This is a genomic window from Pseudomonas sp. S09G 359 (assembly GCF_002843605.1).
Lineage (GTDB): Bacteria > Pseudomonadota > Gammaproteobacteria > Pseudomonadales > Pseudomonadaceae > Aquipseudomonas.
This window is the reverse complement of the sequence record NZ_CP025263.1, coordinates 2,308,653-2,423,995: the sequence shown is the minus strand read 5'-3', so window position 1 is coordinate 2,423,995 and position 115,343 is coordinate 2,308,653. Positions and strand designations below refer to the sequence as shown.

Genomic DNA, 115,343 nt, shown 5'->3' with positions numbered 1-115,343 from the left:
GCGTGGCCGAACTGGCCGCGCAGGGGCATACCTCGCGCTCGGTGTTCGCCGACCGCTTCCAGGCCACCCTCGGCGTGCCGCCACTGCGTTACGCCACCGAACTGCGGATGCGCCTGGCCAGCCAATGGCTGACCCTGGAGCGCTTGCCGATCGAAGAAGTCGCGCAGCGCCTGGGTTACACCTCACAAGCCGCGTTCAGTCGCGCCTTCAAGCGCATCACCGGGCAACCGCCAGGAGCGAGCCGTGCCAGGAGCCCGGCATGAGCGGCGGTCTCGACGACATCCTCGCCGACCACCTGCACGTGGTGTTCTGCGGCATCAACCCCGGCAAGGGCTCCGCCGCCCTCGGCCTGCACTTCGCCAACCGCAGCAACCGCTTCTGGCGCACCCTGCACCTGGCCGGTTTTACCCCGGCTGAAATCCGCCCCGAAGACGGCCACACGTTGCTGCATTACCACTGCGGCCTGACCACCCTGGTGGAGCGCCCCACCGTCAGCGCAGGCGAGTTGGCGCGGCATGAGTTCACCGCTGCGGCGGCGACCTTCGAACAGAAAATCCGCCGGTGTGCCCCGCGTTTCGTGGCGTTCCTCGGCAAGCCCGGCTACAGCGCGCTGTGTGGCCGGCGCGAGATTGCCTGGGGGTTGCAGGCGCAGTTGCTCGGCGATACGGCGGTGTGGGTGCTGCCCAACCCGAGCGGGCGCAACCTGGCGTTCAGCCTGGAACAGTTGGTGGACGCGTATCGGCAATTGCGCTTGGCGACCGAGTGCCCTTAATCTCTTGGGCCCAACACCCTGAGAGCAATGGAGGCTTCATGAAACTGATCGGCATGCTGGACTCGCCCTACGTGCGCCGCGTGGCCATTTCCCTGGAGCTGTACGGGGTGGAATTTGTGCATGAACCGCTGTCAGTGTTCAGCACGTTCAACGAGTTTGCGCAGATCAACCCCGTGGTCAAGGCCCCTACCCTGGTGCTGGACGATGGCACGGTGCTGATGGATTCCAGCCTGATCCTGGATTACCTCGAAGCCCTGGCCCCAGCCGATAAAAAGCTGCTGGCGCAACACCCCACGGCCCTTGCCCGCGACCTGCATGTGCTGGGGCTGGCCTTGGCAGCCTGTGAGAAAAGCGTGCAAATCGTCTATGAGCACAACCTGCGGCCAGCCGAGAAACTGCACGCTCCGTGGCTCGAGCGCGTGACCGGCCAATTGCTGGCGGCCTATTCGCTGCTGGACAAGCAACTGCCTGACAGTGAGGCGCTGACCCAGGCGTCGATCACGGCAGCGGTGGCCTGGTCGTTCAGCCAGTTCACCGTGGCGTCGGTGGTGAAGGCGGATGCGTTCCCCAACCTGAAACGGCATGCCGAGCGGCTGGAGCAGCATCCAGCCTTCAAGCGCTACCCCATCGAATAAACACCGCAGTTCAAATGTGGGAGGGGGCTTGCCCCCTCCCACATTTGGTTTTTCATTTGGCTGGGGTTCTGGCTACACCCAACCACCATCCACAATAAAGTTCTGCGCCGAACACATCGCCGACGCGTCCGAGGCCAAAAACAGCGCCATATTGGCGATATGTTCCGGCAACACGCTGCCCGGCAGGCACTGGCTGCGGGAGATCAGTTCCCTGGCCGCGTCATCCACCCACATCGCCAGCTGTTTTTCGGTCATGACCCAGCCAGGTACCAGCGTGTTGACGCGGATGTGGCTGGGCCCCAACTCGCGCGCCAGGCCGCGGGTCATACCATGGGCGGCGGCCTTGCTGGCGGCGTACACCGAGTAGCCGCCCGAAGCCATCATCCAGCCAACCGAGCCGAGGTTGATGATCGACCCGCCACCGGCGCGTTTCATCATTGGCGCCACCGCTTTGGTGGCGAGGAAGGCGTGCTTGAGGTTGACCGCAATCAGTTTGTCGAATAGCTCCGAGTCGACCTCTTCCAGCGTATGGCGAACGTCGTTGGCGGCGTTGTTCACCAGCACCGTGATCGGCCCCAGCGAGTGCTCGAAGCGGCCGATTGCCGCGCGATAGGCGATCTCATCGGTGATATCGCAGTAGCCAAACTCGACGGTGAGCCCCTGAGAACTCAACACCGCCGCCAGGCGTTCGCCCTGGCTTTGGGCACGGTCCACAAAGCCGACCTTGGCCCCCTGTGCCGCGAAGGCCCGCACCATGAATTCGCCAATCCCCGAAGCGCCCCCGGAGATCAGCACGGTCTTGCCCTTAAGGTCGGGATAAATGGCAGGTTGAGTACTCATATAACAGTCGCCTCGCTTAAATAGTCTTATTTTATTTTGCAAACACGCGGTAAAAGGCTATAAATCTGCTGTCTTATCGACAAAATATCGCACATTAGTAGAACTATTCCAGTCATAACAACAAAAGGAAGTTCGATCATGAAGCACCCTCGATACCTGCTCTCGGGCCTTGCCATGTCCATGCTGATCGCCAGCGGCGGCGCCCAGGCCGCAGGGCTCAGCAGTGAACACAAACCCTTCGGTAAAACCAATGACGGCACCGCCGTCGAACAGTACATCCTGCGCAACAGCCACGGCATGCAAGCCACGGTGATCACCTACGGCGGCGTGTTGCAGTCGCTCAAGGTGCCGGACAAGCACGGCAAGGTCGAAGACGTGGTGCTCGGCTTCGACACGGTGCAGGGCTACCAGGGCGGCACCGCGTTTTTCGGCGCAACCATCGGACGCTTCGGCAATCGCCTCGCCGGTGGCGCCTTTGAACTCGACGGCAAACGCTACCAGGTGCCACTCAACGATGGTCCCAACTCGCTGCATGGCGGCGCCCAGGGCTTTGACAAGCACGTGTGGAAAGCCGCGCAGGTCAAGGGCAAGGACTCGGTGGGCGTGACCCTCACCTACCTGTCCAAGGACGGCGAAATGGGCTTCCCCGGCAACCTCAAAACCGAAGTCACCTACAGCCTCAACGACCGCAACGAACTGCACATCGACTACAAGGCCACCACCGACAAACCCACGGTGCTCAACCTCACCAACCACAGCTATTTCAACCTGGCAGGCGCGGGCAACGGCGACATCCTCAAGCAGGTCGCCACCTTACATGCCAGCCACTACACGCCGGTGAATGCCACGTTGATCCCTACCGGCGAGCTGGCGCCGGTCAAAGACACGCCGATGGATTTCCTCAAACCCACGCCGATCGGCCAGCACATCAAGGACGATCACCCGCAACTCAAATTCGCCGAGCCGAAACAAGGCGGGTTTGACTTCAACTGGGCGCTGGATACCAAAGGCGATATCAAGCAACTCGCGGCCGACGTGCATGACCCGGCGTCCGGTCGACGCCTGCAGTTGTTCACCACGGAACCGGGCGTGCAGTTCTATACCAGCAACTTCCTCGATGGGACGGTTAAGGGCAAGGGAGGCAAGACCTATCAGCACTGGAGCGGGTTTACCTTGGAGACCCAGCACTTTCCGGATGCGCCTAACCAGCCGAGCTTTGCCTCGACCCGCCTGAACCCAGGACAGACCTACAGCCAGAACACCATCTTCAAGTTCACCGCTGAATAAACTGTGGGAGGGGGCTTGCCCCCGATGAGGGTCGGTCAGTAACACATCTGTCAACTGACACACCCTCATCGGGGGCAAGCCCCCTCCCACATTTGCATTTTCACAAGGCGACAGTTCAGCGTTGTTTCATGCGGTCGATGACCACAGCCAATAGCAGGATTGAGCCACGGATTACGTACTGATAGAACGTATCGATGTTCTTCAGGTTCATCGCGTTCTCGATAATCGCCAAAATCAACACCCCGGCGATTACATGGCGGATCATCCCCACCCCGCCGCTCAGCGACACCCCGCCCAGCACGCACGCCGAGATCACCGTGAGTTCAAAGCCCTGGCCGATCATTGGCTGGCCCGAGGTCATGCGCGACGCCAGGATCACCCCGGCCAAGGCGCCGATCACGCCGTGCACGGCGAAGATCAGGATCTTGGTGCGATCCACATTCACCCCCGCGAGCAACGCCGCTTCCGGGTTGCCGCCGATGGCCATGGTGTTGCGCCCGTAGGTGGTGTAGTTAAGCAGCCAGCCGAAAAACATAAAGCACACGATGGTGATCAGGATCGGCACCGGCACGCCCAGCAACTGGCCGTTGCCGAACACGAAGAACTGCTCCTGGGACACGCCCACCGCCTTGCCATTCGCAAAGATGTAAGCCAGGCCGCGCACGATCTGCATGGTCGCCAAGGTGGTGATCAGCGCGTTGACCCGTAGCTTGGCGATCACGATGCCGTTGATCAGCCCCACGATCAGGCCCATCAATAGGGCCGCGCCGATGCCCAGCATCACGCTGTCGGTGTCACGCATCACAATCGCCGCCACCACGCCGGCGCAGGCGATCACCGAGCCCACCGACAAATCGAAGTGCCCCGACGCCAGGCAGAACAGCATGGTGCACGCAGCGATGCCCACCGTCGAAATCGACAGGCCCAGCCCGCGCATGTTCAGGGGCGAGAGGAAGTTGTCGATGAGCAAGGCACAGAGCAAAAAGATGCTCACCGCTGCCAGCAGCATCGCCCAGTTGTCGAGCAGTGCACGTATATCAAGGGGTTTGCGCGGCGTCGCCAACGCGTTGTGTTGGGTGCTCATAGTCGTCTCTCAGTTCGCCACGCCGCGCGGCAAGGCCAGCTGCAGCAGGTTGGATTCAGTCGCGAGTTCGCGGGCTTGCTCGCCGCGCACGGCGCCTTCGCACAGCACCAGGATGCGGTCGGAAATGCCCATCACTTCCATCAGGTCGCTGGACACCACAATCACTGCAATGCCCTGGGCCGCGAGGTTATGGATGATCTGGTAGATCTCGGCCTTGGCGCCGATATCGATGCCGCGGGTCGGCTCGTCCAGCAGCAGGACTTTCATCGGCATCGACAACCAACGGCCGAGGATCGCCTTCTGCTGGTTACCGCCCGACAGGTACATGATTTTCTGCGCCGCATTCGGGGTTTTGACCTTCATCGCCGTGATCTGCTGGTGGGCATTGCCCTTTTCCCAGCCCTCACGCAACAGCCAGCCAAAGGTCGAATGAGCCCCACGCGCACTGATGTTGATGTTCTCGGCCACGCTGGACAGCGGGATGATGCCCTCCTTTTTGCGGTCTTCCGGGCACAGCAGCACGCCGGCACCGATGGCGTCGCGGGGTGAGCGCAGGTGCAGCGCCTGGCCACACAACTCCAGGCTGCCGGCACTGGCGCGCTCCAAGCCGCTGAGCAAACGGAACAGCTCCGTGCGCCCTGCCCCCACCAAGCCGAACAGGCCAAGGATTTCGCCTTTGCGCACCTGGAAACTGACCGGCTCACGCAGGCCCGGGCCGAGCAAACCGTCGACCTTGAGCGCCACCTCGCCGTGCTCACGCGGACGGTAGTCGTAAATGTCCTGGATATCGCGACCGACCATGCAGGTCACCAACTGGTCATGGGTCAGCGCGCGCATGTCGTCGAAGGTACGCACATAGCGGCCGTCCTTGAACACGGTGACCGCATCACAGATGCGGAACACCTCCTCCATGCGGTGGGACACGTACAACACCACTTTGCCCTCATCGCGCAGGCGCGTGATGATCGCCATCAGTCGGTCGATCTCCCGCGCCGACAGGCTGCTGGTGGGCTCATCGAAGGCAATCACTTGGGCGCCACGGGACAGCGCCTTGGCGATTTCCACCAGTTGACGCTGGCCGAGGGACAGGCGCCCGAGCTTCTCATCCGGGTCGATTTCATCCGCCAGGCCTTTGAGACAAGCCAGGGCCTGCTTGCGCAGCAGCCCCCGGTTGACCACGCCGAAGCGCGATGGCAGATGCCCGAGGAACAGGTTCTCGGCCACCGTCATCTCCGGCACCAGGTGCAACTCCTGGTGGATCACCGCGACGCCGCTGGCGATGCTGTCGGCGGCGCATTTGAAGGCCATGGTCTGCGCGCCGATCTGCACGCTGCCACTGGACGGAATGTAGGCCCCGCCGAGTATTTTCAGCAGCGTCGACTTGCCCGCGCCGTTTTCGCCCATCAGGGCGTGCACCTGCCCCGGATGGGCGCTGAAGCTGATGCCGTCCAGCGCCTTGACCCCGGGGAACGTCTTGCCGATGCCATCAAAACGCAGGGCGGCGGCGGTCATTGCCACAGACCGATTTTGGTCAGTTCTTCCTTGAAGTTGTCACGGGTGATCAGGGTCACTTCATCCATCGCGGTGTACTTCGGTGGTTCAGTGCCTTTGGTCACCCAGTCGAACATCATCTTCGCGGTGTTGTAGCCCTCGATATGCGGGCTAGGCAGCATCGAGCCGAAGAAGCCGCTGTTGGGTTTTTTCAGCTCGCCGATGGCGTCGGTGCCATTGATGCCGATGCCGATCACGTTGGCCGCCTTGAAGCCGGCGCTTTCGGTCGCGCGCACGCCGCCGAGCACGGTGTTGTCGTTCATGCCGCCGATGATCAGGTTTTTCGCGCCGCTGGGCAGCTTGACCAGTGCCGAGTTGGTGGCGTCCATGCTGCCCGGTACGTCAAGCGTCTTGGCCGCGGTGAAGAGGATATGGTCCTTGGGGAAGCCCGCCTCTTCGAGGGATTTGACCGATCCATCGGTACGTTTCTTGCCGGTATCGAGTTCATTGAAGGTGTTGATCACCGCGTAGGTTTCCTTCCAGTCCCAGCCGCGTTTTTTCGCCTCGGCGGCCATCGCCGCGCCCTGTTTCTGGCCCACTTCAAACGCGGCCATGCCCAGGTACGGCACGTCTTCCATGAAGGCGCCCTTGGCATCGACGAAACGGTCATCCACGGCAATCACTTTGAGGCCGTTGGCCTTGGCCTTGGCGACAATCGCCGGGCCGAGGGACACGTCCGGCGGGCAGATCACAAAGCCCTTCGCGCCGTTGGCCGCCAGGCTGTCGATGGCCGAGAGGGTTTTTTCGCCATCGGGCACGGCGATCTTGATCACGGTAAAGCCATGCTCCTTGCCGGCTTTTTCGGCAAAGGCCCACTCGGTCTGGAACCACGGTTCTTCAGCCTGCTTGACCAGGAACCCGATCTTCACTTCTTCAGCGGTTGCGATGCTGCTGAGACTGCTTAAAGCAACGGCAGCGGCAAGGACGCGTAGAGCCTTTTTCATAAACGACACCTCTTGTTGTTGTTTTTGAGTCTTGGGGTTTAACCGGCGAAGCGATGGCAGGGTCTGCCAGGTACATCGACTTCAATGGCCAATACCGCGCCGTCCAAAGGGTGATCCAAAGGGCTGGCAGCACTGGTGATGTATAGCGTGGTGAGGTTGGGGCCACCGAATACGCAACTGGTGGGGCGGCTGACGGGCAGTTCGATGATGCGGTCGACCTCGCCGTCCGGTGTCAGGCGCAGCAGGCAACTGCCGTCCCAACGGGCGTTCCAGATATAGCCTTCAGCGTCCATCGCCGAGCCATCCGGGCCGCCACGCTCGTGCGGCCCGAACCAGACCTGGGCCGCTGCAAGTTGGCCGTCGGCCTGGATTGCATGGCGGTACAGCGTGCCGTCCATGCTGTCGCCGAAATGCACCTGGCTGCCGTCTTCGCTCCAGAGCAAGGTGTTGGGGATGCCCAGGCCGTGCAGCAGCGGCGTGACCTGCCCGCCTGCGTCAATGCGGAACAAACCGCCGGAGCGCCGCGTGATCGGCAGGTCTTCGCCCTGTTCGCCGATGTTGTTCTGCATGGTGCCCAGCCACAGGCGGCCCTGGGCATCGCAACGCGCTTCATTGCCACGGTTGCCCGCTTGCGGGTCGGCCACGCACAGCAGGGTCAGGGCCTCGGTGGCGAGGTCGAGGCGGTAGACGCCGCTGCTCAGGGTGACCAGCGCATCGCCGCGTTCACACGGGATAAATGCCGAGACATGCTCGGGTAGTTGCCAGATGCGCAACTGCCCGTCCAGCAGGCGCAGGGCCTGCTTGCCGGCGATATTCACCCAGTACAGCGCCTGGGTCGGTGCGTCCCAGAACGGGCCTTCGCCCAGTTGCGCGCGGTGCGCGGTGACAGCGTGAAGCGGCATGTTGCCTCCTGGATTTTTATTCTTCTCAGGTGCGCGTTACAGCGGATCGCGGGATGGCGCGCCATCCACCAGCCGCTGGATACGCAACGGGTTGGCGTTTTTCAACGCGTCGGGCAGCAGGCTATCAGGGTAATTCTGGAAGCACACGGGGCGCAGGAAACGATCGATGGCCAGGGTGCCGACCGAGGTACCACGGGCATCCGACGTCGCCGGGTACGGGCCGCCGTGCACCATCGAATCGCAGACTTCCACGCCGGTCGGATAGCCGTTGAGCAGGATGCGCCCGACTTTCTGTTCCAGCAGCGGCGTGAGTTCGGCGAACTGTTGGAAGTCGGCCGGCTCGCCAATGATCGTCGCCGTCAGTTGGCCATGCAGGCCCTGCAGCGCCGCGCTCAGTTGGGCTTGATCAGCCACTTCGACAAACACCGTGGTGGGGCCGAAGACTTCTTCCTGCAGCACTTCATCGCCGTCCAGCAGCAGGCGCACATCGGCCTTGAACAGCTGCGGCTGGGCCTGGTTGCCGGCTTGCGCAGTGCCCGCCAGATGCTCGATGCCTGGGTGCGCCAGCAGTGCGGCCAGGCCTTTGCCATAGCTGCTCAAAGTGCCGGCGTTGAGCATGGTTTGCGCCGGTTGATCGCCGATCAGCCGGGCCACCTGCTGAGTAAAGGCGGTGAATTGCGCCGAAGCGATACCGATCACCAGGCCGGGGTTGGTGCAGAACTGGCCACAGCCCTGGACCACCGAGGCGGTCAGGTCACGGGCGACGGTTTCCGCGCGCGTTTGCAGGGCCTGGGGCAGCACGATCACCGGGTTGATGCTCGACATCTCGGCAAACACCGGGATCGGCTGCGGGCGCGCCGCCGCCATATCGCACAGCGCGCGACCGCCCTTGAGCGAGCCGGTAAAGCCGACGGCCTGGATCGCCGGGTGCTTGACCAGCGCCTCACCGACACCGCCACCGAAGATCATATTGAACACGCCGGCCGGCATCGCGGTGGTCTCGGCCGCACGCATGATTGCCTCGGCCACGCGCTCGGCGGTGACCATATGCCCGCTGTGGGCCTTGAACACCACCGGGCAGCCGGCCGCCAGCGCCGCAGCGGTGTCGCCACCGGCGGTGGAAAACGCCAGGGGGAAGTTGCTCGCGCCAAACACCGCCACCGGCCCCAGGCCGATGCGGTATTGGCGCAGGTCCGGGCGTGGCAGCGGCTGGCGATCAGGCAAGGCCTTGTCGATACGCGCGCCGTAGAAATCACCGCGACGCAGCACCGTGGCGAACAGGCGCATCTGGCCGCTGGTACGCCCGCGCTCACCTTTGATGCGTGCAGCCGGCAGTGCGGTTTCGCGGCACACCAGCTCGACAAAGTCGTCGCCCAGGGCGTCCAACTCATCGGCTATCGCATCGAGGAACTGCGCACGCCGCGCCGCGCTCAACGCGCGGTACGCCGGGTAGGCTTGCGCGGCGGCCTTGGCGGCAGCGTCGACTTCCTGCGCGGTGGCCTGGTAGAAATCCTGGGGCAAGGCTTCGCCGGTAGTCGCATCGATACTCTGCAAGGTAACGCTGCCATTGGCGCTGCGCTGGCCGCCGATGAAATTGTGGCCGAGGAACTGGGTCATGAAGCTCTCCTTAAAGGGGGGTGACTTGGCCGGGCTCGAATACCGCGTCTGCGTGGCCGACCGTGTTGACCAGCGGCGCGCCAAACTCGGCCTGGCTGATCTCGAACACATCGCCCGGTTGGGTACGTATACCATCGGCGAATGACAAGGTGGCGGTGCCGAAAAAGTGGATATGTACGTCGCCAGGCTTTAAGAACTGGCTGTATTTGAAGTGGTGGTATTCAAGGTTTTCCAGGCTGTGGCACATATTGGCCTCACCACTGAGGAACTCGTTGCGCCAGATTTCCTCACCGTTGCGCAGGATGCGGCTGGTGCCGGCCAGGTGCTGGGGCAATTCACCGACGCGCAATTCCGGGCCGTAGCTGCAACTGCGCAACTTGGAATGGGCGAGGTACAGGTAGTTCTTGCGCTCCATCACGTGGTCGGAAAATTCATTGCCCACCGCGAAGCCCAGGCGATAGGGTTTGCTGTCCGGGCCAATCACGTACAGGCCGCCGATCTCCGGCTCTTCACCGGCGTCGTCGGCAAACGGCGGCACCGGGAATGCCTGGCCAGGGCGCACGACGATGCTGCCGTCGCCTTTATAGAACCACTCCGGTTGCACACCCGCCTGGCCGGCAGCGGGTTTGCCGCCCTCCACGCCCCATTTGAAAATGCGCATGGTGTCGGTCAAGGCGCTGTCGTCGCCGGCCTGGTGCATTTTGTCGCGCGCCGAGGCGCTGCCCAGGTGGGTCAGGCCGGTGCCGCTGATCAGCATATGGGCCGGGTCCGGGTGGTCCAGCGGGGGCAGAATCTTCAGGTCGGCGAGCAGCGCGGCGTAGTCATGGCTGTCGCCCAGGCCCAGGCTCTGCACCTGCTGCGCCAGGCCCACGCCGGCTTCGATGGCTGCGAGGGCCAACTCACGCACGCTGCGCGCTGTTTGTACTTCGCGCAGCTGGGTGCCTTCTACGACACCGACGCGACGCTCACCGTTGCGCAACTCGAACTGAACTAAACGCATAAAGCTTCTCCAGGATTTAAGGTCGTGAGGCGCCACGGGCACTGGCGGCGAATTGGTCTTGGGGCAGCACGTGCTTGCGCTCCAGCAGGCGATAAACCACGCCCGTCAGCACCAGCCCGCAGACCATCACGGCGGACAGGAAGTACAAGCCCGAGGCCAGGTTGCCGGTGTACTCCTTGAGCGCACCGATCACGAACGGGCCGATATAGCCGCCGAGGTTGCCCACCGAGTTGATCAAGGCAATGCCCGCCGCCGCACTGGCGCCGGCAAAAAACCGCCCCGGCAAGGTCCAGAACACCGCCGTGCAGGAAAACAGCGCGAACGCCGCCAGGCACAGTGCGGCCATCTGCAGCACCGGCGCGCTCAACCAGGCGCTGCAGAACAGGCCGATGGCGCCGAGCACGTAGAGCACGGCGAGGTGGCCGTAGCGGTCATTCAAACGGTCGGAACTGCGCGGGATGATCAGCAAGCCGATGATGCCGAAAATGTAGGGCACCGCAGAGATGAAACCGGTGGTGAGGTCGCTGCCGCCGAACTGCTTGATCAAGGTCGGCAGCCATAGGCCCAGGCCGTAGATGCTCAGGGTCACCGGCAGGTAAAACAGCGCCAGCAGCAACACCCGTTTGTCTTTGAGGGCGTGCAGCGGGTTGCCGTGGCGGGTCTGGCCGTAGGCTTGGAGGTCCTTGGCCAACTCGCCGGCGAGCCAGGTTTTTTCGCTGTCGCTCATCCACTTGACCTGCTTGGGGCCGTCCGGCAGGTACCGCAATACCGGCCAGGTGAGCAGGATCGCCGGGGTGCCGATCACGATAAACAACCACTGCCAGCCGTGCAGGCCGAGGATACCGTCCATGCCCAGCAGGCCGCCGGACACCGGGCCGGTGATCATCATCGCAATCGGTTGGGAGAGGATAAACAGCCCGAGGATCTTGCCGCGATGGCGCACCGGGAACCACTGGGTGATGTAGTACAGCACGCCTGGGAAGAACCCCGCCTCCGCCGCGCCGAGCAAAAAGCGCATTACATAGAAGCTGTGCGGCCCCTGCACAAACGCCATGCCGATGGTGATGGCACCCCAGGTGATCATGATGCGCGCGAACCAGCGCCGGGCGCCAAAGCGGTCGAGCATCAGGTTGCTGGGGATCTCGAACAGGAAGTAACCAATGAAGAACAACCCCGCGCCCAAGCCGTAGGCCGCATCACCGATACCGACATCCGCGCCCATGTGCAGCTTGGCAAAGCCCACGGCGGAGCGGTCCACGTAGGCGATGAGGTACAGCAGGATCAGGAAGGGAATCAGTTTCAGCGTGATGCGCCGAATCAGGCGCAGTTCCTCGCTCATGGGGTCGATCTCCGAATTGTTGTTCTTATATGAAGCTCGGGGGACGCCTCTCGCGGAAAACCGCCAGGGTCATACCTCAGTTAAGCCAGACTATATAGTAGGACTATTTGCAAAACAACACTTCCAAACCGAACATTTTGCGCTTATGTTTAGCTTCAGAGAGAACATATAGTCATACAATAAGAGAATCGATCATGTCTGATAAAAAGCCCGGCCTACGCTCCGCCCAGTGGTTTGGTACTGCCGACAAAAACGGCTTCATGTACCGCAGCTGGATGAAGAACCAGGGCATCGCCGACCATCAGTTCCATGGCAAGCCGATCATTGGTATCTGCAACACCTGGTCGGAGCTGACCCCGTGCAACGCGCATTTCCGCCAGATCGCCGAGCACGTCAAACGCGGCGTGATCGAGGCCGGTGGCTTCCCGGTGGAATTCCCGGTGTTCTCCAATGGCGAATCCAACCTGCGCCCCACCGCGATGCTCACCCGTAACCTGGCAAGCATGGATGTGGAGGAAGCCATTCGCGGCAACCCCATCGACGGCGTGGTGCTGTTGACCGGCTGCGACAAGACCACCCCGGCCCTGCTGATGGGTGCCGCCAGTTGCGACGTGCCGGCCATCGTGGTCACCGGCGGGCCGATGCTCAACGGCAAGCACAAGGGCCAGGACATCGGCTCGGGCACCGTGGTGTGGCAGCTCAGTGAGCAAGTCAAAGCCGGCACCATCACGCTGGATGATTTCCTTGCGGCCGAGGGCGGCATGTCGCGTTCGGCGGGCACCTGCAACACCATGGGCACCGCGTCGACCATGGCCTGCATGGCCGAGGCACTCGGCACCTCCCTGCCCCACAATGCGGCGATCCCGGCGGTGGATGCACGGCGTTATGTGCTGGCGCATATGTCGGGCATGCGCGCGGTGGAGATGGTGCGTGAAGACCTCAAGCTGTCGAAGATCCTCACCAAAGAAGCCTTTGAAAACGCGATCCGCGTGAACGCCGCCATCGGTGGTTCGACCAACGCAGTGATCCACCTCAAGGCCATTGCCGGGCGTATCGGCGTCGAGCTCGACCTGGACGACTGGACCCGCATGGGCCGCGGCATGCCGACCATTGTCGACCTGCAGCCGTCGGGCCGTTTCCTGATGGAAGAGTTCTACTACGCCGGTGGCCTGCCCGCCGTGCTGCGCCGCCTGGGTGAAGCCAACCTGATCCCGCACCCGAACGCCTTGACCGTCAACGGCAAGTCCCTGGGCGAGAACACCAAGGACTCGCCGATCTACGGCCAGGACGAAGTGATCCGCACCCTCGACAACCCGATCCGCGCCGATGGCGGCATCTGTGTGCTGCGCGGCAACCTGGCGCCGCTGGGTGCGGTGCTCAAGCCCTCGGCAGCCAGCCCGGAGTTGATGCAGCACCGTGGCCGCGCGGTGGTGTTCGAGAACTTCGACATGTACAAGGCACGCATCAACGACCCGGAGCTGGACGTGGACGCCAACTCGATCCTGGTCATGAAAAACTGCGGGCCCAAGGGTTACCCGGGTATGGCCGAAGTCGGCAACATGGGCCTGCCGGCCAAGCTGCTGGCCCAGGGCGTGACGGATATGGTGCGCATTTCCGACGCGCGCATGAGCGGCACCGCCTACGGCACCGTGGTCTTGCACGTGGCGCCGGAAGCCGCCGCCGGTGGGCCGCTGGCCACGGTCAAGGAAGGTGACTGGATCGAACTCGACTGTGCCAACGGCCGCTTGCACCTGGACATCCCCGACGCAGAGCTGGCGGCGCGCATGGCCGACCTCAAGCCGCCGCAAAACCTGATCGTCGGCGGTTACCGCCAGCTGTACATCGACCATGTGCTGCAGGCCGACCAAGGCTGTGACTTTGACTTCCTGGTGGGTTGCCGCGGGGCTGAAGTCCCACGGCATTCCCACTAATTGGGATGGTATGATGCCGCGAATCTAAGTCAGAGCCTCCCCGCCGTTATGGATCACCAGCCGCCCAAGCCGCGCAAGAGCCAGCATGCCCAGATCGTTCAGGACTTGGGCATGCACATCGTTTCCGGCCGCTTCAAGCCCGAAGAACGGCTGCCCATGGAAGCCACGCTGTGCGAGGAGTACAAGGTCAGCCGCTCGGTGCTGCGCGAGGCAACCCGTGTGCTCAGCGCCAAGGGCCTGGTGTATTCCAAGCCACGGGTGGGTGCGGTGGTGCGGCCACGCCTGAAGTGGCACCTGCTCGACCCGGACGTGCTGTCCTGGTTGATGCAGTCCACGCCCCATAGCGAATTCTTCAACACCCTGGCCGGCGTGCGGCGCATTCTCGAACCGGAAATCGCCGCCATGGCCGCGACCACGGCCACGGACGATGACATCGCCACCATCGAAAAAGCCTACCAGGGCATGGAAACCGCGCAGACCCACGAGCAACTGCTACAGGCCGACCTCGACTTCCACCGCGCCATCGCCGACGCCACCCGCAACGACCTGCTGGCCTATATGTGCAACATGCTGTCGCTGCCGTTGCGCGAGTCGATCAACATCACCAACCGCCGCCCGGACATCCAGGGCCTGAGCCTGCCCCGGCACAAGGCGATCCTCACCGCGATCCAGAACCGCGACGCCCTCGGCGCCCGGCACGCCTCACTGGTGCAACTGGATGACACACGGGTGGCGCTGGATACGGTGATGAACGTACTGACCCCGCTCTAAAGCCGGGGGAAATCCAATGTGGGAGGGGGCTTGCCCCCGATAGCAGTGGATCAGTCACAGCAATTTTGACTGGCCTACCGCTATCGGGGGCAAGCCCCCTCCCACATTTGCAACTGTGTGCAGCTTTATAGGGTGTAGGCAATGCCCACCTGCACCGTACGCGGCGCACCCGGATACGCATAGATATTGCCGAAGGCACCCTCTTCATACTCGCGATTGAACAGGTTCTTCACATCCAGGTTCAGCCGCACCTTGTCGTTGACCTTATAGAAGCTGAGCAGGTCGACCACGGTGTAGGCGTCCATCGAGAATGCGGTATTGGCGGTCTGGCCGGCGCGCTGGTCGACATACTTGCCGCCGGCGCCCAGGCCCAGGCCTTTGAGTGCACCGTCCTGGAACTCGTACACGTTGAGCAGGCTGAAGCTGTTGCGCGGGATGTTCAGCAGGCGGGTGCCGGAGCGGATCGTGTTGTCCTTGGTCACTTCGGCATCCACGTAGGCGTAGCCGCCAATTACGCGCCACTCAGGCGTGAGGTTGCCAGCTACGTTCAAGTCAAAACCACGGCTGCGCACCTGGCCGGCGGCGACGGAGAAGGTGTTGATCACCGGGTCGGTGGTCAGCACGTTCTTCTTCTCGATCTGGTAGATCGCTGCATCGACGCTCAATTGGCGATCGAATGCCTCCCACTTCACGCCCATCTCATAGGACTTGCCCTTTTCCGGCTCGAAGCCACCGCCTTCGCGCGCGGCGCCGGGGTTCGGTTTGAACGAACGTGCGGCATCGGCATACACCGCGACAGTCTCGGTGAGGTCGTAGATCACCCCCACGCGTGGGGTGACGGCGTTTTCGGCGGCCTGAAACGGGTTAACGCCGGGTACATAGCTTTCATAGTCATGTTCAAAACGCTCGAAACGCGCGCCCGCCAACACTTTCAACCGCTCAGTCAGCGCCACCTGATCCTGCACAAAAGCGGCGTAGGTCTTGAGGTTTTCCTTGTCGTGTGTCGGGGTGCGCGTCAGCGGCGGGCGTGTCTGACCGTAGACCGGATCGAAAATGTCGATCGGGTAAGTACCCGCAGCGGCGCTGGAGCGCTGGATGATCGACTTGTAGTCGTAATCCTCATATTCGATACCGGTCAGCAAGGTGTGCTCGAAACCGCCGGTGGAGAAATGCCCGGTCAGGTTGAGCTGGTAGTCCTTGTCGGTCCATTCCAGCTTGCGATAGTTGAAGTTGCGCTGCAGGGTGCGGCCGTCGGCGTTCAGGCTCGTCGGGCCATTGGCCTCGATGGCATTGCCTGCCAGGCTGCCATCCAACCACTGGAACCCACCGCCCAATGTCCAGTTGTCGTTGAGCAGATGCTCGAAACGCACCTGCGCCATGTTGTTGTCGTTGTGCAGTTTGCCCACGTCCTTGTCACCCCAGAAGGTGTCGCGTGACGGCGTGCCACGCTGGTTGGGGAAACGCGTCAGGCCGCGGTCCAGCGGGTGGTTGTTGCGCATGAAGTCGCCTTCGAAGGTCACCTTGGTGTCGTCCGTGGCTTGCCAAGTGATCACCGGGGCAACGCCGTAGCGTTCAGTCTCGACATGATCACGGAAGGTGTCACCACCCTCACCCACCACGTTCAGGCGATAGGCCAGGCGGCCCCCTTCATCCAGCGGGCCGGAGGCATCCAGGGTGCCACGCTGCATGCCCTGGTCATTCAATTGGCTGCCGAGGGTCACTGTGCGCTCGGCCAGCGGTTGCTTGGACACCACGTTGAACGTGCCGCCTGGGTCGCCACGGCCATACAGCATGGTCGCCGGGCCGCGCAGTACTTCGAGGCGCTCGATGGTGTTGGCGTCCGGCATGTTCGGGTAGCCACGGTTGATCGGGAAACCATTGCGGTAGAACTCGCCGGTGGTAAAGCCGCGCACGGTGAAGGTGGTAAGCCCCTGCCCGCCGAAGTTGTTGGCCCGGCCCACGCCGCCGGCGTAATCCAGGGCGTCCTGCAGTCGCGTGGCGCCGAGGTCTTCGACCACATCCTTGGAGACGACGCTGATCGATTGCGGGGTTTCATGGATGGAGGTATCGGTTCGCGTTGCACTGGCGGAGCGTGTGGCGTGGTAACCCTTGACCGGCCCCTGAGCCGTTTCATAGTCGGCGGTGCCGGTGATGCTGGTGGCTTGCAGTTCGATCGCGGTTTTTTCGACCGGCTCGACTTCGGCCCAACTGAAAGGGGAAAACGCCTGAAGCACACAAATGGAAACCAGGGTACGACGCATAGGGGATGAACCTAGTGAAAGAGCCAGACGGGGCGGCATATCTGCCAATTATTTTGCGCCGCATGGTATACCAATGATATTTCGATTGATATGTATTCTCATTCACTATTTTTTGCGTATCCGCTTGGTAACAAATTCGCCGAGCAAAAAATACGCGCGAAAAAAGCCACTCAATTGAGTGGCTCATAGGCGCTTAGGCTCGCCTCAGCGATAGCGCTCCAACCAGTGCGCATAAGGCGCTGGCAGGGTCCAGGAGGATTTTTCAACGCCCAGTTCCTTGGCGGCGAAATACGCCCAATGCGGGTCAGCCAGGTGCGCGCGGCCGACCGAAACCAGGTCAAGCTGGCCGGCCTGCAAGGCGCCTTCGGCCAGTTGCGGGGTGCCAAAACCCCAGGCGGAGGTCACCGGGATACCGGCTTCACGGCGTACACGCTCGGCGATCGGGCCCATAAAGGCCGGGCCCCACGGGATATTGGTGTCGGGGATGGTGAAACCGACGCTGACGCTCAGCAGGTCCAGGCCACCGGCCTTGAAGCGGCGGGCCAGTTCGATGGATTCCGTGAGGGTCTGCTCATCACGGCCGTCGTATTCAATCACGCCAAAACGCGCGGTCAGGGGCAGGTTTTCCGGCCAGACTTCACGCACCGCCGCCAGGGTTTCCAGGAGGAAACGACTGCGGTTGTCGAAGCTGCCACCGTAGGCGTCAGTACGCTGGTTGGAATGCTCGGAGAAAAAGCTCTGGCCCAGGTAGCCGTGGGCGAAGTGCAGTTCGATCCATTCAAAGCCGGCGTCACGGGCGCGACGGGCAGCGTCAACGAAGTCTTGGCGCACCCGGGCGATATCGTCCAGGGTCATGGCGCGTGGCACCTGGGGCAGGTTGGCACCGAAGGCAATCGCCGACGGAGCAATGGTTTCCCAGCTGCGCGCATCGGACGCCGGGATGTGGTCATCGCCTTCCCACGGGCGGTTGGCGCTGGCTTTGCGGCCGGCGTGGGCAATCTGGATGCCCGGCACCGAGCCGGCGGCCTTGATCGCCTTGACCATCGGCACGAACGCCTCGGCGTGAGCATCGCTCCAGATGCCGGCACAGCCTGGCGTAATGCGCCCTTCAGGAGATACCGCCGTGGCCTCGACCACCAGCAGGCCAGCACCGCCACGGGCCATACCGGCCAGGTGCACGTGGTGCCAGTCGTTGACGATGCCATCATCGGCCTTGTATTGGCACATCGGCGGGATGGCGATGCGATTGCGCAGGGTAACGTCTTTAAGTTTGAACGGTTCGAACAAAGCGGACATCGGAAGCTCCAGATACGAGTGAGTGATTCGATAGTTCGATGGTAATCGAACTATGGTCTCAACGATACCCCCCTGTTATCATCCGCCCCATGCGAGCCTTCAAACACCCGACCCTTCAAGACCTGACCCTCGAGCGCCTGTTGTATGCCTTGAGTGATCCGGTGCGCCTGGAAATCGTCCGCTACCTGGCCAATGTGCCCGAGGCCACCTGCGGCGAACTGGACGGCGGGCGGCCCAAGTCGAGCATGTCCCATCACTTCCGGGTATTGCGCGATGCCGGCCTGGTACAGACTCGCAGCGCGGGCACCACCCATCTGAATTCATTGCGTGGCGAGCTGCTGGAAGAACGGTTCCCGGGGTTGCTCGCGAGTATCCTCTCCCAGCATTGATCAGCGCCGAAGCCGGGCGGATCGATGCGCCCTTGCAACGGACAGCGTCACGACCAGAATTGTTCCAGACCCCACCAACGGCTTAACCGTTTCAGTCCCCGCAGCGAACCTTCCCCGCTACCTGGCGTCCGAGCTAAGGCACTGTTGCTTACCGTTCGCGCGAGGTTGTCGTTTGAAAGCCGCCATCATCAAAAAGTACCGCCTGATCATCAAGACCATGGGTTACGTGGGCTGGGCCCTGTTCTGGCTGTTGCTGTGGGACGTCGCCGTCACCGTGGACTTCATGCTGTTTCTCACCGCCAAGATCAACCTGCCGCTGATGCCCCTCACCCTGCTGGGTTCGGCGCTGGTGGTGCTGATCAGTTTTCGCAACAGCAGTGCCTACAACCGTTGGTGGGAAGCCCGCACGCTGTGGGGCGCGATGGTCAACAATTCGCGCAGCTTCGCGCGCCAGGTGCTGACCCTGCTCGACGACCACGGCAGCGAGGTCAACCCGGTCAAGGCCACCCTGCTGCGCCGCCATGTGGCCTATGTGAATTGCCTGGCCGCCCACCTCAAGGGCCAGCCGTGCCCTGACGAAGTGCGCGCATTCATCCCCGCCGAGGAGTTCGCACGCAACGGCGCCACCAATAACTTTGCCAATGACATCCTCACCGGCTCGGCGGCACTGCTGGCCAAGGAATACAAGGCTGGGCACCTGGACAGCATTCGCCTGGCGCGGCTGGAGTCGACCCTGGTGGACTTGTCCAACGCCCAGGGCGGCATGGAGCGTATCGCCAACACCCCGCTGCCCTACCCCTATGTGTATTTCCCACGGCTGTTTATCTCGCTGTTCTGCCTGATCGTGCCGGTGGGCCTGGTGGAATCCCTGGGCTGGTTCACGCCGCTGGCGTCGACGGTGGTGGGCTTTATGCTGCTGGCGATCGAACGCATCGGCACCGACTTGCAAAGCCCGTTTCACTCCAGTGAGCACCAGATCCAGATGGAAAGCATCTGCGAAACCATCGAGAAAAACCTGCAATCGATGCAGCGCGACGCGCTGGGCGGCGACCGTATCGGTTAATCACCTCTTCGCGCCTCAAGTGCTTACCCCCGCAGTCGATATACAGGGGGTACGCATGGGCCATCTCCCCTTCATAACAACACATGCGACGTTCGACGCTAGCGTTTCTGCCTTGCCAAAACTATAAATACCCGCAGGAGAAATCATGAACATCAAGCAAAAGCTTACCTGGGCGTTTGCGGGCATCGCGTGCCTGCCGGTCATCCTGGTGGCCGTGTTGGTCGTACTGAACCTGCGCGAAGGGGCCATGGCGAATTTTCTCGACAGCAGTGGCCGTGAGATTCGCCAGATCGACAATGGCATGAAGCAGTTCTTCGACGGCATCAGCCAGAACGTCGACTTTGTGGCCAAGGATCCGCGCGTTGTCGCGGCCAAGGACCTCAAGAGCTATGCCGGCGCCGACGCCGCACAAATCCCGCTGACACCGACCAATCAAGAGCTGCTGGGGATTTTCGACCAGTTCGCCAAAAGCCATCCGAGCACTGCCTACCTGTCCCTGGGTTTGAAGGACGGCGGCTACGCCAGTTGGCCCGACGACACCAAACTGAACAACTACGACCCGCGCGTGCGCCCCTGGTACCAGGCGGCCATCGCCGCGCCGGGTAAAACCGTGCGCACCGGGGCCTATTACTGGGCGCCGGACGATGTGACGCTGATCGGCACCGTGCACACCGTCGCCGATGCCAGCGGCAACATCCTCGGCGTGGTCGGCCTGGACGTGTCGCTCAAGCAGCTCACCGAACTGGTGCGTAACATCAAGCTGGGCGACAGCGGTTACCTGATGCTGGTGGAAGCCAACGGCAACGTATTGGTCGACCCCAGCGATGCCAAGCACAACTTCAAGCCCCTGGCCGACCTCGGCGCCAATTACGCCGAGCTGGCCAAGCGCGGCGACGGCGTGACCCAGATCGACATCAACGGCGTGGCCTACATGGCCAACGTGGTCAGTTCCAAAGACCTCGGCTGGCGCTTTATCGGCTTGATCAAACGTGACGAAGTAATGGCCGGCGCTACCAGCCTGACCTGGTTGATCGCCGCCATCGCGGCAGCCCTGGCCATTGTCTTCGCCATCGTTGGCGCCAGCTTCGCCAGCGTGATCGTGCGCCCGATTCGCGGCGTGGCCGACGGCCTGCAAGAGATTGCCGAGGGTGAAGGCGACCTGACGCGCCAACTCAAGGTGCAGGGCAAGGATGAAACCGCCAGCCTGGCAGGCTGGTTCAACCAGTTCCTGAGCATGATCGCGCAGTTGGTGCAGCGTATCGGCAACGCCTCATCCGACCTGCAAACCGCCGCCGCCGACACCAGCGAAGTCGCCAACAACATGAACCAGGCCGCCGGCCGCCAGCGTGAAGCGGTGGAACTGGTGAGCACCGCATTCAACGAGATGGTCGCCACCGCCAACGAAGTCGCGCGCTCCTGCAGCGCCGCCGCCACCAGCGCCGACGAAGGCTACCGCGACGTGCACGACGGCCAGCAACATATCGGCGAAGCCACCGGCAGCGTGCTCAAGCTCAGCGAAGACCTGCAAAAGTCGACCCAGACCATGCAGCTGCTGGAGCAGGACAGCAAAAACATCAACACCATCCTCGACACCATCCGCTCCATTGCCGAGCAGACCAACCTGCTGGCGCTCAACGCCGCGATTGAAGCCGCGCGCGCCGGTGACCAGGGCCGGGGGTTCGCCGTGGTCGCCGACGAAGTCCGCGCCCTGGCCCGCCGTACCGCCGACTCCACCGGCGAAATCGACAGCCTGCTCGGCAACCTCGCCCGCCGCACCCAGGAAGTCACGGTGCAGATGCAAGGCAGCCTGCAGGTCAGCCAAACCAGCGTGGAGCGTATCCAGCAGGCCCGCGACAGCTTCGACAAGATCCGTGGCTCGGTGGACTCGATCCGCGACCAGAACACCCAGATCGCCACCGCCGCCGAGGAACAGCACCAGGTGGCCGAGGAGATCAACCGGCACATCGCGCAGATCCATGCCGATGCGCAACTGGTCGAAGGCTTCGCCCACTCGGCGCAGACCGGGTCAGGCCGGCTTACGGATATTTCGGGGCAGCTCAAGGGGTTGGTGGGCCGCTTCAAGTTCTGACCGCGCACCCGGGCCCTCGACTTCACCGTTGAGGGCCTTGTGCATTTTCACCGTGTCCAACGCCCCTACCCACTTGGCGATGGCCATGGTGCCCACGCCATTGCCGATGGTGTTGGTGATCGCCCGCGCTTCCGACATAAACCGATCCACACCCAACAACAGCACCATGCCCGCCACCGGGATGGTGCCCAACGACGACAGCGTCGCGGCCAGGATAATAAAGCCCGACCCGGTCACCCCCGCCGAACCTTTGGACGTGAACATCAACACCGCCAGCACGATCAACTGGTCGGTGAGGGTCAACGGCGTATTGGTGGCCTGGGCGATGAAGATCGCCGCGATGGTGTAGTAGATCGCCTGGCCGTCGGGGTTGAACGTCAGGCCCGACGGGATGATCATCCCGGCCACCGGCTTGGACACGCCGGCCTTTTCCATCTTGGCGATCATCTGCGGCAGCACCGACTCCGACGAACTGGTACCGAGCACGGTAAACAGTTCTTCCTTGATGAACTTCAAGAACTTCCACAGGCTGAACCCGCTGTAGCGGCAGATCGGCCCGAGCACGAAGATCACGAAGACCGCGCAGGTCAGGTACACGCAGGCCATCAGCTTGCCGAGGGAGAACAGCGAGCCAAAGCCGTATTTGCCGATGGTGAACGCAATCGCCCCAAACGCGCCGACGGGCGCCAGGCGCATCACCATATTGACGATGCGAAACATGCCCTGCATCAGGCTGTCGAGCGTGTCGACAAAGGGTTTGCCACGCGGCCCTACTGCGGCCAACGCCACGCCCAGCAGGATCGAAAACAGCAGAATCTGCAGCACATTGCCCTTGGCGAAGGCATCCACCAGCGTGTCGGGAATGATGTTCATGATGAAGTCCATGAACGAGGCGTGCTTGACCGCCGTGGTGTAGGTGGCAAGGCTTGAGGTATCGAGGCTGGCCACATCGATGTTCATGCCGGCGCCGGGCTTGAACACATCCACCACCACCAGCCCGACCACCAGGGCCAGGGTCGACACCACTTCAAAGTAAATCAACGCGCGAAAGCCCACGCGCCCCAACTCTTTCATGTTCTCCATCTTGGCGATGCCGGTGACCACCGTGAGGAAAATCACCGGCGCCAGGAGCATTTTGATCAGTTTGATAAAGGCGTCACCCAAGGGCTTGAGCGCCGCGCCAGTGTCGGGCAGCAACACCCCGACAATCGCACCGAGGATCACGGCGATCAGCACTTGTACGTAGAGTTTGCCAAGTATTCTTTTCATGACAGGGCCCTGATTTTTATTGTTGTCAGGAAATGCCCGGGGATCGCCTGCAAGCAGCCGTCCCCTGGCGTTAAGCCGCAGTACTACTGTGAATCAGCGGTTGAGCAAGTCGATGACAGCATCGGTGACCTGGCGGGTGGTGGCGCTGCCGCCGAGGTCCGGGGTGTGCAACCCGCTTTCGGTGACGGCCTCGATGGCCGACATCAATTGCCGGGCTGCTGCAGGTTCGCCCAAGTGTTCCAGCATCATCGCGGCGGTCCAGAAGGTTGCGATGGGGTTGGCGACGCCCTTGCCGGTAATGTCGAATGCAGAGCCATGGATGGGTTCGAACATCGAGGGAAACTGGCGCGACGGGTTGAGGTTGGCCGTGGGTGCAATGCCCAGGCTGCCGGACAGCGCGGCGGCGAGGTCGGACAGAATGTCGGCATGCAGGTTGGTGGCGACAATCACATCCAGGGTCGAGGGCTTGAGCACCATGCGCGTGGTCACGGCGTCCACCAGTTCCTTGTCGACCTTCACGTCGGGGAAGTCCTTGGCGACCTCGTAGAAGATCTCATCCCACAGCACCATGCCGTGGCGCTGCGCGTTGGACTTGGTGACCATGGTCAGGTGCTTGCGCGGGCGGCTGCGCGCCAGTTCGAAGGCATAGCGGTGAATACGCTCGACCCCGGCCCGGGTGAACACCGAGACCTCGGTGGCCACCTCTTCCGGCAGGCCGCGGTGCACTCGGCCACCGTTGCCGGAATACTCGCCTTCGGAGTTTTCGCGCACCACCACCCAGTCAATCTGGTCGCCGTTGTGCAGCGGGCTTTTTACCCCGGGCAGCACCCGTGCGGGGCGCACGTTGGCGTATTGGTCGAAGCCTTGGCAGATCGGCAGGCGCAGGCCCCACAGCGAAATGTGGTCCGGCACATTCAAGGCGCCCACGGCGCCAAAGAAGATCGCATCGAAGGTCTTCAATTCGGCCAGGCCGCCTTCGGGGATGTAGTAGCCGTTCTTCAGGTAGTTGTCCGAGTTCCAGTCGAAATGCTTGAAGTGCAAGGCAAAGCCGGCTTTGCGCGCCAGGCTTTGCAGCACTTCGACGCCGGCAGCGATCACTTCCACGCCAATGCCGTCACCTGGGATTGCTGCAATGTTGTATGCGTTCATCATTCACTCCACTTCGTCACGTTGTTGTTTTTCCCGTTGGGCGAAGCTGTCCAAACGGGGTGTGACCGGAGTATATGTAGGGCTGCAAGCCGCATGATCGACTCGAAATCACTACATAAATAACTTTGAGTTACGAATGAGCCAGACCCTGGATTTGCAGTTTTTCTACCTGCTGGCCAATAAAGGCAGCCTGGTTGCCACCGCACGCGAGCTGGGCATCACCCCACCAGCAGTGAGCAAACGCCTGACCTTACTGGAGGCTCGCCTGGGCATCCGCCTGGTCAACCGCACTACCCGCTCCATGAGCCTGACGTCAGAAGGCGAGCTGTATTTCAGCCATGCCGCGCGCATCCTCACCCAGATCGACGAGTTGGAGCAGTTGCTCAGCAGCAGCCGTGCGACGCCCAAGGGCCTGATCCGGGTGAATGCGTCGCTGGGGTTTGGCCGCCGGCATATCGGCCCGGCTCTCGCGGCGTTTTTTGCGCAGTACCCGGAGGTGGAGATCCAACTGGAGATCAGCGACCACCCGCTGGACTTGGCCACCCACGGCTTTGACCTCGGCATCCGCTTCGGCAGCCTGCCGGATGCGACCTTCCATGCGCGCAAGATCGCCTCCAACCGCCGCCTGCTGTGCGCCTCGCCGCTGTACCTGGACAAACACGGCACGCCGCAGACACTCGCCGAGCTGCACCAGCACAATTGCATTTTCATTCGTCAGAACGAATCGCCCTATGGTGTGTGGTCGTTCACCCACGGCGGGCGCACGGAGAACATCAAGGTGCAAGGCGCGCTAGGCTGCAACGACGGCGAAGTGGCATTGAACTGGGCGCTGGAAGGCTATGGGGTGCTGCTGCGCGCAGAATGGGACATCGCCCGCTACGTGCGCAGCGGGCGCCTGCGCCTGGTGCTGGAGGACCAGACCCCGACCCGCGCCGATGTCTACGCGGTGTACCCGCAGCAACTGCACCTGTCGGCACGCGTGCGCAGCCTGATCGACTTTCTGATCGAACGCTTCAAGCACCTGGACAAGGTCGACGACGCCACACTGATGAGCGACTGATCCGGCCACGCAAGAATCTCCCCAACGGGACTTGTGCTTACGATATTATGGTATACCATCATACCGAAGACACACTCACCCCAGAGGAGCAGCTCATGAGTTTCGAAATCCGCAAGATCGTCAGCTACGTAGAAGAAACCTTCATCGAAGGCGGCAAGGCCTCCGACACCCCGGTAAAAATGGTCGGCCTCGCCGTGGTACTGAAAAACCCTTGGCTGGGTCGCGGTTTCGTCGAAGACCTCAAGCCTGAGATCCGCGCCAATTGCTCCGACCTCGGTGCGCTGATGGTCGAGCGCCTGGTGGCCATCATCGGCGGCGCCGAGAACATCGAAGCCTATGGCAAGGCCGCTGTGGTCGGCGCCGATGGCGAGATCGAACACGCCAGCGCGATCATCCATACCCTGCGTTTCGGCAACCACTACCGTGAAGCGGTCAAGGCCAAGAGCTACCTGAGCTTTACCAACAAACGTGGCGGGCCGGGTACCTCGATCCAGATCCCGATGATGCACAAGGACGACGAAGGCCTGCGTTCGCACTACGTCACCCTGGAAATGCAGATCGAAGATTCACCGCGCGCCGACGAAATCGTCGTGGTGCTGGGTTGCGCCGACGGCGGCCGCCTGCACCCGCGCATCGGCAACCGCTACATCGACCTGGAAGAGCTGGCGGCCGAAAAAGCCCAGTAAGCACCACCGGCCACCACAACAAAAAAGCATGCAGGAGCGCTCCATGATTCGGCTCACCGCTGAACACACCCCGGCTGGCACCAGTTACCTGGCGACCGGCCAAGGCCAGCCTGTGGTTTTGATCCACGGCGTGGGCCTGAATAAAGAAATGTGGGGCGGCCAGGTCGTAGGCCTGGCCACGAATTACCGCGTGATCAGCTACGACATGCTCGGCCACGGCGCCAGCCCGCGCCCGGCCGCCGGCACGCCGCTGCTGGGCTATGCCGACCAGTTGCTGGAACTGCTCGACCACCTGCAACTGCCCAAGGCCACGGTGATCGGTTTTTCCATGGGCGGCCTGGTAGCGCGGGCGTTTGCCCTGCATTACCCCGAGCGCTTGCAAAGCCTGGTGGTGCTCAACAGTGTGTTCAACCGCAGCCCCGAGCAGCGTGAAGGCGTGATCGCCCGCACCGCCCAGGCCGCCGAACACGGCCCGGATGCCAACGCCGAAGCGGCGCTGTCGCGCTGGTTCAGCCGCGAATACCAGGCGGCCAACCCGGCGCAGATCGCCGCCTTGCGTGAAACCCTGGCGGGCAACGATCCCCAGGGCTACCTCACCACTTATGAGCTGTTTGCCACCCAGGACATGTACCGTGCCGACGACCTCGGCAGCATCCAGGCGCCGACCCTGGTGGCTACCGGCGAACTGGACCCCGGCTCCACGCCGCAGATGGCCCGGCAGCTTGCCGATCGCATTCCTGGCGCAACCGTGGCGGTTTTGCCCGAGCAACGGCATATGATGCCGGTAGAATCGCCGCGCCTGGTCAACCAGCTGCTGCTGGGTTTTCTTCAAACGGCACACTCCCAACAACACCCGATAAAGGGGATCGTGGCATGACGCTTGAACGCTTCCAGATGTGCATCGGCGGTGAATGGGTCGATGCCCTGTCCGGCAAGACCTTTGACAGCCTCAACCCGGCCTTGGCCGAGCCTTGGGCGCAACTGCCCGACGCCGACGAGGCCGACGTGGAGCGCGCCGTGCAGGCCGCCCAAAGCGCCTTCGACAGCCCGGCCTGGCGCGGTCTCACCGCCACTGCGCGGGGCAAATTGCTGCGCCGCCTCGGTGACCTGATCGCCGAGAACAAAGAGCAACTGGCCCAGCTGGAAAGCCGCGACAACGGCAAGCTGATCCGTGAAACCCGTGGCCAGGTCAGCTACCTGCCGGAGTTTTTCCATTACACCGCAGGCCTGGCCGACAAGCTCGAAGGCGGCACCCTGCCCCTGGATAAACCCGACCTGTTCGCCTACACCGTGCACGAAGCCATGGGTGTGGTCGCGGCGATCATTCCGTGGAATAGCCCGCTGTACCTCACCGCCATCAAACTCGCGCCGGCCCTGGCGGCGGGCAATACCATCGTGATCAAACCGTCGGAACACGCCTCGGCGACCATCCTCGAGCTGGCACGCCTGGCCCTCGAAGCCGGTATTCCGCCGGGCGTGGTCAACGTGGTCACCGGCTACGGCCCGAGCACCGGTGCCGCCCTCACCCGCCACCCGCTGGTACGCAAGATCGCCTTTACCGGCGGCGCGGCCACGGCGCGGCATGTGGTGCGCAGCAGTGCCGAGAACTTCGCCAAGCTGTCGCTGGAACTGGGCGGCAAATCGCCGAATATCATTTTTGCCGATGCCGACCTCGACAGCGCCATCAACGGCGCGATTGCCGGTATTTATGCCGCGTCCGGGCAGAGTTGCGTGTCGGGCTCGCGCCTGTTGGTGCAGGATGAAATCTACGACGAGTTCGTCGAACGCCTGGTGGAGCGCGCCCAGCGCATCCGCATCGGCAACCCTCAGGAAGACGCCAGCGAAATGGGCCCCATGGCCACCGCGCAGCAACTGGCCGTGGTCGAAGGCCTGGTGGCCGACGCCATCGCCGAAGGCGCACGCCTGCGTACCGGCGGCAAGCGCCCGCAGAATCTCGGCGAGGGCTGGTTCTATGAGCCGACCCTGTTCGAATGCGACCGCAATTCGATGAAAATCATGCAGGAAGAAGTGTTCGGCCCGGTGGCCTCGGTCATTCGTTTCAAGGACGAAGCCGAAGCGCTGGCCATCGCCAACGACTCGCAGTTCGGCCTCGCTGCCGGCATCTGGACCCGCGACCTGGGCCGCGCCCACCGCCTGGCCCGGGACGTGCGCTCGGGCATCATCTGGGTCAACACCTATCGCGCCGTATCGGCCATGGCGCCCATCGGCGGCTTCAAGAACAGTGGCTACGGACGCGAAAGCGGCATCGATTCGGTGCTGGCCTACACCGAGCTGAAAACGGTGTGGATCAACCTCTCCCAGGCGCCCATGCCTGACCCCTTTGTGATGCGTTAAGAGTCCACGACCATGATCGAACCCGGTATTTATAAAGACGTCATGAGCTCCTTCCCTTCCGGCGTCACGGTGGTCACCACCCTCGACCCGGACGGCGGCATCGTCGGCATCACCGCCAGCGCGTTCAGCGCGCTGTCGATCGACCCGGCCCTGGTGCTGTTCTGCCCCAACTACGCCTCGGACACCTACCCGATTCTGCGCGACAGCAAGCGCTTTGCGATTCACCTGCTGTCCGCCGACCAGACCGCCGAAGCCTATGCGTTTGCCAGCAAGGGCAAGGAAAAGGCCAAGGGTATCGAGTGGCATTTGAGCGAACTGGGCAACCCGCTGCTGGCCAAGGCCACGGCGATCATCGAATGCGAGCTGTGGCGCGAGTATGACGGCGGCGACCACGCGATCATCGTCGGCGCGGTGAAAAACCTGATCCTGCCCGCAGAGCCGGTCACGCCGATGATCTACCACAAGGGCAAACTGGGCCCGCTGCCCACCCTGGCCTGAGGCGCGCTGCAGGCCAGAGGGTTTGTCGCTTAAAGAACGCGGCATGATAAACTCGGGCATGATTTCGGCTCTCAATCGGCGCCGGCTGGCTTCTGCAGCCTGCGCCGAGGCCTCCAGTTAACCGCACATTCAGAGCAGACCCCATGAAACGCCTGCCCCTCGACGACAGCTTCAAGGTCAATCACAACCCGGTTACCCTGCGCGAAATCGTGCTGGAAAAACTGCGCAGCGCCATCATGAATTTCCAGCTGCTGCCCGGCGACCGCCTGGTAGAGCGCGACCTCTGCGACCGCCTGGGCGTCAGCCGCACTTCGGTGCGCGAAGCCTTGCGCCACCTGGAGTCCGAGGGTCTGGTGGAATTCGCCGATGCCAAGGGCCCGCAAGTGGCGATCATCACCCTGGCCGATGCCGTCGACATCTATGAACTGCGCTGCGTGCTCGAAGGTTTGATCGTGCAGCTGTTCACCCTGCGCGCCAAGGCCAAGGACATCAAGGCCCTGGAAAAAGCCCTGGAGGAGAACCGCAAGGCCCTCAAGGATGGCGAGCTGCAGCAGGTCATCGATTCGGTACAGGGCTTCTACGACGTACTGCTCGAAGGCTCCGGCAACCACGTGGCCGCTACCCAACTGCGCCAGTTGCAGGCGCGCATCAGCTACCTGCGCGCCACCTCGGTGTCCCAGGAAAACCGGCGCGGCACCAGCAACCAGGAAATGGAGCGCATGGTCCAGGCAATCAAGAGCGGCGACCCGCTGGCGGCCCACCAAGCCTGCGTCGACCACGTGCGCGCCGCTGCCGCCGTGGCCCTGGATTACCTCAAGCGCAAACAGGAAGAAACCGGCAAGCTGCCGGAAATCACCCTGCCCATCGCCCTCAAAGAACCGCGCATAGGTCACTGACCATGCCCAGCCCCAGCTTTTGCCCGACCTGTGGCGGCAGTGACCTCCGTCACCAACTGCCACCGGGCGATACCCATGAGCGCTTGATGTGCCGGGGCTGCGGCTATATCCACTACATCAACCCCAAGATCATCGCCGGGTGCATCATCGAGCAGGACGGCAAATACCTGCTGTGCCAACGCGCGATCCCCCCGCGCCCCGGCACCTGGACCCTGCCCGCAGGCTTCATGGAAGGTGGCGAAACCACCGAGCAGGCGGCGTTGCGCGAAGTCTGGGAAGAAAGCGGCGTACGCGCCGAAATCCTCTCGCCCTACTCCATCTTCAGCGTGCCCAGGATCAGCGAGGTGTACATCATCTTCCGCGCCATCGCGCTGGAGATCACCGGCCAGTTCGGGCCGGAAACCCTCGACTACAAATTCTTCGCACCCGAGGACATTCCCTGGGACAGCATCTACTATCCGGCGATCCGGCAGATCCTCGAGCGTTATATCGAGGAAAGGCAGGCTGGGGTGTATGGCATTTATATCGGCAACGACGACAGCGGGAAGATTCACTTCATTCGCTGATCCCCCGGCCGAACCGCGGGCAAATGTGGGAGGGGGCTTGCCCCCGATAGCAGCGTGTCAGTCAATGTATCAGGTGACTGAACCACCGCCATCGGGGGCAAGCCCCCTCCCACATTTGTATCCGGTATGGCCTGATAAGCCTACGGCGCCAGCCCTTCAACGATGATGATCTGCGCCACCCCCGCGCCCTCACGGTGCCCCTTCGCCTGCTGATACTCGGCAGACTCATAACACGCCACCGCCTGCTCGTAGCTATCAAACTCGATCACCACATTGCGCTGCCGTGCGGGCCCGCCTTCCAGCGCCTCACTGCGCCCGCCCCTGGCCAGGAACCGCCCGCCGAACTTGGCGAACGCGGCCGGTGCGCGCTGGGTGTACTGCGTGTACTGCTCTGCGTCGGACACATCCACATGGGCAATCCAGTAGGCCTTCATCATGACATCCTCTTATTGAGTTTTTGTGGTATACCATAATACATACAACCAACAAACCGAGCATCCACCATGTCCTTCAACAGCATCGCAGACATCATCGAAGACTACCGCCAAGGCAAGATGGTGCTTCTGGTGGACGACGAAGACCGGGAAAACGAAGGCGACCTGTTGCTGCCCGCCGCGTGCTGCACCGCCGAGACTATCAGTTTCATGGCGCGTGAAGCGCGCGGCCTGATCTGCCTGACCCTCACCGATGAACATTGCCAGCGCCTGGGGCTTGAGCAGATGGTGCCGAGCAACGGCAGCGTGTTCAGCACCGCGTTTACCGTGTCTATCGAAGCCGCCACCGGCGTCACCACCGGCATCTCCGCCGCCGACCGCGCGCGCACCGTGGCGGCGGCTGTCGATATCAATGCCGGGCCCGCCGATATCGTGCAGCCGGGGCATATCTTCCCGCTGCGCGCCAAGGACGGCGGCGTGCTGACCCGCGCCGGCCATACCGAAGCCGGCTGCGACCTGGCCCGCCTGGCCGGGCACACGCCGGCCTCGGTGATCGTCGAAGTAATGAACGACGACGGCACCATGGCGCGCCGCCCCGAGCTGGAAATCTTCGCGCGCAAGCACGGCATCAAGATCGGCACCATCGCCGACCTGATCCACTACCGACTCAGCACCGAACGCACCGTGGTGCGCATCGGCGAACGCGACTTGCCGACGGTGCACGGCACCTTCCGCCTGATCACCTTTGAAGACCGCATCGACGGCGGCGTGCACATGGCGATGGTCATGGGGCAGCTGCGCCGCGATGAGCCGGCGCTGGTGCGCGTGCACGTGATCGACCCGCTGCGCGACCTGGTTGGCGCTGAGTACAGCGGCCCGTCCAACTGGACGTTGTGGGCCGCTTTGCAGCGCGTGGCGGCTGAAGGCAGTGGCGTGGTGGTGGTGCTGGCCAACCATGAATCGTCCCAGGCCCTGCTGGAACGGGTGCCGCAATTGACCCAGACACCACGCCAGTTCAGCCGCTCGCAGTCGCGCATCTATTCTGAAGTGGGCACCGGGGCGCAGATATTGCAAGACCTGGGTGTCGGCAAGTTGCGTCACCTCGGCCCGCCCCTCAAATACGCCGGGTTGACCGGCTACGACCTGGAAGTGGTCGAGAGCATTCCTTTCACCGAATGACGGATAACCGGTAAGGCAAAATGCTTGCACAAAGTTTGGAATACCATAATATGATATTCCATAGACCGAACGCTTTCGCCAAGTGCGCCCGCCAGGGATAGCACCAATAACAGCCCTTGGCACGGTCGCCTCTTGGGGCCTCGAATAGAGGTCCCGATAGACCTACTGCTCCCGATAGGCGGGCATTACCAAGCCCGCTCAATAACAAAACAAATGAGGGCGTGAAAATGGTGTTGAACAAACGTGCAACCGCAGTACTGCTCGCGGGCTTGTTGGCCACGGCAACTCACGCGGCCATGGCGGCCGAAAGCGTCAATTTCGTGAGCTGGGGCGGTAGCACCCAGGATGCGCAGAAACAGGCCTGGGCGGACCCGTTCAGCAAGGCCAGCGGTATCACCGTGGTGCAGGACGGCCCCACCGACTACGGCAAACTCAAAGCCATGGTCGAGAGCGGCAACGTGCAGTGGGACGTGGTGGATGTTGAGGCCGACTTCGCCTTGCGCGCCGCCGCCGAAGGTTTGCTCGAACCCCTCGATTTCTCGGTGATCCAGCGCGACAAGATCGACCCACGCTTCGTTTCCGACCATGGCGTCGGTTCGTTCTTCTTCTCCTTCGTGCTTGGCTACAACGAAGGCAAGCTCGGCGCCGGCAAGCCACAAGATTGGAGCGCGCTGTTCGACACCAAGACCTACCCCGGTAAACGCGCCCTCTACAAATGGCCAAGCCCTGGCGTGCTCGAACTGGCGCTGCTGGCCGACGGCGTAGCCGCCGACAAGCTCTACCCGCTGGACCTGGACCGCGCCTTCAAGAAGCTCGACACGATCAAGAAAGACATCGTCTGGTGGGGCGGCGGCGCGCAGTCGCAGCAACTGCTGGCCTCCGGTGAAGTGAGCATGGGCCAGTTCTGGAACGGCCGCATCCACGCCTTACAGGAAGACGGCGCGCCAGTGGGCGTGAGCTGGAAGCAGAACCTGGTCATGGCCGATATCCTCGTCGTGCCTAAAGGCACCAAGAACAAAGCCGCGGCGATGAAGTTCCTCGCCAGTGCCAGCAGCGCCAAGGGCCAGGCGGATTTTTCCAACCTGACCGCCTATGCTCCGGTGAATATCGACAGCGTGCAGCGCCTCGATTCGGTCCTCGCGCCCAACCTGCCGACCGCCTACGTCAAGGATCAGATCACCCTCGATTTCGCCTACTGGGCCAAGAACGGTCCGGCCATTGCGACACGGTGGAATGAATGGCTAGTCAAATGAAAATGACGGCAACCACACCGACCGGGAGCGCCCTCGGCGCTGCCGGCGCGGTACCGGTCAAAGCCACCGCGCCGTCCCTGGCCCAGCGCTGGCGGGGTTCGAGCAACCTGGTCCCGGCCCTGCTGTTCCTCGGCCTGTTCTTTCTGGCACCGCTGATCGGCCTGTTGCTGCGCGGCGTGCTGGAACCCACCCCGGGCCTGGGCAACTACGAGCAACTGTTCGCCAACTCGGCCTACGCCCGGGTGCTGCTCAACACCTTTTCGGTGGCGGGCCTGGTGACCCTGTTCAGCCTGTTGCTGGGCTTCCCGCTGGCCTGGGCGATTACCCTGGTGCCACGCGGCTGGGGCCGTTGGATGCTGAGTATCGTGCTGCTGTCGATGTGGACCAGCCTGCTGGCCCGCACCTATTCCTGGCTGGTGCTGCTGCAGGCCTCCGGGGTGATCAACAAGGCGCTGATGGCCATGGGCATTATCGATCAACCGCTGGAGATGGTGCATAACCTCACCGGCGTGGTGATCGGCATGAGCTACATCATGATCCCGTTCATCGTGCTGCCGTTGCAGGCGACCATGCAGGCCATCGACCCGATGATCCTGCAGGCCGGCTCCATCTGCGGTGCCAGCCCGTGGACCAACTTCTTCCGGGTGTTCCTGCCGCTGTGCCGGCCGGGGCTGTTTTCCGGCGGCTTGATGGTGTTTGTGATGTCCCTCGGTTACTACGTCACCCCGGCGCTGCTCGGCGGTGCGCAGAACATGATGCTGCCCGAGTTCATCATCCAGCAGGTGCAGTCGTTCCTCAATTGGGGCCTGGCCAGTGCCGGTGCCGCCTTGCTGATCCTGATCACGCTGGTGCTGTTCTACTTCTACCTGAAGCTCCAGCCGGAATCCCCGGTTGGCGCCAGCAATGCGAGGTAAGCCGTCATGCTCCTGACTCCCAATGCCATGAGCCGCAGGATGCGCTTGGGCCTCTACACCACCACCGGTTTGATCGGCTTGTTTCTGCTGTTGCCGATCGTATTTATCGTGCTGCTGTCGTTCGGCTCATCGCAATGGCTGGTGTTTCCGCCGCCCGGCTGGACGCTCAAATGGTACGGCCAGTTCTTCTCCAATGCCGACTGGATGAACGCGGCCATGGCCAGCCTCAAGGTCGCGGTGCTGACCACGGTGTTCGCCGTGGCGCTGGGCCTGCCCACGGCCTTCGCCCTGGTACGCGGGCGCTTTCCCGGCCGTGAATTGCTCTATGGCCTGTTCACGCTGCCGATGATCGTGCCGCTGGTGATCATTGCCGTGGCGGTCTACGCACTGTTCCTCAAGCTCGGCTACACCGGCACGATGTTCGCCTTTGTGGTCAGCCATGTGATCGTCGCGCTGCCGTTCACCATCATCTCGATCATCAACTCGCTGAAGCTGTTCGACCAGTCGATTGAAGACGCGGCGGTGATCTGCGGCGCCTCACGTCTGCAAGCCGTGTTCAAGGTGACCTTCCCGGCGATCCGCCCGGGGATGGTGGCCGGTGCGCTGTTTGCCTTCCTTGTTTCGTGGGACGAAGTGGTGCTCAGCGTGATGATGGCCAGCCCGACCCTGCAAACCCTTCCGGTAAAAATGTGGACCACCCTGCGCCAGGACCTGACGCCGGTGATCGCCGTCGCCTCGACGTTGCTGATCGGCCTCTCGGTGCTGGTCATGGTGATTGCCGCCGCCCTTCGCCGCCGCACGCAAACCCGGCTCTGAGCCCAGGAGAACAACATGAGTGCCGTGATCAAAGATTCTGCGCAACACAGCGGGCAACCCCTGGTCAGCCTGCGTAACCTGAACAAGTACTATGGCGAATTCGCTGCCGTGGACAACATCTCGCTGGACATCCAGGACGGCGAATTCCTCACCTTCCTCGGCTCCAGCGGCTCGGGCAAAAGCACCACGCTGTCGATGCTCGCCGGCTTTGAAACGCCGAGCAGCGGCGAGATCCTGGTGGGTGGCCAATCCCTGGTCAACGTGCCGCCACACAAACGCGACATCGGCATGGTGTTCCAGCGCTATTCGTTGTTCCCACACCTGTCGGTGCGCGACAACATCGCCTTCCCCCTGGCGATCCGCAAACTGGCCAGCGCCGAACGCGAAAAGCGCGTCGACGCCATGCTCAAGCTGGTGCAGCTGGAACAGTTCGCCCATCGCCGTCCTTCGCAACTCTCCGGCGGCCAGCAGCAACGCGTGGCGATCGCCCGTGCGCTGGTGTACGAACCGCGCATCCTGCTGATGGACGAACCCCTCGGCGCCCTCGACAAGAAACTGCGTGAAGACCTGCAAGACGAACTGCGCCAACTGCACCGGCGCCTGGGCATCACCATCGTCTACGTGACCCACGACCAGGAAGAAGCCATGCGCCTGTCCCAGCGCATCGCGATTTTCAGCCACGGCAAAATCGTCGGCCTGGGCAGCGGTTTCGACCTCTACCAGAACCCGCCGAACGCCTTTGTGGCCTCGTTCCTCGGCAATTCCAACTTCCTCAAGCTCAAGGCCCAGGGCAATGCGGTGGCCTCGTTTGAAGGCCAGTCGTTGGCGATCCGCCTGACCAGCGGGCTGCACACCGAGCAGGATGTGCTGCTGATGGTGCGCCCCGAAAAAGCCCTGGCGCTGAGCGTGGAGCAAGCCGCCGAGCAGCCGTTGGCGGCGGGCTGGAATGAGGTGTCGGCAATTGTCGGTGAGGTGCTGTTTCTGGGTGAAAGCCAGACGTGCACGGTGAAAACCCTCGGTGGCACGTCGATGACGGTCAAGGCGCTGTCTGCTGCGGGCATGCCACTCAAGGCTGGCGACCCGGTGCGAGTGCGCTGGGCCACGGCGGATGCGTGTGTGTATACCGAGTGGGCCGAAAGCGACCTGAACAAGGCGGCTGGCGCCCATTGAGCCTGCCATGTGGAGATTAATGTGGGAGGGGCGGTGGGTCAGTCAGCTAATTTGTTACTGATCCACCGCCATCGGGGGCAAGCCCCCTCCCACATTTGTATCTGCGTTTTACTTGTTAAAGCCTGCGCTCGAAAATCGCCCCTTCGATCCCCAGCACTTCGCGGGTATCGGCATAAATCCCCACGCCCTTCTCCCACACGTGCTTGATCGACTGATCAGCACAGCGGATCTGGTAATTCAACTCGAAGGGTTCATGCCGCGACAACGCATATTGCACCTCGCGCCACACGTAGTCGGCGTCCTGCGCCAGGATCAGGCTGTTGTAGGTGAACTCATGATTGTCCACCAGCCGTTCGGCCGGATAACCGGTGAGTTGCAGGCAGCCGGCGCTGACGAATTCCATGGTCCAGTCGCGGTTGTTGCGCCCGCGATAGATCAGGCCGGGCATGCTGTCGAGCAAGCTCATGCTGCTGCGCTGACTGGCCTGCAAGGCAATTTCGCGGCGTTTGTGGGCGGTGACGTCACCGGCCACCAGGTAAAAGCCTTGCGGGCCGCGCTTGAGGCTGATCTCGAACCAGCGTAATTCGCCGCTGGGGTGCACAAAGCGCAGACGCTGGTTGAACGAAGTGTCGGGGCGGCGGCGCAGTTCATTCAACGCCTGACGCCACCAGGGGCGGTCTTCCTGGTGCACGTAGTCGATCAAATTGCGTTCGCCGCCAGGCGGCCCCATCAATTCGGCCCACGCCAGGTTGAAGTGGGCGATCTGGCCGTTGTCACGCAGGCGCAGCAAGGCGGCGGGGAAACAATCCATCAGCTCGATCGACGGGAGCACAAAGGCTTCGGGGCTTTCCCTCATCTAATGGCGCTCCTCGTGCTTCAAGGCGCCGCTGTGCACCCACGCTGCCAGTTCCAGCCGCGAGTGCAGGCCGAGCTTCTGCAGCAGGCTGCGCACGTAGATTTTCACCGTGCCGTCGCTGATGCCCAGCTCGCGGCCGATCTGTTTATTGCTCATGCCAGCGGCAATCAACGCCAGGGTCTGGCCTTCGCGTTCGGTGAGATTGTCGTTGCCCGGGGCCTCGCTGTGGTGTGCGGGCTCGGCCTGGTCGGCCAACAGCGCAATCAGGGTCGAGTCCAGCACAATCGCGCCCTTGTGGCAGTTGCGCATATACGCCAGCAGCGCGTCCGGCTCGGTTTCCTTGAGCACATAGCCACTGGCGCCGAGGCGCAAGGCGCTGAGCAGTTCGTCGCGGTCCATCGAGGCCGTGAGCACCACCACCTGGCAGTCCAGGCGCAGTTGGCGCAGCTCATCGAGCACCTGCAAACCACTGAGGCCGGGCATGTGCAAATCCAGCAGCACCTGCTGCGGCGTCAAGCTCACGGCCAGGTTGATGCCTTCGCGGCCGCTGGCCGCCTGGCCCACCACTTCGAAGTCGTCACTGGCGCCGAACAACTGCGCCAGGCCTTTGCGAAACAGTGGGTGATCATCGATCAGTAATAAGGTCGTGCAGTCCATCGAGACTCCCCTGTGGCAGGTCTTGGTGGCGACGCAGGCCAAGGTGCACACGCACCCCGTGCGGGCGGATCGCTTCAATGGTCAGGCGCGCGCCGATGCTGGCGGCACGCTCGCGAATAATCGCCAGGCCGAAATGGTTGTGCTCACCGCAGGCCTGGCTAAGGCCGATGCCGTCGTCTTCCACCGCCACCGAAGCCTCGCCGTCCTGGGTCTGGCGCAGCTCGATACGCACATGCCGCGCGTGGGAATGGCGCACGGCGTTGGCCAGGGCTTCGCGGATGATCTGCAAGATCTGCAATTCGGTTTCCGGGCTCAGGGCATCGTCGGCCAGGCGGTTGTCCAGTTCGAACACGATGATGCAGCGCCGCGAGAATTCGGCCACCGAATCGGCCAGGGCCTGGCGCAGCGAACGCCCATCCATGGTCAGGCGCGCGCTGGTGATCAGCTCGCGCACCTGGCGTTGCAGTTGGCTGAGACCACTGCACAAGTCGTGCAGGGCCGGTTCGCCCAGTTGCGACTGCAAGCCATGGGCCTGGAAGGACAGGTAGCCGAGCTGCTGCGCCACCGAATCGTGCAACTCGCGGGCCAGGGCACCGTGGCGGGAGGTCGCCTGTTTGCGCTGCTGCTCTCGCTGCTGGCTGCGCAGGCGCACGCTGACCCCCACCGCCTGCGCCGCCTCCTCCACCAACTGGCGCCAACTGGCCCCGGCGCGCCTGGGAGTATCGAGCAGCAACACACCCTTTTCGCCCGGGGGCAACGCGCACACCAGGCGGTGCACGCCACGTTGCCGGCAAGGGCCGCAGGCCTGGGGGCAATCGCTGACGGCCGCGTCACGCCAGGGGCAACGCGCTACGTCCTGGCAGCCTTCGACCAAGCCGCGTCGCGTCGGGCCAAAGTCTTCGCTGCCGAGGATCAGGTTGAGCCTGGCGTTAGGCAACAGTGCGTCGAAACGGTCCAGGAAACCCGCCAAGGCACCGTCAGCGTGCAGGGGCAACCCGGCCAACAGCCGGCGCACGCTGCGCGCCTGTTCGCGGCGCACAGGCCCCAACCAGAGCGGCCAGCCTTTTGGTCGTGTCAGCACTGTTCGATAACTCCCCGTCCGGTTGCTCGGCATCTCTTGAAGCCCAGCAACTTCCATGCCCCTAAGCCCTGTACCGCAAGGCTTATCTCCAAAGGCATAGCCCTTTTTCCAGATTGAGAAGATTTTCCCCATAGGAAAGTATCTCTCCCAACAGGAAACAGAACCCGCCCTGGAGAGCCCGCATGACGCACACCCACAACCGCCCCATCGTGGTGATGCAATCGGCAAGCACCTGCACGGAGGGTGTCGCCGCACTGGACCAACCACTGCTGCTGAACGGCGAACAACCCGACTTCGCGCGGCGCCTGCAACAGGCATTGGCCAGCGCCACCGTGGGGTGTCGGCTTTACCTGCTGGGTGATGAGGCCTTTATCTGGCGCATTCACGGCGAGGCACGCGCCGCCGGCCTGGAAGAGGCTGAAATCAGCATGACCTGCACGACACCCGGCCTGCGCCAGGTGTATTGCGCGCACTGCGGCCTGACCCAAGCAGCGGGGCCGGAAGCGTTGCTCAACTGCATCGGCTGCCAGGTGGGCCTCGAGGTACGCGGGCATTTTTCCCGACGCCTGGGCGCCTACCTGGGCGTGTGCATCAACCCCGACCAGCCCTATGCGGGGTTCCAGCCATGAGCGCGGCCCTCAATGTGCAGGTCAGCGCGGCCAGGATGCTCACGCCGGTGGTGCGCGAATTCACCCTGGTAGCCTGCGACGGCAGCCTGCCTGGCTTCTCCCCCGGCAGCCATGTGCAGGTGCATGTGCCGCTGGCCGAGGGCAAGGTGCGCAACGCCTATTCCCTCACCAGCGACCCGGCGCACACCCGCCACTACCGCATCGCCGTGCGCCTGCAGGAGGCCTCCCGCGGCGGCTCGCAGTACCTGCATCGGCAGGTGCAGGTGGGCGACACCTTGCAGATCTCGCCGCCGGCCAATCTGTTTGCGCCCCACGGTACGGCGCGCTTGCATATCCTGATCGCCGCCGGCATCGGCATCACGCCGTTCATGGCCTACATCGCCGCACTCGAACAGCAGCACGCCGCGTTCGAATTGCACTACCTGTTCCGCCCGGGCCTCAGCGATGCCTACCTTGATGAACTGCAACAGCGCCTGGGTTCGCGCCTGCACGCCTATGCCAGCCGCCCGGACCTGAGCCGCATTCTCGCCCACCGCCCGCTGGGCAGCCACGTCTACACCTGTGGCCCGCAGTCGCTGCTCGACGCCGTTGCGCAGCAGGCGACGCAACTCGGTTGGCCGCCAACGCGGGTGCATTCGGAAGCCTTCAAAGGCGCACAACCGGGGCAACCCTTCGACCTGCACCTGCTGCGCAGCGGCCAACGCCTGCGGGTCGAGGCCGAGCAGAGCCTGCTCGAAGCCCTCGAACACGCCGGCCTGCAAGTGCCCAACCTGTGCCGTGGCGGGGTGTGCGGCCAGTGCATCACGCGCCACAGCGGCGGCGCGATTGAACACCGCGACAGTTTCCTCAGCCCGGCCGAGCAGGCCGACTTTCTGATGCCCTGCGTCTCGCGCGGCAGCGGCCCCTGCGTTTTGCTGGACCTCTAGGAGTGACTGCCATGCCCCTGCAATCAAGCCCCGTACTGAGTTATCGCGACGATTTCAGCTTTCGCAACAGCCCGGCAGCGATCCGGCGTTTCCCCTTTCCCTTTATCGAGGACAGCTACCTGTACTCGGTGAACATCGAACCGGCCACCTCCCGCGACCCCGGTTCCATCTACGAGCACGCCTTCGACATCGATGAGCACTACCGCTCGGAGATGGCCGAGCGCGCCCTGGTACTGGACAAAGACCCGCGCCGCTACCTGGTGATGCCGCACATGCAAACCGCCGCCTGGGATGCGTTGCAGATGCTCATGGAACACCTGGCCGCCGACTACCCAGAGGGCTTCAGCCTGGTGCGTGACGGCGACCGCTGGCATTGGCGCAACCACCTGCTGGACATCGACCAGCGCTTTATCTTCGGTGACGCCACCAGCCTGCCCTGCGCACCGCTGGAATTTATCGGCCGCCAGGTGCAGGGGGATTTCGCCTTGCTCGACCAGCGTGACGGCGACCTGTACATGGACGCCGGCCTGGTCACCAGCCCGGCCGATTGGTCCCTGGCCTTCGACGCCGGCATGAGCTTCAAGCAGTGGCATGCACCGGTGCCGATGGCCCACCAGATGGGCGTGTTCGAACGGGCGCTCAAGTACCTGCTCAACCTGCAAGTCGGCCAGCCGGTGCGCCGTCTGAACTGGACGCTGACCATCAACCCCCGCCTGGATTCGTCGCCGGAAACCTTCCATGAATGGGGCGCGGACCGCGGCAAGATCACCGCGCAAAACGTCGGCCAGCAGGTGCACCTGCGCGTCGAGTTGCAAGTGATGGCACGCCTGCCGCGCAGCAACGCGGTGATGTTCAGCATCCGCACCTACCTGATCAGCCTGGACGAACTGGTCACCAGGCCCGGTTGGGGCTGCCGCTTGCACCGCGTATTGCGCGACTTGCCCGAGCCCATCGCCGATTACAAAGGCATGACGCGTTATCGAGCAACCCTGGTCGAGTGGCTAAGCCAGTTCGACCCACAGGCCTGACTTCCCTTCTTTTACGACAAGGACCTTCACATGACCCATTCATGGCGTATTTCTGCATTGGCCGAGCGGCACCGCGCCCTCGGCTCCCATCTTGAAGACTGGAACGGCATGGGCACCGCCTGGACCTACGACAGCCCGCTGGCCGACCACCATGAAGCGATCCGCACCCGTGCCGGGCTGATGGACGTGTCCGGCCTGAAAAAAGTCCACTACGTCGGGCCTCACGCCGAAAACCTGTTGCAGTGGGCGACTACCCGCGATATCGCCAAGCTCTACCCCGGCAAGTCGGTGTATGCGTCGATGCTCGACGAGGACGGCAAATTCGTTGACGACTGCATCGTCTACCGCACCGGGCCCAACGCGTTCATGGTGGTGCATGGCGCCGGTACCGGGCACGAGATGCTCGTGCGCTCGGCCCAAGGCCGGCACGTGGCGGTGCTGTTTGACGACGACCTGCACGACCTGTCGCTGCAAGGCCCGCTGGCGGTGGACTTGCTGGCCGAGCACGTGCCCGGCATCCGCCAGCTGGCGTACTTCCACCACCTGCAAACGCGCCTGTTCGACCGCCCGGTGATGATCTCCCGCACCGGCTATACCGGCGAACGCGGCTACGAGATTTTCTGCAAGGCCGCCGATGCGCCGTTCCTGTGGGACAGCCTGCTCGAACAGGGCGCGAGCCTGGGCGTCATCCCCTGCGCCTTCACCGCCCTGGACTGGTTGCGGGTGGAAAGCTCGCTGATGTTCTTCCCGTACGACAACTCGCAGATGTACCCCTTCGCCGATCAAAAGGCCGGCGACACCCTCTGGGAGATGGGCCTGGACTTCACCGTGTCGCCCGGCAAGCAGGCCTTCCGTGGCGCCGAAGAACACCTGCGCCTGCGTGGCCAGGAGCGTTTCAAGATCACCGGTGTGCTGCTCGACGGCGTACGCCCGGCCGAGGCCGGCGACACCCTGTGGCAGGGCAACCAGCAAGTCGGCGTGATCACCTGCGGCATGTATTCGCGCCTGAGCAAACGCTCCATGGCCATCGCGCGCATGAGCGTCGCCTGCGCCGAACCGGGGATTGCCTTGCAGGTGCGCGGCAGCCTCGAAGGCAGCGCCACCACCCACGCGCTGCCCTTTGACGACCCGCAGAAAAGCAAACGCACGGCCAAGGGCTGAGCCTTCCTTCACTTTCATTCAGGAGCCTTCGATGGACGCCTCCAGCGAACATTACATCCTCAAGATCACCTGCCCGGCGGCGTCCGGGATCGTCGCCACAATCAGCGCGTGCCTGGCCCAACAGCAGTGCTACATCAGTGAACTGGCGCAGTTTGACGACGAGTTCACCGGGCAGTTTTTCATGCGTGCGGTGTTCCGTTTCAACACTGGCGTGAGCGGTGACATCGGTGCCCTGCGTGAAGGCCTCGGCGACCTCGCCGGGGGCTTCGACATGCAATGGCAACTGTTCAGCTCGCGCCAGCCAACCCGTGTGCTGCTGATGGTGAGCAAGTTCGACCATTGCCTGACCGATCTGCTGTACCGCCACCGCAAGGGCGAGATGGACATGCACATCACCGCCGTGGTGTCCAACCACCTGGACCTGCGCGCCATGGCCGAGCGCGAGGGCATCCGTTTCATCTACCTGCCGATCACCAAGGACAGCAAAGCCAGCCAGGAAGCCGAGCTGATGCGCATCGTCGAAGACACCCAGACCGACCTGGTGGTGCTGGCGCGCTACATGCAAATCCTGTCCGACGGGCTGTGCCAGCAGTTGTCGGGGCGAGCGATCAACATTCATCACTCGTTCCTGCCCGGCTTCAAGGGCGCCAAGCCCTATCACCAGGCGTATGACCGCGGCGTGAAGCTGATCGGCGCCACCGCCCACTACGTCACCAGCGACCTCGACGAAGGCCCGATCATCGAGCAGGAAATCCAGCGCGTCGACCACACCCACCTGCCCGATTCGCTGGTCGCCATCGGCCGTGACACCGAAACCGTGGCCCTCTCCAAAGCCCTCAAATACCACCTGGAACACCGGGTATTCATCAACCAGGACAAGACAGTGATCTTTCGCTGAAACCCTCAAGAGGCACGCTCATGACCCTACGTGTAGCAATCATCGGCGCCGGCCCGTGCGGCCTGGCCCAACTTCGCGCGTTCCAGTCGGCCCGCGACCAGGGCACCGCCATCCCCGAACTGGTGTGCTTCGAAAAACAACAGGACTGGGGCGGCATGTGGAACTACACCTGGCGCACCGGCCTCGACGAAAACGGCGAGCCGGTGCACGGCAGCATGTACCGCTACCTGTGGTCGAACGGCCCCAAGGAATGCCTGGAATTCGCCGACTACACCTTTGAAGAACATTTTGGCCGGCCGATCGGCTCCTACCCGCCCCGCGAAGTGCTGTGGGACTACATCAAGGGCCGCGTGGAAAAAGCCGGCGTGCGCGACTACATCCGCTTCAACAATGTGGTGCGCCAGGTCACCTTCGACGAACAGACCCAACGCTTTACCGTACAGGCCCACGACTACACCAGCGACACCCTGACCTGCGAAACCTTCGACTATGTGATCAATGCCTGCGGGCATTTCTCCACGCCCAAGGTGCCGTACTTCGACGGCTTCGAGCAGTTCGCCGGGCGCATCCTGCATGCCCACGACTTTCGTGAGGCGCTGGAATTCAAGGACAAGGACCTGCTGATCGTCGGCAGCAGCTATTCGGCCGAAGACATCGGCTCGCAATGCTACAAATACGGCGCGCGCAGCATTACCAGTTGCTATCGCACTGCGCCCATGGGCTACGCCTGGCCGGAGAACTGGGAAGAAAAACCGCTGCTCAAGCGCCTGGAAAACAACCGCGCGTACTTTGTCGACGGCAGCAGCAAGCACATCGACGCAGTGATCCTGTGTACCGGCTACAAGCACCATTTCCCGTTCCTGCCGGACGCGTTGAGCCTCAAGACCGACAACCGCCTGTGGCCAATGAACCTCTACAAGGGCGTGTTCTGGGAGCCCAACCCGCGCCTGATCTACCTCGGCATGCAGGACCAGTGGTACTCGTTCAACATGTTCGATGCCCAGGCCTGGTATGCCCGGGATGTGATCCTCGGGCGTATCCCATTGCCCAGCCAGGCCGAGATGATTGCCGACAGCCAGGCATGGCAGGCACGGGAACAGACCCTGGAAACCAACCAGCAGATGTTCGAGTACCAGGGCGCCTATATCCAGCACCTGGTGGATGCCACCGATTACCCGAATTTCGACATCGCCGCCGTCAACCAGACCTTCCTGCACTGGAAGCACGACAAGGCGGAAAACATCATGGGCTACCGCGACAAGTCCTATCGTTCGCTGATGACCGGCACCCAGTCGCCGCCGCACCACACGCCGTGGTTGCAGGCCCTGGATGACTCGATGGCGGCGTACCTGGGCGAGCCCGCAACGCCCATCAAGTCGGTCGGCTGAGCATGAACGCACCGCGTATTTCCCAACCCCGGGAGCCTGGCCTGTTTGCCCGTGCGCCGAACCTGGAACGCTACCGCGTAGCCGCCGGCGGTATGACCCTGGTCGACTTGCAGCCCGGCGACAGCCTGCAAGTGGTCGACATTGAAGGCCGGCAGACCTGCTCTCTGCTGGCCCTCGATGCCAAGGGTCGCAGCGCCCTGGCCAGCTGGGGGCTGCACGGTACAACCGCCTGCAACGTACCGGCGCGTATCGGCCAGGTACTCAACCGGCGCGGCATCGAGCCGCAGCAACTGCCCCGCGCCGCCTCGCTGTGGGACGACGATAGCCCGCCGGGCCAGCGCCGGCAGTTTGTCGCCCATGACCCGCTGCTGGTGCTCGTCGCGGCCCCCGCCGGGCCCACCGCCGTCGACCAACAGTACCGCCCGAGCGAATTGCACCTGTGGGTGACACGCGCCAACCCGTCGCCCCTGTGGGTGCCCGCGCTGCCTGAGCCGTTGGGCGAGGTGCTGGACGAGTTCACCCTGCGTGCGGGCACCGCCCACAGTTACACCGTCGCCAAGGGCCAGTTTGTGCAGGTGCTGGACGTAGCCGGGCGCCAGTGCTCGGATTTCGTCGCCCTCGACCGCCGCGCCCTGGATGCCGGGGTGGAGCTGGACCTGGACCAGACCGTAACGCGCACGCTGAACGGCAACGCCTACCCGGCACCGGGGCTGTTCTCGAAGTTTTTCGACCGGCGCATGCAGCCGATGCTGGAGGTGGTGCAAGACACCGTCGGCCGCCATGACTCGTTCGCCCTCGCCTGTGCCGCGCGTTACTACGAAACCCATGGCTATTTCGGGCATGACAACTGCAGCGACAACCTCAGCCAGGTGCTCGCGCCCCATGGGGTGCAGGCGCGCAGCGGTTGGCCGGCGATCAATTTCTTCTTCAACACCGGCATCGATGCGCACCAGCAGATGACCCTGGATGAGCCGTGGTCGCGGCCCGGCGATTACGTGCTGCTGCGCGCCATGACCGACCTGCTGTGCGGCAGTACCTCGTGCCCGGATGACATCGACCCGGCCAATGGCTGGAACCCGACCGATATCCACGTGCGCATCTACAGTGAACAGGAGCGTTTTTCCATCGCCATGAGTACTCGAACCACGGCGGATGCCGACCCGATCCTGACCCGTGAGACGGCGTTTCACTCACGCACCAGCGCCCTCACCGGCAGCTTTGTCGACTACCGCAACTGGTGGCTGCCGCTGCGCTACGACGGCTACGGCGCCACCGAGGAATACCTTGGCTGCCGCGAGCGCGTGGCGGTGATGGACCTGACCGCCCTGCGCAAATTCGAAATCATCGGCCCCGACGCCGAAGCCCTGTTGCAGTACTGCCTGACCCGCGACGTGCGGCGCCTGGCGGTGGGCCAAGTGGTGTATTCGGCAATGTGCCACGCCCACGGCGGCATGCTTGATGACGGCACCCTGCTCCGCCTGGGGCCGGATAATTTCCGCTGGATCTGCGGCGAAGACTATGCCGGCGTGTGGCTGCGCGAACAGGCGCAAAAACTCGGCATGAAGGTGTGGGTCAAGTCCGCCAGTGAGCAGATCCACAACCTGGCGGTGCAAGGGCCGCTGAGCCGTGAGCTGCTCAAGCAGATGGTCTGGACCGCACCGACGCAACCCAGCCTGGAAACCCTCGGCTGGTTCCGCTTCCTGGTCGGCCGCCTGGACGGTTTCGACGGTTGCCCGCTGATGGTTTCGCGCACCGGCTACACCGGCGAGCTGGGCTTTGAGGTGTGGTGCCAGCCCGAAGATGCCGAACGGGTCTGGGACCGCATCTGGCAACTCGGCCAACCCTTGGGCCTGGTGCCCCTGGGCCTGGAAGCCCTGGACCTGCTGCGCATCGAAGCCGGGCTGATTTTTGCCGGCTACGAGTTCAGCGACCAGACCGACCCGTTCGAGGCCGGCATCGGTTTCAGTGTGCCGCTCAAGAGCAAGACCGATGACTTTATCGGCCGGGATGCCCTGTTGCGGCGCAGCGCCCACCCGACCCACAAGCTGGTCGGCCTGCAGGTGAGCGGCAACGAGGCCGCCCACCATGGTGACCCGGTGTACCAGGGCCGGGCCCAGGTTGGCGTCGTCACCAGTGCGTGCCGCTCGCCGCTGCTGGCCAGCAATATCGCGCTGTGCCGGGTCGACGTGAGTTGCGCCGAACCCGGCACGGCGCTTGAGATTGGCAAAGTCGATGGCCTGCAGAAGCGCATCAGCGCCACGGTCAGCGCAGCGATTTTCTACGACCCGGATAAAAGCCGGGTGCGTAGCTGATTGTCCCCACACTTGTGTGTACTGCCCCACTTAAACGCTATTCAGACATGGGAATACAGAGATGGAAGCGACTACGTTCGAGGCCGTACCGCAGGCCGCCAGCTCGGCGGGCAGCCTGCACCGCAAGATCGATTGGCGCGGGGCATTCTGGGTCGCCAGCGGCGTGCCCGCGCTGGTGCTGTTCTCCATCGGCGCGATTGCCGCCACGGTGGGCAAACCGGCGTGGATCGTGTGGATCGTGTCAATCCTGTTCGGGTTTATCCAGGCCTTCACGTATGCCGAGATCGCCGGGTTGTTCCCGCACAAATCCGGTGGCGCCTCGGTGTACGGCGCGGTGGCTTGGGTGCGCTACAGCAAGCTGATTGCACCGGTGTCGGTGTGGTGCAACTGGCTGGCCTGGTCGCCGGTGCTGTCCATCGGTTCGGGGTTGGCGGCGGGGTATATCCTCACCGCGCTGTTTCCCGCCGATGCGCTGATCAACACCTGGCAGTTGACCCTGTTGGACCTGGGTTGGGTCAAGAGTGGCTTGTCGTTGCGCATCAACGCGACCTTCGGCATTGGCCTGCTGATCCTGCTCACGGTGTTTGCCGTGCAGCACGGCGGCATCCTGCGCTCGGCGCGCCTGACCCTGGTGCTGGGCGTGACCTCGCTGATCCCACTGCTGCTGGTGGGTGTGGTGCCGTTGTTTACCGGGGACGCGGCCCAGGCCAACTTCCTGCCGTTGTACCCCTTGGCCCACGACGCGGCCGGGCAAGTCATCGATGGCCCCTGGGATATTTCCGGCTGGTCGCTGATGGCCGGCGGGTTGTTCATGGCCGCGTGGTCGACCTACGGGTTTGAAACGGCGGTGTGCTACACCCGCGAATTCAAGGACCCCAAGCGTGACACGTTCAAGGCGATCTTCTACGCCGGCCTGCTCTGCATCCTGGTGTTTACCCTGGTGCCGCTGGCGTTTCAAGGCAGCCTCGGGCTCGGCCAGTTGGTCACCCCAGCGGTGCTGGACGCCAGTGGCGCGGTGGTCACGCCGGCGGTCTACAGCGGCCTGTTGTCGCCAGCGATCTACAGCGGCATGGGCGTTGGCCAGGTGATGGCCGATAGCATCGGCGGCGGCAAGGTGGTGGCCAATATCGTGCTGATCATGCTGGTGCTGGCCACGTTGCTGGCGATCATGACCTCGATGTCCGGCTCCTCGCGCACCCTGTACCAGGCCTCCGTGGATGGCTGGCTGCCCAAGTACCTGGGGCGCACCAACGAACACGGCGCGCCCACGGCGGCGATGTGGACCGACCTGTCGTTCAACCTGCTGCTGTTGCTGATGTCGGACTATGTGTTCGTGCTGGCGGCCTCGAACGTGAGCTACATCATCTTCAACTTCCTCAACCTCAATGCCGGCTGGATCCACCGCCTCGACCGCCCCGACTGGGTGCGCCCGTACAAGGCGCCCACGGTGTTGCTGGCGGCCGGCGGCGTGCTGAGTTTCGTCAACCTGGCCTGCATGGGCCTGGGCGCGGATATCTGGGGCGCGGGTACGCTGGTCACCGGCTTGCTGCTGGCCCTGCTGATTTTGCCGGTGTTCTGCTACCGCCATTATGTGCAGGACAAAGGCCGCTTCCCCGCCGCCATGCTCAGCGACCTGTATATCCAGGCCGATGACGGCCAACGTCGCGCCGGCTGGCTGCCCTATGCCACGCTGCTGGCCGGTGTGCTGGTGGTGTATGCCTGCCATCAACTGGTAGCCTGACTTATCGCTGAGGGAGCTGTCCCTCAGCGCCTTTACTCCCCCCCAGATAACGGTGACGCTTTTGACCAGCCCGCTCCCTGCCCTTGCCCGCGATATCGACGGCAAGGCCATCTCTGCCCAGGTGCTCGACGAGGTTCGCGAGGAGGTTGTGCTTCTCGCCGCCCAGCAGATCTACCCGGCCCTGGCAGTATTGCTGGTGGGGGACGACCCAGCCAGCCACGTCTACGTGCGCAATAAACTGCTGCGCGCCAAGGAAGTCGGGATCCGCTCCCTTGAATACCGGCTGCCGGATGACGCCAGCCAGGCGCAAGTGTTGGCGCTGCTGGCGCAGTTGAATGCCGACGCGTCGGTCAACGGCATTCTGGTGCAGTTGCCGTTGCCGGCGCATATCGACGAAGCGGCGGTAATCCACGCGATTGACCCGATCAAGGACGTGGACGGCTTCCATCGCGAAAACGTCGGTGGCCTGGTGCAAGGCATCGAGGTGCTCACGCCATGCACGCCGAGCGGCTGCATGCGCCTGCTGCAGGAAACCTGCGGCGACTTGAGCGGCTTGCATGCGGTGGTCATTGGCCGTTCGAACATTGTCGGTAAACCCATGGCGACCCTGCTGTTGCAGGCCAACTGCTCGGTCAGCGTAGTGCACTCGCGCAGTGTGGATGCACCGGCGTTGTGCCGGCTGGCCGATATCGTGGTGGCGGCCGTAGGGCGACCGCAGTTGATCGACGCCAGCTGGCTGAAGCCGGGCGCGGTAGTGATTGATGTGGGGATCAACCGCATCGAAACCGAGACTGGCACGCGGCTGGTGGGGGATGTGGACTATGCGAGTGCGCGCACGGTAGCCAGTGCAATCACCCCCGTGCCTGGGGGTGTGGGGCCGATGACGATTGCTTATCTGCTCAAAAACACCCTGGTGGCCAGCCAGTTGCAGCGCGCCACCTTGCCCCAGGCACTGGCGGCAGTCTGAGCCACAACACAAAACCCATGTGGGAGCGGGCTTGCTCGCGAATGCGGTGTGTCAGTCAGCCTATGCATTGGCTGATCCACTGCATTCGCGAGCAAGCCCGCTCCCACATTTTTTAGCGGTGTTTACTCAGGGAATAATCAGTGGTTGTAGGCGCGCTCGTTATGCTCGGCGAGATCGAGTCCCATCTCTTCCACCGACTCATGGGCGCGCAAGCCCACCAGGGCATTCACCACCTTGAGAATGACCCAGCTGACCACAAAGCAATACACCGTGGTCAGCAGCACACCTTTGAGCTGGGCAACAACCTGGCCACCCATGGTCACGCCTTCCACCAGGCCGCCCATGGATGGCACGCAGAACACGCCGGTCAACACCGCGCCGATCATGCCGCCGATGCCGTGCAAGCCGAACACGTCGAGGCTGTCGTCGTAGCCGAAGCGGCGCTTCAATACGGTCACGCTCAAGTAGCAGAACACCCCGCAGAGCAAGCCGATGGCCAACGCACCGCCGACGCCCACATAGGCACACGCCGGGGTAATCCCCACCAGGCCGGCCAAGGCGCCGCTGGCCAGGCCCAAGGCGCTCGGTTTGCCGACCTTGAACCACTCGGTGAACATCCAGCCGAGGATGCCGGCGCAGGCGCCCAGTTGGGTGTTGAGCATGACAATGCCGGACAGCCCGCTGAGGCCGCCACCGGAGCCGATATTGAAGCCGAACCAGCCAACCCACAGCATCGCTGCGCCGGCCATGGTCAGGCTCAGGTTATGCGCAGGCATCGGCGTGTTCTGGTAGCCCTTGCGCTTGCCCAGGATCAGGCACGCGGCGAGCGCCGCCACACCGGCATTGATATGCACGGCGGTGCCGCCGGCAAAATCCAGCACGCCCCAGTTATGCATCAACGCCCCCGAACCGCCCCAGACCATATGCGCCACCGGGGCATACACCAGGGTGAACCAGAGGGCCATGAACCACAGCGCCGCCGAGAACTTCATGCGTTCGGCAAAGGCACCGGCAATCAGCGCCGGGGTGATGATCGCGAAGGTCATCTGGAACGTCACGAACACGCCTTCTGGAATATCCCCCACCAGGCTTTCGGGGGTCATGCCGGCCAGGAAAGCACGACTCAAACCGCCGACAAAACTGTTGAAGGTCACCTGCCCCTCGACCATGCCGGTGGTGTCGACCACCATGCTGTAGCCGTAGATCACCCACAGCACGCCCACCAGGCCGGCGATGCCGAAACACTGGGTGAACAACGACAGCATGTTTTTCGCGCGGACCAACCCGCCGTAGAACAGCGCAAGCCCCGGCAAGCACATGAACAGCACCAGCACGGCGGCGGTGACCATCCAGGCAGTGCTGCCGGTGTTCAAGGTGGGTGCATCGGCGGCGTATGCCAACGGTGCAAAGGCACTGGCTGCGCATAAACCGAAGAGGGATTTGCCGAGAAGACGATTAACCATGTTCAAAGCTCCTGCGAAAAAAATGGGATGTGCCTGGCAGTGAGCAATTGTTATTAGCTGAGCCTCTTGGCGGGCTCGTTGATCTGTGGCGAGCGAGCTTGCTCGCGCTGGGCTGCGAAGCGGCCGCAAAAACATTGCGAGCGCTGCGCACTCGAACGGGAGCAAGCTCCCTCGCCACAGGTTTTCATCCAGTCTCAGTAACCGCTACCCGGCACCCAACTGGTTCCGGCCAACGGCACCCGCGCCATGGCGGCCGACTCTACCGTCAGTGCCACCAGGTCCTCGGGGTCGAGGTTGTGCAGGTGCGACTTGCCGCACGCGCGGGCCATGGTCTGGGCTTCCAACACCATCACCCGCAGGTAGTTGGCCAGGCGGCGCCCGCCTTCCACCGGGTCCAGGCGCTTGGACAGCTCCGGGTCCTGGGTGGTGATGCCAGCCGGGTCGCGGCCGTTCTGCCAGTCGTCGTAGAACCCCGCCGCCGAGCCGATCTTTTTCAGCTCCGCATCCAGGCGTGGGTGGTTGTCGCCCAGGGCAATCAGCGCGGCCGTGCCGATGGCCACCGCATCCGCGCCCATCGCCATGGCCTTGGCCACGTCGGCGCCGTTACGAATACCGCCCGACACGATCAACTGGACCTTGCGGTGCATGCCCATCTCTTGCAAAGCCTGTACCGCTTGCGGGATGGCCGACAAAATCGGGATGCCCACGTGCTCGATAAACACTTCCTGGGTCGCCGCCGTGCCGCCTTGCATGCCGTCCAGCACGATCACGTCGGCACCGGCCTTGACCGCCAGTTTCACGTCGTAATACGGCCGGCTGGCGCCGATTTTCACGTAGATGGGTTTTTCCCAATCGGTGATTTCGCGCAGCTCGGCAATCTTGATCGCCAGGTCGTCCGGGCCGGTCCAGTCCGGGTGGCGACAGGCGCTGCGCTGGTCCACGCCGATCGGCAAGGTACGCATGCCGGCCACGCGTTCGGTGACTTTCATCCCGAGCAACATGCCGCCACCGCCGGGCTTGGCGCCCTGGCCAAGGACGATTTCGATGGCGTCGGCCTTGCGCAAGTCGTCCGGGTTCATGCCGTAGCGCGACGGCAGGTACTGGTACACCAGGTGCTGGGACTGGCCGCGCTCTTCCGGGGTCATGCCGCCGTCACCGGTGGTGGTGCTGGTGCCGGCGATGGTCGCGCCACGGCCCAGGGCTTCCTTGGCATTGGCCGACAGCGCGCCGAAACTCATGCCGGCAATGGTCACCGGGATCTTCAGGTGGATCGGCTTCTTGGCGAAGCGGTTGCCGAGGATCACATCGGTGCCGCACTTCTCGCGATAGCCTTCCAGTGGGTAGCGCGACACGCTGGCGCCCAGCAGCAGCAAGTCATCGAAGTGCGGCAATTTGCGCTTGGTGCCGCCGCCGCGAATGTCGTAGATGCCGGTTTCGGCGGCACGCTGGATTTCCTGGATGGTCAGGCGGTCGAAGGTGGCCGACTCGCGCAGTACCGGAGGGGTTTGTTCGGTCATGGTGTGGCTCCTGGATCAGTACGCGGAGGCGTTGTCGACTTTGAAGTTGTAGAGCTGGCGGGCCGAGCCGTAGCGCTTGAAGTCCGCCGCCTGGTGGGCGAACCCGGCGCGGTCGAGCAGTTCCTGGAGTTCTTGCAGGTGCTCGCTGCGCATTTCTTTTTCGACGCAGTCCGAGCCCAGTGACTCCACCGTGCCCTTCACGTAGATGTGGGTTTCGTACAGCGAATCCCCCAGCGCATCGCCGGCATCCCCGCACACCACCAGGCGCCCGGCCTGGCCCATGAAGCAGCTCATGTGGCCGATGCTGCCGCCCACTACGATGTCGATGCCCTTCATGGAAATACCGCAACGCGCGCCCGCGTCGCCTTCAATCACCAGCAGCCCGCCATGGGCCGTGGCCCCGGCGGCCTGGGAGGCGCTGCCTTTAACGCGCACCGAACCCGACATCATGTTCTCGGCACAGCCCACGCCGACATTGCCGTGCACGGTGATCGATGCCTGCTGGTTCATGCCCGCGCAGTAGTAACCGGCGTGGCCCTCGATATCGATGGACACCGGCTGGTTCACGCCGACGGCGAGGTTGTGCTTGCCGTTGGAATGGGTGACGCGCCACTCGCTGTCGAGCACCTGCGCATGCAGCGCCTGGTTGAGGTCACGCACGGTGGCAGTGGAAAGATCGATGGTTTTCATATGTGCGCTCCTTAAGCTGACTGGCGTTCCCAGATGTACAACGTGGCCGGTGCCGGCTCCCAGATACGCGCGTTCTCGATGCCCGGCAGGCTCGACAGCGCCTGGTACTCGGAGGCCATGGCCACGTAGTCGTCGGTTTCGGCGAGGATCGCCGGCTTGCAGGCGATTGGGTCGCGGATCACCGCAAAACCGTTGCGCGTGCCGATGGCAAAGGTAAAGAAGCCGTCGAGGTCTTCCAGGGCATGGTCCAGCGCGTCTTTGAGCGAGTCGCCCTGTTGCAGGCGCCAGGTCAGGTAGCCGGCGGCGACTTCGGTGTCGTTGTCGGTTTCGAAATGAATGCCTTCGCGCTTGAGTTCCTGGCGCAGGCGGAAGTGGTTGGACAGCGAGCCGTTGTGCACCAGGCACAGGTCGGCACCGGTGGAAAACGGGTGGCTGCCTTCCATGGTCACCGCGCTTTCGGTAGCCATGCGGGTGTGGCCGATGATGTGGCTACCCTGCATGCCCGCGAGGCCGAAGCGCTGGGAAATTTCCTCGGGCAGGCCCATGCCCTTGAGGATCTCGATGCTCTGCCCCGCACTCATGATGCGCACGCTCGGCGCCAGCTCGGCCAGGGCCAGGCGCACCGGCGACTCGTCGGCGTGGATCTTCAACACGGCCGCACTGGCGTTCTGGAACCAGTCCAGCGAGCAGCCCAGGCGCCCTTCCAGTTCGCCCATCAGGCCTTTCCAGTCGAAGGCTTCGGTGGTGGCTTGCAGGGTCAGCTTGACCCAGCCGTCGGCGACTTCATCGCCGTAGATCGCAAACCCTGCGCTGTCCGGGCCACGGTCGGTCATGGCTTGCAGCATGGGTTCAAACAGCTGGCCGAGCTGGGGTTCCAGTCGGGGATTTTTCAGGTACAGGCCTACGATTCCACACATATCCAGTCTCCGTCACACGGTGTCAGAAAAATTCGGTATAGCGCTGGATTTCCCAGTCGCTCACATGGCGGCTGTATTCCACCCACTCCATGCGCTTGAGCTTGATGAACTCGCCCACGATCTGCGGGCCGAGCACTTCGGCGAACAGCGGGTCGGCCTCCAGCGCGTCGCAGGCTTCCTTGAGCGATTGCGGCAGGGTCTTGATGCCGCGCTCGGCGATCTGCTCAAGGCTCAGGCTGTAGAGGTTTTCGTTGCAGACGTGGTCGATTTCCAGCTGCCGGTCGATGCCGTCCAGGCCCGCCGCGATGATTGCCGCGCTGACCAGATACGGGTTGCAGCCGGCATCCGGCAGGCGGAACTCCAGGCGGCCATACGGCACCCGCACCATGGCCGAGCGGTTGTTGGCGCCAAAGGCAATAAAAGCCGGGGCCCAGGTGGCGCCGGACAACGAGTTGCCGACCACCAGACGCTTGTAGGAGTTGACCGTGGGTGCAGCGAACGCACATAGCGCCGGGCCATGGGCGAGCAAGCCGGCGGCGAAGTGGTAGGCCAGTTTCGACAGGCCCATGCCGCTCGGGTCGCTGGCGTCATGGAACAGGTTCTTGTTTTCGGCGCTGCTGATCGACAGGTGAAAGTGCATGCCGTTGCCGGCGCGTTTCGGGTCCGGCTTGGGCATGAAGGAGCAGATCATGCCGAGGTCATTGGCGATCTCGCCGGCGGCCATGCGGAAAAACGTGAAACGGTCGGCCGAGGTCAGGGCGTCGCTGTAGGTGTAGTTGATCTCGAACTGGCCGTTGGCGTCTTCGTGGTCGATTTGGTAGACCTCGAAATCCACGGCCTGCAAGGCTTCGGTCAGGCGCTCGAGGAACACACGCGAACGCGACAGGCCCTTGTAGTCGTAGCAAGGCTTGTCGAGGTTGTCGCTGGGGTCGACCAGTTGCAGCTTGCCCTGCTCGTCGCGGCGCATCAGGTTGAACTCGGGTTCCAGGCCGGTGTTCAGCGTCCAGCCTTTGTCCTGCAGGCGCTGCACCTGTTGTTGCAGCACGTAGCGGCTGTCATAGGGATGGGGTTGGCCGTCCACATGGCCGACGCACACCACCCGCCCGTACCCCGGCTGCCACGGTACCGGCGTCAAGGTCGACAGATCGCCCCGCGCCATGAAGTCCGGCCCATGGGGTTCCATGCCCATGCCGCTGATGGCGAACCCGGCGAACCCGGCCCCCTCTTCGGCCACCGTCTTGAGCCCGCAGATGGGCACCGACTTGGTCTTGGCCGCACCGTGTATATCCACAAATTGCGCAAGCACGTACTTGATCCCGTGCTTGTCGATGATGCGCTGGGTTTCTGCTGGCAACATTGCTCGTCACTCCTCGCGAAAGGCAAAACAGTGTGGATGGGCCTTGGCTGTCTTTTTATTCCTAAAAAGAAAGTTAGTTTCCTTACAGGAATGCAAGACCCTTGCCAGATTCGCGAGCGGGCGATTGAAATGCCGGTGGAAGCGCTTTTGTGCTGTATATATGGGAAAATTCTTTTCCCCGTGGGAATACGCTACCGGGGACGGCCACCAAGAGCCATGGCTTGCACATTCCTAGTGCGAAACTAATATTACTGAACGGAAACCGTGCAGGATCTGATGACTATGTCCACCGAAACCGCCCCCCGCCTCAAACTCGAGCAATACCTGGGTTTGCAGATCAAGCGCCAACGCCAGGCCCAGGACCTCAAGCTGTCCGATGTGGCGAAAATCGCCGATATCAGCCAGGGCATGTTGAGCAAGATCGAAAACGCCCAGGTGTCCACCAGCCTCGACACCCTGAGCCGCCTGTGCGATGTGCTGGGGCTGCCGCTGTCGAAGTTGTTCAGTGAATATGACCAGCAGGATGGCAGCGCTTTGCTGGTCAAGGGTGACCAGGGCATGGAAGTGGTGCGCCGCGGGACTGAGAAGGGCCATACGTACCACCTGCTCAACCATACGCGCGGGCCGAAGAAGAGCTTCGAGGCGTACATGGTGAGCATGGATGATGCGAGCGAGGAGTTTCCGACGTTCTCGCACCCTGGCACGGAGTTTTTGCATCTGCTTGAAGGCGAGCTGATTTACCGGCATGGGAACCAGCTGTATCGGATGGAAGCTGGGGATAGCCTGACGTTTGAGGGGGAGATTCCCCATGGGCCGGAGGAATTGGTGCGGGTGCCGATTCGGCTGCTTTCCATCATGAATTATGGGGGGGGTGGGGAGTGAGTTCTTTGGGGTACATATCCGTTGTTTCGGTCACGGCCGATATTGGTTCCGCCCTTACGGCGGGTCACTTTTGGAAAAGAGCCCCAAAAGTAACCAAAAGGGCTCTTGCCCCAACACTCGGCACCTCGCCTAGGCTCGGTGTGCCCTCACTCCGGCTTGAATCCGTGGGCCGCCGCCATGGGCCATCCTTGGCCCATCGCGGCTAACCCGGCGTCCTGCCGGGTTACCCACGAATTCAAGCCTGCGTTCGGCCAGCGTGTTTAACGGGGCGCCTAAGATCAAGATCAAAATCAAGATCAAAAGCGCAGATCAAAAGACCGCTGACTTCGTCAGCGAAAAGGATGTAAGGGCCACAGCAAAAACAAAGCAAAGCAACAGCGCTTTTGATCTACACCACTCAGGTCGGCTACTAGGCCGCCGTGCTCTGCTTTTGATCTGCTTTGGCTTTTGATTTTGATCTGAAATCGCCCCGTCAACCACGCTGGCCGGAATTCGACAGGGATGTGGGGGGTAAACCGGCAGGGATGCCGGTTTAGCCGCCCCGCGCCATGGATGGCGCGTGGCGGCGGCCCCCCACATCACTGTCGGATTACGGGCATGCCGAGCCTAGGCGAGGCACCGAGTGGTGGGGCGAGGACCTTTTGGTTACTTTTGGGTCCTTCCAAAAGTGACCCGCTGTAAGAGCGGAACCATACGCAGCCGTTACCGCAGCAACGGATATGGCCCCCCCAGGCGCCTCAAAAAATTCCCCTCAGTTAAAAAACTTTCCCAAAAACCCTAGACGCCCCGCCCCCATTCCCCTATAAAGCCACTTCAGGAATATTTTATTCCTAACAAGAAAACGCGCTCAAGGAACGAGCCTGCTGTCCTCAGACATTTTTTCGCTATGCGATGAGCTGCCGCCATCATCCCGAGGACGTGTCATGCAACACGAAAAAAACCATTTCATCATCAAGGTCACGTGTCCCGCCGTGTCCGGCATCGTCGCCGCCGTTACCACCTACCTGGCGGACAACGCGTGCTACATCGGGGAGATGGCGCAGTTTGACGATGACTTCAGCGGCCGCTTCTTCATGCGCGCCGTGTTCCGCTTCAACGACGGCCACACCGGCGACCTGCAACAGATCCGCGACGGTTTCGCCGACGTCGCCCAAGCCTTCGACATGCAGTGGGAACTGCACGACACCCGCGAACCCATGCGCGTGATGCTGATGGTCAGCAAGTTCGACCACTGCCTCACCGACCTGCTCTACCGCTACCACAAGGGCGAGATGGACATGACCATCACCGCCATCGTCTCCAACCACCTCGACCTGCGGCCCATGGCCGAGCGCGAAGGTATCCGCTTTATCTACCTGCCCGTGGCCAAGGACAACAAGGCCGCCCAGGAAGCCGAGCTGATGAAAGTGGTGGATGACACCCGCACCGAGCTGGTGGTATTGGCCCGCTACATGCAGATCCTCTCCGACGACCTGTGCCGGCAACTGTCGGGGCGGGCGATCAATATCCACCACTCGTTCCTGCCCGGTTTCAAAGGCGCCAAGCCTTACCACCAGGCCTACCAACGCGGGGTGAAGCTGATCGGCGCCACCGCGCACTACGTCACCAGCGACCTGGATGAGGGCCCGATCATCGAACAGGAAGTACAACGCGTGGACCACGTGTACAAGCCCGACGACCTGGTCGCCATCGGCCGTGACACCGAAACCGTGGCCCTGTCCAAGGCGGTCAAGTACCACCTGGAACATCGGGTGTTCCTCAACCAGGACAGAACGGTGGTGTTCCGGTGAGCGCATCCAAACTGATCGACGGCAAAGCCGCCGCCGCGCGGGTGCTGCTGCAAGTGCGCGACGACGTTACGCGCCTGCACGCGCAAGCTATTCAACCGGCGCTGGCGGTGATCCTGGTGGGCAGCGACGCCGCCAGCCAGGTCTATGTGCGCAACAAGATCCTGCGCGCCGATGAGGTGGGTATTCGCTCCCTGGAACACCGCCTGCCCAGCGACACCAGCACCGAGCAATTGCTGATTCTGATCGGCCAACTGAACGCCAACCCGGCGATCCACGGCATCCTCCTGCAACTGCCGCTGCCGGCGCAGATCGACGAACTGCGCGCCCTCGAAGCCATTGCGCCGGACAAGGACGTGGACGGTTTTCACAGCCAGAACGTCGGCGGCCTCAGCCAGGGGCGCGCGGTACTCACGCCGTGCACGCCCAGTGGCTGCCTGTATTTGCTCGAACAGACCCTCGGCAACCTGCGCGGCAAACACGCGGTAGTGGTCGGCCGCTCGAACATCGTCGGCAAACCCATGGCCGCGCTGCTGCTGCAGGCGGATTGCTCGGTGACGGTGCTGCATTCGCGCAGCCACAACGCCCAGGCCCTGTGCCGACAGGCCGATATCGTGATCGCCGCCGTGGGTCGCGCACGCCTGATTGACGCCAGTTGGTTGAAGCCCGGCGCGGTGGTGATCGACGTCGGCATCAACCGTATCGACGACGACGGCCGCAGCCGCCTGGTCGGCGATGTCGACTTCGACGCCGCCCTGCCCCACGTCGCCGCCATCACCCCGGTGCCCGGCGGTGTCGGCCCGATGACGATTGCCTTCCTGATGAAAAACACCGTGGCTGCCGCCCTCGCGCAACACCACGCCCTACGCAGCCAATCGGAGGCCGTATGCCATTCAATCTATTGAAGTACGGGCTGAGTTCGGAGTACCCGGTGGAGGTGGACCTGCCACCGCCCAAGGAACTCAAGCCGCGTTATGACGTGGTGATTATCGGCGCCGGCGGCCACGGCCTGGCGACGGCCTATTACCTGGCCAAGTACCACGGCATCAGCAACATTGCCGTGCTCGAAAAGGGCTACCTGGGCGGCGGCAATACCGCGCGCAACACCGCGGTGATCCGCTCCAACTACCTCACCAGCGAAGGCGTACGCTTTTATGCGGAGTCGGTGAAGATGTTCCAGAGCCTGTCGAATGAATTCGATTTCAACATCATGTACTCCGAGCGCGGCCAACTGACCCTGGCCCACACCGACGCCACCGTGCGTTCGTTTCGCCAGCGCGCCGAGGTCAACAAGCACTTCGGCGGGCGCACCGAGATGATCGACCGCCAGCAGATCCGCGAACTGGTGCCCAGCCTCAACCTCGACCCCGGCCACTTGCCGGTGATCGCCGGGCTCTGGCATATCGACGGCGCCACCGCGCGCCACGACGCCGTGGCCTGGGGCTACGCCAAGCAGGCGGCCAAGCGTGGCGTGGAAATCCATCAGCTCACCGAAGTGCAAGACCTGGTGATCGAGAACGGCGCCATCACCGCCGTGAAGACCAATCGCGGCACCATTCAATGCGGTTGCGCGGTGCAGGCGATTGCCGGGCACAGCTCGTTGCTGATGGCCAAGGCCGGCATCCGCTCGCCGATCCAGACCTTCCCGCTGCAGGCCATGGTCACCCAACCGTTCAAGCCGTTCCTCGACCCGCTGGTGAGTTCCTCGGCGCTGCACTGCTACGTGCAGCAGACCAGCCGTGGCGAAGTGGTATTCGGCGGCGGTTCCGACCCCTACCCGCTGTTCAACACACGCTCCACCTTGGACCTGAAGGAAAGCCTGCTGGCCCACGCCATCGAGATGTTCCCGTTCCTGGCCAACGCCAAGTTGATGCGCCAGTGGGCCGGTATCACCGACATGACCCCCGACTACAGCCCGATCATGGGCCTGTCGCCAGTGAAGAATTACTACCTCGATGCCGGCTGGGGCACCTGGGGCTTCAAGGCCACGCCGATCTGCGGCAAGACCATGGCCGAGCTGGTTGCCAGCGGCGGCAAGGTCCCGGAGCTGATCAAGCCGTTCGGCCTCGAACGCTTCTCGACCTTTCAGCAAGTCAACGAAATGGGCGCCACGGCGGCCAGCCACTGATGGAGAGCGGACTATGAAAATCATGACGTGCCCGCTCAACGGGCCGCGCAATATCAGCGAGTTCACCTATGGCGGCGAATTCAAGCCAATGCCCGACCCGATCAACTGCAGCGATGCCGAATGGGCCGACTACGTGTTCAACACCGACAACCTTGCCGGCGTGGTGTGCGAATGGTGGATGCACACGCCATCCAGCTACTGGTTCCTCGCCGAGCGCCACACGGTCACCGATGAAGTCCAGCGCACCTTCGACCCCAAGGAACTGTTCACTCGCCGCGTCGACTTCAACACCGCCAAGGAGATCGCCGGATGAACCGCCTCCCCGCCCCAATGGGCTTGCTGATCAGACGTGATCAGGCCCTTGATTTCAGCTTCGACGGCCACGCCTACCAAGGCTTGCAGGGCGACAGCATCGCCAGTGCCTTGTTGGCCAACGGGCGTTTCCTGATTTCCCGCTCGTTCAAATACCACCGCCCGCGTGGCCCGTTGACCATGGCCGGCCAGGACGCCAACAGCCTGGTGCAACTGCCCCACGAACCTAACGTGCTGGCGGATGCCCACGGCTTGACCGGCGGTTTGCAGGTGACCGCGCAGAACGTCAACGGCTCGCTGGACAATGACAAGGACGCCTACCTGGGCAAGTTCTCCAAATTCATGCCGGTGGGTTTCTACTACCGCTCGTTCTACAAGCCCAAGGGCATGTGGAAGGTCTGGGAGCCGATCATCCGCAAAAAAGCCGGCCTGGGCGTACTCGACCTGAAGTTCCAGCCCGAGTACTACGACAAGGCGTACCTGTTCACCGACCTCGCCGTGATCGGCGCCGGCCCCGCCGGGCTGCAGGCGGCGCTGACCGCTGCGAATGCCGGGGCCAAGGTGTTGCTGATCGAGCAGCAGCCGATCCTCGGCGGTTCGCTGACCTATGCGCGCTTCGATATCGCAGGCACGCGCGCCGACAGCCTGCGCCATGAACTGCTGGCGGCGGTGCAGCAACACCCGAACATCCAGGTACTCACCGACGCCACCTGCAACGCCTGGTTCAGCGACAATTACCTGCCGGTGATCCAGGGCAAGCGGATGTACAAGGTGCGCGCCCGGCAGTGCCTGGTGTGCAGCGGCTCGTTCGACCAACCGGTGGTGTTTCGCAATAACGACTTGCCGGGGGTGATGCTCACCAGCGCGGCGCAACGCCTGATGAAGCTCTACGCGGTCAGGCCGGGCAAACGCGCGGTGGTGCTTACCGGTAACGATGACGGCTACCTCGCTGCCCTCGACCTGCATGACCAGGGCGTAGACGTAGCCGCGCTGATCGACCTGCGCCAGGCACCGGCAGACAAAGCCCTGCCAGGCGCCCTGGCCCAGCGCAAGATCCGATGCATCAACAACAGCACGGTCTTCGAGGCCCTGCATGAAAAAGGCCTGCGGCATATCAAGGGCGTCGACGTGCGCCAGATCACCGGCCAGGGCCAGGTCAGTGACAGCAAGCAGCTGATCGACTGCGACCTGCTGTGCATGTCCGCCGGCTACATGCCGGTGTATCAACTGCTGTGCCAGGCTGGCGGCAAGCTGGCCTATGACGATCCGCGTGCAGCGTTCAGCCTCAGCGGCCTGCCGCACAACCTCAGTGTGGCGGGCTCGGTGCATGGCCAGCACCAGTTGGACAATGTGCTGGCCGACGCCACCAACGCCGTCGCCGACTGCCTGCTCGCCCTCGGCTTGAGCAGCAGCGGCCCGCGCGTGCCGCTGCGCAGTGAAGCCCAGGTGAACTTCAACTGGCCGATCTTCCCGCACCCCAAAGGCAAGGACTTCGTGGATTTTGACGAAGACCTGCAGGTGGCGGATATCGTCAACGCCACCCGCATCGGCTACCGCGATGTGCAACTGGTGAAGCGCTATTCCACCGTGGGCATGGGCCCGTCCCAGGGGCGCCACTCGGCCTTGCCGACGGCGCGGCTGGTGGCCTGGGCCACCCAGCGCAGTATCAGCGAAACCGGCGTGACCACCGCGCGCCCGCCCTTCGTGGCGGAGAAACTCGCCCACGTCGCCGGGCGCGCCTTCGACCCTTATCGGCAGACGCCGATGCACGCACGGCATGTGCAGGCCGGGGCGAAAATGATGCCTGCCGGCATCTGGCAACGCCCGGCGTATTACGGCAAGGCGCAGGACCGCGAGGCATGCATGCAGGCCGAAGCCTTGCACGTGCGCAACAAGGTCGGGCTGATCGACGTCTCGACCCTCGGCGGCCTTGACGTGCGCGGTCCGGATGCAGCCGAACTGCTCAACCGCCTGTACACCTTCGCCTTCCTCAAGCAACCGGTGGGCCGTTCGCGTTATGCGCTGATGACCAACGAGCACGGGGTGGTGATCGACGACGGCGTGTGCGCGCGGCTGGCCGACAACCACTTCTACGTCACCGCCACCACCAGCGGCGTCGACCGCATCTACCAGCAGATGCTCAAGTGGAACGCGCAATGGCGCCTGGACGTCGACGTGGCGAACGTCACCGCCGCCATCTGCGCGGTGAACGTGGCCGGGCCGGATGCGCGCAAAGTGCTGGAACAGGTGTGCAGCGACCTCGACCTGAGCGCCGAGGGCTTCCCGTACCTGGGCGTACGCCAGGGTAGCGTGGCCGGGATCAAGGCGCGCTTGCTGCGGGTCGGGTTCGTCGGCGAGTTGGGCTATGAGATCCACGTAGCAGCGCGCCACGGCCTGGCGTTGTGGGATGCCTTGATGGCCGCCGGCCAGGCCTTCGACATCCGCCCCTTCGGCGTCGAAACCCAGCGCCTGCTACGCCTGGAAAAAGGCCATGTGATCATCAGCCAGGACACCGACGGCATGACCCACCCGGCCGAAATCGACATGGGCTGGGCCGTCAGCCGCAGCAAGCCATTTTTCGTTGGCCGGCGCTCGGTGGACATCCTCGAAGCCCAGCCGCTGAAACGCAAACTGGTGGGTTTCACCCTGCCCAAGGGCAGCGTGCAACCGCTGGAAGGCCACCTGGTGTTGAACGGCCCGGACATCAGCGGCAACGTCACCTCCTGCGAATACTCCGCCACCCTGGGCCGCATCGTCGGCCTGGCCTACGCCGGTATCGAGCAAAGCACGCCGGGGCAGCGCATTCCGATTCGCGTCGAGGGCGGCATCGTCGTCCTGGCCGAGGTGGTGCAACTGCCCTTCTTCGATCCCACTAACAAACGCCAGGAGGGTTAAGCCATGACCAGTCTGAAAGCCCATGACTTGATCACGCCGTGCCGCCTGATCGACCAGACCGACCTGCCCCGGGTCGGCTTTCGCGGCAGCTATGCCGCCGAGTACCTCACCGGGCGCGGCTTTACCCTGCCGGACGCCCCCAACCACGCCACCGCGCAAGCGGATGGCTGCTGGGTGGCGCGGCTGTCACAGACCGAGTACCTGCTGCTGGGCAGCCCAAAGGATCAGGGCCAACGCATCGCCGACGAAGAGGCAAGCTGGGAACTGGACCACCGGGCCAACTACCTGCTGCCGCGCCAGGACAGTCACGCCTGTGTGCTGCTCAGTGGCGGTGTGATTAGCCAGGTGATGGCCAAGCTCTGCGGTGTCGACCTCAGCGCCGCCGCCTTCAAGCCGGGGGCGGTGGCGCAGACATCGGTGGCGCGGGTCAATGCGATCGTCATTAACTCGGGAAGCGCAGAAGCACCGGCGTTTCACATCCTCTGGGACCGCGCCTCGAAAGAGTACTTCGACGGCGCGTTGCGGGATGCGTTGGAGGAGTTTGGCGGGATCAGTTGAGGATCTTGGTCAAACATGTGGGAGCGGGCTTGCTCGCGAATGCGGTGTGTCAGTTAACACAGGTATATCTGATGTACCGCATTCGCGAGCAAGCCCGCTCCCACATTTTAATCGCAGTGCATCAGACCGTTAACGTTCAGCCCATGCTCAGTCGGTATAGCCGAGCCGCACCACCTCGGTTTTCTGGCTGTGTTGACGTGTCGCCAGGCAGTAATACAACGGACACGTCACCACCAGCCCCACCAGCCACGACAGGTCCGCGCCTTCCACCAGATTGGCCCACGGCCCCACATACAGCGAGGTATTGGCAAACGGCAGCTGCACGAGGATGCCGATGAAGTACGCCACGATCGCATGCAGGTTGAAACGCCCGTAGACCCCGCCATCCGCCTGGAAAATCGAGGCAATGTCATAGACGCCGCGCTTGATGATGTAGAAGTCGATCAGGTTGATCGAGGCCCATGGCACCAACACCAGCAACAGCGCCAGGATCAGGCCGATGAATTGCGAGATAAAGTCCGCCGACGCGCCCAGCGCAACCACGCAGCAACCGACGAGAATCACGCCCGAGAGCACCACCCGCACTTTGATGCTGGGGGTCCAGTGGCTGGAGAAGGTCTGGATCGAGGTGATGATCGAGAGCACCGCGCCGTACAGGTTCAGGGCGTTGTGGCTGATGATATTGAGCAGGAACAGCACCATCAGGATCGGTCCCAGCCAGCCGGTGGCTTGCTTGACCGCGACCATCGCTTCGGTGCCTTCGGGCGTGGCCAGTGCGGCGACCAGGCCGAAGGCAAACGACAGGATGGTGCCGAGGGTGGCGCCCAGGTAGGTGGCGAGAAACGGGCGGGTGATGCCGATGTCCGCCGGCAGGTAGCGCGAGTAGTCGCTGGTGTAGGGCGAAAAGCTGATCTGCCAGATCACGCCAAGGGACACGGTGGCCAACCAGCCGGCCAGGTTGAAGCCGCCACGGCTGAGGAAGTCCGCGGGCAGGTCATGGGCGAAGATGTAGATAAACCCGGCGAGCAACGCGCTACCCATTACCCAGGTGCCGATGCGGTTGAGGCTATGGATAAAGCGGTAGCCGATCACGCCAATGGCGGTGGCGCTGAGGGCGCCGATCAGGATGCTCGCCGGCACGGGGACCGAAGGCACGATACCGACGATGGATTTGCCGGCCAGTACGATGTTGGAAATGAAGAAGCCGATGTAGATCAGCGCGGCGAAGAACACGATCAGCAGTGCGCCGTAGCGCCCGAACTGGCCACGGCTTTGCACCATCTGCGGAATGCCCATGCGCGGGCCCTGGGCCGACACCAGGGCAATCACGATGCCGCCGAGCATGTGCCCGAGGGCAATCGCCAGCAGCCCCCACACCAGGTTGAGGTGGAACACCTGGGCCACCATGGCGCCGGTGACGATGGGCAACGGCGCAATATTGGTGCTGAACCATAAGGTAAACAGGTCGCGGGCCTTTCCATGGCGCTCTGCGAGGGGGACGTAATCGACCGTGTGGTTCTCGATCAGGGGGTCTTGCCGGGACATCTGGGGCATGGAAATGAACTCGCTTTGGTCTGATCTTATAGTTGTTTGACGCCAAACCGGGGGCGCTTCGTGGCGGCCCCTCAGATGAACACCATATTATGGTATTCCAATATTTTCACAAGACTGATCCGTAGTCTTAACCTGTATCTGATCCGTAAGTGTGCCACATAGCCCATCGCAACTTCTCAGCTCAACCCCCGTATTTACTGGCTATAAGACCAAAGGTTGACGTTTGTCGGCGGTTTGAAAAAGCGGTTGCATCGATTGTATTACGGTATACCATCAGACCTATAAATTCATAAGAACCGCTTCAACGCCAGAGGACATACCCATGATCGATGCCGCCATCTATAAACAAGTGATGGGTTCGTTTCCGTCCGGGGTCACCGTGATCACCACGCTTGATGACGACGGGCAAATCGTCGGCCTGACCGCCAGTGCCTTCAGTTCGTTGTCCATGGAGCCGGCGCTGGTGCTGTTCTGCCCCAATTACAGTTCCGACTCATACCCGGTGCTGATCAAGAACAAACGCTTTGCGATCCACGTGCTTTCCGGCGGCCAGCAAAGCGAGGCCTATGCCTTTGCGCGCAAGGGCAAGGACAAGGCCCAAGGTATCGAATGGACGCTCAGCGCGTTGGGCAACCCGATCCTGGCGAATGCCACGGCGGTGATCGAGTGCGAGTTGTGGCGCGAATATGAAGGTGGCGACCACGCGATCATGGTCGGCGCGGTGAAGAACCTGATCGTGCCCCAGCAGAACGCCGGGCCACTGGTGTATTGCCATGGGAAGATGGGGGCGTTGCCGATGCCTGCCTAAGCAACACCCGAATCCAATGTGGACAATGTGGGCAATGTGGGAGGGGGCTTGCCCCCTCCCACATTTGGACTGCTGCCCACATTTGGATTGCTGTGTGTCAGTTCCATTTGTTGTCAGGTACGAAACCGGCTGACCAACTGATTCAACGTCTGCGACAACGCCGTCAACTGTTGTGCGTCCTGGCGCGTGGAGTCGGCCAGGCTCGCCACCAACTGTGCATCCCCGTGAATCTGGCTGATGTGCCGATTGATATCCTCGGCCACCTGGTGCTGCTCTTCGGCGGCGGTGGCGATTTGCGTGTTCATGTCGCGGATCACGTCCACCGACTCGCGGATCAAGCCGAAGCTGGCCCGCGCATCGTTGATCGACACCACGGTTTCCTGGGACACCTCAAGGCTGGCATGCATCTGCTTGCCCATCTGGTGTGTGCGCCGCGCCAGGTTGCCGAGCAGCCCGTCGATTTCACCGGTGGAGTCGGCGGTGCGTTTGGCCAGGGCGCGCACTTCGTCGGCCACCACCGCAAACCCCCTCCCCTGTTCGCCGGCCCGTGCGGCCTCGATGGCAGCGTTGAGCGCCAACAAGTTGGTTTGCTCGGCAATTGAGCGGATGGTGCCCAGGATCGACTGGATGTCGTTGCTGTCTTTTTCCAGCTGTTCCATGGCCTGGGCGGAATGGCCAATTTCTTCGCTCAAACGCCCGACGCTGCTCACCGCCGCGTCGATCTGCTGCTGCCCGGTGTGGGCCTGGCGCTGGCCGTTGTCGGCCGAGTCGGCGGCCTGGCTGCAGGAGCGCGCAACCTCATTGGAAGTGGCGACCATTTCGTGAAACGCCGTGGAGACCATGTCCACCGCTTCACGCTGGCGCGCGGCGACATCGGCCATTTCCACCGAGACTTCGGTGGCACTGCCGGAGCTGCTGTGGATCTGCCCGGCAGCCTGGCCGATGCGCTGGATCAGGGTGCGAATGGCTTCGAGAAACTGGTTGAACCAGCCGGCCAGTTGCGCCGTTTCGTCGCGGCCGTTGACCTCCAGGCGCGCGGTCAAATCACCTTCACCTTGGGCGATGCCTTCCAAGCCACTGGCCACGCCACGAATCGGTTTTACGATCAGCCCGGCAAACCAGGCGCCGACCACCGCAAACAACACACCGCACACCAACGCGATGGCGGCGATCAGCCAAGTCAGCCGCACCGCGCCGGCCATCACCTCACTCTCGCGCACCAGCCCGACAAAGCGCCAGCCCAAAGCCTGGGACGGCCACACCAGCGCCATGTAACGCTCGCCAGCCAGCTCGACCTGCACCAGGCCTTGGCCGGCTTCGCTCAACTGGCGATAACCGTCACCCAGCTCGCCAAGCTGCTTGAAGTTGTGGGACGGGTCGTTCGGGTCCACCAGCACGGTGTTGTTGGCTTCCATCAACATCAGGTAGCCGCTCTCGCCCAGTTTGATCTGCTTGACCAGGTCGGTCAGTTGCTTGAGGGACACGTCAATGTTGACCACCCCGCTCGCCTTGCCCTGGCGGTCGTTGAAACTCTGCACCGTGCTCACCAGCACCACATCGTCGGCCGCCCAATAATAGGCTTGGGTGCGCAGGGTCTTGCCCGGCTGGGCCATGGCCGTCTTGTACCAGGGCCGCGTGCGTGGGTCATAGTTGGCCAGCTTGGGGTCGCCGGGCCAGAACACGTAGCCGCCGTCTTCGGTACCAAGGGACAGGTAGGTGTAGGCCGAGTGACTCTTGGCCAGTCCTTCGAACAACTCGAACAGCTGCTGGTCGCGTTCACCGGGGGCGACTTGCGCGGCATCGCTGGCCAGGTAGCGCTTCACGTCGGCATGGATGCCCTGCAACTGCGGGTGCGCGGCCAGGTAGGCGACGTTCTGGCTGATGCCTTCGAAAAACAGTTGCATGGCATTGTCGACCTGGCGAATCTCGCGGCCGCTGCTGTCGACAAAACCATCGCGGGCCTCGTGGCGCACGTTGAGGATGATCAGCACAGCCACCAGAATCACCGGTAGGCTGGCGATCACCGCAAAGGCCAGGATCAATTTTTGTTTTATGTTCATCTAGCTCGCCTTCCTTGTGAGGTGAGGGTGCGACCGTTGGAGAGAAAAGTTTTGCGGATATTCCGTATTATGGTATACCAACAATCAATCCGCCGAACAGCCGTTATCACCGGCACGCTTCATAGTGGCGAGAGCACTTAAGGGCCCGCAGTCGACAGGCCTATCACAAAAGATTCGAGGTAAGCGTCATGAAGTTTTCGCTGTTCGTACACATGGAACGCTGGGATGAAAGTGTCAGCCACCGTCAACTGTTCGAAGACTTGACCGAACTGACCCTGATGGCCGAGGCCGGTGGCTTCAGCACCGTATGGATTGGCGAACACCACGCCATGGAATACACCATCTCGCCCAGCCCGATGCCATTGCTGGCTTACCTCGCGGCCAAGACCACCACTATTCACCTGGGCGCCGGCACCATCATCGCGCCGTTCTGGCACCCGCTGCGGGTGGCGGGCGAATGCGCGTTGCTCGATGTGATCAGCAACGGGCGCATGGAAGTCGGCCTGGCCCGGGGTGCGTACCAGGTCGAGTTCGACCGCATGGCCGGTGGCATGCCGGCCTCCAGCGGCGGCCAGGCGCTGCGGGAGATGGTGCCGGTGGTTCGCGCGTTGTGGAAAGGCGACTACGCCCACGACGGCGATATCTGGAAATTCCCCACCTCCACCAGCGTGCCCAAGCCGATACAGCAGCCCAACCCGCCGATGTGGATCGCCGCCCGCGACCCGGACTCGCACAACTTTGCGGTGGCCAACGGCTGCAACGTGATGGTCACGCCATTGATGAAAGGCGATGAAGAAGTCCTCGACCTGAAAAACAAATTCCAGGCCGCCCTCGACAACAACCCAGGCGTGCCGCGCCCGCAACTGATGGTGCTGCGCCACACCCACGTGCACGCAGCCGATGACCCGCAAGGCTGGCAGGTCGGCGCCAAGGCGATCTCCAAGTTCTATCGCACCTTTGATGCCTGGTTTGGCAACAAGACTGTGCCGGTCAATGGTTTCCTGGAACCGAGCCCGGAAGAGAAATTCGCCGCGCGCCCCGAGTTCGAGCTGGAAAGCCTGCACAAAACCGCGATGATCGGCACCGCCGAAGAAATCATCCCGCGCATCAGGTACTACCAAGAACTGGGCGTGGATGAGTTCAGCTTCTGGTGCGACAACAGCCTGCCCCACGCCGAGAAGAAGAAGTCGTTGGCGCTGTTTATTGAACAGGTGGTACCGGCGTTTCGTTGAGTGAAGCCCGACGGACTAAAATCCAACACCCTCCCCTGTGGCGAGCGGGCTTGCCCGCGTTGGGCTGCGCAGCAGCCCCAGTAAATTTGGGGGCCGCTTCGCGGCCCAACGCGGGCAAGCCCGCTCGCCACAACAACCCGCTCACCACAGCAGCCCGCTCGCCACAACAGCTTGCTTGCCACAGCAGCGCGTTTGCCATAGACGATGCCGCTATTGGCTCCCACATTTTCCCCAAGCTTGCCTACACTCACTCCACACACGCGACATTTAGCCTCAGCCCATCATCGCAGCACCTGTAATAGTCTATTGCAGGACTCTAATGTACTAACCAGTTACTTATCTTGCTAAAATCGCGTCTTTGCCCTCTCTCACTCGAGTCTTTTCGATATGAAACGAGCATCGCGCGCCACTGGCGTCTCTAGATTCTTACTCCTGGGCCTGGGCGTTATCATCGCCCTGCTCGGCCTCGCGCTTGCCGTCGGCGGCGTCAAACTGGTCAGCCTGGGAGGTTCCTGGTACTTCCTCATCGGCGGTGCGGTCATGGCCATTGCCGGTCTGTTGATCGCCCTGCGCAAGCCGGCCGGCGCGTGGTTGTTCGCCGCGTTCCTGGTGGGTACCGCGATCTGGGCCGTGGCCGACGTGGGCTTGGTGTTCTGGCCGCTGTTTTCGCGGGTGTTCATGTTTGCCGCCATCGGTATGGTCGTGGCGCTGGTCTACCCGTTGCTCGTCAACAGGCCTGCACGCGGTGCCTATGGTGTCGCAGCCGTATTGGCGGTAGGCGTAGCGGTCGCGGCGGGCAATATGTTTGTCGCCCACCCGAGCGTCGCACCGACCGGCACCGGCCCAGGCATCACGCCCGTGGCCGCCGCCGATGCGCAGAAAGACTGGGCCCACTACGGTAATACCGAAGGTGGCAGCCGCTTCGCCGCGCTGGACCAGATCAACCGCGATAACATCGACAAGCTCAAAGTGGCGTGGACCTACCACACCGGTGACGTGGCCATCAGCGACGGCAACGGCGCCGAAGACCAGTTGACGCCCCTGCAGATCGGCAACAAAGTCTTCATCTGCACCCCGCACAACAACCTCATCGCCCTGGACGCCGACACCGGCAAAGAGCTGTGGAAAAACCAAGTCAACGCCAAGTCGGCGGTCTGGCAGCGTTGCCGTGGCATGGCGTATTTCGACGCCACCGCGCCACTCGCCCAGCCAACCCAGCCGAACAGCTCGCCGATCATTGCCGCCAGCGTTCCCGCCGGCGCCCAGTGCCAGCGTCGCCTGCTGACCAACACCATTGATGCGCGCCTGATCGCCGTGGATGCCGACACCGGCAAATTCTGCGAAGACTTCGGCACCCACGGCCAGGTGGACCTGAAAGCCGGCCTGGGCAATGTGCCGGACAGCTACTATCAACTGTCCTCTGCCCCGCTGATCGCCGGCACCACCGTAGTGGTCGGCGGCCGCGTGGCGGATAACGTGCAAACCGACATGCCCGGCGGCGTGATCCGTGGTTTCGACGTGATCACCGGCCAAATGCGCTGGGCCTTCGACCCCGGCAACCCGGAAGACAAGCAGGCCCCGACCGGCGACCGCACCTACGTGCGCAGCACGCCGAACAGCTGGGCGCCGATGTCCTACGACCCGCTGATGAACACCGTGTTCCTGCCGATGGGCAGCTCGTCCACCGACATCTACGGTGTGGAACGCACCCAGCTCAACCACAAATACGGTGCTTCGGTACTGGCGCTGGACGCCTCCACCGGTGCGGAAAAGTGGGTGTACCAGACCGTCCACAACGACCTGTGGGACTTCGACCTGCCGATGCAGCCAAGCCTCATCGACTTCACCCCGCCGGGCAGCGACAAAGCCGTGCCGGCAGTGGTGATCGGCACCAAGGCCGGGCAGATCTACGTGCTCGACCGCGCCACCGGCAAGCCGCTGACCGAGGTCAAGGAAGTACCGGTCAAGGCCGCGAATATCCCTAACGAACCCTACTCCCCGACCCAGCCGAAATCGGTGGGCATGCCGCAGATCGGCGCGCAAACCCTGACCGAATCGGACATGTGGGGCGCCACCCCGTACGACCAGTTGCTGTGCCGCATCGACTTCAAAGGCATGCGTTACGACGGCCTGTACACCGCGCCGGGCACGGATAAATCCCTGAGCTTCCCGGGCTCCTTGGGTGGCATGAACTGGGGCAGCATTTCCACCGACCCGGTGCACGGTTTTATCTTCGTCAACGACATGCGCCTGGGCCTGTGGATCCAGATGGTGCCGGGGCAGAAGAATGCCCAGGCCTCCTCGGGTGGCGAAGCGCTGAACACCGGCATGGGCGCCGTACCGCTCAAGGGCACGCCGTATGCGGTGAACAAAAACCGCTTCCTGTCGGTGGCCGGCATTCCGTGCCAGGCACCGCCGTTCGGCACCCTGACCGCCATCGACATGAAAACCCAGAAAGTCGCCTGGCAAGTACCGGTCGGCACCGTTGAAGACACCGGCCCGCTCGGCATTCGCATGCACCTGCCGATCAAGATCGGCCTGCCGACGCTCGGCGGCACCTTGTCGACCCAGGGCGGCCTGATCTTTATCGCCGGCACCCAGGACTTCTACCTGCGCGCTTTCAACAGCGGCAACGGTGATGAAATCTGGAAAGCCCGCCTGCCCGTGGGCAGCCAGGGCGGCCCAATGACTTATGTGTCGCCGAAAACCGGCAAGCAATACATCGTCATCACCGCCGGCGGTGCACGCCAGTCCACCGACCGTGGCGACTACGTGATCGCCTACGCCTTGCCATAACCCCCTCCAAGCGCGGTGCCCCCCGGCACCGCGCCTTCTGCTTTGGAAAACCCCGCATGACCCCCTCTTCTCATTTTTCCCTTGGGCGCCTGTTGCTGGGCCTGGCCTTTGGCGCCGCCCTGCCCGTGCAAGCCAGCGACACCACCCTGACCGGCGACTGGGGCGGCCTGCGCCGCGAGCTGGACGAACAAGGCATCCGCTTTACCGGCGACTACAGCGGCGAGACCGCCTACAACGCCCACGGCGGCCAACACCGCTCGGCACGCTACTCGCAAAACCTCAAGCTGGGCGTGCAGTTCGACCTCGGCAAGCTGTACGGCCTGAACAATGGTGACCGCATCCAACTGACCATCAACGACCGGCGCGGCAACAGCGCCTCCGAGGACCTGGTGGGCAACCGCCTGCCGATCCAGGAAAACTACGGCGGCCTTTACACCCGCCTGACCGAGCTGAGCTACGAGCGCACGCTGTTCACCCCGGCGCTGAACCTCAAGCTCGGCTACATGGCCATGGGCAATGACCTCGGCGGCCTCGACAGCGGCATTCTGTGCAATTTCATGAATGCCGGTTTCTGCGGGCACCCGCTGAACATGTCCGGCGGCAGCGGCTGGACCAACTACCCGAACGCGCGCCTGGGCGCGCGGGTGAAATACGACTTTTCGCCGGCCTGGCAATTGCGCGTCGCCGCCTTCAACGTAGACCCGGACAGCAATGGCGATTCCAGCCGCGCCTGGCACCTGAGCCCCAAGCACACCACCGGTACCGTGGTGCCCATCGAGTTGATCTACAAACACGCGGGCCCGCTGCCGGGTGAATACAAGCTGGGCTATTACTACGACAGCTCCGACGTGAAACGCATCGGCAGCGATAAAGACGTGAGTGGGCGCGGCGGTCACTACCTGCTGATCGACCAGGCAGTGTGGGCGTCCAGCGCATCCGCCGGCCGCGTGCTGCACGCCTTCGGCCAATATTCCGCCGCCAGCGAAGCGGCTTCGCCGTTCAGCAAGTGGTATGGCGCGGGCGTGGTGCTGTACAAACCGTTCGAAGGCCGACCACGCGACACCCTCGCCCTGGGCTACGGCCGTGCCGTGCCGAACCCGCGTAGTCGTGATGTGCAGGAACTGGCCGCGTTCAACGCCGGGACCGATTACCCCAACCTGAACAACGCCGAGCAACTGATCGAACTCAGCTACGGCTACCAGGCCACGCCGTGGCTGAACCTGCGCCCGGATGTGCAATACATCATCGAGCCGGGGGCGTTTTCCGGGGAGAAGATCGACGACGCGCTGGTCCTGGGCCTACAGGTCAAAGCAGTGTTCTAAATGTGGGAGGGGGCTTGCCCCCGATTGCAGTGTGTCAGCTAACCATTATTCAGCTGACCCACCGCTATCGGGGGCAAGCCCCCTCCCACATTTGTCCAAGGCAGTATTCTAGGTCGCACCCTGCTGATACTCCCTCGGCGTACACCCAAACTCGCGCCGAAACACCGTGTGCAGGTACTGCGCCGACTTGAAGCCGCAACTCGATGCAATATCGGCAATCGCCAGGCCCTGGTTTTCCAGGCCCTTGGCGGCGGCGGCGAGTTTGAAGCGCAGGATCTCGTCGTGCACGCTGCAACCGCGCACCTTGCGAAAGTGTGATTCCAGCGACGAGCGCGACACGCCCACATAAGCCGCCACCTGTGCGGTCTTGATGCCCTGGCAGGCGTATTGCCGGATAAACAGCAGCGCCTGCATCACATACGGATTACCCAAGGGTTGGTGCAAGCTGGATGCCTGCACATTGATCGCCTCCGGCGGCACCAGAATCTGCGTGCCGCTGCAGGGTTTGCCATGCAGCATCTGGTGCAACAAGGCCGCAGCCGTGCGCCCCATGGTTTCCGTACCCTGGATCACCGAGCTCAGCGGCACCCGCGTGAGGGTGCGGGTCAGTGGGTCGTTGTCGATACCGATCAACGCAACTTCCTCCGGCACGGCGATGCCGGCGGTGAGGCAGGCTTGCAGCAATTGCCGGGCGCGGGCGTCGGTGACGGCGATGATGCCGATGGGCTTGGGTAATGCCTGCAGCCAGGCGATCTGTTGTTCCACCGCGCTGTCCCACAACGGCGCGCTGGTGCCCAGGCCGCGATAGACCTCCACCGGCATGCCGTCGCGGTGCATCAGGCGCTTGAAGGCTTTTTCACGCTCCTGGGCCCAGCGGTTGGCCTGGGCTTCGGGCAGGCTGAAACAGGCAAAACGGCTCAGTCCCGCCTCGATCAAATGTTCATACGCCAGTTTCATCAACGCATCGTTGTCGGTGGCCACATAGGGGATGCCCTTGGGGTAGGCGCGCGCATCCTGGTAGGAGCCGCCCACCGCCACCACCGGCAGCTTGCACCCGGCCAGCGCCTCGCCGATCAGCGGGTCATCGAAGTCGGCAATGATGCCGTCGCCCTGCCAACGTTCGATGCCCCGCAGGCGGCACAGGAAGTCCTCTTCCAGGAACAGGTCCCAGGACGCGCGAGTGCTGCTGAGGTAATTGCCGATGCCGGTGATGATGCCCCGGTCGTAGATCTTGCTGCCGTTGAACAGCAGGGCGATGCGGTGCACGGGCGGTAGGATTTTCATTGTTGTTGTCCTGAGGCCGGTCACCACAGGTTAGTCCTCGCCACTCAAAATCGCACTACACCTTGGTGATTTTCATAATCGGCAGCCCAGGTGCCGTTGCTAGTATCGAGACACCGCCAAGAACAATAAGGAAAACGCCATGCCGTACTTCCCCGGTGTCGAGAAGGTTCGCTTCGAAGGCCCCAGCAGCGATTCCCCCCTCGCCTTTCGCCACTACGACGCGAACAAACTCATCCTCGGCAAACCCATGCGTGAGCACCTGCGCATGGCGGCTTGCTACTGGCACACCTTCGTCTGGCCCGGTGCGGACATGTTCGGCGTGGGCACCTTCAAGCGCCCGTGGCAGAAGAGCGGCGACCCAATGCAACTGGCCATCGGCAAGGCCGACGCGGCCTTTGAGTTCTTCTCCAAGCTGGGCATCGACTACTACAGTTTCCACGACACCGACGTAGCCCCGGAAGGCAGCTCGCTCAAGGAGTACCGCAACCACTTTGCGCAGATGGTCGATCACCTGGAGCGCCATCAGGAACAGACCGGCATCAAGCTGCTGTGGGGCACCGCCAACTGCTTCAGCAACCCGCGTTTTGCCGCCGGCGCGGCGAGCAACCCGGACCCGCAGGTGTTCGCCTACGCCGCCGCCCAGGTGTTCAGCGCGATGAACGCCACCCTGCGGCTCAAGGGTTCCAACTATGTGTTGTGGGGCGGCCGTGAAGGCTATGAAACCTTGCTCAACACCGACCTGAAACGCGAGCGCGAACAGCTCGGGCGGTTTATGCGCATGGTGGTCGAGCACAAGCACAAGATCGGCTTCAAGGGCGACCTGCTGATCGAGCCCAAGCCTCAGGAACCGACCAAACACCAATACGATTACGACAGTGCCACGGTGTTCGGCTTCCTGCATGAATACGGCCTGGAACATGAGATCAAGGTGAATATCGAGGCCAACCACGCGACCCTGGCCGGGCACAGTTTCCATCACGAAATCGCCACCGCCGTGTCCCTGGGGATTTTCGGCAGCATCGACGCCAACCGTGGCGACCCGCAGAACGGCTGGGACACCGACCAGTTCCCCAACAGCGTCGAGGAAATGACCCTGGCCACCTACGAGATCCTCAAGGCCGGCGGCTTCAAGAACGGCGGCTACAATTTCGATTCCAAGGTACGCCGCCAGAGCCTGGACGATGTGGACCTGTTCCACGGCCACGTCGCCGCCATGGACACCCTGGCCCTGGCCCTGGAACGCGCAGCGGCGATGGTGCAGAACGACCGCTTGCAGCAGTTCAAGGACCAACGCTACGCCGGTTGGCAGCAACCGCTCGGCCAGGCAGTACTGGCCGGTGAGTTCAGCCTGGAGTCATTGGCCCAGCATGCATTTGCCAACGAACTGAACCCGCAGGCCGTGAGTGGCCGGCAGGAGATGCTTGAAGGCGTGGTCAACCGCTACATCTACGGCTGAGTGGTTGACCTGTGGCAAGTGGGGGTTTTGTGGCAGATGAGCTCCTTGTGGCAGATGAGCTACTTGTGACAAATGAGCTCCTTCTGACAAATGAGCTCCTTCTGACAAATGAGCTCCTTGTGGCAAATGAGCTACTTGTGGCGAGCGGGCTTGCCCGCGTTGGGGCGCGAAGCGGCCCCTGTAACCGGCAACGCGTTTTAACTGACACACCGCGTCGCCTGGTTTTGGGGCTGCTTCGCAGCCCAACGCGGGCAAGCCCGCTCGCCACACAAGCCCGCTCGCCACAACAATCCGGCTCGCCATAAAGAGCCCGTTCGCCACAGCGAGCATGCTCGTCAGAGCAGGCCGACTCTCTACAAAAACCTGTGACATTTGCACGACAAATCTATGCACCGAACATCGAAACACGCTCTACAGTTCTACCCGCACCACGCTGTGTCTTTCCAACAACAATAAAAGGACGCACCACCATGAAAGCATTCAAACGTACCCTGCTCGCCTCTGCCCTGGCCCTGCTCGCCCTGCCGGTAATGGCCGATTCCGCCCACCCGAAAATCGGTTTCTCCATCGACGACCTGCGCCTTGAACGCTGGTCCCGCGACCGCGACTACTTCGTCGCAGCGGCGGAGAAACTCGATGCCAAAGTCTTCGTGCAGTCCGCCGATGCCAACGAGCAGAAGCAGATTTCGCAGATCGAAAACCTGATCTCGCGCGGCGTCGACGTGATCGTAATCGTGCCGTTCAACGCCACCGTGCTGACCAACGCCGTTGCCGAAGCCAAGAAAGCCGGGATCAAGGTGGTGTCCTATGACCGCCTGATTCTCAACGCCGATATCGACGCCTACATCTCCTTCGATAACGAAAAAGTCGGCGAAATGCAGGCCAGCGGCGTGCTGCAAGCAGCGCCCAAGGGCAACTACTTCCTGCTCGGCGGCGCGCCCACCGACAACAACGCCAAGGTGCTGCGCGAAGGCCAGATGAAAGTGCTGCAACCGGCCATCGACAAAGGCGATATCAAGATTGTCGGCCAGCAATGGGTCAAGGAATGGAACCCGACCGAAGCCCTGAGCATCGTCGAAAACGCCCTGACCCGGAACAACAACAAGATCGACGCCATCGTCGCCTCCAACGACGCCACTGCCGGCGGCGCAATCCAGGCCCTGGCCGCGCAGAAACTGGCGGGCAAGGTGCCTATCTCCGGGCAAGACGCCGACCTCGCCGCAATCAAGCGCGTGATCGACGGCACCCAGACCATGACCGTGTACAAGCCGCTCAAGCTGATCGCCTCGGAAGCAGCCAAGCTTTCGGTGCAGTTGGCGCGTAATGAGAAACCCACCTACAGCTCGCAATATGACAACGGCAGCAAAAAAGTCGACACCATCCTGCTCACCCCGACCCCGTTGACCAAGGCCAATATCGACCTGTTGGAGAAAGACGGGTTCTATACCAAAGAGCAGATTGCCGGGCAGTGACCGCGATGGCCGACTACCTGTTGCAAATGAACGGCATCGTCAAAAGTTTTGGCGGTGTCAACGCCCTCAACGGCATCGATATCAAGGTGCGGCCCGGTGAGTGCGTGGGCCTGTGCGGTGAAAACGGTGCCGGCAAATCCACCTTGATGAAGGTGCTGTCGGCGGTCTACCCGTACGGCACCTGGGAGGGTGAAATTCTCTGGGATGGGCAACCGCTCAAGGCCCAATCCATCAGCGAAACCGAGGCCGCGGGCATCGTCATCATCCACCAGGAACTGACGCTGGTGCCCGACTTGTCGGTGGCCGAGAACATCTTCATGGGCCATGAACTGACGTTGCCGGGCGGGCGCATGAACTACCCGGCGATGATCCACCGCGCCGAAGCGTTGATGCGTGAACTCAAGGTGCCGGACATGAACGTAGCGCTGCCGGTGTCGCAGTACGGCGGCGGTTACCAGCAACTGGTGGAAATCGCCAAGGCGCTGAATAAACAGGCGCGCCTGTTGATTCTGGACGAGCCCTCCTCGGCCCTGACCCGTTCGGAAATCGAGGTGCTGCTCGACATCATCCGCGACCTCAAGGCCAAGGGCGTGGCCTGCGTGTACATCTCCCACAAGCTCGATGAAGTGGCGGCGGTGTGCGACACCATTGCGGTGATCCGCGATGGCAAGCACATCGCAACCACCGCCATGGCCGACATGGATATACCCCGGATCATCACGCAGATGGTCGGCCGCGAGATGAGCAACCTCTACCCCACCGAACCCCATGCGGTGGGCGAGGTGATTTTCGAGGCGCGCAATGTCACCTGCTATGACGTCGACAACCCCAAGCGCAAGCGTGTGGACGATATTTCGTTTGTGCTCAGGCGCGGGGAAATCCTCGGTATCGCCGGGCTGGTGGGCGCCGGGCGTACGGAGTTGGTGTCGGCATTGTTCGGCGCCTACCCCGGCCGCTACAGCTGCGAGGTGTGGCTGGACGGCCAGGTGATCGACACGCGCACGCCGCTCAAATCGATCCGCGCCGGGCTGTGCATGGTGCCCGAGGACCGCAAGCGCCAGGGCATCATTCCCGACCTGGGGGTGGGCCAGAACATCACCCTGGCGGTGCTCGGTAACTATGCGCACATGACCCGCATCGACGCCGAAGCCGAGCTGGGCAGCATCGACCAGCAGATCGCGCGCATGCACCTGAAAACCGCCAGCCCGTTTTTGCCGATCACCAGCCTGTCCGGTGGCAATCAGCAAAAGGCCGTGCTGGCGAAAATGCTGATGGCCAAGCCCAAGGTACTGATCCTCGATGAGCCCACGCGCGGTGTGGATGTGGGCGCCAAGTACGAGATCTACAAACTGATGGGCGCACTGGCCGCCGAGGGTGTGGCGATCATCATGGTGTCGTCGGAGCTGGCCGAGGTGCTCGGCGTATCCAACCGCGTGCTGGTGATTGGCGACGGCCAGTTGCGCGGTGATTTCATCAATCAAGGGCTCACCCAGGAACAGGTGCTCGCCGCCGCGCTCAGCCAAAACAATAACAATCGGAAGACCGCGTAGATGAATCAGGTCAAACACCTTTTTACCCGCTACAAAATGCTCGCCCTGGTGATCGCCGTGGCGGTGATCTGGCTGTTTTTCAGCTGGCAGACCGAGGGCGGCTTCCTCACGCCGCGCAACCTGTCCAACCTGCTGCGGCAGATGTCGATCACCGGGATACTCGCGTGCGGCATGGTGCTGGTGATCATCAGCGGCGAGATCGACTTGTCGGTGGGCTCCATGCTTGGCTTGCTCGGCGGGCTGGCAGCGATTCTGGATGTGGTCTATCACATCCCACTGCTGGCCAACCTCAGCCTGGTGGCGCTGGCCGGGTTGATGATCGGCTTGGCCAACGGCTACATGACCGCCTACCTGCGCATCCCCTCGTTTATTGTCGGTTTGGGCGGCATGCTGGCGTTTCGCGGGATTCTGCTGGGGATCACCGGCGGCACCACCATCGCGCCGGTGTCGCCGTCGCTGGTGTATGTGGGCCAAGGCTATTTGCCGCATTCGGTGGGAATTGGCCTTGGGGTGCTGCTGTTTGCCCTGACCCTGTTTCTCACCTGGAAACAACGGCGCAACCGCGCCCTGCACGGCCTGGCCGCGCATTCGCTGGTGCGTGATGTGCTGCGCGTGGCGCTGATCGGCGCGGTGCTGGCCGGGTTCGTTACCACCCTCAACAGCTACGACGGCATCCCCGTGCCGGTGCTGCTGTTGCTGGTGTTGCTCGGCGTATTCAGCTACGTCACCAGCCAGACCGTGTTCGGCCGCCGCGTGTATGCGGTGGGCAGCAATATGGAAGCCACGCGCCTGTCGGGCATCAATGTGCAGGCAGTGAAACTGTGGATCTTCGGCATCATGGGCGTGATGTGCGCCCTCGCCGGCCTGGTCAACACCGCTCGCCTCGCCGCCGGCTCACCGTCGGCCGGCAACATGGGCGAACTGGATGCCATCGCCGCGTGTTTTATCGGCGGCACCTCCATGCGCGGCGGCTCGGGCACGGTGTATGGCGCGTTGCTCGGGGCGTTGGTGATTACCAGCCTGGACAACGGCATGTCGATGCTGGATGTGGACAGCTACTGGCAGATGATCGTGAAGGGCAGCATTTTGGTGCTGGCGGTGTGGGTGGATGTGAGTACGCGGGCCGGGCGGCGCTGAAGCCCGCCAACGCAAAAAGCCACTCGAATGAATAATGCCGACCAATCAAGAGTGAACACTGTACGTGTGGTGAGGGAGCTTGCTCCCTCGCCACAGGTTAGCGGTTGCCAGTTCTATCTCTTAACTGAGCGGCATTAGCCACTTCGCAGCCTTTTTGCTGGGTTTACTGGCTCAGTACAACATCACGCATCGCCGGGATGTAACCGTAGTCGTAGGCCTCCTGCACAAACGAACGGTCCCCCTTCAATACAATCCTCACCGTGGGCGCCTCGGTGCCGCCGATACGGTAGTCATCACCGGTGGTCGGTACGCTGTCGATAAACGAGGTCACCAAGCCATTGGGCATCACGCAATGCGAATACGTTTGGAATGGCTGCGACGGTGGGTTGCCAAGCACCAGGCCCGAGGCATTCATTGGCGTGTAGGGACCAAACAGATGCTCGCCAACAAACCCGTAGACGCCATCCGGCCCCGTCACGCCGTCCGCGTAAGTGAACTTGTGACTGATGGTGAACAGGTAGTACTTGTTGTCCTGGAACACATAATGCGGGCGTTCGGTTTGGTCGTTAACACCCACCGCCGTCACCAGCGGCGGCAATATTTCCCATGCTTCGCCGCTCAGATCCTTGGCCACGGCGATGCCGATGCAACCCACCTGATAACGCGCGCCGCCAACCTCTTCATGCCCCGGTGGCACCAGGCCGAGTTCATCCGGGCCTACTTCGTGAGTACCGCGTTCACCGGCGACATTGCCTTCAAACACCATGTACAACTTGCCGTCCTTAGGGTCGATAAACGGGCTGGGGTCGCGGAAGTTCCAGGTCGAATTCTGCGCTTCGGTCTGGTAATACGTGCCATCGGCTTCAAACAGCGACTTGACCTCAGTGAACCCTTCCAGCGTAACGCCGGTGTCCGAGGTGACCACCCGGCCTTTGACTTTGGCAATCGTGGCGCCCGGCGTTACGCAGGTGTAATACAGGTCGATATCGCCGCTGTTGTTGATCAGGATCGGCGTACCCGCCCATTCACGGGTGGTCGGCGAAACCCCTTCGGCCATCACGCGGCCACCGAAGATCCAGTCTTTGCCGGTGCGCGAGTACCAATAGCAAATGCGCGCATGGCCGTGACGGTCTTCCCAGTCACGCTTGATGTCGTAACGGCCATCGGCATTGATGAATTGTGGGTCATGCGGGCGACGATCTGCGGTCAACGTGAAGATGACCGACCAACCGTCGACGGATACCACCGTGCCATCCAGTTCACGCAATGGCATGGTGTCCCAGATAAACACGGTGTCACTCATGACAGGAAAGTCAGGACTCACTAACGGCTGTGTCGTCGTCGGGTCATTTTCATTAACTTTCAGCGCATCGGCCCGAGTCCAACGAGTGGGTGTGTGATTCGCAGGTTTCATGATGATGTCCTTTTACTGACGCTTTAGTGACAAGCGAAGATTAAATAACACTCACAGCCAGCAACTTGATTGCGACTGAAAAGAGCGAGCCGTTGTTGGCTCTATAAGTGCGAAACAAGGTTTAACATGGAACCTTGCTTACCTCAACATGAAGAATTATTTAGATTACAAAGGCCATCACTGTACTTATATCCTTGATATAAAAATAATGGCATGCGCTATTAAGGTCTATTTAATAGAAAGCTAGCTAAACAACTACCGTCTTTCGTGCGCGCGTATCTTTATCCACGTGAGGGTAAGCAACGCCTCGATCAATCGAGGCGCTCCTGAGGAAGGTCAACCGTTAAAGAAACGGCTGGGCTCAGCCACCGAAGACCAGCGCCGCCGCCTGAGCGCCAGCATTTTTCTGGGTGAAGTCCTTGGCCTGGACCGCGGTTTTCAAGGTGTAGCTGTAGTTGGAGCTTGCCGTCCATTGCGCCTTCGGCGACTTCTGGTTGGTGATCGCGGGCACACTGTTGGTGTCGGTGAAAGTACCGGTGCCTTTATCGTCCAACATGCCTTTATTTTGGCTACCCTCGCCGAAGTAATTACTTTCAGAAAGAATGTTGGCATTCTGCGCCAGGGTAAAGCCCAGGTGGAAGTTATTCACGTAGTTGTTATACACGTGAAAATAACCGTAACGCATCAAGCCTGGCGCGCGCACTTCCATATTGTCGAAGCGGTTGTGGCAAAGCGTCAGGCGTGGGTAGCCATTGAACTCCGCTTTGTTATCATCCGCCGGGTGACCGAAGATCAAGCCATACTTGTGATTACCGAAGAAGCAGTTGCTGATAGTGGCGTAGTCGGCCTTTTCACCGATATACACCAGCTTGTCTTCACTGCCATCCGTGGTTGACCAGGTGTGGCCGACAAAAGAGCAATGGTCAATCCAGTATTTGCTGCCGTAGTTCAGGTACACCTGAATATCGTCATTGGCCTTAATGCTTGCCGAATGCTTGAAGATAATATTCTGCAGAATGATGTTCTGCGACTGCGCGGTGGCACGCAGGTGGATATTCTCCAAGGTACGGTTCTGGAAAGAGCCGATCAGGGTCTTGTTGGCACCCATGTTCACTTTGGTCAGGCTCGACGCCGAGATATTACTGTTGATCACCAACACCCGTGGGGTGGTGTCGCCAATGTTGGCCTTGAGTTGATCCAGCGTGGTGATACTGACCACCTGGCCGGACCAGCCGCCGGTGACTTTTGCCGCAAGGGCGAAACCGGTCAAGCCGGTGAGTTTGCTTTCTGGATACGACATGAGTTCCCTCTCTATAAATAAAAACGGCTCGGGTTGACGAGCCTGTGCATCAAGTTAATCCGTTAACTTGCACACAGTGTTTGGCATGGCTGAGGTTGCCGGGTGTTGGTCGATCAGCGCTTAAACACTGTGTTTATGTACAGTATTCGACATCTGTTTCGCCGTCAACACTTGATCGCAAACAATCGGTAGGCGCTGGCCTTTTGTCATGGTTTGTAAAAGGCCAGCAAGGCATGTCGCTTTTAATTGCAGGACGTTTCCTAGACAATCCCCGGCGCCTTGTGCCTGTTGGAATCGGTGGCTAGTCTGCGATCCGTCACTGCCAAATCAGTGATCGGGTTTAGTCGCCTGCTAACCATCACGCGCACGGTCTTCCATCAGCTTTTATGGTGGCTGTGCGTAGGGCACCTTCGGGTGCGCCGGATTCGCGTGATGGCCGGTCGACTAACCTGCGTACAGCCGCCACCCATTTGTTTAGTCGCGAAGGGTGTCGACTCCTAATCATCACGGAGTTACGCCATGAACAAAGCCGTCCCCGACCCACCCCGCAGTTCAGCCAAAGACCGCGCCGCGTTCAACCGCGCCATCGACCATTACCTGCCCTCCCACGGTGTTCAAGTCGAAGAGTTGAGCTTTGAAGACGCCCTGCTCTACACCGCCAGTTTGCTCGACAGTGCTTGCGCTACTGCCCTCGATTGCGGTGAGCAATTGGCAAGCCCCGAACGGGCGAAGATTTTGGCAGTGTGGCATTTGCTGGAAATTGCCAGGACCACCGTGGATCGCTCCATCGAATGCTTAAAACCTGCAAAAGCCACTGCCTGAATGCAATAAGAAATGTGGGAGCGGGCTTGCTCGCGAAGGCGGTGTATCAGTACCAGATTTTCTGGCTGACCGAACGCCTTCGCGAGCAAGCCCGCTCCCACATTGGACCTACTGTGTTGTTGAAACCCTGCTTTGTGCTTTAAATGGGGCTATTTGGACACCGGCATCGCAAACTCCGCGCCCTGCTCGATGCTCTCCGACCAGCGCTGCATGATCGACTTCTGCTTGGTATAGAAGCGCACGCCTTCGGTGCCGTAGGCATGCATGTCGCCAAACAGGCTCTTCTTCCAGCCGCCAAAGCCGTGCCAGGCCATCGGCACCGGGATCGGTACGTTGATGCCGACCATGCCCACCTGGATACGCCGTGCAAATTCGCGGGCGATGTTGCCGTCGCGGGTGAAGCAGCTGACGCCGTTGCCGAACTCGTGGTCGTTGACCAGCTTGATGGCCTCGCCGAAGTCATTCACGCGCACGCAGGCCAGCACCGGGCCGAAGATTTCTTCGCGGTAGATGCTCATCTCTTGGGTCACGTGGTCAAACAGTGTCGCGCCGAGCCAGAAGCCGTTTTCCAGGCCCGCTTCGGTGGGCACGTAGTCGCGACCGTCGAGCAGCAGTTGCGCACCGGCTTGTACGCCCTGTTCGATATAGCCGCTGATGCGTTCCAGTGCGGCGCGGGACACAATCGGGCCCATCTCGGCCTTGAGGTCGCGGCCGTCGGTGATGCGCAGAAGCTTTGCGCGCTCGGTCAGGGCGGCGATGACTTTGTCACCCACATCGCCCACCAGCACCGCCACCGAAATCGCCATGCAGCGCTCGCCGGCACTGCCGTAGGCGGCGCCCATCAGCGCGTCGACGGTTTTTTCGATGTCCGCATCCGGCATCACCACCATGTGGTTTTTCGCGCCGCCCAAACCTTGTACGCGCTTGCCGTGACGGGCGCCGGTTTCGTAGATGTATTGGGCAATCGGCGTCGAGCCAACGAAGCTCAGGGCCTTGACGTCCGGGTGATCAAGCAGCGCATCCACCGCTTCCTTGTCGCCCTGCACCACGTTGAACACGCCTTTAGGCAGGCCGGCTTCACGCAACAACTCGGCCATGAACAGCGACGCGCTCGGGTCAGTCGGGCTTGGCTTGAGGATGAAGGTGTTGCCCGCCGCGATAGCGATCGGATACATCCACATCGGTACCATCACCGGGAAGTTGAACGGCGTCACGCCGGCAACCACACCCAGCGGCTGGCGCAGGGTCCAGTTGTCCATGCCACGGGACACTTGGTCCGAGTGCTCGCCCTTGAGCAGGTTGGGGATACCACAGGCGAATTCGAGGATGTCGATACCCCGGTCGACTTCGCCCTGGGCGTCGGTGAACACCTTGCCGTGCTCGGCGACGATTATGCGCGCCAGGTCGTCCTTGCGCTCACGCAGCAGGTGCAGGTATTCGAACAACACACGGGCGCGGCGGATTGGCGGGGTGTCGGCCCAACCATCGAAGGCGGCCTGGGCGGCGGCGACGGCTTCGGACACGGTCTGGCGGCTGGCCAGGGCGACGCGGCCGGTGACTTCGCCGGTGGCCGGGTTGTACACGTCCTGATAGCGATCATCGCGGGAAACGCGCTGGTCGTTGATGTAGTGCTCGATTGTAGTGGTCATGGCAGTCGATCCAGGTGGGTAGCGTTGGGCATACCTTAGGCTTTCACTTTGTTCCAAACCAGAGCAGAATCCTGAACTTATTGTCCTTATTGGCGAACAATACTTTTATGGAAAAGACTGAGATCGAAGGGCTTTGGACCCATATCCACTGGCTATCGGTGTTGGAAGAACAAGGCACCTACACCGCTGCCGCCGCACGTTTGGGGGTGAGTAAATCCGCCGTCAGCCAACGCATATCGGACCTGGAAAAGGCCACCGGCACGCGGCTGGTCACCCGCACCACGCGCAGTGTGCGGCTCACCGATGCCGGGCTGTCGTTGACCCGCGAAGTGCGCAGCGCTTATGCGCAGATCGCGCGCAGCTTCTCGTCGGTGCGCGACTCGGTCGGGGAGATTCGTGGTCTGGTGCGTCTTACGGCACCCGTGGCATTCGCCCGTCAGCAACTGGTGCCGCATCTGTCGGAGTTCTTGCAGCAGTACCCGCAGGTGCGCATTCAACTGGACGTGTCGGATGCCTTGAGTTCGCTGGCGGCCGAGGGCTACGACCTGGCCGTACGCCACGGTTTCCAGGTGCCGGAAACCCATGTGGCGTGGAAGCTGTGCGACACCGGCTCAGTGCTGGTGGCCACCCGGGAGTACCTGCAAGACCACGGCGAACCCCGCGAACCTGGCGACCTGTCGGCCCACAACTGCCTGTTTTACCCACGCGGCACCGACCAGCCCGCCTGGACCTTCGAGCGCGGCAGCAAAAACGTCGAGCGCCTCACCGTGCCCATCGCCGGCAGCTTCGCCACCAACAACAGCGAAGCCTTGCGCGACGCGGCCCTCAACCACCTGGGTATCGCCCTGCTCCCGGACTTCAGCGCCCACGCCGCGCTGGCCAGTGGCAAGCTGGTGCAGGTGCTCAAGGGCTGGACGCTCAAGGGTGCGTTTGCCGATGAGATCTACTTGATTCGGCCGTATTCGCCGCATGTGCCGAAGTCGGTGAGTGCGTTGGTGGGTTTTTTGAAGGAGAAGCTTTGCACTGGTTTTCGGTTTACGGGGTGAGGTTTAACGCTTGAACAAAGAAACTAAAAGTCCATAATAGACAAAATAGTTTATACGCGGAGCCTCCCATGCCCAGCACACCCCACGTCATCCACCAAACCCAAGCCCGCGAATTACTCGCCCAGGTCGACGTACCGCAGATCCTGCGCAAGCTGTTCCGCGACCTGGCCGCCGGGCAGGCGGTGCAGCCGGCGCAGCAGTTGGTGGAGTTCCCGCAGGGCGCCGGCGACTTCATCAACTACCTGGGCGTGCTGGCTGAAGATGGCGTGTACGGGGTGAAGACTTCGCCCTACATCGTGCGTGAGCAAGGGCCGCTGGTCACCGCCTGGACCTTGTTGATGTCGATGCAAACAGGCCAGCCCGTATTGCTGTGCGACGCCGCCGAGTTGACTACCGCGCGCACCGCCGCGACCACGGCATTGGCGGTGGATGCGCTGGCCTCTCAGAACGCGCGACGCCTGGCGATTATCGGCAGCGGCAAGGTGGCCCAGGCCCATCTGCATTACGTGAAAAACCTGCGGGACTGGCAGAGCATCAACCTGTTCTCACCGAGCCTGGCCGGGGCAAATTCCCAACTCGAAAACCTCGACCCGCGTTTAAAGATCGCTGCAACCTGCGATGCCGCGTTGCACGACGCCGACGTGATCCTGCTGTGCACCTCCTCGGCCGGGCCGGTGATCGACCCGGCACGCCTGAGCAAACCGGCGCTGATCACCTCCATCAGCACCAACGCGCCGCGCGCCCATGAAGTACCGCCCCAGAGCCTCCACGACATGCAGGTGTTCTGCGACTATCGCCGCACCACCCCAGGTGCGGCCGGCGAAATGCTGATCGCCGCCGAGCAGCACGGTTGGGACTCGAGCGCCGTAATCGGCGACCTGCCCGAACTGCTCAGCGAGCAAGTACCGCGCCCGTCCTACGACCGCCATGTATTCTTCCGCTCCATCGGCCTGGGCCTGGAAGACATCGCCCTGGCCAATGCCCTCTGGAGACTGTTATGAGCCACGCAGATTTCATCATCATCGGCGGCGGCATTGCCGGTGCTTCCACGGGGTTCTGGTTGTCGCCGCATGCCAAGGTGCTGGTGCTGGAGCGTGAAAACCACCCGGCCTATCACTCCACCGGGCGTTCGGCGGCGCTCTACACCGCCGCCTATGGCACCCCGCAGGTGCGTGCGTTGACCCTGGCCAGCCGGGCGTTTTTCGACAACCCACCAGCGGGCTTCTGCGAGCACCCGTTGCTGACGCCACGCGGTGAGATGACGGTGGATTTCAGCGGCGACCCGGCCGAGTTGAACGCCCAATACCTGAGCGCCAAGGCCACTGTGCCACAGGTCGTACAGCTGAACGCGGATGAGGCCTGTGCGAAATTGCCGATCCTGCGCCGTGAAAAAGTCCATGGTGCGATCTATGACCCGACCGCCAGCGATATCGACACCGACGCCCTGCACCAGGGTTACCTGCGCGGCATCCGGCGCAATGGAGGCGAAGTGCGCACCGACAACCACGTATTGGGTTTGAGCCGCGACGGCGCCGGCCTGTGGCATGTGCAAACGCAGGACACCACCTACACCGCACCGATCATCATCAACGCCGCCGGCGCCTGGGCCGATCATATCGGCGCCCTGGCCGGCGCCGCTTCTATCGGCCTGCAACCCAAGCGGCGCTCGGCGTTTATCTTCGCCGGCCCCGAAGGCGTAGACAGCCATGCCTGGCCGATGCTGGTTGCGCTCGACGAAGCCTTCTACATGAAGCCCGACGCCGGCATGTTCCTGGGTTCTCCGGCGAATGCCGACCCGGTGGAACCTCAGGACATCCAGCCCGAAGAACTGGACATCGCCATGGGCATCTACCAGATCGAAGAAGCCACCACCCTGACCATCCGCCGCCCGACCCGCACCTGGGCCGGCCTGCGCAGTTTTGTACACGATGGGGATTTGCTCAGCGGTTTCGACCCCCAGGTGCCTGGGCTGTTCTGGGTTGCGGCGCAAGGCGGCTATGGCATCCAGACCTCGCCGGCCATGGGCCAGGCCAGTGCGGCCCTGGTGCGCGGCGCGCCGCTGCCGCAAGCGTTGACACAGTTCGGCCTGGACGCTGGTATGCTCTCCCCCACGCGCCTGGAGCCCCATTGATGAACACCGCTGAACACGACAAGGCCTTGCAGAATTTTCGCGCGATCAGCGACGCAATCGCCACCTTGTTTTTTCCCCACGCCGAAGTGGTGCTGCATGACCTGCGCACGCAAAAGGTCGATTACATCGCCAATAACCTGTCCAAGCGCAGCATTGGCGATGACTCGGCGCTGGAGGACATGCTCAGCGATGACGTCAGCGAAGTGAATATCGGCCCGTACGAAAAGCTCAACTGGGACGGTCAGAAAATCCGCAGCCTGAGCACCGTACTGCGCGACGCCAAGGATCGGCCGCTGGCGGTGCTGTGCATCAACCTGAATATCTCATTGTTCGAAAACGCCAAGGCGGCGCTGGACCTATTCCTGTCGCCGAGCAAGCTGATCCCGCAACCGGACTCACTGTTTCGAGATGACTGGCAGGAACGCATCAACACCTTCTTGCATGCTTGGATGCGCGAGCGTCAGTTGAGCCTGAATCTGCTGACCCGCGACCACAAGCGCGAGCTGGTGCTGGCACTGCATGCCGAAGGCGCGTTCAAGGGCAAAAGCGCCTCGAACTATGTGGCCAATGTGCTGGGGATGGGTCGGGCGACGGTGTACAAGCACCTGAAAGAACTCAAGGGCTGACGAACCAGCCCTGTGAAAATCCAATGTGGCGAGCGGGCTTGCCCGCGTTGGGCTGCGCAGCAGCCCCAGTAAAGGCACTGACGTTTTTTCTGAAAGCACTCAGCGCCTGATTTTGGGGCCGCTGCGCAGCCCAACGCGGGCAAGCCCGCTCGCCACAATAACCCCCAACGCCGAAGGCGCGTTCAAGGGCAAAAGCACCTCGAACTATGTGGCCAATGTGCTGGGGATGGGTCGGGCGACGGTGTACAAGCACCTGAAAGAACTCAAGGGCTGATGCGCCAACCCTGTGAAAATCCAATGTGGCGAGCGGGCTTGCCCGCGTTGGGCTGCGCAGCAGCCCCGGTAAAGGCACTGACGTTTTTCCTGAAAGCACTCAGCGCCTGATTTTGGGGCCGCTGCGCAGCCCAACGCGGGCAAGCCCGCTCGCCACAATAACCCCCAACGCCGTGAAGGAATTGAAGACCTGATCAAATGTGGGAGGGGGCTTGCCCCCGATGAGGGTGTGTCAGTTGGTAAATCTGCAATTGACCCACCGACATAGGGGGCAAGCCCCCTCCCACATTTTGCCCGCGTATGACATTCAATCGCCGTAGATATCAGCTTTAAAGTACTGCTGCGAAATCTTCTGGTACTCACCACTGGCCCGAATGCCGTCGATGGCGGTGTTCAGCTCACTGACCAACTCGGTATTACCCTTGCGCACCGCAATCCCAGCGCCCTCGCCCACATATTTGGGGTCCTTCAGCTCCGGGCCGACAAAGGCGTAGCCCTTGCCCCGTGGCATCTGCAGGAAGTCATTCAACGGGATGGTATCGGCAAAGATCGCATCCAGCCGCCCCGCCGCCAGGTCCATGTAGATTTCTTCGTTATTGCTGTAGCGCTTGACGGTGATGCCCTTGGGCTCGAACACCTCGGTGGCATAGCGATCGGTGGTGGTCGCGCGCTGCACTCCCACGGTCTTGCCCTTGAGGCTGGCGTACTGGTCATCCACCACCGCGCCGTCCTTCATCACCAGGCGTGACGAGGTGAAGTAGTACTTGTGGGTGAAATCCACCGACTTCTTGCGGTCTTCGTTGATGGTCATGGACGACAGGGCCATGTCGATTTTCTTCACCTTGAGGGAAGGAATCAGACCGTCGAATTCACCTTCGACCCACACACACTTGACCTTCATCTGCGCGCACAGCGCATTGCCGATGTCGTAGTCGAAGCCAACGATCTTGCCCTCTTCGGTCTTGGACGCAAACGGTGGGTACGCCGCCTCAATGCCGATGCGCAGGGTTTTCTCGGCGGCCAGCAAGTGGCTGGACGCGAGCAGGCTGAGGGCCAGGGCGGGAATTAGGGCGCGTTTCTTCATGGTCGTGTCTCGCAAGTTGTTGTTGGTTTTGGCAAGAGAGAAGAAAAATGCAGCAGGGTATTTTTGTACTTATAATTCCATACTGGACTTTTATGTATTAATCGTCAATCCATACACAAACCCGACAATTCGCTATTAACAATCATTCTCGTTTGTTATATTCCGCCGCGCTTGCTCCCATGGCTGTCAGGTAGCGTTATGTCCGGCTCAGATCTCAAGGCGTTGTATCTCGCCCACCGCGGGGAAATCCAGGCATACCTGGACCGTCGTTTGCGCTGCAAGGAAACCGCAGCCGACCTCACGCAGGACGCGTTCATTCGCCTGTCGGAGCAGATGGGCCGCACGCGCATCGAGAATTTCCGCGCCTACCTGTTCTCCGCCGCGCGCAACCTGTTTATCGACCACACCCGCCGCCAGGAACACCGCAAAGGCGAGCCGTTGGACCAACAGGCGCCCGACAGCCTCGAGCAGCCGAGCCCGACGCTGGAGCAAGCCGCCATCGCCCATCAGCAACTCGCAACCCTTAACACGCTGATCCAGGACATGCCCGAGGCCTGCCGTGAGGTATTTTTGCTGGTACGCATCGAAGGCCTGACCTACGTGCAGATCGGCGAGCGCCTCGGCATCTCGCCGAAAACCGCCTACAGCCGCATGGTGCGGGCCCTGGACTTGTTGAAGCTGGGCATGCCCGAGTGAGCGCCTTCACTTATACTCAGCCGCTTGCCCGTGCCTCGTTGAATTGATGACCCCCATGAGTGTTGAACCGCCGCGCCTCGTCCACACCACCGCCCGTCCCGATGACGCCAGCCATCAGGCCAGCGAGTGGTTCGCCTTGATCCAGGGCGGCGCGCCGACCCCGGCCGAGCGCGACGAACTGGCCCGCTGGCTCGCCGCCGACCCGCGCAACGCCCAGGCCTACGCGCACCTGGAACAGTTATGGGCGGCCACCGCCCTGCTGGTGCCACCTCAGGTGCAAGCCGCGCCACCGCTGTCGCGCCGGCGCTTTGTCGGCCTGGGGCTCGCCGCCAGCGTGGCGGTGGTTGCCAGTGGCGCCACCACCTTGTGGCTCAAAGGCATAAGCTCGCCGTTTGCCGATGTACGCACGGCTATCGGCGAACGGCGCACGCTGCAATTGCCCGACGGCTCCAGCGTAGAACTGGCCGGCAACAGCGCACTCAACCTGGATTTTTCAGCCGCCCAACGCTCGGTGGAACTGTTGCAGGGCGAGGCGTTTTTCCAGGTCAAACCCCATGCTGCCAGAGAGTTCAGCGTGCAGACCCAGGCCGGCCGGGTGCTGGCGAGCGAAGCCGAATTCTGCCTGGCGTGCGACGCTGAATCCGCACAGTTGAGCGTCAGCCGCCACACCGTTCGCGTGATCACCCCGAACCAGCAGACCGACCTCGGCGAAGGCCTGTCGCTGCGCTTCAGCAGCACGCAGACCGGCGCCATCCAACGCGCCGAACTGGAGCAGGTGCTGGCCTGGCGCGACGGCCGCCTGGTGTTCTTCGACACCCCGCTGCTCACGGTGGTCAACCAGCTGCAACGCTGGCGCGAAGGCAAGATCTTCATCCCCGACGCACAACTCGCGGCGCGGCGCGTCAGCCTGATCCTCAACCTCAACCGCCCGGACCAGATGCTTGATGTACTGTCCAAGGCGCTGGCCGTGCGCACCACCCGCTACACCGACCTGATCACGCTGATCCAACCGGCCTAAGCGCAAATAATTCACATCGCCATCAGGTATCGCAAAGGCTCATCCGTCCTAAAGGGATTGATAGCGCGACCTCATAGGAAACCACCTGAATGGCAAAGCACCTCACACCTGGACATCCACCGGCCAAGCCATGGCGCGCCGCCGCGCTCGCCTGCACCCTGCTCATGGGCACGGTGCAGGTTCAAGCGGCGCCGGCCTCGGCCGTGAGCACCAGCGTGTCCATCAACATCCCGGCCCAGTCACTGCGCCAGGCGTTGTTGATGTTCAGCCAGCAGTCCGGGCAAAACGTGCTGCTCGACGGCAACCTGGATGGCGCCCTGCGCAGCTCGGCGGTCGTCGGCGTGTACTCCCCCGAACAAGCCCTGGCCGAGTTGTTAAAGGGCAGCGGCTATGGCTTCGCACGCACCGACGCGGTCACCGTCTACCTGGTGCCGTTGCCGCAACAAGCCAGTGAAATGACCCTGCCGGCCATCCATATCCAGGACTACGCCACGCAGGACGGCGGCCCCAGCGTCGGCTACCAGGGCAAGCCGGTGTCGAGCACCACGCGCCTGGGCCTGACCGACAAACAAACCCCGCAGGCGATCACCGTGATCACTCGCGAGCAAATGGACGACTTCAAGCTCAACAGCGTGAAAGAGGCCTTGCGCAGCGCGCCGTCGGTGACGGTGGAGCAGTTTGAAACCGACCGTACCGCGTTCACCTCACGTGGTTTCAAAATCGAAAACTTCGAATACGACGGCATGGGCCTGCCCTTCTCCGGCGGCGTGCTGGTGGGCGAACAGGACATGACCGAGTTCGAACAGGTCGACGTGCTGCACGGTGCCAACGGCCTGATGAGCGGCGCCGGCGATCCCTCCGCCACCGTCAACCTGGTGCGCAAGCGGCCCACCGAGACCTTCCAGGCCAAGATCGATGCCAGCGTCGGCTCCTGGGATAACCGGCGCCTGGGGTTCGATGTGTCCGGCCCGCTCACCGACAGCGGCAACGTGCGCGGGCGTCTGATCACCGCCCATGACAAAGGCAATTCCTACCTCGACCACTACAGCCACGAAGTCAATGTTACCGCCGGCCTGCTCGCCTTCGACCTGTCGGACGCCGACACCCTGACCGTGGGCTTCTCGCAACAGGACAGCTACTCCAACGGCAGCACCTGGGGCGGCCTGCCGATCGCCGACTACGCCGGCAACCGCATCCACTACAGCAGCCGCAGTTCCAGCGTGGGCCAACCCTGGACCTACTGGAACATCCAGACCCAACGCGCCTTCGCCGAACTGACCCACAGCTTCGACAATGGCTGGAGCAGCAAGATCACCCTGACCGGCACCAGCCAGCATTCCGATACCAAAATGCTCTACGCCATCCCCCTCACCGCCGACACCGTGGCCGCCTATATCAACCGCACCACCAGCAAAGAGCACCAGGTGACGGGCGAGGCGCAGTTGGCCGGGCCGTTCAGCCTGCTCGGGCGTGAGCATGAGTTGACCCTGGGCGCCAACTACGGCCGCCTGCACCACACCGAACGCGGGCATTACCGCACGGCGTCCGGCAACCAGGTGGAAGACCTCGCTGATGTGCTGGCCGGCAATGTGCTGGAGCCAGCGATGAACTACACCGACGACCTCAATACCCAGCTGTTCACCGACCGTCAGAAAAGCCTGTTTGCCGGGGCGCGCTTCAGCCTCACCGACGACCTGCACTGGATCGCCGGCGCGCGCATGCTCAGCGCCGACGGCGACGGCCTGGGCTACGGCTCGCCCCACGACACCCGCGTGCACGGCAAGGTCACGCCCTATACCGGCCTGGTCTACGACCTGACCCCGCAGTGGAGCGTCTATACCAGCTGGACCGAAATCTTCAAACCGCAATACCTGCGCAGCACCGCCGGCGGCATCATCGAGCCGCTGGAAGGCAAAAGCATGGAAGTCGGCATCAAGGGCAAGCTGCTCGACGAACGCCTGGGCATCAGCGCGGCGCTGTTCAAGACCGAGCAACAGAACGTCGCCGAAGCCACCGGGCAAATCGTCGGCGGTCAATATGTGTACCGCGGCGTGGACTACAAAAGCCGTGGGGTCGAGCTGGAAGCCAATGGTGAAGCGTTGCCGGGCCTGTCTATCGCGGGCGGCTACACCTACGTCAACATCGAAGACAATAATGGCGACCGCGCCCGCCAGTACGTGCCCACCCACAGCGTGCGGGGCAGCCTGACCTATCGCCTGCCCGGCCTGCCCCAGGCCAAGGTCGGCAGCCGCGTGCAATGGCAAAGCGGCACCGAGGTCGACAGCAACAGCCGTGTGCAGCAAGACGCCTACGCACTGGTGGACCTGATGGCCAGCTATGACTTCGATGCGCACTGGAGCACATCGCTGAACCTCAACAACGTCACCGACCAGAAGTACCTGCTGTCGCTGTACCAGGCGGCCGGCTCCACCAATTACGGCGCGCCGCGCAACCTGACCGCGTCGGTGAGCTGGAAATACTGAGCATGACTTTTTTGCACAACCCTGCGGTATTTTTGAGCGTTCATCTCTGATTTATGCGTGCCTATACTCGGTTCAGCCTCCCGGTTGAACCGAGGGGGCGGCCCATGACAAAAATGTCCCTACAACAATAATCAAGGACACCGACCATGACCCAGCCCTTCCTGGCCGCTCGGGATTTTCTGCTCGCTCACCGCACCGACTACGCCACCGCCGCCCGGGATTTCCGCTGGCCGCAGTTGGGCGAGTTCAACTGGGCCTTGGACTACTTCGATGCCATGGCCGAGGGCAACGCGGCCAATGCGCTGTGGATCGTCGAAGAGGACGGCAGCGAACAACGCTACAGCTTCCAGCAACTGGCCGCGCGCTCCAACCAGGTGGCCAATCACCTGCGTTCGCTGGGGGTGCGCCGTGGCGAACGGGTGCTGTTGATGCTCGGCAATGATGTAGCGCTGTGGGAAACCATGCTGGCGGCCTTCAAGCTCGGCGCGGTAGTGATTCCCGCCACGGCCCTGCTCAATGCGGATGATTTGCGTGACCGCATCGAGCGCGGGCAGGTGCGCCACCTGGTGGTCGGCGAGGCGCATGTCGGCAAGTTCGAGGGCCTGGGCGATGGCTGCAGCCGCATCTGCGTTGGCGCGGCCCCGGCGGGCTGGGTCGCCCACCATGCCGCCTTCGAATACCCCGAGCGATTCGACGCCGAAGGCCGCACCTTGGCCACCGACCCGATGCTGCTGTATTTCACCTCCGGCACCACCTCGAAACCGAAGATGGTGCTGCACAGCCACCAGAGCTACCCGGTCGGGCACCTGTCGACCATGTACTGGATCGGCCTGCAACCGGGCGACCTGCACCTGAACATCTCCTCCCCAGGCTGGGCCAAACATGCCTGGAGCTGCCTGTTCGCGCCGTGGAACGCCGGGGCCTGCATCTTTATCCATAACGTCGCACGGTTCAGTGCGCCGGCCTTGCTCGCCGCGCTGGAAAAATACCGCGTGACCAGCCTGTGCGCGCCGCCCACCGTGTGGCGCATGCTGATCCAGGAAGACCTGGCCGCCTACAAAACCCGCCTGAACCTGCGCGAACTGGTAGGTGCCGGCGAGCCGCTGAACCCGGAAATCATCGAGCAGATCCAACAGGCCTGGGGCTTGCCATTGCGCGATGGCTTCGGCCAGTCGGAAACCACCGCGCTGGTCGGCAACACCCCCGGCCAGTTGCTCAAGCCGGGGTCCATGGGCCGCCCGCTGCCGGGCTACCAGGTTGCCCTGCTGGACGCTGACGGTTTGCCGGGCACCGAGGGTGAAGTGGCCCTCCCCCTGGACGTTCGCCCCCTGGGTTTGATGATGTGCTACGAAGACAGCCCGGAGAAAACCGCCGAGGTGATGCGCGACGGTTATTACCGTACCGGCGATACGGCGCAGATCGACAGCGACGGTTACATCACCTTTGTTGGCCGCGCGGATGACGTGTTCAAGGCCTCCGACTATCGCATCAGCCCGTTCGAACTGGAAAGCGCGCTGATCGAACACCCTGCGGTGATGGAAGTGGCCGTGGTACCCAGCCCTGACCCATTACGGTTGGCGGTGCCCAAAGCCTTCCTGATCCTGGCCCATGACGCCCCCGGCAGTGCCGAGCTGGCCCGGCATATCCTTGAGTTCGCCCGCGAGCACTTGGCGCCCTACAAGCGAGTACGCAGGATTGAGTTCGTCAGCGAATTGCCCAAGACCATTTCCGGGAAGATTCGCCGGGTGGAGCTGCGGCAGATGGAAGTGCTGCGCCGCCAAAGTGATACGCGGGGGGAGCAGGAGCACTTCGAAGAGGACTTTACACAGTGAGGTTTAAGTGAGGTCTAACTGACCTCCATAGATCCACATGTGGGAGGGGGCTTGCCCCCGATAGCGGTGGGTCAGCGACAGATTTATCAACTGACACTCCCTCATCGGGGGCAAGTCGAATCGTCGCACCGCCCCTCCCACATTTAAATGCCTTCCGGTCAGGCACCTATGAATTTTAGTCGCACACAAAAAAGCCCGATGGCACACGCACATGCACCACCGGGCAAACGAAGCGACCAAGCTTCAGTAACGCGGTTTGACGGTTTTCCACTGCGGTTGGTAACGCTGCATCTGCTTCACATCATCGCGCTGGCGAATGCCGCAGCTGAGGTATTGGTCATGCAGCTTGCCCAGCTGGTCATGGTCCAGCTCCAGGCCCAGCCCCGGTGCGCGGGTGATCGTTACGCAGCCATCGACAATCGGCAGCTTGCCGCCCTTGATCACCTCTTCATCCGGCTCTTGCCAGGGGTAATGGGTGTCGCAGGCGTAGTCGAGGTTGGGCACCGAGGCCGCTACGTGGGCCATGGCCATCAGGCTGATGCCCAGGTGGGAGTTGGAGTGCATCGACACGCCCAGGCCGAAGGTCTGGCACATCTTCGCCAGCACCTGGGTGTCGCGCAGGCCGCCCCAGTAGTGGTGGTCGGCGAGCACGATCTGCACGCTGTCCTGTGCCACGCTGCGGCGGAACTCATCAAAATCGGTGACCACCATATTGGTCGCCAGAGGCAAGCCGGTGCGTTTGTGCAGCGCGGCCATGCCGTCCAGGCCGGGGGTCGGGTCTTCGTAATATTGCAGGTCGTCGCCGAGCAACTCGGCCATGCGAATAGCGGTTTCCAACGACCAGTTGCCGTTCGGGTCGATGCGCAGCGGCACGCCCGGGAAGGCCTTTTTCAAGGCTTTGATGCACGCCACTTCATGCTCGGGCTCAAGCGCGCCGGCCTTGAGCTTGATGCTTTTAAAGCCGTAGGTTTCGATCATGCGCCGGGCCTGGGCGACGATCTGCTCTTCATTGAGCGCCTCGCCCCAGCTGTCCGGCTTGTAGGGGGAATCGATATGCTCGGCGTACTTGAAGAATAAGTAGGCACTGAACGGGATCTGGTCGCGAATCGCCCCGCCCAGCAGGTCCACCAACGGCACGTTCAGCGAGTGTGCCTGCAGGTCGAGAAACGCCACCTCGAACGCCGAGTAGGCGTTGCTCACCGCCTTGCTGGCATGGGAGCCCGGCGCGAGTTCAGCACCGCTGAGGCTCGCCGGTTTATGCGCGGCCACGGTGGCCTGCACGATGGCGCGCAGGCCGTTGAGGTCGAAGGGGTCCAGGCCGATCAGTTGTTGCTGCACCTGTTGCTGGATCGCCAATGCCGGGGCATCGCCGTAGCTTTCGCCCAGGCCGATGTAGCCGGTGTCGCTCTCCACCTCGATGATCGAGCGCAACGCAAAGGCTTCATGAATACCGCTGGCGTTGAGCAGCGGCGGGTCGCGAAAGGCAATCGGGGTAACGGTAACGCGGACAATTTTCAAGAGGCGGCTCCCTGTGGACCGGAACGCAAGGCGTGTGGATGAGTGGTAGATGTGGACCGGGGCGTGGTACGCGCAAAAAACACCACCACTGCTGCCACCAGCGACGTGGCGGCAAGGCCATACAACCCGCCTTCGATGGAGCCGGTGGTCTGCTCCAGCAAGCCGAAGGTGGTGGGCGCGACAAAGCCGCCCAGGTTGCCCACTGAATTGATCAGCGCGATCACCGCCGCAGCGATTCGCGCATCCAGGTAACCCTGGGGGATCGGCCAGAACAGCGCCGAAGCCGCCTTGAAACCAATCGCGGCAAAACAGATGGCCACAAAGGCAAATACCGGCCCGCCGGTGGTGGACATGAACATGCCGAACGCCGCGATCACCAGCATCAGCGCAACCCATGCCTGCTGGTGTTTCCACTTGCTGGCCAGGGCGGCAAAACCGTACATGGCGACGATGGAGATCAACCACGGGATGGAATTGAACAGGCCCACCTCGAAGTCGCCCAGGTTGCCCATTTTCTTGATCATGCTCGGCAGCCAGAAGGTGGCGCCGTAGATGGTCAGCGCGATGGAGAAGTAGATGAAGCAGAACAGCGCGATCTGCCTGTCGGCCAGTAACTTGAATATCGACGGCCGCACGCTCTGCGTCGCTTCACGTGCCTGCTGCTCCAGCGCGATGGCGCTGACCAACGCGTGTTGTTCTTCGGCGCTGAGCCACTTGGCCTGATGGGGATGGGACTGCAGCCAGAACCACACACCCCCGCAAAGTGCGATGGAGGCAAACCCTTCGATAAGGAACATCCATTGCCAGCCGTGCAGGCTCAAGCCGCTGACACCCAGGAGCGCCCCCGACACCGGCCCGGAAATCACCGAGGCAATGGCCGAGCCGCTGAGGAAAATCGCCATGGCCTTGCCGCGCTCGGCGGCCGGCAACCATTGCGTGAAGTAATAGATGATGCCAGGGAAAAAGCCGGCTTCGGCGGCGCCGAGCACAAAGCGCAGGATATAGAAGCTGGTTTCACCTCTGACAAACGCCATGGCCATCGCCGCCGCGCCCCAGGTGAACATGATGCGCGTCAACCAGGCCCGCGCGCCGTAGCGCTGCAGCAGCAGGTTGGAGGGCACTTCGAAGATCGCGTAGCCGATGAAAAACAGCCCGGCACCCAGGCCATAGGCCGCCGCGCCGATGCCCAGGTCGGTCTCCATATGGCTGCGCACAAAGCCGATATTGACCCGGTCGATGTAGTTGACGATGAACATCACCACAAACAACGGCAGTACATGGCGCTTGACCTTGGCGGCCGCGCGGGCGAGCACGGTCGGGTCTGGCGGAGTTTGGCGGGTATCCAAGAGGCAACTCCCAATCATTGTTTTTTTAGGGACTGACTGATGATGGACGCCGGGCATTGATCCCGTCTAATCTAACTTGGCATTCGATTGATACCTGGATTAGATCAATGTTCGAGCTGACTCAACTGCGCTGCTTTACCACGGTGGCCACCGAGCTGAATTTCCGCCGGGCCGCCGAACGGCTGAACATGACCCAGCCACCGCTGAGCCGGCAGATCCAACTGCTCGAGCATCACTTGGGCGTGGAGCTGTTTGCCCGCACCACCCGCAGCGTGGCCCTCACCGCTGCCGGCCGGGCGTTTTTCATCGAGGCGCAGAACCTGCTGGAACGCGCCCAGCAAGCCGCGGTGACCGCGCGGCGTTTTGCCGAGGGCGATATCGGCACGGTCAATATCAGCTTCGTCGGCAGCGCGGTGTATGAGTTTTTGCCCAAGGTGATTGCCGAGGCACGGCTCAAGCAGCCGCAGGTGAAAATCGACCTGTCGGAGATGAACACCTACCAGCAATACGAAGCCCTGCGCGCGCGGCGCATCGACCTGGGCATCGTGCGTGCGCCCTTGCTGGAACCGGGCTACGCCACCGAATGCCTGGTGCGCGAGCCCTTTGTACTGGCGGTGCCAAGCAGCCATCGGCTGGCTACGGCCGAGACCGTCAGCGTGCACGACCTGGACGCCCAGCCCTTCCTGATGTACGCCCACGCAGCCTACCCGCCGTTCAACGAACTGCTCACCGGCCTGCTGCGCTCGGCACGCGTCGCCCCGGAGTATGTGCAATGGCTGGGCTCGTCCCTGACCATCCTGGCCCTGGTCAACGCCGGCATGGGCCTGGCCCTGGTGCCGCGGTGCGCCAGCAGCGTGGTGTTCAAGAACGTGGTGTTCCGCGATATCGACCTGGGCGAAGGCGCGCAGAGCGAACTGCATTTGATCTGGCGCGAGAATAACGACAACCCGGCGTTCGCCATGTTGCTGGAGGGGATTCGCAATGCGGTGCGCGAAGGGTGGGCCTGAACCCTCCCACTGTGGCGAGCGGGCTTGTGTTGCAAGCAGGCTTGTGTGGCGAGCGGGCTGCGCAGCAGCCCCAGCAAAGGCACCGGGATTTTTCTGAAAGCACTCAGCGCCAGGTTTTGGGGCTGCTGCGCAACCCAACGCGGGCAAGCCCGCTCGCCACAAGAGTCTAATGGCTACGGCTACCAGTCATACCAGAGGTACCAGATGATTGCGGCGACGAACCATATCACCGCGCACGCATAAGGCCACAGCGCCCAACGCTTGAGGGACAGGGGGATGGAAGCCAATTCAGCCTCGGTCACATCCCCGCGTTTGATATGGGCTTTAGGCGAGCTCAGCAATTGATTGATCAAGATCATGCGATGAAACCTGTCAATGTGTTGATTTCTGCCCCAAAAGCGTTTGTGATCGCAGACCACCTTGTTTTCGCTGAAGTAGCTCTCCAACTCTTCGAGCTTTGTGTACTCGACGAATAAAGTGACCCCTGAGCCAACGATTGCTCCTCCCACTATAAAGATTGCAGAGATGGTCTGAAAATCCATGGTCAGGCCCCCTCTGGTTGAAAGATCAAGTCACCATCGATCTCTACGATTTGCCCGCCCAGAAACGCACCGCCGGCGCCTACAACTTTGCCTCCTGCATACCCTCCCGCAGCGCCGCCAATAACGGCGCAGGCCAGCTCACCGCTTCCTTTAGCGGCGATTCCCAAAAGAATACTACAGCCGCGACGAGCCAATTTCGCGCCCGCCATCCCTACCCAATGAGCTCCGCCAACGCTCCCCGCCAACCTCCCCGTCTCCACATACTTCGTCCGCCGACACTGCGCCTCTCGTCCGTCCACACACGCCTCCTTGATCTCCAACCCCGCCACGCCCACATCCAGCGCCAAGCCCATATACGTGCCCTTCGCCAACCACTTCGAGGTTTGCGCAATTTCGCGCATTCGCTCGGCATAACCGGCGATTTCACCCTTGTGCAAATAGCTCTTGGTGGAAATCCCCAACACCTTCTTCAACGCTTGATTACCGCGCAACCCCGTGCCAACCCGCGCGGCGCCTTGCAGTTGGGTATCCAGCAGGTCAAGCAGCACCTTGCGCTGGCGAAAAAACGCCTCACGCTCCAAACCTCCTGTCCTTAAGCGTTGATGCAAATGCTCGATCTGTACCAGCGTATACGCCACTTCATCCAGATGCCGCGCCCATGCGGATGTCGCACTGCCCACGCCCAGCGAGGTGTACCCCAGCAGGCTCTGCAGCAGGTCGTAGTCATTGATCACCTGGGCGGCGGCGGCGTTGTCGCGCCCCAGTTCCCAGCGTACTTTTTCAGCATGGCGCATCAACCAGGCTTCCTCCATCGAGCAGGTCACGCTGTAGGAATCGGGCACAATCACCAATTGCCCAGGCGTCACCAGGCCACGGCGCAGGTGATGGTTCAGCACATCAAAATGATCGGAACGTTGCGGGGAAATGTCTCTGCCCATCAAGCGCGATTTCAAACTCTCGTAGTCCGTCATGCGGTCGTTGATATAGCCCTGCGCCATGCCCTGCATCCCTGAATGCAATGAAGATGGCGTCGAAATATAAGCAAGCGAATACACCTCGAACACAAGCCCGGGGGGTCTGAATTACATTTGGGAAGTTGCCTACATACCAGGGAATAAGCACCTACAAAAAAGCCGACTGCCTCATCGTCAAGGACGCCTCGTGATGACAACCACACTACCTGTGGCGAGCGGGCTTGCCCGCGTTGGGCTGCGCAGCAGCCCCAGTGAAAGCACTGAATTTTTCCTGAGAGAACTCAGCGCCAGGTTTTGGGGCTGCTACGCAGCCCAACGCGGGCAAGCCCGCTCGCCACAATAGTGCATTGGCCACAATGTCCCCTCCCACATTTTTTGCGCTGCTTTGTTTGGTGCAATCCTCTCGAATACTTGCCTGATCCTGCGAACTTGACCACATGTGCATAGATACCCCTTGCCGAGTGGTCTAGAGTTCGACAATAAGCGGCCACTGCAACCAAAAAACGGCCGCACCTACCGTTGATCAGCAGGTGAACCAGCCATGGAATTACGTATCAACCAGAAGGCCTATCAGGTCGATGCCGACGCGGACACCCCCTTACTGTGGGTCATCCGCGATGACCTGGGCCTGACCGGCACCAAGTACGGTTGCGGCCTGGCACAGTGCGGCGCCTGCTCGGTGCTGGTGGACGGCAATGTGGTGCGCAGTTGCGTCACGCCGGTGGCCGGGGTGGTCGGTCGCGAGATCACTACCATCGAGGCCATCGAAGCCGATGACGTCGGCAAACGCGTGGTCAGCGCCTGGGTCGAGCACCAGGTCGCGCAATGTGGTTATTGCCAGTCCGGGCAGGTGATGGCGGCCACCGCGCTGCTCAAGCACACCCCCGCCCCGACCGCAGCGCAGATCGACGCGGCGATGGTCAACCTGTGCCGCTGCGGCACCTACAACGCCATCCATGCCGCGATGCATGACCTGGCCGCCGGGAAGGAGACCGCCTGATGAACAAGCCTATCGATATCCCTGGCGTGGTCTTGGGTGATCCGGTCAACCTGTCGCGTCGGCGTTTCCTGGCCAGCACCGCCGTCGGGGCGTTGGTGATCGGTTTCGGCCTGCCGCTGGGCGCGTCCCGGGTACAAGCCGCCACTGGCGCTGCCGCAGAACGCGGTACTCAGGTGCCGGCGTTCCTGGAGATTCGCCCGGACGGCAGCATCCGCCTGCTCAGCCCGTTCATGGAAGGCGGCCAAGGCACGCACACCGCCATGGCGCAGATTGTCGGTGAGGAACTGGATGCCGACCCGGCCACCTTTATCGTTGAAGCCGCGCCGCCCGGCGACGCCTACGTGGTGATGGACAACGGTATGCGCATTACCGGCGGCAGCATGTCGGTGCGCATGAGCTACCCGACCATGCGTCGCCTTGGCGCCCTGGCCCGCGCGATGCTGTTGCAGGCCGGTGCCGAACAGCTCGGAGTGCCGGTGGCGCAACTGACCACCCAACCCGGCCGCGTGGTGCACGCAGCCTCGGGTCGCTCCGTGGGTTACGGCGAGTTGGCCGCCCGCGCCCTGGACATGCCGGTGCCTGACCCTTCCACTATCACGCTGCGTGACCCGAGCCAATTCCGCTGGATCGGCAAGCCGGTGAAACGCGTGGACGCCTACGACAAATCCACCGGCAAAGCGCTGTACAGCATCGACCTGAAAGTCGACGATATGCTGCACGCCGCCGTACAGCACGCGCCGCGCCTGGGCATGACCGTGGGTAGCCTGCGTAACCAGGCGCAAGTCGAGGCTATGAAAGGCGTGCACTCGGTGCACCAACTGCCCGGTGCCGTGGCGGTGGTGGCCGAACGCTGGTGGCATGCCAAGCGCGCGGTGGAGGCGATTCAGGTCGACTGGCAGGAACCGGGGGCCGACTCCAAAGTTCGCGCCATGCCCGCCGATTTCTCCAGCGACAAGTACTTCGAATTTCTCGGCGCCCAGCAAGGCCCGGCCCGTGACGACGAAAACCAAGGCGACGTGGCCGCCGCGCTGAAAAACGCCAAGACCACGGTCGAAGCCACTTACCACAACCAGTACGTCAACCACGCGCAGCTGGAGCCGCCATCGGCCCTGGCGCGCTTCAACGCCGACGGTACGCTGGACATTTGGCTGCCCAACCAGGCGCCCGATATGTTCCGCGCCGATATCGCCAAGCGCACCGGCCTGGCGCCTGCGCAGATCAACCTGCACTCGCCGCTGCTGGGCGGTTTTTTCGGCCGGCATTTCCTCTACGACTCGGCCAGCCCCTACCCGCAGGCCATTGCGTTGGCCAAGGCGGTGGGCCGCCCGGTCAAGCTGATCTGGAGCCGCGAAGAAGAGTTCCTGCGCGACGTGCTGCGCCCGGTGGCGGTGGTCAAGTTCCGCGCCGCGCTGGACGCTGACGGCTTGCCGGTGGCCATCGAAGCGGTGAGCGCCACCGAAGGCCCGAGCGAAGCCATCGCCGGCAAGCAGGGTGAAAAACTCGACCCCACCGCCCTCGAAGGGTTGTCGGGCAAAAGCTACGCGATCGCCAACAAACGCATCGCGCAGATCTACGTCAAAGGCCCGGCCATGCTCGGTTACTGGCGCTCGGTGGGCAATTCGCTCAACGATTTTTTCTACGAAGCGTTTCTTGATGAGCTGGCGGACAAAGGCGGCCGTGACCCGTATGAGCTGCGCCTGCACCTGCTACGCGACAACCCGCGGTTGACCACCCTGCTCAAGGCAGTGGGCGAGTTGTCCGGGGGCTGGAAGCGTGGCCCCTACACGGCCGAAGACGGCAGCCGACGCGCACGCGGCGTGGCCATGGCCTCGCCGTTCGGCTCCCACGCGGCGGTGATCGCCGAGGTGTCGATTGAAAAAGGCCAGGTCAAGGTGCACCACATTTGGGAAGCCATCGACCCCGGCAGCATCGTCAACCCGGCGATTGTGGAAGCCCAGGTGAATGGCGCGGTGGCCTTGGGGTTATCGCAAACCTTGCTGGAAGAAGCGGTGTACGTGGACGGCAAACCACGGGCGCGAAATTACGACCTGTACCCGATCCTGCCGCCCTCGCGGATGGCCAAGGTGCACGTAAAAATCGTCGAGAGCGGCGAAAAGATGGGCGGTATCGGTGAACCGCCGCTGCCCGCCGTGGCGCCAGCGGTGGCCAATGCGGTGGCGCAACTGACCGGCCAACGTGTTCGCAGCCTGCCATTAAGCCGACACACCTTCAGCTAACCGAGCGAGACCGCCCATGAACAACCGTCGATTCGCAAGAACCGCAGGCTGGCTGGTGCTGCCCTGCCTGGTCGCAGCCGGTGTGCTGGCCTGGTACGTCACCCGCCAGCCCGCCACCCCGTTTGAACAGGCGCAGGCCGCCACTGCCGACCCGGCGCTGGTCAGCCGTGGCGAATATGTCGCCCGCCTCAGCGACTGCGTCGCCTGCCACAGCCTGCCGGGCAAGGCCCCGTTTGCCGGTGGCCTGGAAATGGCCACGCCGCTGGGTAACATTCACGCCACCAACATCTCCCCCGACAAAGCCAACGGCATCGGTGCCTACAGCCTGGCCGACTTCGACCGCGCGGTGCGCCATGGCGTGGCACCGGGCGGCCGCCGGTTGTACCCGGCCATGCCCTACCCGTCTTACGTGAAGCTGAGTGACGATGACATTCGCGCGATGTATGCGTTTTTCATGCAGGGCGTGCAACCAGCCAGCCAGGCGAATATCCCCAGCAGCATTCCCTGGCCGCTGAATCTGCGCTGGCCCATCGCCCTGTGGAACGGCGTGTTCGCACCGACCGCCACCTACGCGGCCAAACCCGAACAGGACGCGCTGTGGAATCGTGGCGCCTACATCGTACAGGGCCCGGGCCACTGCGGCAGTTGCCACACGCCGCGCGGGCTGGCGTTCAACGAGAAGGCGCTGGATGAGTCCGGCACACCGTTCCTCGCCGGGGCGCTGCTGGATGGCTGGTACGCACCGAGCCTGCGCCAGGATCACAACACCGGCCTGGGCCGCTGGAGCGAGCCGGAGATCGTGCAGTTCCTCAAGACCGGGCGCAATAAACATGCGGTGGTCTACGGTTCGATGACCGAAGCCTTCAATAACTCCACGCAGTTCATGGCCGACGACGACCTGGCTGCCATCGCGCGCTACCTCAAAACCCTGCCTGGCGACCCGCAGCGTGACGGTTCGCCATGGCAATACGTAACCGCGGACACGCGCCAGGACATCCCCGGCGCCCACACTTACGCGACACGCTGTGCGTCCTGCCACGGCGCCGATGGCAAAGGCCAGCCGGAGTGGATGCCACCATTGGCCGGCGCCACTTCGGCCCTGGCCAAGGAGAGTGCTTCGGCGATCAACATCACCCTCAACGGCTCGCAACGCATCGTCGCCGCCGGTGTGCCGGATGCGTACCGCATGCCGGCGTTTCGGGAGCAGTTGTCCGACGCGGAGATTGCCGAGGTGTTGACCTATGTGCGCGGTACCTGGGGTAACAGGGGCGGCGCGGTGGAGGCCAAGGCGGTGGGCAAGTTGCGTGAGCATACGGACCCGGCGAGCAGCAGCCCCATTATTCTGCAGATGCGCTGACGGCTAAGCGGGTTTGCTTTGCCAAGCAAACCCGCCTGCCCGGTAGACCCCGCCCCTAGCCGACCTTGATCACTACCTTGCCAAACGCCCCCCTGGCGAGGTGTTCATAGGCCTCGACGGCCTGATCAAACGCATACACATGATCAATGACCGGGCGAATGCGGTGCTCATCGAGAAACGCATTCATACGGTCGAACGAACTGCGCGGGGCCACGGCGATGCCGCGGATCGTGGTTTGGCGGAAGATCATCGGCATCAGGTTGAGGGCCGAGGTCTGACCGGTCAGGAAGCCGATCTGGGCAATCCGCCCACCCACCTTGGTGGCGGCGATGGACTGGTTGATTCCATCCCCGCCGGCCACGTCGAGCAACAGATCGACGCCTTGGCCGTCGGTGAGTTCGAGCACTTGGGCAGCCCACTCGGGGTGGGTGCTGTAGTTGACGCCCGCAACGGCACCCAGTTGCTTCAAGGCTGCGAGATTGGTATCGCGGCTGGACGTAACGATGACCTTGGCACCCAGTGCCGTGGCGATCTGTGCGGCAAACACCGAAACGCCGCCTGAGCCTTGCACCAACACCGTCTGGCCGGCCTGCACCTGGCCGTAATCCACCAGGGCATACCAGGCAGTCAACGCAGCGATCGGCAGTGTCGATGCCTCTTCATCCGACATGTCGTGCGGTGCGCGCACGGCACTGTCCTCATGAACAATCATGTACTCCGCCAGGCCGCCTGGCAGTGGCGAGCCAAAGCAATAATCGGGTTCATCCGGGCCGGGCATGCCGTCCAGCCAGCGCGAATACAAATGGGAGTTGACCCGCTCGCCCAGCGCAAAACGAGTAACACCCGCGCCAACGGCTACCACCGTGCCGGCCATATCACTCACTGGGATCAGCGGCTTGGGTACGCGGTGTGGCTCGTAGATCCCGTCGACAATCGCTTTGTCACGAAAGTTGAGCGAGACCGCGCCCACCTTGACCAGCAACTCACCCGCCTTGGGTACGGGGGTTTCGACTTCGGCCTGCACAAGGTTGTCCAAGCCGAATTCCTGCAAAAGCCATGCTTTCATTATCTGTCTCCAGGGCGGCCGGCAGCGTCAGTGCTGGCGGCGAGGCGCACAGTGTCGAGGGATCGCTTGCGGGGATAAATGCGCACAGCCAGTCAGGATTGTTATCCTTGCAGGCAACAATCACCCTTGTGGAGCAGCGGATGGAGCTTTTACAGGCAATGCAGGTATTTGCAAAACTGGCCGAGCTGGGCAGCTTTACCAAAGTGGCCGATGCGCTTCAGACCGGACGGCCGCATGTCACACGCACCATTCAAGACCTGGAGGCATCCCTGGGTGTACGCCTGTTCCAGCGCACCACGCGCAAGGTGCAACTGACGGCCGAGGGCGAGCGCTTTTACGAGCGTGTAAAGGCGATTCTGGCGACCATCGCCGACACCACCGCGATGTTCGATCGCAGCGGCTCGACCTTACGCGGCAGGCTGCGCGTGGACATCCCAACCGCCTTTGCCCAGCGCAGTTTTATGGAAAGCCTGCGCACCTTCACCCTGGCGTATCCCGATATCGATCTGGTCTTGGGTGTGACGGATCGCACGGTCGATCTGGTCGCCGAGGGTATTGATTGTGCCTTGCGCATCGGCCAGTTGCCGGATTCGAGCATGGTCGCCCGTGAAATAGGCACCGCCACCATGGTCACGTGCGCCTCCGCCGACTACCTCACCGCGTGGGGAGTGCCAGACACCGTGCAGAGCCTGGGCGAGCATCGCGGGGTCAATTTCCTCTCGGGGCACAACAAGCGGCCGCTGGCCTGGCACTTTTCGATAGACGGTGAAGACCTGCCCTACGTGCCAAGCGTGGGTATTACCGTGAACGAGTCCAATGCCTACGTGCAATGTGCGGTTGCCGGGTTTGGCATTATCCAGGCTCCCGGTATCACCGTTGAGTCATTCCTGGCGAAAGGCGAACTGGTCGAAGTGCTGAGTGACTTGCGCCCGCGCCCGCGCCTGGTTTCGGTGTTGTACCCAAGCCGAACCCACCTTGCGCCGCAAGTCGAGGCGTTTGTGGATTGGCTCAAGGCGCACTTCCCGGTGCTGCATCCCAAGTGGTTCAGTGCACCCCAGCGCTGATATTCAGCCAGGCGCGTTTGGCGTGTGGCGCAACCGCCGCCCGTCATTTACAGGTCGTAGCGCACCGCCATGCCAAACGTGCGCGGCGCACCCACATCGATGATTTCATCATCACGGTTGTTGGTGACGTATTCCTTGTCGAACGCGTTTTTCACGAAGCCCGACACTGCCACATGCTGGGTGACTTTGAATTCGCTGCGTGAGCATACGGACCCCGCGAGCAGCAGCCCGATTAATCTGCAGATGCGGTAACTGCATAAACTCGGTCAAAAAATGTGGGAGGGGCAAGTCGAATCGTCGCACCGCCCCCCCCACATTTGGATCTTTGTACATCAGGTGGATATCAGCCAGCTTTTGATTACAGGTCGTGACTCCACCACCGCGTCCAGCACCTGGATCGCAGAAACAGTGTTAACGGCGCGCGCGTTATCCATTACGACCTCTCCTACGAGCTGCCACACAGTCGCTGTAAAGGCGGTGCCAAGCTCAGATCAAACGTTCGCAGTATCGTCGCAAGCCTGCGCAGCGCAGACACCTGTGAAAAGTGATAGTTTTTAAGATCAACCTGAAATTGTGCCTATAGCAAAAACGAGGTGGGACCGTCACGTTGGATCCAGATTTCTGTTTTCCCGGCAGCATCACAGCCCCGTGCCAAGGCTTCAGCAGCCCATTAAAAATATGCAGGATTCCTCGCCGCGCCCCGACATGATCGGGCTATGATCGACCCATCTGAACCAGACGCCCGCCTCCCCATGCCCGTTGATCTACAAGCCCTGTACCCCAAACTGATCCACCTGATGCTGGACACGGTCTTCGTCGTCGACCGTGATAACCAGATCGTGTTTGTGAGCGATGCCTGTGAGGCCCTGCTCGGCTACCGGGCCGACGAGCTGATTGGCACTTTGATCACCCATTACATGCACCCTGAAGACCTGGCGCGCACCCGCTCCTCGATTGTGCGGGTCATGAATGGCCAACCCCATGTCGACTTCCGCAACCGCTATATCCGCAAGGATGGCAGCGTAGTGCACATCCTGTGGGCGGCCTTCTGGTCCGCCGAGGTGGAGGCGCGGATCGGCGTCGCACGGGATGTGACGGCGCTCACCCAGGCCGAGGAAGAATTACGCTTCCTCGCCCATCATGACCCGCTGACGGCCCTAACCAATCGCTCGCTGTTCAACGCTCGACTGGACGCCGCCCTGCAGGCGGCGCAGCGCCACAACCGCAGCCTGGCGTTGCTGTTTGTCGACATCGATGACTTCAAGGGCATCAATGATGTGCATGGCCACGGGATGGGCGATCGCGTGCTCTGTGCGATTGCACGCAGGCTGGAGTGCTGCGTGCGTGAGAGCGACCTGGTCGCCCGGATGGGCGGTGATGAGTTCACGCTGATGCTCACGGAGATTCAGTCACGGGAGGCCGTATCCGCGAAAGTGGCACACATACTCGCGGTCATGGCCGAGCCGCTGGGGCCTGAATTTGGCGGGTTAGCCATGCCGTCCTGCAGTATCGGCGTGGCGTTTTACCCGACCGACGGGGAAGATGCCGACGCGCTGCTCAGGCATGCGGACGGCGATATGTACCGGATAAAAAGACAGCGGTTTGCAACCGAGTGACCTGAGCCAACTCTGAACCTCGCGACGCCCTCTCCACCCGCCCCCACCAGTGAACACCGCCAAAGCCCCCGCTCACGTTTTAGTGCAGGCGCATTTTTTAACACGCCATGGCTAGCCGGCGTGTCGCGACATTGCGCATGCCTATGAATGACAGGTGCAAAGGCGGCGCGATGTTAAATAATGTTAAATCAAAAAATAACTTCACATAATCCGATCATTGGAGGATTATCTCTCCAACACGCATGACACCCTGACAAAAAAACAAAACAGGATGGCAACGATGATCGACCACTCCCCGAATGCCCTGCCAGCGAACACGTTGGCGCCTGCCTCCCCTTACCTGCACCTGGATAACGGTCCGCACCGTTGTGGTGTTCACGTACCTGATGCCTTTTTACGGAGCCTCCATGAATAACAAGAATGTTGGTGTTATCGGCTTAGGCGCGATGGGGCTGGGTATTGCCCGCTCGCTGTTGCGCAGCGGCTTCAACGTGCATGCCTGTGATGTGCGCGAAACCGTCACGCAGCAGTTTGCCAGTGAAGGGGGCGTTGCCTGCCACTCTCCTGCGCAGATGGCGGCCGCGTGCGATGTGATCATCACCGTGGTGGTCAATGCCGAACAAACCGAGACGGTACTGTTTGGGGAAAATGCCGCCGTCGCCGCCTTGCGCCCCGGCAGTCTGGTGATTGGTTGCGCCACGGTGGCCCCTACCTACGCGGTAGACCTGGGTCAGCGGTTGAGCAGCGCAGGCCTGTTGTACCTGGATGCACCAATTTCCGGGGGTGCCGCCAAAGCGGCTGCCGGCGAGATGACCATGATGACCTCCGGTCCAGCCGAGGCTTATGCAAAAGCTGACGAGGTGCTCGCGGGCATGGCCGGCAAGGTCTATCGCCTCGGCGACGCCCATGGCCTGGGCTCCAAAGTGAAAATCATCAACCAACTGCTGGCCGGCGTACACATTGCCGCCGCCGCTGAAGCCATGGCACTCGGGCTGCGTGAAGGGGTCGAGGCCGATGCGCTGTATGAAGTGATCACCCATAGCGCGGGCAATTCGTGGATGTTCGAAAACCGCGTGCCGCACATTCTCAAGGCCGATTACACGCCGCTGTCGGCTGTCGACATTTTCGTCAAGGACCTGGGCCTGGTGCTGGATACCGCGCGGGCCAGCAAGTTTCCGCTGCCGTTGTCGGCCACTGCTCACCAGATGTTCATGCAGGCTTCCAGTGCCGGGTTCGGGCGTGAGGACGATTCGGCAGTGATCAAGATTTTCCCTGGCATCGAGCTCCCGACTGCCAAGACCGACCCCGTATAAGGATTGCCCCATGAACCTACCTTGCGCACGCCCCTTGCTGGGCTGCATCGCCGATGACTTCACCGGGGCCACAGACCTGGCCAATATGCTGGTGCGCGGCGGCATGCGTACTGTGCAAAGCATCGGCATTCCCAGCGCTGAAGTCGCTGCGACGCTGGATGCCGATGCGATCGTGATCGCGCTGAAGTCGCGCACTGTCCCGGCGGCACAGGCGGTGGCCGACTCGCTGGCGGCACTGGAGTGGCTGCGCGCACAAGGGTGCGAACAAATTTTCTTCAAGTACTGCTCCACCTTTGACTCAACGGCCGCCGGCAATATCGGCCAGGTCAGCGAGGCCCTGCTCAAGGCGCTGGACAGTGATTTCACCCTGGCCTGCCCGGCATTTCCGGAAAACGGCCGAACCATTTTCCGCGGGCATTTGTTTGTGCAGGATCAACTGCTCAATGAGTCAGGCATGCAGCACCACCCGCTGACCGCGATGACCGATGCCAATCTGGTCCGTGTGCTGCAATCACAAACCTCACAAAAGGTCGGCCTGCTGCGCTACGACACCATCGCCCAAGGTGTGCCAAAAGTACGCGAGCAGATTACTGAGCTGCGCGCCCAAGGCGTCGGCATGGCCATCGCGGATGCCCTCAGCGATCAAGACCTGTACACCCTCGGCAGCGCTTGCAGTGATTTGCCCCTGCTGACCGGCGGCTCTGGCCTGGCCCTGGGCCTTCCCGACAACTTCCGCCGCGCCGGCAAACTTCGCGACTTCGACCCAGCCTCCTTACCTACCGTACTCGGTGGCGAGGTGGTGCTGGCAGGCAGTGCCTCGATTGCCACCAACGGCCAGGTCGCCGCGTGGCTCGAGGCCGGGCGACCGGCGCTGCGCATCGACCCTCTAGCCCTGGCGGCGGGTAAGCCGGTGGTGGCGGATGCCGTGGCGTTTGCCCTGAGCAACCCCCACACCGTACTGATCTATGCCACCAGCCCGCCGGATGAACTCAAGGCGGTGCAACAGCAACTGGGCGCCGAACGCGCCGGCGAATTGGTAGAGAACGCCCTGGGAGAAATTGCCCAGGCCCTACGTCAGGCCGGCGTAAGACGCTTCGTGGTCGCTGGCGGTGAAACCTCTGGCGCCGTAGTCACGGCCCTGGGTGTGCGCCTGTTGCAGATTGGCGCGCAGATTGACCCCGGTGTTCCCGCAACCCTCAGCAACACTGCCGAACCGCTGGCACTGGCCCTCAAGTCGGGCAACTTCGGCGGCAGGGACTTTTTCGACAAGGCCCTTAAGCAACTCGCAGGAGGTGCGCAATGAGCAACGAAAACGCCTTGCGCGAAGAGATCTGCACCGTCGGCCACAGCCTTTATCAGCGTGGGTACACCGTCGGCAGCGCCGGCAACATCAGCGCGCGTCTGGACGACGGCTGGCTGATCACGCCAACAGATGCGTGCCTGGGCCGCCTTGATCCCGCGCTGATCGCCAAGGTCGACCTGACGGGCAAATGGGTTTCTGGCGACAAACCGTCAAAAACCCTGGCCCTGCATCGCCAGGTCTACGATCGCAACCCTGGCGTCGGCGGCGTGGTGCATACCCATTCCACGCATTTGGTGGCGCTGACGCTTGCCGGTGTTTGGCGCCAGGATGACATCCTGCCCCCGCTGACGCCGTACCAGGTGATGAAGGTCGGGCACATTCCGCTGATCAACTACCAACGCCCCGGCGCGCCCGATGTGGCGGACCAGCTCGCGCGCCTCGCCAACACCGTTCGCGGCGTGATGCTCGAACGCCTCGGCCCGGTGGTTTGGGAAAGCTCAGTCTCCAAGGCCAGCTACGCCCTTGAAGAACTCGAAGAAACCGCACGCTTGTGGCTGATGAGCAACCCGCGCCCGGCGCCGCTGGATGCCGCCGCCCTGGCCGAGCTTGAAAGCGTTTTCGGCGCCCACTGGTAGGCACCGGTTTCCCCTGCAACACCCTTAACAATAAAAACAACAGGACTTCCAGCATGACCACTATCGAGTTTCGTGTTGATGTTTGCAGCGACAAAAAACCATCCGGCGTTGTCCATCAAGGGCCGCGCTCATGAGCCCGCTTATCCTGATGGCGACCGCAGGCCTGGGCATCGCCTTGCTGCTGTTCCTAGTGCTCAAATACAAATTCCAGCCGTTTGTGGCGCTGATGTTGGTCAGCATTCTGGTGGCCCTGGTCGCAGGCGTTAAACCTGCCGATCTGGTCGCCACTATTGAAGGCGGCATGGGCAAGACCCTCGGCCACATTGCGATCATCATTGCCTTGGGTGCGATGATCGGCCGTATCATTGAGTTGTCGGGCGGGGCCGAGGCACTGGCCAAGACCCTGATTGAACGCTTCGGTAATCGACGCACACCCCTTGCCCTGACGATTGCCGGTTTCATTATCGGCGTGCCGGTGTTCTTCGAAGTGGGGGTGATTATCCTCATGCCGCTGGCCTACGGCGTGGCTCGTCGTGCTCGCAAGCCGTTGCTGATGTTCGCGTTGCCGATGTGCGCAGCGCTGCTTACAGTGCATGCATTTCTGCCACCGCACCCAGGTGCGGTCGCCGCCGCCAGCCAACTGGGTGCGGACCTGGGCCGGGTGCTGATGTTCGGGCTGCCGCTGACGGCGTTGCTCTGCTACGTTGGCTATCGGGTGGCAGGGCGCATGACGCGCCGCTTCTACCCGATGTCGGATGATATCCGCGCCGAAGTCTACGGCCCGCATGTCACCAACGACGACCTGCGCGCCTGGCAGGACGGCAAAACCCAAGCGGCGCAACAAGGTGCAGAGGCCGTCTCGCACATGGGCCTGGAGGAATCCACCAGCAGTATCGTGGCCAAGCTGCCGCCCGCCCCTGCGCCGGGTTTCGGCCTGATCGTCAGCTTGATCCTGTTGCCGATCGTGTTGATTCTGCTGGGGACGCTGGCGACGTCACTGCTGCCGGTCGAATCCACCCTGCGCGGCATCATGACCGTGCTCGGTGCGCCCCTGGTGGCGCTGCTGCTCGACACCTTGCTGTGTGCCTGGCTGCTCGGTTCCCGTCGCGGCTGGAGCCGTTCCCAGGTCTCCGATGTGATTGGCTCGGCGCTGC

General features: G+C 62.4%; 95 protein-coding genes and 5 pseudogenes (2 of these 100 cut by a window edge). 66 read left to right on the top strand and 34 right to left on the bottom strand.

The genetic code is table 11. The features are described 5' to 3' along the window. The 3 genes in view from CXQ82_RS11125 to CXQ82_RS11115 are tightly spaced (at most 38 nt apart) and all read left to right on the top strand, a layout consistent with a single transcriptional unit that may run on beyond the window. Window positions 1-263, top strand: the 3' end of a protein-coding gene (locus tag CXQ82_RS11125) for an AraC family transcriptional regulator (protein ID WP_101273762.1). 730 nt of this gene lie to the left of the window's left edge; only the last 263 of its 993 coding nucleotides appear in the window; the start codon falls outside the window, past its left edge; the stop codon is at window positions 261-263. Then, a complete protein-coding gene (gene mug, locus CXQ82_RS11120; RefSeq protein WP_101268797.1) occupies window positions 260-772 on the top strand; it encodes a G/U mismatch-specific DNA glycosylase in 513 nt (170 codons plus the stop codon). Before CXQ82_RS11125 ends, mug begins: the two co-directional genes overlap by 4 nt. 38 nt (window positions 773-810) lie before the next feature. Then, window positions 811-1,407 (top strand): glutathione S-transferase, encoded by a 597-nt coding sequence (locus CXQ82_RS11115; RefSeq protein WP_101268795.1) that lies wholly within the window; start codon window positions 811-813, stop codon window positions 1,405-1,407. Window positions 1,408-1,479: 72 nt separating this feature from the next. On the opposite strand, the gene CXQ82_RS11110 is transcribed toward CXQ82_RS11115, so the two are convergent. Next, window positions 1,480-2,247 (bottom strand): SDR family NAD(P)-dependent oxidoreductase, encoded by a 768-nt coding sequence (locus tag CXQ82_RS11110; protein WP_101268793.1) that lies wholly within the window; start codon window positions 2,245-2,247, stop codon window positions 1,480-1,482. Between the two features lie 138 nt (window positions 2,248-2,385). Here CXQ82_RS11110 and CXQ82_RS11105 point away from each other — a divergent pair, with 138 nt between their 5' ends. Next, window positions 2,386-3,534, top strand: a complete 1,149-nt coding sequence (locus CXQ82_RS11105; RefSeq protein WP_101268791.1) for an aldose epimerase family protein — start codon at window positions 2,386-2,388, stop codon at window positions 3,532-3,534. A 115-nt stretch (window positions 3,535-3,649) separates the two neighbouring features. On the opposite strand, the gene araH is transcribed toward CXQ82_RS11105, so the two are convergent. Genes araH through CXQ82_RS11070 form a run of 7 tightly spaced genes read right to left on the bottom strand, consistent with a single transcriptional unit; the run spans window position 3,650 to window position 11,971 of the window. After that, a complete protein-coding gene (gene araH, locus CXQ82_RS11100; RefSeq protein ID WP_101268789.1) occupies window positions 3,650-4,618 on the bottom strand; it encodes an L-arabinose ABC transporter permease AraH in 969 nt (322 codons plus the stop codon). Between the two features lie 9 nt (window positions 4,619-4,627). Further along, entirely contained in the window at window positions 4,628-6,130 is a 1,503-nt protein-coding gene (gene araG / locus CXQ82_RS11095) for an L-arabinose ABC transporter ATP-binding protein AraG (RefSeq protein WP_101268786.1), read from the bottom strand. Next, the gene (locus tag CXQ82_RS11090) at window positions 6,127-7,113 is read right to left on the bottom strand and encodes a substrate-binding domain-containing protein (protein WP_101268784.1); all 987 of its coding nucleotides are present in this window, start codon (window positions 7,111-7,113) and stop codon (window positions 6,127-6,129) included. Before CXQ82_RS11090 ends, araG begins: the two co-directional genes overlap by 4 nt. Window positions 7,114-7,151: 38 nt before the next feature. Then, the gene (locus CXQ82_RS11085) at window positions 7,152-8,015 is read right to left on the bottom strand and encodes an SMP-30/gluconolactonase/LRE family protein (RefSeq protein WP_101268782.1); all 864 of its coding nucleotides are present in this window, start codon (window positions 8,013-8,015) and stop codon (window positions 7,152-7,154) included. A gap of 36 nt (window positions 8,016-8,051) precedes the next feature. Further along, a complete protein-coding gene (locus tag CXQ82_RS11080; RefSeq protein WP_101268780.1) occupies window positions 8,052-9,632 on the bottom strand; it encodes an aldehyde dehydrogenase (NADP(+)) in 1,581 nt (526 codons plus the stop codon). A 10-nt stretch (window positions 9,633-9,642) separates the two neighbouring features. After that, window positions 9,643-10,632 carry an AraD1 family protein gene (araD1, locus tag CXQ82_RS11075; protein WP_101268777.1) on the bottom strand — a complete coding sequence of 330 codons (990 nt, stop codon included), beginning with the start codon at window positions 10,630-10,632 and terminating at the stop codon, window positions 9,643-9,645. A gap of 16 nt (window positions 10,633-10,648) precedes the next feature. Beyond that, window positions 10,649-11,971 (bottom strand): MFS transporter, encoded by a 1,323-nt coding sequence (locus CXQ82_RS11070; RefSeq protein WP_101268775.1) that lies wholly within the window; start codon window positions 11,969-11,971, stop codon window positions 10,649-10,651. Between the two features lie 194 nt (window positions 11,972-12,165). Between CXQ82_RS11070 and CXQ82_RS11065 the strand changes: the two genes are divergently transcribed. Both CXQ82_RS11065 and CXQ82_RS11060 read left to right on the top strand, forming a co-directional pair. After that, entirely contained in the window at window positions 12,166-13,902 is a 1,737-nt protein-coding gene (locus CXQ82_RS11065; protein ID WP_099584589.1) for an IlvD/Edd family dehydratase, read from the top strand. A 48-nt stretch (window positions 13,903-13,950) separates the two neighbouring features. Beyond that, window positions 13,951-14,673, top strand: a complete 723-nt coding sequence (locus tag CXQ82_RS11060; protein WP_101268773.1) for a FadR/GntR family transcriptional regulator — start codon at window positions 13,951-13,953, stop codon at window positions 14,671-14,673. A 125-nt stretch (window positions 14,674-14,798) separates the two neighbouring features. On the opposite strand, the gene CXQ82_RS11055 is transcribed toward CXQ82_RS11060, so the two are convergent. Together CXQ82_RS11055 and CXQ82_RS11050 are read right to left on the bottom strand one after the other, a co-directional pair. Beyond that, a complete protein-coding gene (locus CXQ82_RS11055) occupies window positions 14,799-16,934 on the bottom strand; it encodes a TonB-dependent siderophore receptor (protein ID WP_101268771.1) in 2,136 nt (711 codons plus the stop codon). Between the two features lie 204 nt (window positions 16,935-17,138). Beyond that, window positions 17,139-18,230 carry an NADH:flavin oxidoreductase/NADH oxidase gene (locus CXQ82_RS11050; RefSeq protein WP_101268769.1) on the bottom strand — a complete coding sequence of 364 codons (1,092 nt, stop codon included), beginning with the start codon at window positions 18,228-18,230 and terminating at the stop codon, window positions 17,139-17,141. Between the two features lie 89 nt (window positions 18,231-18,319). Here CXQ82_RS11050 and CXQ82_RS11045 point away from each other — a divergent pair, with 89 nt between their 5' ends. The 4 genes and pseudogenes from CXQ82_RS11045 to CXQ82_RS31890 all read left to right on the top strand — a co-directional run. Then, complete coding sequence (locus CXQ82_RS11045; protein WP_101268767.1) at window positions 18,320-18,619, top strand: helix-turn-helix transcriptional regulator; 300 nt, start codon at window positions 18,320-18,322, stop codon at window positions 18,617-18,619. Between the two features lie 172 nt (window positions 18,620-18,791). Then, window positions 18,792-19,682: a bestrophin family protein gene (locus tag CXQ82_RS11040; protein ID WP_101268765.1), complete on the top strand. Its 891-nt coding sequence runs from the start codon at window positions 18,792-18,794 to the stop codon at window positions 19,680-19,682. Window positions 19,683-19,827: 145 nt separating this feature from the next. Further along, window positions 19,828-20,907: pseudogene (locus CXQ82_RS31895) on the top strand (cache domain-containing protein); the annotation flags it as partial. A 327-nt stretch (window positions 20,908-21,234) separates the two neighbouring features. Beyond that, window positions 21,235-21,771: pseudogene (locus CXQ82_RS31890) on the top strand (methyl-accepting chemotaxis protein); the annotation flags it as partial. Here the strand turns inward: CXQ82_RS31890 and CXQ82_RS11030 are convergent. Then, a complete protein-coding gene (locus CXQ82_RS11030) occupies window positions 21,709-23,040 on the bottom strand; it encodes a dicarboxylate/amino acid:cation symporter (protein ID WP_256581891.1) in 1,332 nt (443 codons plus the stop codon). The pseudogene CXQ82_RS31890 and the gene CXQ82_RS11030 sit on opposite strands and share 63 nt — an antisense overlap. Window positions 23,041-23,133: 93 nt before the next feature. Further along, window positions 23,134-24,189, bottom strand: coding sequence for a tartrate dehydrogenase (locus CXQ82_RS11025; RefSeq protein ID WP_101268761.1), 1,056 nt, complete (start codon window positions 24,187-24,189; stop codon window positions 23,134-23,136). A gap of 136 nt (window positions 24,190-24,325) precedes the next feature. Here CXQ82_RS11025 and CXQ82_RS11020 point away from each other — a divergent pair, with 136 nt between their 5' ends. The 7 genes from CXQ82_RS11020 (at window position 24,326) to CXQ82_RS10990 (ending at window position 30,250) form a co-directional block, all read left to right on the top strand. After that, window positions 24,326-25,249 (top strand): LysR substrate-binding domain-containing protein, encoded by a 924-nt coding sequence (locus CXQ82_RS11020; RefSeq protein WP_101268759.1) that lies wholly within the window; start codon window positions 24,326-24,328, stop codon window positions 25,247-25,249. Between the two features lie 95 nt (window positions 25,250-25,344). Further along, window positions 25,345-25,935 (top strand): amino acid synthesis family protein, encoded by a 591-nt coding sequence (locus CXQ82_RS11015; protein ID WP_101268758.1) that lies wholly within the window; start codon window positions 25,345-25,347, stop codon window positions 25,933-25,935. A 43-nt stretch (window positions 25,936-25,978) separates the two neighbouring features. After that, window positions 25,979-26,812 carry an alpha/beta fold hydrolase gene (locus tag CXQ82_RS11010; RefSeq protein ID WP_101268756.1) on the top strand — a complete coding sequence of 278 codons (834 nt, stop codon included), beginning with the start codon at window positions 25,979-25,981 and terminating at the stop codon, window positions 26,810-26,812. After that, window positions 26,809-28,290 (top strand): aldehyde dehydrogenase, encoded by a 1,482-nt coding sequence (locus tag CXQ82_RS11005; protein WP_101268754.1) that lies wholly within the window; start codon window positions 26,809-26,811, stop codon window positions 28,288-28,290. The genes CXQ82_RS11010 and CXQ82_RS11005 overlap by 4 nt, the downstream gene beginning before the upstream one ends. Before the next feature lie 12 nt (window positions 28,291-28,302). After that, window positions 28,303-28,788, top strand: coding sequence for a flavin reductase family protein (locus CXQ82_RS11000; protein ID WP_099584572.1), 486 nt, complete (start codon window positions 28,303-28,305; stop codon window positions 28,786-28,788). 143 nt (window positions 28,789-28,931) lie between these two features. Continuing rightward, window positions 28,932-29,684 (top strand): GntR family transcriptional regulator, encoded by a 753-nt coding sequence (locus CXQ82_RS10995; RefSeq protein WP_101268752.1) that lies wholly within the window; start codon window positions 28,932-28,934, stop codon window positions 29,682-29,684. Window positions 29,685-29,686: 2 nt separating this feature from the next. Further along, window positions 29,687-30,250 carry an NUDIX hydrolase gene (locus CXQ82_RS10990; RefSeq protein WP_101268750.1) on the top strand — a complete coding sequence of 188 codons (564 nt, stop codon included), beginning with the start codon at window positions 29,687-29,689 and terminating at the stop codon, window positions 30,248-30,250. A 140-nt stretch (window positions 30,251-30,390) separates the two neighbouring features. Here CXQ82_RS10990 and CXQ82_RS10985 read toward each other — a convergent pair whose 3' ends face one another. Then, window positions 30,391-30,684 carry a DUF1330 domain-containing protein gene (locus CXQ82_RS10985; RefSeq protein WP_101273761.1) on the bottom strand — a complete coding sequence of 98 codons (294 nt, stop codon included), beginning with the start codon at window positions 30,682-30,684 and terminating at the stop codon, window positions 30,391-30,393. 69 nt (window positions 30,685-30,753) lie between these two features. On the opposite strand from CXQ82_RS10985, the gene ribBA reads away from it, so the two are divergent. The 5 genes from ribBA to CXQ82_RS10960 all read left to right on the top strand — a co-directional run bounded on the left by ribBA (window position 30,754) and on the right by CXQ82_RS10960 (window position 36,016). Then, window positions 30,754-31,863: a bifunctional 3,4-dihydroxy-2-butanone-4-phosphate synthase/GTP cyclohydrolase II gene (ribBA, locus tag CXQ82_RS10980; RefSeq protein ID WP_101268748.1), complete on the top strand. Its 1,110-nt coding sequence runs from the start codon at window positions 30,754-30,756 to the stop codon at window positions 31,861-31,863. 227 nt (window positions 31,864-32,090) lie between these two features. Further along, complete coding sequence (locus CXQ82_RS10975; protein WP_101268746.1) at window positions 32,091-33,116, top strand: ABC transporter substrate-binding protein; 1,026 nt, start codon at window positions 32,091-32,093, stop codon at window positions 33,114-33,116. Continuing rightward, the gene (locus tag CXQ82_RS10970; RefSeq protein WP_101268744.1) at window positions 33,113-34,030 is read left to right on the top strand and encodes an ABC transporter permease; all 918 of its coding nucleotides are present in this window, start codon (window positions 33,113-33,115) and stop codon (window positions 34,028-34,030) included. Before CXQ82_RS10975 ends, CXQ82_RS10970 begins: the two co-directional genes overlap by 4 nt. A 6-nt stretch (window positions 34,031-34,036) precedes the next feature. Continuing rightward, window positions 34,037-34,846 carry an ABC transporter permease gene (locus CXQ82_RS10965; protein ID WP_101268742.1) on the top strand — a complete coding sequence of 270 codons (810 nt, stop codon included), beginning with the start codon at window positions 34,037-34,039 and terminating at the stop codon, window positions 34,844-34,846. 15 nt (window positions 34,847-34,861) lie between these two features. Further along, window positions 34,862-36,016 (top strand): ABC transporter ATP-binding protein, encoded by a 1,155-nt coding sequence (locus CXQ82_RS10960; protein ID WP_101268740.1) that lies wholly within the window; start codon window positions 34,862-34,864, stop codon window positions 36,014-36,016. A 115-nt stretch (window positions 36,017-36,131) separates the two neighbouring features. Here CXQ82_RS10960 and CXQ82_RS10955 read toward each other — a convergent pair whose 3' ends face one another. Genes CXQ82_RS10955 through CXQ82_RS10945 form a run of 3 tightly spaced genes read right to left on the bottom strand, consistent with a single transcriptional unit; the run spans window position 36,132 to window position 38,610 of the window. Then, window positions 36,132-36,872 (bottom strand): PAS domain-containing protein, encoded by a 741-nt coding sequence (locus CXQ82_RS10955; RefSeq protein WP_101268738.1) that lies wholly within the window; start codon window positions 36,870-36,872, stop codon window positions 36,132-36,134. Next, on the bottom strand, window positions 36,873-37,529 hold the full coding sequence (locus CXQ82_RS10950) for a response regulator (RefSeq protein ID WP_101268736.1): 657 nt from the start codon (window positions 37,527-37,529) through the stop codon (window positions 36,873-36,875). Continuing rightward, window positions 37,498-38,610, bottom strand: coding sequence for an ATP-binding protein (locus CXQ82_RS10945; protein WP_256581890.1), 1,113 nt, complete (start codon window positions 38,608-38,610; stop codon window positions 37,498-37,500). Before CXQ82_RS10945 ends, CXQ82_RS10950 begins: the two co-directional genes overlap by 32 nt. 182 nt (window positions 38,611-38,792) lie before the next feature. Between CXQ82_RS10945 and CXQ82_RS10940 the strand changes: the two genes are divergently transcribed. The 9 genes from CXQ82_RS10940 (at window position 38,793) to folD (CXQ82_RS10900) (ending at window position 49,660) form a co-directional block, all read left to right on the top strand. Then, complete coding sequence (locus CXQ82_RS10940) at window positions 38,793-39,239, top strand: dimethylamine monooxygenase subunit DmmA family protein (protein ID WP_101268734.1); 447 nt, start codon at window positions 38,793-38,795, stop codon at window positions 39,237-39,239. After that, entirely contained in the window at window positions 39,236-40,165 is a 930-nt protein-coding gene (locus tag CXQ82_RS10935) for a PDR/VanB family oxidoreductase (protein WP_101268732.1), read from the top strand. The genes CXQ82_RS10940 and CXQ82_RS10935 overlap by 4 nt, the downstream gene beginning before the upstream one ends. Window positions 40,166-40,176: 11 nt before the next feature. Further along, entirely contained in the window at window positions 40,177-41,193 is a 1,017-nt protein-coding gene (locus CXQ82_RS10930; RefSeq protein WP_101268730.1) for a DUF3445 domain-containing protein, read from the top strand. A gap of 30 nt (window positions 41,194-41,223) precedes the next feature. Further along, on the top strand, window positions 41,224-42,354 hold the full coding sequence (locus CXQ82_RS10925) for an aminomethyltransferase family protein (protein WP_101268728.1): 1,131 nt from the start codon (window positions 41,224-41,226) through the stop codon (window positions 42,352-42,354). Window positions 42,355-42,385: 31 nt separating this feature from the next. Continuing rightward, on the top strand, window positions 42,386-43,252 hold the full coding sequence (purU, locus tag CXQ82_RS10920) for a formyltetrahydrofolate deformylase (RefSeq protein WP_101268726.1): 867 nt from the start codon (window positions 42,386-42,388) through the stop codon (window positions 43,250-43,252). A 20-nt stretch (window positions 43,253-43,272) separates the two neighbouring features. After that, the gene (locus CXQ82_RS10915) at window positions 43,273-44,640 is read left to right on the top strand and encodes an NAD(P)-binding domain-containing protein (RefSeq protein ID WP_101268724.1); all 1,368 of its coding nucleotides are present in this window, start codon (window positions 43,273-43,275) and stop codon (window positions 44,638-44,640) included. Between the two features lie 2 nt (window positions 44,641-44,642). Next, window positions 44,643-46,952, top strand: a complete 2,310-nt coding sequence (locus tag CXQ82_RS10910; RefSeq protein ID WP_101268722.1) for a DUF1989 domain-containing protein — start codon at window positions 44,643-44,645, stop codon at window positions 46,950-46,952. Window positions 46,953-47,013: 61 nt separating this feature from the next. Further along, entirely contained in the window at window positions 47,014-48,693 is a 1,680-nt protein-coding gene (locus tag CXQ82_RS10905) for an APC family permease (protein WP_101268720.1), read from the top strand. Window positions 48,694-48,745: 52 nt separating this feature from the next. Then, window positions 48,746-49,660, top strand: coding sequence for a bifunctional methylenetetrahydrofolate dehydrogenase/methenyltetrahydrofolate cyclohydrolase FolD (gene folD, locus CXQ82_RS10900; RefSeq protein ID WP_101268718.1), 915 nt, complete (start codon window positions 48,746-48,748; stop codon window positions 49,658-49,660). Between the two features lie 137 nt (window positions 49,661-49,797). On the opposite strand, the gene CXQ82_RS10895 is transcribed toward folD (CXQ82_RS10900), so the two are convergent. From CXQ82_RS10895 to glnT, 5 genes are all read right to left on the bottom strand, one after another. Next, window positions 49,798-51,123: an ammonium transporter gene (locus tag CXQ82_RS10895; RefSeq protein WP_101268716.1), complete on the bottom strand. Its 1,326-nt coding sequence runs from the start codon at window positions 51,121-51,123 to the stop codon at window positions 49,798-49,800. 194 nt (window positions 51,124-51,317) lie between these two features. Beyond that, window positions 51,318-52,640 carry an FMN-binding glutamate synthase family protein gene (locus tag CXQ82_RS10890; RefSeq protein ID WP_027603581.1) on the bottom strand — a complete coding sequence of 441 codons (1,323 nt, stop codon included), beginning with the start codon at window positions 52,638-52,640 and terminating at the stop codon, window positions 51,318-51,320. A 15-nt stretch (window positions 52,641-52,655) separates the two neighbouring features. Next, on the bottom strand, window positions 52,656-53,330 hold the full coding sequence (locus tag CXQ82_RS10885) for a protein glxC (protein ID WP_101268714.1): 675 nt from the start codon (window positions 53,328-53,330) through the stop codon (window positions 52,656-52,658). Between the two features lie 11 nt (window positions 53,331-53,341). Further along, window positions 53,342-54,247, bottom strand: a complete 906-nt coding sequence (locus tag CXQ82_RS10880; RefSeq protein ID WP_101268711.1) for a glutamine amidotransferase family protein — start codon at window positions 54,245-54,247, stop codon at window positions 53,342-53,344. A gap of 22 nt (window positions 54,248-54,269) precedes the next feature. Further along, window positions 54,270-55,604: a type III glutamate--ammonia ligase gene (gene glnT, locus CXQ82_RS10875; protein ID WP_101268709.1), complete on the bottom strand. Its 1,335-nt coding sequence runs from the start codon at window positions 55,602-55,604 to the stop codon at window positions 54,270-54,272. Window positions 55,605-55,886: 282 nt separating this feature from the next. Between glnT and CXQ82_RS10870 the strand changes: the two genes are divergently transcribed. From CXQ82_RS10870 to CXQ82_RS10835, 7 genes are all read left to right on the top strand, one after another. After that, window positions 55,887-56,486, top strand: a complete 600-nt coding sequence (locus tag CXQ82_RS10870) for a helix-turn-helix domain-containing protein (protein ID WP_101268707.1) — start codon at window positions 55,887-55,889, stop codon at window positions 56,484-56,486. Window positions 56,487-57,409: 923 nt separating this feature from the next. Beyond that, window positions 57,410-58,276, top strand: a complete 867-nt coding sequence (purU, locus tag CXQ82_RS10860) for a formyltetrahydrofolate deformylase (protein ID WP_101268705.1) — start codon at window positions 57,410-57,412, stop codon at window positions 58,274-58,276. Then, window positions 58,273-59,178, top strand: a complete 906-nt coding sequence (gene folD, locus CXQ82_RS10855) for a bifunctional methylenetetrahydrofolate dehydrogenase/methenyltetrahydrofolate cyclohydrolase FolD (RefSeq protein ID WP_101268703.1) — start codon at window positions 58,273-58,275, stop codon at window positions 59,176-59,178. The genes purU (CXQ82_RS10860) and folD (CXQ82_RS10855) overlap by 4 nt, the downstream gene beginning before the upstream one ends. Continuing rightward, window positions 59,160-60,401, top strand: a complete 1,242-nt coding sequence (locus tag CXQ82_RS10850; RefSeq protein ID WP_101268701.1) for an FAD-dependent oxidoreductase — start codon at window positions 59,160-59,162, stop codon at window positions 60,399-60,401. The genes folD (CXQ82_RS10855) and CXQ82_RS10850 overlap by 19 nt, the downstream gene beginning before the upstream one ends. A gap of 13 nt (window positions 60,402-60,414) precedes the next feature. Beyond that, a complete protein-coding gene (locus CXQ82_RS10845; RefSeq protein ID WP_101268699.1) occupies window positions 60,415-60,714 on the top strand; it encodes a sarcosine oxidase subunit delta in 300 nt (99 codons plus the stop codon). Next, window positions 60,711-63,608, top strand: a complete 2,898-nt coding sequence (locus CXQ82_RS10840) for a 2Fe-2S iron-sulfur cluster-binding protein (RefSeq protein ID WP_101268697.1) — start codon at window positions 60,711-60,713, stop codon at window positions 63,606-63,608. The genes CXQ82_RS10845 and CXQ82_RS10840 overlap by 4 nt, the downstream gene beginning before the upstream one ends. Before the next feature lie 3 nt (window positions 63,609-63,611). Beyond that, window positions 63,612-64,166, top strand: a complete 555-nt coding sequence (locus CXQ82_RS10835) for a sarcosine oxidase (RefSeq protein WP_101268695.1) — start codon at window positions 63,612-63,614, stop codon at window positions 64,164-64,166. A 147-nt stretch (window positions 64,167-64,313) separates the two neighbouring features. Here the strand turns inward: CXQ82_RS10835 and CXQ82_RS10830 are convergent, their stop codons facing one another. Then, window positions 64,314-65,720 carry a cytosine permease gene (locus tag CXQ82_RS10830; protein ID WP_101268693.1) on the bottom strand — a complete coding sequence of 469 codons (1,407 nt, stop codon included), beginning with the start codon at window positions 65,718-65,720 and terminating at the stop codon, window positions 64,314-64,316. A gap of 322 nt (window positions 65,721-66,042) precedes the next feature. Between CXQ82_RS10830 and CXQ82_RS10825 the strand changes: the two genes are divergently transcribed. Next, a complete protein-coding gene (locus tag CXQ82_RS10825; protein ID WP_101268691.1) occupies window positions 66,043-66,528 on the top strand; it encodes a flavin reductase family protein in 486 nt (161 codons plus the stop codon). A gap of 113 nt (window positions 66,529-66,641) precedes the next feature. Here the strand turns inward: CXQ82_RS10825 and CXQ82_RS31885 are convergent. Continuing rightward, window positions 66,642-67,238 (bottom strand): annotated as a pseudogene (locus CXQ82_RS31885) (methyl-accepting chemotaxis protein); the annotation flags it as partial. Between the two features lie 261 nt (window positions 67,239-67,499). Then, a pseudogene (locus CXQ82_RS31880) lies at window positions 67,500-68,432 on the bottom strand (cache domain-containing protein); the annotation flags it as partial. A 344-nt stretch (window positions 68,433-68,776) separates the two neighbouring features. Between CXQ82_RS31880 and CXQ82_RS10815 the strand changes: the two are divergent. The 3 genes from CXQ82_RS10815 (at window position 68,777) to CXQ82_RS10805 (ending at window position 73,938) form a co-directional block, all read left to right on the top strand. Next, window positions 68,777-69,820, top strand: coding sequence for an LLM class flavin-dependent oxidoreductase (locus tag CXQ82_RS10815; protein WP_101268687.1), 1,044 nt, complete (start codon window positions 68,777-68,779; stop codon window positions 69,818-69,820). 387 nt (window positions 69,821-70,207) lie between these two features. Beyond that, window positions 70,208-72,616, top strand: a complete 2,409-nt coding sequence (locus CXQ82_RS10810; protein WP_101268685.1) for a glucose/quinate/shikimate family membrane-bound PQQ-dependent dehydrogenase — start codon at window positions 70,208-70,210, stop codon at window positions 72,614-72,616. A 56-nt stretch (window positions 72,617-72,672) separates the two neighbouring features. Next, window positions 72,673-73,938, top strand: coding sequence for a carbohydrate porin (locus CXQ82_RS10805; protein WP_101268683.1), 1,266 nt, complete (start codon window positions 72,673-72,675; stop codon window positions 73,936-73,938). A 108-nt stretch (window positions 73,939-74,046) separates the two neighbouring features. Here CXQ82_RS10805 and CXQ82_RS10800 read toward each other — a convergent pair whose 3' ends face one another. Further along, window positions 74,047-75,222: a XylR family transcriptional regulator gene (locus CXQ82_RS10800; protein ID WP_101268681.1), complete on the bottom strand. Its 1,176-nt coding sequence runs from the start codon at window positions 75,220-75,222 to the stop codon at window positions 74,047-74,049. Between the two features lie 139 nt (window positions 75,223-75,361). On the opposite strand from CXQ82_RS10800, the gene xylA reads away from it, so the two are divergent. The 4 genes from xylA (at window position 75,362) to CXQ82_RS10780 (ending at window position 80,837) form a co-directional block, all read left to right on the top strand. Next, complete coding sequence (gene xylA, locus CXQ82_RS10795) at window positions 75,362-76,678, top strand: xylose isomerase (protein ID WP_101268679.1); 1,317 nt, start codon at window positions 75,362-75,364, stop codon at window positions 76,676-76,678. Window positions 76,679-77,148: 470 nt separating this feature from the next. After that, window positions 77,149-78,150 carry a D-xylose ABC transporter substrate-binding protein gene (xylF, locus tag CXQ82_RS10790; protein ID WP_101268677.1) on the top strand — a complete coding sequence of 334 codons (1,002 nt, stop codon included), beginning with the start codon at window positions 77,149-77,151 and terminating at the stop codon, window positions 78,148-78,150. A gap of 5 nt (window positions 78,151-78,155) precedes the next feature. Then, complete coding sequence (gene xylG, locus CXQ82_RS10785; protein WP_177409896.1) at window positions 78,156-79,700, top strand: D-xylose ABC transporter ATP-binding protein; 1,545 nt, start codon at window positions 78,156-78,158, stop codon at window positions 79,698-79,700. Continuing rightward, on the top strand, window positions 79,701-80,837 hold the full coding sequence (locus CXQ82_RS10780; protein ID WP_101268673.1) for a sugar ABC transporter permease: 1,137 nt from the start codon (window positions 79,701-79,703) through the stop codon (window positions 80,835-80,837). It begins immediately after the preceding gene. A gap of 163 nt (window positions 80,838-81,000) precedes the next feature. Here CXQ82_RS10780 and CXQ82_RS10775 read toward each other — a convergent pair whose 3' ends face one another. Together CXQ82_RS10775 and CXQ82_RS10770 are read right to left on the bottom strand one after the other, a co-directional pair. Next, a complete protein-coding gene (locus CXQ82_RS10775; RefSeq protein WP_101268672.1) occupies window positions 81,001-82,251 on the bottom strand; it encodes a glycoside hydrolase family 68 protein in 1,251 nt (416 codons plus the stop codon). Between the two features lie 361 nt (window positions 82,252-82,612). Next, the gene (locus CXQ82_RS10770; protein ID WP_101268670.1) at window positions 82,613-83,551 is read right to left on the bottom strand and encodes a pectate lyase; all 939 of its coding nucleotides are present in this window, start codon (window positions 83,549-83,551) and stop codon (window positions 82,613-82,615) included. Window positions 83,552-84,070: 519 nt separating this feature from the next. Here CXQ82_RS10770 and CXQ82_RS10765 point away from each other — a divergent pair. Continuing rightward, window positions 84,071-84,373, top strand: coding sequence for a DUF6124 family protein (locus CXQ82_RS10765; protein WP_101268668.1), 303 nt, complete (start codon window positions 84,071-84,073; stop codon window positions 84,371-84,373). Between the two features lie 149 nt (window positions 84,374-84,522). Here CXQ82_RS10765 and CXQ82_RS10760 read toward each other — a convergent pair whose 3' ends face one another. After that, window positions 84,523-86,022, bottom strand: a complete 1,500-nt coding sequence (locus CXQ82_RS10760; RefSeq protein ID WP_101268665.1) for a CoA-acylating methylmalonate-semialdehyde dehydrogenase — start codon at window positions 86,020-86,022, stop codon at window positions 84,523-84,525. Window positions 86,023-86,129: 107 nt separating this feature from the next. Here CXQ82_RS10760 and CXQ82_RS10755 point away from each other — a divergent pair, with 107 nt between their 5' ends. From CXQ82_RS10755 to CXQ82_RS31240, 5 genes and pseudogenes are all read left to right on the top strand, one after another. Further along, window positions 86,130-87,068 (top strand): LysR family transcriptional regulator, encoded by a 939-nt coding sequence (locus CXQ82_RS10755; protein WP_101268663.1) that lies wholly within the window; start codon window positions 86,130-86,132, stop codon window positions 87,066-87,068. 68 nt (window positions 87,069-87,136) lie between these two features. After that, complete coding sequence (locus tag CXQ82_RS10750; protein WP_101268661.1) at window positions 87,137-88,069, top strand: ornithine cyclodeaminase family protein; 933 nt, start codon at window positions 87,137-87,139, stop codon at window positions 88,067-88,069. Beyond that, window positions 88,066-89,199: an FAD-binding oxidoreductase gene (locus tag CXQ82_RS10745; protein WP_101268659.1), complete on the top strand. Its 1,134-nt coding sequence runs from the start codon at window positions 88,066-88,068 to the stop codon at window positions 89,197-89,199. The genes CXQ82_RS10750 and CXQ82_RS10745 overlap by 4 nt, the downstream gene beginning before the upstream one ends. Next, window positions 89,199-89,825 carry a transcriptional regulator gene (locus tag CXQ82_RS10740; protein WP_101268657.1) on the top strand — a complete coding sequence of 209 codons (627 nt, stop codon included), beginning with the start codon at window positions 89,199-89,201 and terminating at the stop codon, window positions 89,823-89,825. Before CXQ82_RS10745 ends, CXQ82_RS10740 begins: the two co-directional genes overlap by 1 nt. A 169-nt stretch (window positions 89,826-89,994) precedes the next feature. Continuing rightward, window positions 89,995-90,099, top strand: a pseudogene (locus tag CXQ82_RS31240) (helix-turn-helix domain-containing protein); the annotation flags it as partial. A 306-nt stretch (window positions 90,100-90,405) separates the two neighbouring features. Here CXQ82_RS31240 and CXQ82_RS10730 read toward each other — a convergent pair. Further along, entirely contained in the window at window positions 90,406-91,182 is a 777-nt protein-coding gene (locus CXQ82_RS10730; RefSeq protein ID WP_101268653.1) for an ABC transporter substrate-binding protein, read from the bottom strand. Between the two features lie 198 nt (window positions 91,183-91,380). On the opposite strand from CXQ82_RS10730, the gene CXQ82_RS10725 reads away from it, so the two are divergent. From CXQ82_RS10725 to CXQ82_RS10710, 4 genes are all read left to right on the top strand, one after another. After that, complete coding sequence (locus CXQ82_RS10725; RefSeq protein WP_101268651.1) at window positions 91,381-91,878, top strand: RNA polymerase sigma factor; 498 nt, start codon at window positions 91,381-91,383, stop codon at window positions 91,876-91,878. Window positions 91,879-91,933: 55 nt separating this feature from the next. Continuing rightward, window positions 91,934-92,896: a FecR family protein gene (locus tag CXQ82_RS10720; protein WP_101268649.1), complete on the top strand. Its 963-nt coding sequence runs from the start codon at window positions 91,934-91,936 to the stop codon at window positions 92,894-92,896. Between the two features lie 89 nt (window positions 92,897-92,985). Beyond that, entirely contained in the window at window positions 92,986-95,379 is a 2,394-nt protein-coding gene (locus CXQ82_RS10715; RefSeq protein WP_101268647.1) for a TonB-dependent receptor, read from the top strand. Between the two features lie 146 nt (window positions 95,380-95,525). Then, the gene (locus CXQ82_RS10710; RefSeq protein ID WP_101268645.1) at window positions 95,526-97,211 is read left to right on the top strand and encodes an AMP-binding protein; all 1,686 of its coding nucleotides are present in this window, start codon (window positions 95,526-95,528) and stop codon (window positions 97,209-97,211) included. Between the two features lie 243 nt (window positions 97,212-97,454). On the opposite strand, the gene CXQ82_RS10705 is transcribed toward CXQ82_RS10710, so the two are convergent. Continuing rightward, the gene (locus CXQ82_RS10705) at window positions 97,455-98,729 is read right to left on the bottom strand and encodes a glucarate dehydratase family protein (RefSeq protein ID WP_101268643.1); all 1,275 of its coding nucleotides are present in this window, start codon (window positions 98,727-98,729) and stop codon (window positions 97,455-97,457) included. Further along, entirely contained in the window at window positions 98,726-100,075 is a 1,350-nt protein-coding gene (locus CXQ82_RS10700; protein ID WP_101268641.1) for an MFS transporter, read from the bottom strand. Before CXQ82_RS10700 ends, CXQ82_RS10705 begins: the two co-directional genes overlap by 4 nt. Window positions 100,076-100,182: 107 nt before the next feature. Between CXQ82_RS10700 and CXQ82_RS10695 the strand changes: the two genes are divergently transcribed. Then, entirely contained in the window at window positions 100,183-101,082 is a 900-nt protein-coding gene (locus CXQ82_RS10695; RefSeq protein ID WP_101268639.1) for a LysR family transcriptional regulator, read from the top strand. 179 nt (window positions 101,083-101,261) lie between these two features. Here the strand turns inward: CXQ82_RS10695 and CXQ82_RS10690 are convergent, their stop codons facing one another. Both CXQ82_RS10690 and CXQ82_RS10685 read right to left on the bottom strand, forming a co-directional pair. Further along, a complete protein-coding gene (locus tag CXQ82_RS10690; RefSeq protein ID WP_101268637.1) occupies window positions 101,262-101,624 on the bottom strand; it encodes a hypothetical protein in 363 nt (120 codons plus the stop codon). A gap of 2 nt (window positions 101,625-101,626) precedes the next feature. Next, window positions 101,627-102,622: a hypothetical protein gene (locus CXQ82_RS10685; RefSeq protein WP_101273759.1), complete on the bottom strand. Its 996-nt coding sequence runs from the start codon at window positions 102,620-102,622 to the stop codon at window positions 101,627-101,629. 517 nt (window positions 102,623-103,139) lie between these two features. Between CXQ82_RS10685 and CXQ82_RS10680 the strand changes: the two genes are divergently transcribed. The 3 genes from CXQ82_RS10680 to CXQ82_RS10670 are packed head-to-tail and all read left to right on the top strand — an operon-like array spanning window position 103,140 to window position 107,192. Then, window positions 103,140-103,598, top strand: coding sequence for a (2Fe-2S)-binding protein (locus tag CXQ82_RS10680; protein ID WP_101268635.1), 459 nt, complete (start codon window positions 103,140-103,142; stop codon window positions 103,596-103,598). Next, a complete protein-coding gene (locus CXQ82_RS10675) occupies window positions 103,598-105,835 on the top strand; it encodes a molybdopterin cofactor-binding domain-containing protein (protein WP_101268633.1) in 2,238 nt (745 codons plus the stop codon). Before CXQ82_RS10680 ends, CXQ82_RS10675 begins: the two co-directional genes overlap by 1 nt. 16 nt (window positions 105,836-105,851) lie before the next feature. After that, window positions 105,852-107,192, top strand: coding sequence for a cytochrome c (locus tag CXQ82_RS10670; protein ID WP_101268631.1), 1,341 nt, complete (start codon window positions 105,852-105,854; stop codon window positions 107,190-107,192). A gap of 55 nt (window positions 107,193-107,247) precedes the next feature. Here CXQ82_RS10670 and CXQ82_RS10665 read toward each other — a convergent pair whose 3' ends face one another. After that, window positions 107,248-108,258: an NAD(P)-dependent alcohol dehydrogenase gene (locus CXQ82_RS10665; protein WP_101268629.1), complete on the bottom strand. Its 1,011-nt coding sequence runs from the start codon at window positions 108,256-108,258 to the stop codon at window positions 107,248-107,250. A gap of 158 nt (window positions 108,259-108,416) precedes the next feature. On the opposite strand from CXQ82_RS10665, the gene CXQ82_RS10660 reads away from it, so the two are divergent. From CXQ82_RS10660 to CXQ82_RS10635, 6 genes are all read left to right on the top strand, one after another. Further along, on the top strand, window positions 108,417-109,322 hold the full coding sequence (locus CXQ82_RS10660) for a LysR family transcriptional regulator (protein WP_101268627.1): 906 nt from the start codon (window positions 108,417-108,419) through the stop codon (window positions 109,320-109,322). A 752-nt stretch (window positions 109,323-110,074) separates the two neighbouring features. Then, window positions 110,075-110,938: a GGDEF domain-containing protein gene (locus CXQ82_RS10655; protein WP_101273758.1), complete on the top strand. Its 864-nt coding sequence runs from the start codon at window positions 110,075-110,077 to the stop codon at window positions 110,936-110,938. 386 nt (window positions 110,939-111,324) lie between these two features. Beyond that, on the top strand, window positions 111,325-112,251 hold the full coding sequence (gene ltnD, locus CXQ82_RS10650) for an L-threonate dehydrogenase (RefSeq protein WP_256581889.1): 927 nt from the start codon (window positions 111,325-111,327) through the stop codon (window positions 112,249-112,251). Between the two features lie 10 nt (window positions 112,252-112,261). Further along, the gene (gene otnK, locus CXQ82_RS10645) at window positions 112,262-113,554 is read left to right on the top strand and encodes a 3-oxo-tetronate kinase (protein WP_101268623.1); all 1,293 of its coding nucleotides are present in this window, start codon (window positions 112,262-112,264) and stop codon (window positions 113,552-113,554) included. Next, a complete protein-coding gene (locus CXQ82_RS10640) occupies window positions 113,551-114,189 on the top strand; it encodes an aldolase (protein WP_101268620.1) in 639 nt (212 codons plus the stop codon). Before otnK ends, CXQ82_RS10640 begins: the two co-directional genes overlap by 4 nt. A gap of 130 nt (window positions 114,190-114,319) precedes the next feature. Next, window positions 114,320-115,343, top strand: the 5' portion of a protein-coding gene (locus CXQ82_RS10635; RefSeq protein ID WP_101268618.1) for an SLC13 family permease. Its footprint extends 437 nt past the window's final position; 1,024 of the gene's 1,461 nt are visible here — the first part of the coding sequence; the start codon lies at window positions 114,320-114,322; the stop codon falls past the right edge of the window.

Bases quoted from the DNA above. Each gene is read 5' to 3' on its own strand.
- mug (WP_101268797.1), top strand. From the start codon at position 260: ATGAGCGGCGGTCTCGACGACATCCTCGCCGACCACCTGCACGTGGTG.
- CXQ82_RS11115 (WP_101268795.1), top strand. From the start codon at position 811: ATGAAACTGATCGGCATGCTGGACTCGCCCTACGTGCGCCGCGTGGCC.
- CXQ82_RS11110 (WP_101268793.1), bottom strand. From the start codon at position 2,247: ATGAGTACTCAACCTGCCATTTATCCCGACCTTAAGGGCAAGACCGTG.
- CXQ82_RS11105 (WP_101268791.1), top strand. From the start codon at position 2,386: ATGAAGCACCCTCGATACCTGCTCTCGGGCCTTGCCATGTCCATGCTG.
- araH (WP_101268789.1), bottom strand. From the start codon at position 4,618: ATGAGCACCCAACACAACGCGTTGGCGACGCCGCGCAAACCCCTTGAT.
- araG (WP_101268786.1), bottom strand. From the start codon at position 6,130: ATGACCGCCGCCGCCCTGCGTTTTGATGGCATCGGCAAGACGTTCCCC.
- CXQ82_RS11090 (WP_101268784.1), bottom strand. From the start codon at position 7,113: ATGAAAAAGGCTCTACGCGTCCTTGCCGCTGCCGTTGCTTTAAGCAGT.
- CXQ82_RS11085 (WP_101268782.1), bottom strand. From the start codon at position 8,015: ATGCCGCTTCACGCTGTCACCGCGCACCGCGCGCAACTGGGCGAAGGC.
- CXQ82_RS11080 (WP_101268780.1), bottom strand. From the start codon at position 9,632: ATGACCCAGTTCCTCGGCCACAATTTCATCGGCGGCCAGCGCAGCGCC.
- araD1 (WP_101268777.1), bottom strand. From the start codon at position 10,632: ATGCGTTTAGTTCAGTTCGAGTTGCGCAACGGTGAGCGTCGCGTCGGT.
- CXQ82_RS11070 (WP_101268775.1), bottom strand. From the start codon at position 11,971: ATGAGCGAGGAACTGCGCCTGATTCGGCGCATCACGCTGAAACTGATT.
- CXQ82_RS11065 (WP_099584589.1), top strand. From the start codon at position 12,166: ATGTCTGATAAAAAGCCCGGCCTACGCTCCGCCCAGTGGTTTGGTACT.
- CXQ82_RS11060 (WP_101268773.1), top strand. From the start codon at position 13,951: ATGGATCACCAGCCGCCCAAGCCGCGCAAGAGCCAGCATGCCCAGATC.
- CXQ82_RS11055 (WP_101268771.1), bottom strand. From the start codon at position 16,934: ATGCGTCGTACCCTGGTTTCCATTTGTGTGCTTCAGGCGTTTTCCCCT.
- CXQ82_RS11050 (WP_101268769.1), bottom strand. From the start codon at position 18,230: ATGTCCGCTTTGTTCGAACCGTTCAAACTTAAAGACGTTACCCTGCGC.
- CXQ82_RS11045 (WP_101268767.1), top strand. From the start codon at position 18,320: ATGCGAGCCTTCAAACACCCGACCCTTCAAGACCTGACCCTCGAGCGC.
- CXQ82_RS11030 (WP_256581891.1), bottom strand. From the start codon at position 23,040: ATGAAAAGAATACTTGGCAAACTCTACGTACAAGTGCTGATCGCCGTG.
- CXQ82_RS11025 (WP_101268761.1), bottom strand. From the start codon at position 24,189: ATGAACGCATACAACATTGCAGCAATCCCAGGTGACGGCATTGGCGTG.
- CXQ82_RS11020 (WP_101268759.1), top strand. From the start codon at position 24,326: ATGAGCCAGACCCTGGATTTGCAGTTTTTCTACCTGCTGGCCAATAAA.
- CXQ82_RS11015 (WP_101268758.1), top strand. From the start codon at position 25,345: ATGAGTTTCGAAATCCGCAAGATCGTCAGCTACGTAGAAGAAACCTTC.
- CXQ82_RS11010 (WP_101268756.1), top strand. From the start codon at position 25,979: ATGATTCGGCTCACCGCTGAACACACCCCGGCTGGCACCAGTTACCTG.
- CXQ82_RS11005 (WP_101268754.1), top strand. From the start codon at position 26,809: ATGACGCTTGAACGCTTCCAGATGTGCATCGGCGGTGAATGGGTCGAT.
- CXQ82_RS11000 (WP_099584572.1), top strand. From the start codon at position 28,303: ATGATCGAACCCGGTATTTATAAAGACGTCATGAGCTCCTTCCCTTCC.
- CXQ82_RS10995 (WP_101268752.1), top strand. From the start codon at position 28,932: ATGAAACGCCTGCCCCTCGACGACAGCTTCAAGGTCAATCACAACCCG.
- CXQ82_RS10990 (WP_101268750.1), top strand. From the start codon at position 29,687: ATGCCCAGCCCCAGCTTTTGCCCGACCTGTGGCGGCAGTGACCTCCGT.
- CXQ82_RS10985 (WP_101273761.1), bottom strand. From the start codon at position 30,684: ATGAAGGCCTACTGGATTGCCCATGTGGATGTGTCCGACGCAGAGCAG.
- ribBA (WP_101268748.1), top strand. From the start codon at position 30,754: ATGTCCTTCAACAGCATCGCAGACATCATCGAAGACTACCGCCAAGGC.
- CXQ82_RS10975 (WP_101268746.1), top strand. From the start codon at position 32,091: ATGGTGTTGAACAAACGTGCAACCGCAGTACTGCTCGCGGGCTTGTTG.
- CXQ82_RS10970 (WP_101268744.1), top strand. From the start codon at position 33,113: ATGAAAATGACGGCAACCACACCGACCGGGAGCGCCCTCGGCGCTGCC.
- CXQ82_RS10965 (WP_101268742.1), top strand. From the start codon at position 34,037: ATGCTCCTGACTCCCAATGCCATGAGCCGCAGGATGCGCTTGGGCCTC.
- CXQ82_RS10960 (WP_101268740.1), top strand. From the start codon at position 34,862: ATGAGTGCCGTGATCAAAGATTCTGCGCAACACAGCGGGCAACCCCTG.
- CXQ82_RS10955 (WP_101268738.1), bottom strand. From the start codon at position 36,872: ATGAGGGAAAGCCCCGAAGCCTTTGTGCTCCCGTCGATCGAGCTGATG.
- CXQ82_RS10950 (WP_101268736.1), bottom strand. From the start codon at position 37,529: ATGGACTGCACGACCTTATTACTGATCGATGATCACCCACTGTTTCGC.
- CXQ82_RS10940 (WP_101268734.1), top strand. From the start codon at position 38,793: ATGACGCACACCCACAACCGCCCCATCGTGGTGATGCAATCGGCAAGC.
- CXQ82_RS10935 (WP_101268732.1), top strand. From the start codon at position 39,236: ATGAGCGCGGCCCTCAATGTGCAGGTCAGCGCGGCCAGGATGCTCACG.
- CXQ82_RS10930 (WP_101268730.1), top strand. From the start codon at position 40,177: ATGCCCCTGCAATCAAGCCCCGTACTGAGTTATCGCGACGATTTCAGC.
- CXQ82_RS10925 (WP_101268728.1), top strand. From the start codon at position 41,224: ATGACCCATTCATGGCGTATTTCTGCATTGGCCGAGCGGCACCGCGCC.
- purU (WP_101268726.1), top strand. From the start codon at position 42,386: ATGGACGCCTCCAGCGAACATTACATCCTCAAGATCACCTGCCCGGCG.
- CXQ82_RS10915 (WP_101268724.1), top strand. From the start codon at position 43,273: ATGACCCTACGTGTAGCAATCATCGGCGCCGGCCCGTGCGGCCTGGCC.
- CXQ82_RS10910 (WP_101268722.1), top strand. From the start codon at position 44,643: ATGAACGCACCGCGTATTTCCCAACCCCGGGAGCCTGGCCTGTTTGCC.
- CXQ82_RS10905 (WP_101268720.1), top strand. From the start codon at position 47,014: ATGGAAGCGACTACGTTCGAGGCCGTACCGCAGGCCGCCAGCTCGGCG.
- CXQ82_RS10895 (WP_101268716.1), bottom strand. From the start codon at position 51,123: ATGGTTAATCGTCTTCTCGGCAAATCCCTCTTCGGTTTATGCGCAGCC.
- CXQ82_RS10890 (WP_027603581.1), bottom strand. From the start codon at position 52,640: ATGACCGAACAAACCCCTCCGGTACTGCGCGAGTCGGCCACCTTCGAC.
- CXQ82_RS10885 (WP_101268714.1), bottom strand. From the start codon at position 53,330: ATGAAAACCATCGATCTTTCCACTGCCACCGTGCGTGACCTCAACCAG.
- CXQ82_RS10880 (WP_101268711.1), bottom strand. From the start codon at position 54,247: ATGTGTGGAATCGTAGGCCTGTACCTGAAAAATCCCCGACTGGAACCC.
- glnT (WP_101268709.1), bottom strand. From the start codon at position 55,604: ATGTTGCCAGCAGAAACCCAGCGCATCATCGACAAGCACGGGATCAAG.
- CXQ82_RS10870 (WP_101268707.1), top strand. From the start codon at position 55,887: ATGTCCACCGAAACCGCCCCCCGCCTCAAACTCGAGCAATACCTGGGT.
- purU (WP_101268705.1), top strand. From the start codon at position 57,410: ATGCAACACGAAAAAAACCATTTCATCATCAAGGTCACGTGTCCCGCC.
- CXQ82_RS10850 (WP_101268701.1), top strand. From the start codon at position 59,160: ATGCCATTCAATCTATTGAAGTACGGGCTGAGTTCGGAGTACCCGGTG.
- CXQ82_RS10845 (WP_101268699.1), top strand. From the start codon at position 60,415: ATGAAAATCATGACGTGCCCGCTCAACGGGCCGCGCAATATCAGCGAG.
- CXQ82_RS10840 (WP_101268697.1), top strand. From the start codon at position 60,711: ATGAACCGCCTCCCCGCCCCAATGGGCTTGCTGATCAGACGTGATCAG.
- CXQ82_RS10835 (WP_101268695.1), top strand. From the start codon at position 63,612: ATGACCAGTCTGAAAGCCCATGACTTGATCACGCCGTGCCGCCTGATC.
- CXQ82_RS10830 (WP_101268693.1), bottom strand. From the start codon at position 65,720: ATGCCCCAGATGTCCCGGCAAGACCCCCTGATCGAGAACCACACGGTC.
- CXQ82_RS10825 (WP_101268691.1), top strand. From the start codon at position 66,043: ATGATCGATGCCGCCATCTATAAACAAGTGATGGGTTCGTTTCCGTCC.
- CXQ82_RS10815 (WP_101268687.1), top strand. From the start codon at position 68,777: ATGAAGTTTTCGCTGTTCGTACACATGGAACGCTGGGATGAAAGTGTC.
- CXQ82_RS10810 (WP_101268685.1), top strand. From the start codon at position 70,208: ATGAAACGAGCATCGCGCGCCACTGGCGTCTCTAGATTCTTACTCCTG.
- CXQ82_RS10805 (WP_101268683.1), top strand. From the start codon at position 72,673: ATGACCCCCTCTTCTCATTTTTCCCTTGGGCGCCTGTTGCTGGGCCTG.
- CXQ82_RS10800 (WP_101268681.1), bottom strand. From the start codon at position 75,222: ATGAAAATCCTACCGCCCGTGCACCGCATCGCCCTGCTGTTCAACGGC.
- xylA (WP_101268679.1), top strand. From the start codon at position 75,362: ATGCCGTACTTCCCCGGTGTCGAGAAGGTTCGCTTCGAAGGCCCCAGC.
- xylF (WP_101268677.1), top strand. From the start codon at position 77,149: ATGAAAGCATTCAAACGTACCCTGCTCGCCTCTGCCCTGGCCCTGCTC.
- xylG (WP_177409896.1), top strand. From the start codon at position 78,156: ATGGCCGACTACCTGTTGCAAATGAACGGCATCGTCAAAAGTTTTGGC.
- CXQ82_RS10780 (WP_101268673.1), top strand. From the start codon at position 79,701: ATGAATCAGGTCAAACACCTTTTTACCCGCTACAAAATGCTCGCCCTG.
- CXQ82_RS10775 (WP_101268672.1), bottom strand. From the start codon at position 82,251: ATGAAACCTGCGAATCACACACCCACTCGTTGGACTCGGGCCGATGCG.
- CXQ82_RS10770 (WP_101268670.1), bottom strand. From the start codon at position 83,551: ATGTCGTATCCAGAAAGCAAACTCACCGGCTTGACCGGTTTCGCCCTT.
- CXQ82_RS10765 (WP_101268668.1), top strand. From the start codon at position 84,071: ATGAACAAAGCCGTCCCCGACCCACCCCGCAGTTCAGCCAAAGACCGC.
- CXQ82_RS10760 (WP_101268665.1), bottom strand. From the start codon at position 86,022: ATGACCACTACAATCGAGCACTACATCAACGACCAGCGCGTTTCCCGC.
- CXQ82_RS10755 (WP_101268663.1), top strand. From the start codon at position 86,130: ATGGAAAAGACTGAGATCGAAGGGCTTTGGACCCATATCCACTGGCTA.
- CXQ82_RS10750 (WP_101268661.1), top strand. From the start codon at position 87,137: ATGCCCAGCACACCCCACGTCATCCACCAAACCCAAGCCCGCGAATTA.
- CXQ82_RS10745 (WP_101268659.1), top strand. From the start codon at position 88,066: ATGAGCCACGCAGATTTCATCATCATCGGCGGCGGCATTGCCGGTGCT.
- CXQ82_RS10740 (WP_101268657.1), top strand. From the start codon at position 89,199: ATGAACACCGCTGAACACGACAAGGCCTTGCAGAATTTTCGCGCGATC.
- CXQ82_RS10730 (WP_101268653.1), bottom strand. From the start codon at position 91,182: ATGAAGAAACGCGCCCTAATTCCCGCCCTGGCCCTCAGCCTGCTCGCG.
- CXQ82_RS10725 (WP_101268651.1), top strand. From the start codon at position 91,381: ATGTCCGGCTCAGATCTCAAGGCGTTGTATCTCGCCCACCGCGGGGAA.
- CXQ82_RS10720 (WP_101268649.1), top strand. From the start codon at position 91,934: ATGAGTGTTGAACCGCCGCGCCTCGTCCACACCACCGCCCGTCCCGAT.
- CXQ82_RS10715 (WP_101268647.1), top strand. From the start codon at position 92,986: ATGGCAAAGCACCTCACACCTGGACATCCACCGGCCAAGCCATGGCGC.
- CXQ82_RS10710 (WP_101268645.1), top strand. From the start codon at position 95,526: ATGACCCAGCCCTTCCTGGCCGCTCGGGATTTTCTGCTCGCTCACCGC.
- CXQ82_RS10695 (WP_101268639.1), top strand. From the start codon at position 100,183: ATGTTCGAGCTGACTCAACTGCGCTGCTTTACCACGGTGGCCACCGAG.
- CXQ82_RS10690 (WP_101268637.1), bottom strand. From the start codon at position 101,624: ATGGATTTTCAGACCATCTCTGCAATCTTTATAGTGGGAGGAGCAATC.
- CXQ82_RS10685 (WP_101273759.1), bottom strand. From the start codon at position 102,622: ATGGCGCAGGGCTATATCAACGACCGCATGACGGACTACGAGAGTTTG.
- CXQ82_RS10680 (WP_101268635.1), top strand. From the start codon at position 103,140: ATGGAATTACGTATCAACCAGAAGGCCTATCAGGTCGATGCCGACGCG.
- CXQ82_RS10675 (WP_101268633.1), top strand. From the start codon at position 103,598: ATGAACAAGCCTATCGATATCCCTGGCGTGGTCTTGGGTGATCCGGTC.
- CXQ82_RS10670 (WP_101268631.1), top strand. From the start codon at position 105,852: ATGAACAACCGTCGATTCGCAAGAACCGCAGGCTGGCTGGTGCTGCCC.
- CXQ82_RS10665 (WP_101268629.1), bottom strand. From the start codon at position 108,258: ATGAAAGCATGGCTTTTGCAGGAATTCGGCTTGGACAACCTTGTGCAG.
- CXQ82_RS10660 (WP_101268627.1), top strand. From the start codon at position 108,417: ATGCAGGTATTTGCAAAACTGGCCGAGCTGGGCAGCTTTACCAAAGTG.
- CXQ82_RS10655 (WP_101273758.1), top strand. From the start codon at position 110,075: ATGCCCGTTGATCTACAAGCCCTGTACCCCAAACTGATCCACCTGATG.
- ltnD (WP_256581889.1), top strand. From the start codon at position 111,325: ATGCCTTTTTACGGAGCCTCCATGAATAACAAGAATGTTGGTGTTATC.
- otnK (WP_101268623.1), top strand. From the start codon at position 112,262: ATGAACCTACCTTGCGCACGCCCCTTGCTGGGCTGCATCGCCGATGAC.
- CXQ82_RS10640 (WP_101268620.1), top strand. From the start codon at position 113,551: ATGAGCAACGAAAACGCCTTGCGCGAAGAGATCTGCACCGTCGGCCAC.